The organism is Pseudomonas sp. GW704-F2 (genome assembly GCF_059423025.1).
In genome coordinates this window covers 1-83,067 of sequence record NZ_JBWKXO010000028.1, presented here as the reverse complement: position 1 = coordinate 83,067, position 83,067 = coordinate 1, and the positions used below count along the sequence as shown (strand labels likewise).

Annotated in this window: 63 protein-coding genes and 4 pseudogenes; 42 read left to right on the top strand and 25 right to left on the bottom strand. The window is 61.5% G+C overall.

From position 1 onward, the window contains the following. From AC07W0_RS21835 to AC07W0_RS21825, 3 genes are all read left to right on the top strand, one after another. Nucleotides 1-260, top strand: a 260-nt coding sequence (locus AC07W0_RS21835) for a hypothetical protein (RefSeq protein WP_102618212.1), incomplete at its 5' end; no start/stop codon positions are given. A gap of 47 nt (nucleotides 261-307) precedes the next feature. Further along, complete coding sequence (locus AC07W0_RS21830) at nucleotides 308-1,192, top strand: universal stress protein (protein WP_102618213.1); 885 nt, start codon at nucleotides 308-310, stop codon at nucleotides 1,190-1,192. 44 nt (nucleotides 1,193-1,236) lie between these two features. Next, nucleotides 1,237-1,926, top strand: coding sequence for a phosphoribosyltransferase (locus AC07W0_RS21825; RefSeq protein ID WP_102618214.1), 690 nt, complete (start codon nucleotides 1,237-1,239; stop codon nucleotides 1,924-1,926). A 21-nt stretch (nucleotides 1,927-1,947) separates the two neighbouring features. Here the strand turns inward: AC07W0_RS21825 and AC07W0_RS21820 are convergent, their stop codons facing one another. After that, on the bottom strand, nucleotides 1,948-3,294 hold the full coding sequence (locus AC07W0_RS21820; RefSeq protein ID WP_102618215.1) for an erythromycin esterase family protein: 1,347 nt from the start codon (nucleotides 3,292-3,294) through the stop codon (nucleotides 1,948-1,950). 116 nt (nucleotides 3,295-3,410) lie between these two features. Between AC07W0_RS21820 and AC07W0_RS21815 the strand changes: the two genes are divergently transcribed. The 3 genes from AC07W0_RS21815 to AC07W0_RS21805 all read left to right on the top strand — a co-directional run bounded on the left by AC07W0_RS21815 (nucleotide 3,411) and on the right by AC07W0_RS21805 (nucleotide 6,258). Further along, nucleotides 3,411-4,103 carry a c-type cytochrome gene (locus AC07W0_RS21815; RefSeq protein WP_256580862.1) on the top strand — a complete coding sequence of 231 codons (693 nt, stop codon included), beginning with the start codon at nucleotides 3,411-3,413 and terminating at the stop codon, nucleotides 4,101-4,103. Continuing rightward, nucleotides 4,100-5,887: a DNA polymerase/3'-5' exonuclease PolX gene (gene polX, locus AC07W0_RS21810; RefSeq protein ID WP_102618216.1), complete on the top strand. Its 1,788-nt coding sequence runs from the start codon at nucleotides 4,100-4,102 to the stop codon at nucleotides 5,885-5,887. Before AC07W0_RS21815 ends, polX begins: the two co-directional genes overlap by 4 nt. Nucleotides 5,888-6,003: 116 nt before the next feature. Continuing rightward, nucleotides 6,004-6,258 carry an Lpp/OprI family alanine-zipper lipoprotein gene (locus AC07W0_RS21805; protein WP_017845783.1) on the top strand — a complete coding sequence of 85 codons (255 nt, stop codon included), beginning with the start codon at nucleotides 6,004-6,006 and terminating at the stop codon, nucleotides 6,256-6,258. A 322-nt stretch (nucleotides 6,259-6,580) separates the two neighbouring features. On the opposite strand, the gene AC07W0_RS21800 is transcribed toward AC07W0_RS21805, so the two are convergent. Both AC07W0_RS21800 and arcD read right to left on the bottom strand, forming a co-directional pair. Then, nucleotides 6,581-7,123: an Hsp20/alpha crystallin family protein gene (locus AC07W0_RS21800; RefSeq protein ID WP_017845784.1), complete on the bottom strand. Its 543-nt coding sequence runs from the start codon at nucleotides 7,121-7,123 to the stop codon at nucleotides 6,581-6,583. A gap of 88 nt (nucleotides 7,124-7,211) precedes the next feature. Then, the gene (gene arcD, locus AC07W0_RS21795; RefSeq protein ID WP_052735791.1) at nucleotides 7,212-8,702 is read right to left on the bottom strand and encodes an arginine-ornithine antiporter; all 1,491 of its coding nucleotides are present in this window, start codon (nucleotides 8,700-8,702) and stop codon (nucleotides 7,212-7,214) included. A gap of 432 nt (nucleotides 8,703-9,134) precedes the next feature. Here arcD and AC07W0_RS21790 point away from each other — a divergent pair, with 432 nt between their 5' ends. The 4 genes from AC07W0_RS21790 to ppsA all read left to right on the top strand — a co-directional run bounded on the left by AC07W0_RS21790 (nucleotide 9,135) and on the right by ppsA (nucleotide 17,139). After that, nucleotides 9,135-10,340, top strand: a complete 1,206-nt coding sequence (locus AC07W0_RS21790) for an acetate/propionate family kinase (RefSeq protein ID WP_102618217.1) — start codon at nucleotides 9,135-9,137, stop codon at nucleotides 10,338-10,340. Between the two features lie 24 nt (nucleotides 10,341-10,364). After that, a complete protein-coding gene (glgP, locus tag AC07W0_RS21785; RefSeq protein WP_102618218.1) occupies nucleotides 10,365-12,866 on the top strand; it encodes an alpha-glucan family phosphorylase in 2,502 nt (833 codons plus the stop codon). Between the two features lie 230 nt (nucleotides 12,867-13,096). Further along, entirely contained in the window at nucleotides 13,097-14,686 is a 1,590-nt protein-coding gene (gene glgA, locus AC07W0_RS21780) for a glycogen synthase GlgA (protein WP_102618219.1), read from the top strand. Then, nucleotides 14,683-17,139 (top strand): phosphoenolpyruvate synthase, encoded by a 2,457-nt coding sequence (ppsA, locus tag AC07W0_RS21775; RefSeq protein WP_102618220.1) that lies wholly within the window; start codon nucleotides 14,683-14,685, stop codon nucleotides 17,137-17,139. Before glgA ends, ppsA begins: the two co-directional genes overlap by 4 nt. 6 nt (nucleotides 17,140-17,145) lie before the next feature. Here the strand turns inward: ppsA and gstA are convergent, their stop codons facing one another. Next, complete coding sequence (gene gstA / locus AC07W0_RS21770; RefSeq protein ID WP_046383405.1) at nucleotides 17,146-17,775, bottom strand: glutathione transferase GstA; 630 nt, start codon at nucleotides 17,773-17,775, stop codon at nucleotides 17,146-17,148. A 148-nt stretch (nucleotides 17,776-17,923) separates the two neighbouring features. Here gstA and AC07W0_RS21765 point away from each other — a divergent pair, with 148 nt between their 5' ends. The 5 genes from AC07W0_RS21765 to AC07W0_RS21745 all read left to right on the top strand — a co-directional run bounded on the left by AC07W0_RS21765 (nucleotide 17,924) and on the right by AC07W0_RS21745 (nucleotide 23,626). Then, a complete protein-coding gene (locus AC07W0_RS21765; RefSeq protein ID WP_046489568.1) occupies nucleotides 17,924-18,283 on the top strand; it encodes a winged helix-turn-helix transcriptional regulator in 360 nt (119 codons plus the stop codon). Between the two features lie 212 nt (nucleotides 18,284-18,495). Then, nucleotides 18,496-20,145: a flavin-containing monooxygenase gene (locus tag AC07W0_RS21760; RefSeq protein WP_102618221.1), complete on the top strand. Its 1,650-nt coding sequence runs from the start codon at nucleotides 18,496-18,498 to the stop codon at nucleotides 20,143-20,145. 83 nt (nucleotides 20,146-20,228) lie between these two features. Further along, nucleotides 20,229-21,278 carry an alpha/beta fold hydrolase gene (locus AC07W0_RS21755; RefSeq protein WP_102618222.1) on the top strand — a complete coding sequence of 350 codons (1,050 nt, stop codon included), beginning with the start codon at nucleotides 20,229-20,231 and terminating at the stop codon, nucleotides 21,276-21,278. Nucleotides 21,279-21,351: 73 nt separating this feature from the next. Beyond that, nucleotides 21,352-22,329 (top strand): transporter, encoded by a 978-nt coding sequence (locus AC07W0_RS21750; RefSeq protein ID WP_256580863.1) that lies wholly within the window; start codon nucleotides 21,352-21,354, stop codon nucleotides 22,327-22,329. Between the two features lie 406 nt (nucleotides 22,330-22,735). Beyond that, nucleotides 22,736-23,626, top strand: coding sequence for a helix-turn-helix domain-containing protein (locus tag AC07W0_RS21745; protein ID WP_102618224.1), 891 nt, complete (start codon nucleotides 22,736-22,738; stop codon nucleotides 23,624-23,626). Between the two features lie 399 nt (nucleotides 23,627-24,025). Here AC07W0_RS21745 and AC07W0_RS21740 read toward each other — a convergent pair whose 3' ends face one another. Next, entirely contained in the window at nucleotides 24,026-24,163 is a 138-nt protein-coding gene (locus tag AC07W0_RS21740; protein WP_017849061.1) for a hypothetical protein, read from the bottom strand. Between AC07W0_RS21740 and AC07W0_RS21735 the strand changes: the two are divergent. The 4 genes and pseudogenes from AC07W0_RS21735 to AC07W0_RS21720 all read left to right on the top strand — a co-directional run. Beyond that, nucleotides 24,096-24,251 (top strand): annotated as a pseudogene (locus AC07W0_RS21735) (ATP-binding protein); the annotation flags it as partial. The gene AC07W0_RS21740 and the pseudogene AC07W0_RS21735 sit on opposite strands and share 68 nt — an antisense overlap. Before the next feature lie 57 nt (nucleotides 24,252-24,308). Further along, complete coding sequence (locus tag AC07W0_RS21730; protein WP_046489557.1) at nucleotides 24,309-24,761, top strand: hypothetical protein; 453 nt, start codon at nucleotides 24,309-24,311, stop codon at nucleotides 24,759-24,761. Nucleotides 24,762-25,321: 560 nt separating this feature from the next. Further along, nucleotides 25,322-25,540, top strand: a pseudogene (locus tag AC07W0_RS21725) (transposase domain-containing protein); the annotation flags it as partial. 753 nt (nucleotides 25,541-26,293) lie between these two features. Continuing rightward, nucleotides 26,294-26,542: pseudogene (locus tag AC07W0_RS21720) on the top strand (transposase domain-containing protein); the annotation flags it as partial. 76 nt (nucleotides 26,543-26,618) lie between these two features. Here the strand turns inward: AC07W0_RS21720 and AC07W0_RS21715 are convergent. Continuing rightward, nucleotides 26,619-27,557 carry an AraC family transcriptional regulator gene (locus tag AC07W0_RS21715; RefSeq protein ID WP_102618225.1) on the bottom strand — a complete coding sequence of 313 codons (939 nt, stop codon included), beginning with the start codon at nucleotides 27,555-27,557 and terminating at the stop codon, nucleotides 26,619-26,621. A 22-nt stretch (nucleotides 27,558-27,579) separates the two neighbouring features. Then, nucleotides 27,580-28,413 carry an oxidoreductase gene (locus tag AC07W0_RS21710; RefSeq protein ID WP_102618226.1) on the bottom strand — a complete coding sequence of 278 codons (834 nt, stop codon included), beginning with the start codon at nucleotides 28,411-28,413 and terminating at the stop codon, nucleotides 27,580-27,582. A 229-nt stretch (nucleotides 28,414-28,642) separates the two neighbouring features. On the opposite strand from AC07W0_RS21710, the pseudogene AC07W0_RS21705 reads away from it, so the two are divergent. Further along, nucleotides 28,643-28,762 (top strand): annotated as a pseudogene (locus AC07W0_RS21705) (transposase domain-containing protein); the annotation flags it as partial. Nucleotides 28,763-28,781: 19 nt separating this feature from the next. Here the strand turns inward: AC07W0_RS21705 and AC07W0_RS21700 are convergent. Then, nucleotides 28,782-29,213 carry an HIT family protein gene (locus AC07W0_RS21700; protein ID WP_102618227.1) on the bottom strand — a complete coding sequence of 144 codons (432 nt, stop codon included), beginning with the start codon at nucleotides 29,211-29,213 and terminating at the stop codon, nucleotides 28,782-28,784. Nucleotides 29,214-29,398: 185 nt separating this feature from the next. On the opposite strand from AC07W0_RS21700, the gene AC07W0_RS21695 reads away from it, so the two are divergent. Both AC07W0_RS21695 and AC07W0_RS21690 read left to right on the top strand, forming a co-directional pair. Then, entirely contained in the window at nucleotides 29,399-29,803 is a 405-nt protein-coding gene (locus AC07W0_RS21695; protein ID WP_102618228.1) for a hypothetical protein, read from the top strand. Nucleotides 29,804-29,866: 63 nt separating this feature from the next. Beyond that, on the top strand, nucleotides 29,867-30,403 hold the full coding sequence (locus AC07W0_RS21690) for an AAA family ATPase (protein ID WP_102618229.1): 537 nt from the start codon (nucleotides 29,867-29,869) through the stop codon (nucleotides 30,401-30,403). A 66-nt stretch (nucleotides 30,404-30,469) separates the two neighbouring features. Here the strand turns inward: AC07W0_RS21690 and AC07W0_RS21685 are convergent, their stop codons facing one another. The 16 genes from AC07W0_RS21685 to AC07W0_RS21610 all read right to left on the bottom strand — a co-directional run bounded on the left by AC07W0_RS21685 (nucleotide 30,470) and on the right by AC07W0_RS21610 (nucleotide 47,901). Further along, on the bottom strand, nucleotides 30,470-32,095 hold the full coding sequence (locus tag AC07W0_RS21685; protein WP_102618230.1) for a methyl-accepting chemotaxis protein: 1,626 nt from the start codon (nucleotides 32,093-32,095) through the stop codon (nucleotides 30,470-30,472). A gap of 150 nt (nucleotides 32,096-32,245) precedes the next feature. After that, nucleotides 32,246-33,589, bottom strand: coding sequence for a TolC family outer membrane protein (locus AC07W0_RS21680; protein ID WP_102618231.1), 1,344 nt, complete (start codon nucleotides 33,587-33,589; stop codon nucleotides 32,246-32,248). A gap of 23 nt (nucleotides 33,590-33,612) precedes the next feature. After that, nucleotides 33,613-35,130 carry a DHA2 family efflux MFS transporter permease subunit gene (locus AC07W0_RS21675; RefSeq protein ID WP_102618232.1) on the bottom strand — a complete coding sequence of 506 codons (1,518 nt, stop codon included), beginning with the start codon at nucleotides 35,128-35,130 and terminating at the stop codon, nucleotides 33,613-33,615. Further along, a complete protein-coding gene (locus tag AC07W0_RS21670; RefSeq protein WP_046489549.1) occupies nucleotides 35,127-36,194 on the bottom strand; it encodes an HlyD family secretion protein in 1,068 nt (355 codons plus the stop codon). Before AC07W0_RS21670 ends, AC07W0_RS21675 begins: the two co-directional genes overlap by 4 nt. 16 nt (nucleotides 36,195-36,210) lie before the next feature. Then, nucleotides 36,211-37,011 (bottom strand): DUF3050 domain-containing protein, encoded by an 801-nt coding sequence (locus AC07W0_RS21665; protein ID WP_017849072.1) that lies wholly within the window; start codon nucleotides 37,009-37,011, stop codon nucleotides 36,211-36,213. Nucleotides 37,012-37,070: 59 nt separating this feature from the next. Next, complete coding sequence (locus AC07W0_RS21660; protein WP_102618233.1) at nucleotides 37,071-38,027, bottom strand: fatty acid desaturase; 957 nt, start codon at nucleotides 38,025-38,027, stop codon at nucleotides 37,071-37,073. Between the two features lie 10 nt (nucleotides 38,028-38,037). Then, the gene (locus tag AC07W0_RS21655; protein WP_017849074.1) at nucleotides 38,038-38,865 is read right to left on the bottom strand and encodes an SDR family NAD(P)-dependent oxidoreductase; all 828 of its coding nucleotides are present in this window, start codon (nucleotides 38,863-38,865) and stop codon (nucleotides 38,038-38,040) included. Further along, a complete protein-coding gene (locus AC07W0_RS21650) occupies nucleotides 38,862-40,004 on the bottom strand; it encodes an acyl-CoA dehydrogenase family protein (protein WP_102618234.1) in 1,143 nt (380 codons plus the stop codon). Before AC07W0_RS21650 ends, AC07W0_RS21655 begins: the two co-directional genes overlap by 4 nt. Nucleotides 40,005-40,007: 3 nt before the next feature. Beyond that, nucleotides 40,008-40,451 (bottom strand): type II toxin-antitoxin system RatA family toxin, encoded by a 444-nt coding sequence (locus tag AC07W0_RS21645; protein WP_046489543.1) that lies wholly within the window; start codon nucleotides 40,449-40,451, stop codon nucleotides 40,008-40,010. 14 nt (nucleotides 40,452-40,465) lie between these two features. After that, nucleotides 40,466-41,725, bottom strand: coding sequence for an aspartate aminotransferase family protein (locus AC07W0_RS21640; protein WP_102618235.1), 1,260 nt, complete (start codon nucleotides 41,723-41,725; stop codon nucleotides 40,466-40,468). Next, nucleotides 41,722-42,786 (bottom strand): SDR family oxidoreductase, encoded by a 1,065-nt coding sequence (locus AC07W0_RS21635; protein ID WP_102618236.1) that lies wholly within the window; start codon nucleotides 42,784-42,786, stop codon nucleotides 41,722-41,724. The genes AC07W0_RS21640 and AC07W0_RS21635 overlap by 4 nt, the downstream gene beginning before the upstream one ends. Nucleotides 42,787-42,969: 183 nt before the next feature. Continuing rightward, entirely contained in the window at nucleotides 42,970-43,698 is a 729-nt protein-coding gene (locus tag AC07W0_RS21630) for a helix-turn-helix domain-containing protein (RefSeq protein WP_017849079.1), read from the bottom strand. An 84-nt stretch (nucleotides 43,699-43,782) separates the two neighbouring features. After that, on the bottom strand, nucleotides 43,783-45,180 hold the full coding sequence (locus AC07W0_RS21625) for an isochorismate synthase (protein WP_102618237.1): 1,398 nt from the start codon (nucleotides 45,178-45,180) through the stop codon (nucleotides 43,783-43,785). Continuing rightward, a complete protein-coding gene (locus tag AC07W0_RS21620; protein ID WP_017849081.1) occupies nucleotides 45,177-45,482 on the bottom strand; it encodes an isochorismate lyase in 306 nt (101 codons plus the stop codon). Before AC07W0_RS21620 ends, AC07W0_RS21625 begins: the two co-directional genes overlap by 4 nt. Beyond that, nucleotides 45,479-46,249 carry a thioesterase II family protein gene (locus tag AC07W0_RS21615; protein WP_275959056.1) on the bottom strand — a complete coding sequence of 257 codons (771 nt, stop codon included), beginning with the start codon at nucleotides 46,247-46,249 and terminating at the stop codon, nucleotides 45,479-45,481. Before AC07W0_RS21615 ends, AC07W0_RS21620 begins: the two co-directional genes overlap by 4 nt. Beyond that, nucleotides 46,246-47,901 carry a (2,3-dihydroxybenzoyl)adenylate synthase gene (locus tag AC07W0_RS21610; protein WP_102618239.1) on the bottom strand — a complete coding sequence of 552 codons (1,656 nt, stop codon included), beginning with the start codon at nucleotides 47,899-47,901 and terminating at the stop codon, nucleotides 46,246-46,248. Before AC07W0_RS21610 ends, AC07W0_RS21615 begins: the two co-directional genes overlap by 4 nt. A 222-nt stretch (nucleotides 47,902-48,123) precedes the next feature. Between AC07W0_RS21610 and AC07W0_RS21605 the strand changes: the two genes are divergently transcribed. The 11 genes from AC07W0_RS21605 (at nucleotide 48,124) to AC07W0_RS21555 (ending at nucleotide 70,008) form a co-directional block, all read left to right on the top strand. Then, on the top strand, nucleotides 48,124-49,017 hold the full coding sequence (locus AC07W0_RS21605; RefSeq protein ID WP_017849084.1) for a helix-turn-helix domain-containing protein: 894 nt from the start codon (nucleotides 48,124-48,126) through the stop codon (nucleotides 49,015-49,017). A 155-nt stretch (nucleotides 49,018-49,172) separates the two neighbouring features. Further along, complete coding sequence (locus AC07W0_RS21600) at nucleotides 49,173-53,444, top strand: non-ribosomal peptide synthetase (RefSeq protein WP_102618240.1); 4,272 nt, start codon at nucleotides 49,173-49,175, stop codon at nucleotides 53,442-53,444. Continuing rightward, nucleotides 53,441-58,762 (top strand): non-ribosomal peptide synthetase, encoded by a 5,322-nt coding sequence (locus tag AC07W0_RS21595; RefSeq protein ID WP_102618241.1) that lies wholly within the window; start codon nucleotides 53,441-53,443, stop codon nucleotides 58,760-58,762. The genes AC07W0_RS21600 and AC07W0_RS21595 overlap by 4 nt, the downstream gene beginning before the upstream one ends. Continuing rightward, entirely contained in the window at nucleotides 58,759-59,808 is a 1,050-nt protein-coding gene (locus AC07W0_RS21590) for a Gfo/Idh/MocA family oxidoreductase (RefSeq protein ID WP_102618242.1), read from the top strand. Before AC07W0_RS21595 ends, AC07W0_RS21590 begins: the two co-directional genes overlap by 4 nt. Further along, entirely contained in the window at nucleotides 59,805-61,532 is a 1,728-nt protein-coding gene (locus AC07W0_RS21585; RefSeq protein WP_102618243.1) for an ABC transporter ATP-binding protein, read from the top strand. Before AC07W0_RS21590 ends, AC07W0_RS21585 begins: the two co-directional genes overlap by 4 nt. Next, complete coding sequence (locus AC07W0_RS21580; protein ID WP_046489529.1) at nucleotides 61,529-63,223, top strand: ABC transporter ATP-binding protein; 1,695 nt, start codon at nucleotides 61,529-61,531, stop codon at nucleotides 63,221-63,223. Before AC07W0_RS21585 ends, AC07W0_RS21580 begins: the two co-directional genes overlap by 4 nt. Nucleotides 63,224-63,365: 142 nt before the next feature. Beyond that, nucleotides 63,366-65,438 (top strand): TonB-dependent siderophore receptor, encoded by a 2,073-nt coding sequence (locus AC07W0_RS21575; RefSeq protein WP_102618244.1) that lies wholly within the window; start codon nucleotides 63,366-63,368, stop codon nucleotides 65,436-65,438. Next, nucleotides 65,438-65,719: a hypothetical protein gene (locus tag AC07W0_RS21570; protein WP_046489517.1), complete on the top strand. Its 282-nt coding sequence runs from the start codon at nucleotides 65,438-65,440 to the stop codon at nucleotides 65,717-65,719. Before AC07W0_RS21575 ends, AC07W0_RS21570 begins: the two co-directional genes overlap by 1 nt. Further along, entirely contained in the window at nucleotides 65,716-67,335 is a 1,620-nt protein-coding gene (locus tag AC07W0_RS21565) for a PepSY-associated TM helix domain-containing protein (protein WP_256580899.1), read from the top strand. The genes AC07W0_RS21570 and AC07W0_RS21565 overlap by 4 nt, the downstream gene beginning before the upstream one ends. Then, nucleotides 67,220-68,446: a RhtX/FptX family siderophore transporter gene (locus AC07W0_RS21560; protein ID WP_102618245.1), complete on the top strand. Its 1,227-nt coding sequence runs from the start codon at nucleotides 67,220-67,222 to the stop codon at nucleotides 68,444-68,446. The genes AC07W0_RS21565 and AC07W0_RS21560 overlap by 116 nt, the downstream gene beginning before the upstream one ends. Before the next feature lie 296 nt (nucleotides 68,447-68,742). After that, nucleotides 68,743-70,008 (top strand): MFS transporter, encoded by a 1,266-nt coding sequence (locus tag AC07W0_RS21555; RefSeq protein WP_102618246.1) that lies wholly within the window; start codon nucleotides 68,743-68,745, stop codon nucleotides 70,006-70,008. Between the two features lie 5 nt (nucleotides 70,009-70,013). Here AC07W0_RS21555 and AC07W0_RS21550 read toward each other — a convergent pair whose 3' ends face one another. Then, nucleotides 70,014-71,069 carry a helix-turn-helix domain-containing protein gene (locus AC07W0_RS21550; protein ID WP_102618247.1) on the bottom strand — a complete coding sequence of 352 codons (1,056 nt, stop codon included), beginning with the start codon at nucleotides 71,067-71,069 and terminating at the stop codon, nucleotides 70,014-70,016. 638 nt (nucleotides 71,070-71,707) lie between these two features. Here AC07W0_RS21550 and tssA point away from each other — a divergent pair. From tssA to AC07W0_RS21505, 9 genes are all read left to right on the top strand, one after another. Next, complete coding sequence (tssA, locus tag AC07W0_RS21545) at nucleotides 71,708-73,258, top strand: type VI secretion system protein TssA (RefSeq protein WP_102618248.1); 1,551 nt, start codon at nucleotides 71,708-71,710, stop codon at nucleotides 73,256-73,258. 98 nt (nucleotides 73,259-73,356) lie between these two features. Then, the gene (tssB, locus tag AC07W0_RS21540; protein WP_017849097.1) at nucleotides 73,357-73,854 is read left to right on the top strand and encodes a type VI secretion system contractile sheath small subunit; all 498 of its coding nucleotides are present in this window, start codon (nucleotides 73,357-73,359) and stop codon (nucleotides 73,852-73,854) included. Between the two features lie 3 nt (nucleotides 73,855-73,857). Continuing rightward, nucleotides 73,858-75,342, top strand: coding sequence for a type VI secretion system contractile sheath large subunit (gene tssC, locus AC07W0_RS21535; protein WP_102618249.1), 1,485 nt, complete (start codon nucleotides 73,858-73,860; stop codon nucleotides 75,340-75,342). 159 nt (nucleotides 75,343-75,501) lie between these two features. Further along, nucleotides 75,502-75,990 carry an Hcp family type VI secretion system effector gene (locus tag AC07W0_RS21530; protein ID WP_017849099.1) on the top strand — a complete coding sequence of 163 codons (489 nt, stop codon included), beginning with the start codon at nucleotides 75,502-75,504 and terminating at the stop codon, nucleotides 75,988-75,990. A gap of 70 nt (nucleotides 75,991-76,060) precedes the next feature. Beyond that, on the top strand, nucleotides 76,061-76,480 hold the full coding sequence (tssE, locus tag AC07W0_RS21525) for a type VI secretion system baseplate subunit TssE (protein ID WP_226926231.1): 420 nt from the start codon (nucleotides 76,061-76,063) through the stop codon (nucleotides 76,478-76,480). A 3-nt stretch (nucleotides 76,481-76,483) separates the two neighbouring features. Next, nucleotides 76,484-78,199, top strand: coding sequence for a type VI secretion system baseplate subunit TssF (gene tssF / locus AC07W0_RS21520; protein ID WP_102618250.1), 1,716 nt, complete (start codon nucleotides 76,484-76,486; stop codon nucleotides 78,197-78,199). After that, entirely contained in the window at nucleotides 78,163-79,170 is a 1,008-nt protein-coding gene (gene tssG / locus AC07W0_RS21515) for a type VI secretion system baseplate subunit TssG (RefSeq protein ID WP_017849102.1), read from the top strand. The genes tssF and tssG overlap by 37 nt, the downstream gene beginning before the upstream one ends. After that, nucleotides 79,171-81,903 (top strand): type VI secretion system ATPase TssH, encoded by a 2,733-nt coding sequence (tssH, locus tag AC07W0_RS21510; RefSeq protein ID WP_102618251.1) that lies wholly within the window; start codon nucleotides 79,171-79,173, stop codon nucleotides 81,901-81,903. 36 nt (nucleotides 81,904-81,939) lie between these two features. Then, nucleotides 81,940-83,067 (top strand): type VI secretion system Vgr family protein (locus AC07W0_RS21505; protein ID WP_218260409.1); only part of this gene is annotated, 1,128 nt, incomplete at its 3' end.

Below are 83,067 nucleotides of genomic sequence, written 5' to 3'. Positions count from 1 at the left end.
GCCTGGGACTGGGCTGGGAAGCCGCGCGCATCGCCACGCCGTATTACTACCCGACGTATCCGGTTTATTACTATCCCGCCCCGACTTACTACTACCCGGCCAGCCCGCCGACGGTGGTGGTCGAGCCTCAGCCCGTCACGGCCGCGCCATCGGCCTGGTACTACTGCGATTCCGCCAAAGGCTATTACCCGAGCGTACGCCAGTGCCCTGAGGGATGGCGCATGGTTCCCGCGACGCCGCCGCCTGGCCCCATCCGTTAAGACCCCGGACGCGTGGGCTGTTTTTCATTCCTCCCTGGAGCCAGATCATGAGCCAATACCAGTGTTTGTTACTGATCATCAACCCCGCCCTGCGTGACTCCCCGGCAATCGGCCATGCTGCCGCCCTGGCCAAGGCCAGCGGCGCGAGCCTGCATATTGTCGCGCTGGCAGCACCGTTGGACATCTTGTTGCTACTGGCCGAGAACGTGCGTGAAAAGGCTCGGGCCAGCTACCTCGAGGACCACCGCGACTGGCTGAACGCCCAAACCAAGAATCTCCATGCCCTGGGGCTCAACGTGACCGCCCAGGTGACCTGGGCCACCAACCTCAAGCAAGACATCCTGGATTACGTCACTGAGACACAGCCCGATCTGTTGATCAAACAAGTGCAGCAAGAGTCCGCGTTCAAGCGCGCGTTCTTCACCCCGCTGGACTGGCAGTTGCTGCGCGAGTGTCCGATTCCGGTCTATCTGGTCGGCGGTGGTGGCCATGCCTTGCCGCGCATCGTCGTGGCAGCGGTTGACGTGTCGAATGTTCAACCGGCCAACAGCGCGTTGAACCAGCGCATCATTGAGCAGGCCACCAGCCTGGCGCTGCAATGCGATGCCGAGCTGCACCTGCTGTATGCCTGCGATATGTCGACGATCTACATGGCTGACATGGGCGGTATGGCCCTGTCCAATCTCAGTAAGGAACTGGCGAGCAAGGAGGAAAAAACCTTCCTCGAACTGGCGCGAGACTATGGCGTGCCTTCCGATCGTCATCACTTCGTTTTGGGCAATCCGGTTGCGGTGTTGAGTCAATTCGCCAAGGAACACCAGGTGGATGTGATCGTGATGGGCCGGGTCCAGTATCACGGCATCGAGAAGCTGCTGGGCAGTACCACCGAACACATTCTCTATCAGGTGCCTTGCGGCGTACTGGCGGTCTAGCGTGGCAAAGGCGGTGTGCAATGAAACCACAGATGAGGTGACCCATGAGTTATAGCCCTTCGCTGCAAACGCTCTGGCAGGATCGGTCGGTGGCCGGTCAAAGCCTGGTGGAGCCGTTGCTCAGATACGCCCGCCGCCCCGACGTGATCATCCTGGCCTTGCCGCGTGGCGGCGTCCCGGTGGCGTATGAGGTGGCCACGGCCCTGCAGGTGCGCCTGGATCTGATGGTGGTACGCAAGCTCGGCATGCCGTCCCAACCCGAATTCGCCATGGGCGCCATCGCCAGTGGCGGTATCCAGATCCGCAATGAAGAGGTGCTGCGGGCTCATTCGATTGATCAAGACAGTTATGACGCGGTGGTCGCCCGCGAAACTCGCGAGTTATCGCGCCGTGAGCAGGTTTACCGGGGCACGCGGGCGCCGCTGCAGTTGAAGGATCAGGTGGTCATCCTGATCGATGACGGCCTGGCCACAGGGGCTTCGATGCTCGCCGCGATCCAGGCGGTGCAGGTGCAGGCCCCGGCGCGGATCGTCGTGGCGGTGCCGGTCGCGCCGCTGGATACGGTGGAAACCCTGCGCTGTATCGTCAATGAAGTGATCTGCCCGCTGATTCCTGAGCGGATGATGTCCATCGGTTACTGGTACTCGAACTTCCCCCAGACCACCGATGCAGAGGTCATTGAGTTATTGCAGCGGGCCTGGCAACGCGAATCGACTGAAGCACACCCGCTGTAGATGCGTCGCGCCAGGTGAGCCTTACACACCGAACGGAAAGGTTTCGTCTTCCGCTTCCAGCTCCTCGTTTTTGGGCAGTGCCAGGGCCTTTACCGCCTGCGTCTGCTCGAACCAGAGCATGGCGTCGAACTGTTCGGCCAGTACCGCTTCGAAGTAGTGGCTGTCGCGTTCGGTTGTGGGCCGGTAAATCACGCCAATCGCGCGTTCCAGCAGGGTGGCGGACAACACCGTGCGCAGCTCGGCGCGCTGCGGGTCGCGCCAGTCGGTCAACGACGCCGGCACGCCGGCCTCGAGGAACTGATGCTCCCAACTGTCGGGACGGGAAGGCCGCACCGCCTTGATGAGCATCTCGGCGTCCCAATCGTCGGCCGCCGCCACGTGGCCACGGTCGGTGCTCATGCCGATCAGCACAGCGTCGCGCCCATAGGCACTGCGGCACAGCTGGCCGATGTTGAACTGGCCCTTCCAGCCCATCTCCGTGGCAGCCGCGTTGCCGATATGCGAGTTGTGCGCCCAGACCACCGCTTTGGCCTGCGGGCCCCGGTGTTCCAGCAGGGCGCGCAGGGTGTCGAACATGTGGCGGTCACGCAGGTTCCACGACGCGGTCGAGCCGCGATAGACGGCGCGGTAGTACTGTTCCGCCGCACGCACCACGCGGGCGTTTTGCGTGGCGTTGAAAAAACCTTCGTCATCCTGGATGAGCCCGGCCAATTGCTTGGCCAGCATCACGTTGAGTTGTTCGACCACCTGCGGTTCACAGGGCATCAGGCCATTGCGTTCGACGAAGTGACCGTACAAGGCCGGGTCATCCTGCCAGGGCGTCAGGCAGCCGTAGCGCCGCCGTGCTTCTTGGGCCAGTTGCGGGTCGACGCTGTCCAGATAGTGCAGCACCTCATGGATCGAGTTGCGCATGCTGTAAACGTCGAGGCCACGGAACTCCACACGGTCTGCACTGGCGCGTTGATGGTTGTAGCGGTGCAGCCAATGGGCAAAGGCTTTGACCTCGGCGTTGCGCCACATCCAGGTCGGGAAGCGGCTGAAGATATGGCGTTTCCAGGCCGACGGGGCCAGCCCTCGGACGTACTTGTCGACATGCCCTGCATCGGGCCAGTCGGCCTCAACGGCGACGATGGAGAAGCCATGCCGCTCAATCAAGCGCTGCGTGATGGCGGCTCGGGCGCGATAGAAATCGCTGGTGCCGTGGCTGGCTTCGCCGATCAGCACCACCCGCGCATCCGCGTAGCGATCGAACATTTCGCCGAACGCTGCAGAATCGAACGCCGGCAGAGGCTCGGCAAATTGGCGCAGGACCGCCGCGATGGCGGCTCTATCGACCTGCCGAGACGCGCCATAGTGTTTATCCAGCATGCGTTGGGCGGGTGTGCTCACGGCCGTCGTCCCCTTCAGTGTTTATCTATTCCTACACCCTGACCCAGGTGAATCATTGAGTTTTGTCAATAAAGCCTGCACGGCCTTGAGCCAATGTGGCTGAACCCGGTACGCGCCGGCTACCGACGCGGCTCATGGAGGCTTGTGATATGAGGTGCTCTATCAATCGATCACACCTGACGCTTGCCCTCTGTGTGGTGGCCCTTGTGGGCTGTACCGACACCCGCGACCGGGCATCGCAAAAAACCGCATCCATGCCCGCGCTGGCCTTGGTAAACGACGTGTGTTCGCTGTGCCACGGGCTGACGGGGGAGTCGGTATCGCCGTTGTTTCCCAAATTGGCCGGCCAGCAAAAAGACTACCTGAAGCAGCAGTTGACTGATTTCAAAAACCATACGCGCATGGATAAAGCCTCGACTCAATACATGTGGGGCTTTACCCATTTGACCGAATCGCAGATCACTGAACTGGCGGACTACTATTCAAAACAGCCGGCCATGCAGGCTGAAGCCGAAACGCCTGACGCGCGGGGCGAATTGATCTTTCGCCACGGCGTGCCGGAATCCGGCATCGCTCAGTGCAGCGCCTGTCATGGCGCCGAGGGCCGGGGCCATGGCCAGACCCCCCGTGTGGCGGGCCAGCATGCCGCGTACATGATTCGCCAGATCCAGGTGTTTCAACAGGCCGACCTGCGTGAGCGCGGTGACCTGACGAGCCAGATTGCGCACACACTGTCGGACGCCGATGCCGAGGCAGTCGCGCATTACATGGCCAGGCTGGGGCCATGAAGCTCACGGCCGCACCGCAGGCACCCAGCACACCGACGTCTGCGGTCAAGCGCTCGCAGGCGGTGAGCAATGAGGACATTGCCGCGGTGTTTGACGATATCGCCGACCTGCTCGAAATCGATGACGCCAACCCGTTTCGCATCCGCGCTTATCGGGTTGCGGCGCGCACGCTGAGGGCGCTGACGGTCGAGTTGGCGCCGCTCATTGCGCGTGGGGAAACCTTGCCGAAACTGCCGGGCATCGGCGTCGATCTGGCGGCCAAGATCAGTGAAATCGCCAGCACCGGGGATTGTGCGCTGCGGCAGCGCCTGCGCTCGACATTGCCGCCTGGGCTGGTTGAACTGCTGTCCATCGCCGGCCTCGGCCCCAAACGCATCAAACACCTGTATCACGGCCTGGGAATCGAAACCGCGCAGCAACTGTGCGAGGCCGCCGAGCAGGGCCACATCCGCCACGTGCCCGGTTTTGGCGAAAGGCTCGAGGCGCGCTTATTGAGCGCCGCGCAGAAGGGGCTCGGAAAGGATCGCCGGTTGCCGCTGGGCGTTGTCGAGCCCGTGGCGCTGCAGTTGATCGAGTATCTGCATCAACTGCCCGGGGTCGAGGACGCGAGGTTGGCCGGCAGTCTGCGGCGCATGCGCGATACCGTGGGCGACATCGACATCCTGGTGGCAGCAGCGCCCGCAGTGGCGGTCACGGCGCACCTGATCAGGCACCCGGAGGTGTCCACCGTATTGGTCAAAGGCCGCACGCGGGCCAGTGTCGTACTGGACTCCGGCCTGCAAGTCGACGTGCGGGTGGTCAAGCCCGCGGATTGGGGCGCCGCGCTGGTGTATTTCACCGGCAGCAAGGCGCACAACATTGCGATTCGCAAGCAGGCGCGGGAACAGGGCCTGAAGCTCAACGAGTATGGCGTGTTCAGGGGCGAGGAACGCCTGGCGGGTGCCACGGAGGTCTCGGTTTATCAGGCCCTTGGGTTGCCGTGGATCACGCCGGAGCTGCGCGAAGATCGCGGTGAGGTCGCGGCGGCACTCAGCGGGCGTTTGCCCAGGCTGGTGGAAGTGAGTGATCTCAAGGGTGACTTGCACGCGCACACCTGCGACGCGGATGGCGCCAATACCCTGGAACAGATGGCACTGGCCGCGCAGCAAGCCGGGTTGGAATACCTGGCGATCACCGATCATTTCCTGGACAGCGAGCGGCTGCTGAAGCAGATCGACCAGATCGATGCGCTCAACGCCCGCCTGCGCGGCATCACCTTGCTCAAGGGCGTTGAAGTCGAGATTCTGGAAGATGGCAGCCTGGGGCTGCCAGACGCTGTTCTCGCTCGCCTGGACCTTGTGGTGGGCGCGGTCCACACGCATTTCGGCCTGACGCTGCGGCAACAGACGCAACGCCTGCTCAGGGCCATGGATCATCGCTATTTCACGCTACTGGCGCACCCGCTGTGTCGCCTGATCAATCAGCGCGCGCCGTTGAACATGGACCTGTCGGCCGTCATCAGGGCCGCCTCTGCACGCGGCTGCTGCCTGGAACTCAACGCGCAACCCCAGCGCATGGACCTGTTCGATCTTCAATGCCAATACGCCAAAGACCAACACGTGCTGATCAGCATCAATTCGGATGCCCAGCGCACCGCGGATTTTGCGTACTTGCGCTACGGCGTCGCGCAAGCCCGGCGTGCCTGGCTGGAAAAGGGCGATGTACTCAATACCCGTTCGCTGAGCGCGCTGAAGTCGTTGTTGGCCGCTACGGCGGGCGGGCGTTCGCAAGGCGCCGGGAACTGACGGTTCGGTCTGATTCTTGGTCGAAAGTTGACAAAAATCAGAGCCCCGCACCGACGGCGCCGGATACTTGAACCGTAGCCGGTGCGTTCCTGCTACGACCCTCAAGGAGAATACCCATGAATATGCGTTTACCCGTAGTGTTGCTCAGCGTCCTCCTCGCGTTATCGGCTGGTTGCAGTAACAAACCGGCCAAAGAACTGGATGCACGCCTGGAGGCTGCTCAAAGCACTGCGCTGTCGGCACGCGCCAGAGCCGATGAAGCCTACTCGAAAGCGGAGCAGGCGGCGATGGCGGCCAATCAGGCGCAACAGACTGCCGATCAGGCCAATGAGCGCGCCAGCCGGATGCTCGAAAAAGCCAGCCGCAAGTAGTGAACGGTTGCAGCACCCGACACGTCGTCGGGTTTGCTGCAAGACAGCCGCAGGCCTGCAACCACCCCTGCCAGGCAGCACATCTGGCACCTGCGCGTCGACTCAACAGCATTGGCTTGGTTTTCCCCGACTATCATCTCTTCGCGTAGCGGACTGCCGCTGAACATGTGGCTTAGGCTGACGTTCGGCTGGCGTTACCTGCGCATTCGCACGCTCTTGAAGATCGAGCTGTTCGATATTTTCCGGGGATGAAGCGTTGAACCACTGCAGATAAAAAAAGCCCCTTGTCGGTTTCCCGCCAAGGGGCAGTGCCGCCTGGGATTCATTCGCCTTTGATCGGCACGACTTTATCCGCTTTCATGGCTTCTGGCTTTTTCGGCAACGAGATGCACAGCACGCCTTTGCTGAAACTCGCGTCGATCTTATCGGCATCAATACCTTTGGGCAGGTTGAACACCCGCTCGAAGGAACCGTAGTGACGCTCGCTAAGGTGGTAGCCTTTGCGTTTTTCTTCCTTGTCCTCCTGTTTCTCGCCTTTGATGATCAGGCTGCCGTTGGACAGTTTGACCTCAATGTCTTTCTGATCCATGCCGGGTACTTCGGCGGTGATCTCGTAGCTTTTGTCTTTCTCGGTGATGTCCACGGCAGGCATGCCATGGCCGATCAGCTCGCGACGCCAGAACGGTTCAACGTCGAACAGCCCCCGGCTGAAGGGCGACAGGCCGGAACCGAGATTGAAGTCATCAAACAGGTGGTCCACCTGTTGCCGCAGTTTTTCCAGCGGCCGCCACAGGTCTGTCGTCATGGGATGCTGGTCGGATTTATGTTCGGTAGTGACCGGCATTTTTTTTGCGGAATTGCTCATCTTTCGGTACTCCTCTTCAGATAGAAGGCAGGCAGCAGAACGGCCTCTGCGCGGCCTGCCAGGACAGAACACGGGGGCAAGCCCATCGTTACAAGGTCAGCGTCCCCGACCACAGCATCCAGCCGGCATAGGCCGCGGCCGCCCAGATGATGATCAACAGGCCGGTCTCGGGGCCGCTGAGCGCTTGTCCCTGACGGGCGCGCAGGGTGCCCAGGTAGATCAACGAGCCCGGGGCGTAGAGGAGGGCGCTGAGCAGCATGTATTTCGGCCCGGCGGCATAGAGCAACCACATGCAATACAGCGTGGCGACCGCCGCGATGGCCATGTCGCGCAATTGCAGGGCGCGGTGGCCGGCATAGGTGTCACCCTTCCAGGTCAATTTCAGCGCATACAGGCCGCTGAACAGGTACGGCAATAGAATCATCGAGGTGGCCAGGGAGATCAGCGCGAGATAGGTAGCGCTCGAATACAAGGTCAGCAGCAGGAACAATTGAATGCAGCCGTTGGTCAGCCACAGCGCATTGGCTGGCGCGCCTTGGGTGTTTTCCACGCCCAGCGAGACAGGCATGACCTTTTCCTTGGCGGGCGTGAACACCGACTCGGCCGCCAGCAACGTCCAGGCGAGCAGGGCGCCGCCGACCGAAACAATCAGGCCGATGCTGATCAGCACCGCGCCCCATGGCCCGGCCGCGGCCTGCAGCACGCCCGCCATCGAGGGGTTCTTCAAGGCGGCGAGTTCCGGTTGTTTGAGCACCCCCAGCGACAGCAAGGACACCGAAATCAGCAACAACAACGTGATGACAAAACCGATCACCGTGGCCCGCCCGACATTGGCCCGCTCCGCCGCACGGGCAGAAAACACGTTGGCGCCCTCGATCCCGATAAACACCCAAACGGTGACCAGCATCGTGCTTTTGACTTGATCGAGCGTACTGCCCAACGCCGGCGAGCCCCAGAAGTCGACAGTGAACGTTTCACGCTGGAACGCGGCGATCACCAGGCCGATGAACAACAGCAACGGCACGATCTTCGCGACCGTCGTCAACGCATTGGCCCGCGCAGCGGTGCGCAAGCCCCTGAGGATCATCCAGTGCAACGCCCACAACACCACGGACGCACCGGCGATCGCCGCCTTGTTATTGCCTTCGCCAAACACCGGGAAGAAGTAACTCAGCGCAGCGAACAGGATCACCAGGTAACTGACGTTGCCGATCCAGGCACTGATCCAGTAACCCCAGGCGGAGTTGAAGCTCAGGTATTCGCCACCCAGCGCACGCGCATAGGCAAACACACCGTTGTCCAGCGCGGGCTGGCGGTTGGACAGGGTCTGATAGACCAGCGCCAGCGACAGCATGCCGACGCCGGTGATCAACCAACCGATCAGAATCGCACCGGCGCCCGCACTGGCGGCCATGTTTTGCGGCAGGCTGAAAATGCCGCTGCCGATCATCGAACCGACCACCAGGGCAATCAACAAGCTCAGCGACAAGCGCTTGGGTTCTACCTTGCGCAGACTGCCTGCCACGGGTTGGACAGCCGGCGGGACGATCGGTTGAGAGCCTTGCAGATGCGTAGCCATGAAGAGCCTCCACGAAAACGTGAGTATCTGCACCGTCGAATGCGAGGGTGCGACTGCTGCATCTAATTTCTGCGCGAAGGGGCTGGGTCTGGTTGATTTAGATCAGATGTAAGTGTCTGCGGATCAGTCGCAATACTTAACTGATTGAATTGTTTTTCAAAAAACATTTTCCCGCGGGTGTTTTCGTCGTTAAACGCCAAAGTGTTGTTCGTCGATGATATTGATGCGCCAGGAACGCGCTGAATCGTAACGGGAACATTTTATTGAGGAAGGTCAAGCCGCCGCGCCCCGTGGATGCCAGGATAAGGCCAACCTGGGGCAAGGTTCCCTGTAACCTCATCGAGTGTCGAGGCGGCCCATGATGCGAGCATTACGGTTACTGCTTGGCGGCTCCCGTCAGGCCGTGGATTCCCCGGCGCTGTGGAGCCGCGCATGATGGATGCCCCTTGCCCGGCGTTGTTGGTGCTGAATGCGGGCTCTTCAACCCTCAAGTTTTCCCTTTACTTCGTGGCGGCACCAACGGTCCATTGCCTGGGCAGCGGCATGATTGAAGTGCGCCAGGGCAGGGCAACGCTGGTGTATCAGGCCCCAGGATCCGAGGCCGAACATCAGGAGCAATGGCGCGCCGACAGTTGCATGGACGCAGTTTCCCTGGGCAACCTGATGCGTTGGCTGGGCAGCAACCGCCAATGGCAGATTGTCGTCGCGGCGCATCGGGTGGTCCATGGCGGCGCCCGTCGGGAAGTGGCTGCGCGGGTCGATAGCGCGCTGATCGACGAGATACAACGACTGATTCCAATGGCACCGTTGCACCAGCCCTTGTGCCTGGCACCGATTCTCCATATGGCCCGCGAGCATCCCGACCTGCCTCAGGTGGCCTGCTTCGACACTGCCTTTCACCACACACTCGACCCGCTGGAAACCTTGTACGGCCTGCCCCGGGCACTGAGCGAGGCGGGCCTGCGGCGTTACGGCTTCCACGGTTTGTCCTACGAGTACATTGCCGGGGTCCTGGCGGATTACGACCCGCGCGCGGCGGCTGGGCGCACCCTGGTCGCACACCTGGGCAACGGTGCCAGCCTGTGCGCGATGCGTAACCGCATCAGTTGCGGCACCACCATGGGGTTTTCCACCCTGGACGGGCTGTTGATGGGCACCCGCCCGGGCAACCTGGACCCCGGCATCGTGCTGTACCTGCTGCGCGAACGCGGCATGAGCGCGGCGGCGGTCGAACACCTGCTGTACCACGAGTCCGGATTGCTGGGCGTCTCTGGCGGTGTGGCGAGTGACATGCGGACGCTGCTGGCCAGCCACGCCGAGGGGGCCGCGCAGGCCATTGAGTTGTTTGTACGGCGTGCCGTCAAGGAAATCGGCGCGCTGGCCGCATTGCTCGGCGGGCTCGACGCGTTGGTGTTCACCGGCGGCATTGGCGAACATGCACCCACCGTGCGTGACGGGATTCTCGACGGTTGCGCCTGGTTAGGCGTAACCCGCAACCAGCACCCGCCCACCGGAGCCTGCCTGACGACGCCGGACAGCCCGGTATCGGCCTGGGTCATCGCCACTGATGAAAATGCAGTCATCGCTCGACACAGCCTGGCCTTGCTGCCGGCGCCGGCATCGAGCGAGGCGCTTTAGCCACTATCGCCTTGAGGTGTCGACGTGTATGCATTCCTGCCACGCGAACTGCCGGAGCAGTTGCGCGCATTGACCGAGCTTGCGCTTAACCTGCGCTGGACCTGGAACCATGCGCTCGACGAGCTCTGGAAAAGCATCGACCCGCAGCTGTGGGAGCGTACCCACAACCCCTGGCTGATACTGCAGAACACCTCGCCGCACCGGCTAGGAGAACTCTGTCGAGATGCGACGTTCTCGCAAACCCTCGCGCACGCCATCGAAGAGCATCGGCACTACCTCAGCGAGCCGGGTTGGTATGCGCAGCAGACAAGCGCCGGCGATTCCAAGCAGATCGCCTACTTCAGCATGGAATTCGGCCTGAGCGAGGCGCTGGCGCTTTATGCCGGCGGGCTCGGTGTGCTGGCCGGGGATTACCTGAAGACGGCAAGCGACATGGGCGTACCGGTGCTCGGGGTGGGGTTGCTCTATCAGGAAGGCTATTTTCGACAATCCATCGACGCGATGGGGCGCCAGCAGGAGGCCTACCCCTATAACGACCCCACCAGCCTGCCGATCCAGCCGACGTTTGGACAGGACGGCGCGTGGTTGAAAATCCCCTTGGCGCTTCCCGGCCGGACCCTGTATTTACGCGTGTGGCAGGCCATCGTCGGGCGTACCAGCCTGTACCTGCTCGACAGTAATGACCTGCTCAACGGCGCCAGCGACCGTGGCATCACCTCGAAGTTGTACGGCGGCGGTTCGGAGATGCGCTTGCTGCAGGAAGTGGTGCTTGGCATCGGCGGCTGGGCCACACTCGAAGCGTTGGCGATCAATGTCGATGTGTGCCACCTCAACGAAGGTCATGCTGCACTGCTGGTGCTGGAGCGTGCCCGGCGCTTCATGCATCAGAAGGGCACATCGTTCCAGGAAGCCTGGTGGGCGACGCGGGCGGGCAACGTGTTTACGACCCATACGCCAGTGGCTGCGGGTTTCGATGTGTTTTCCGCGGAACTGGTGCTCAAGTATGCCCGCGGCTATCTCGACGACTGCCGCCTCACATCGCACGAGTTGCTGGCGTTGGGCCGACGCAATCCGTCGGACGCGGATGAACCCTTCAACATGGCTTTTCTGGCGCTGCGTGGGTGCGCTCAAGCCAATGGTGTGAGCCGCTTGCACGGCGAGGTCAGCCGACGGCTATTCAGCGATTTGTATCCCCGCTGGCCTGTTCAAGAGATACCGGTGGGGCATGTCACCAACGGTGTGCATGTGCCGTCCTGGGACTCAATGTGGTCCGATCATCTGTGGACCACAAGCTGCGGCAAGGAGCGTTGGCGCGGCGCAGTCGAGTTGCTGCCGGCGACGGTCGCCAACAATGACGACGAGGCCTTGTGGAACATGGCTGCCGAGCAACGGCGCGACCTGGTGAGCTATGCGCGCAAGCGCCTGGCCTGGCAGCTCGAGCAGCGTGGCGAGTCGGCGCAGCAGGTGGCGGAGGGCGGGCAGGTGTTTGACCCCAACTGCCTCACGCTCGGGTTTGCGCGACGCTTCACCGACTATAAGCGCCCGAACCTGCTGCTGCACGACAGCGACCGCCTGGCGCGGCTGTTAACCAACGAGCAGCATCCGGTACAACTGCTCATCGCTGGCAAGGCTCATCCCGCCGATGAGCGCGGCAAGCAACTGATCCAGGCATGGCTCGACTTCGTGCATCGCCCGGGGCTGCGCCGGCATGTGGTGTTCCTGGAAGACTACGACCTGGAAATGGCCCAACACCTGGTGCAAGGCGTCGATGTCTGGATCAACACCCCGCGTCGGCCCTGGGAAGCCTGCGGCACCAGTGGCATGAAGGTGCTCGTCAACGGCGGGTTGAACCTCTCGGAACTCGATGGTTGGTGGGCACAAGCGTACCAGCCCGCCTATGGCTGGGCGATCGGGGATGACGCGCCGAGCGATGACGACGTCGACGCCGAGCGCTTGTACGGCCTGTTGGAAAACGAGGTCGTCCCCACGTTCTATTCACGCGATGCACAGGGTATTCCACGCGACTGGGTGCAACGCATGCGCGCCAGCATGTCGCAGCTGGGGCCGTACTACAGCAGCAATCGCATGCTGCAGGAATACCTGGAACATCTTTACCAGCCGGCGATTCAGGCGTTTCGACACCGCCGCGAGGATAACGCGGCACTGGCGCGCACGCTCCATGCCTGGCAGAAGGCGTTGACCGCGGCCTGGGACAATATTCACTTCGGCGCGGTCGAGGGGCATCGCGATGGCGACTGTCTGTGCGTTCGCGTGCCGGTCTATTTGGGTGAGATCTCGCCTCTGTGGGTCAAGGTGGAACTCTATGGCGGCCTGTGCGACGAGTACCCCGCCGAGTGCTTGCTGATGAAAGCCGTCGATGTGATTCCGGGCGCCATCCAGGGTTATATCTATTCCATTTCGGTCGCTGCCACGCGCCCGCTGGAGCACTACACTCCGAGGGTTCGCGCCTGGCACGCGGATGCCTTTCTGCCAGCGGAAAACCCATTGATTGCGTGGCAGCGTTGAGCTGCGATGCGCCTATTGTCAGCGAGCCAAACCGGGGTAAAGCCTGGCGGCCAATAGCAGAAGAACGGTGAACACCGAGAGCATCACCTATCGCAACGAGCGCTGTCCCACGCGGCAGCAAAGCGCATTTGTTGATAAAGATCAGAGGCCATCGGGAGCAACCCCAGATACTCATGCGACCGACTTAACCGTCTCCCCGCACTCTCGACTCAACAAAAAGGAAAAGGATCATGGGCACAGCCGCCATTTCCCCGCAGGCTGAACGTTTCAACCTGCCGGTCAGTGAATGGGTTACCTCGACTGTTGATCCGCTGGCGCTAGCGCCGGTTTCGCTGCCCATTACCAGCGTGGCGGCCAGGGCCAAGGTCCTGTTCGTGACCTCCGAATTGGCCGGCCTCGTGAAAACCGGCGGGCTCGGCGATGTATCGGCGGCATTGCCCCGGGCCCTGCATCCCCTGCACGATGTGCGCGTGTTGATGCCGGGTTACCCGCAAGTGCTCAACAGCGGAAATCCGGTCCATGTGATCAGCGAGCTGGAGGGCCATGCGGCATTGCCGGCGTGCAAGATCGGGCGGATGGACATGACGGATGGCCTGGTCATTTACCTGGTGATCTGTCCTGAACTGTATGAGCGTGAAGGCACTCCTTACGGGGATAACAATGGCCGTGACTGGCCGGATAACCATATCCGGTTTGCCCGTCTTGGCCTGGCCGCGGCCGACTTCGCCGCAGGCGCGGTGAAGTGCCAGTGGCGTCCGGAGCTGGTACACGCGCATGATTGGCCGGCCGGCCTCGCGCCGGCGTACATGCGCTGGCGTGGGCAGGCCACGCCGAGCATTTTCACCATCCATAACCTTGCCTATCAAGGCATGGTCAGCAGCGGTTCCCGGCGCGAACTGGGCATCCCCGAGCACGCGCTGGCCTCGGACGGTATGGAGTTCTACGGCAAGCTCTCGTTACTCAAGGCCGGCATGGCCTATGCCAACCACATCACCACCGTCAGCGCGACCTACGCCCGGGAAATCACCACGCCAGCATTCGGTTGCGGCCTGGACGGCTTTCTGCAAAGCAAAGCCGAACAAGGGCTGCTCAGCGGCATTGCCAATGGTATCGATGCCAGTTGGGACGCCGAAACCGATGAGCACTTGATCTGCCGGTTTGCCGCTAACGATTGGCTCGGCAAGGCGGTGAACGCCCACTATGTCCGCCAGTTGTTCAATCTCGAGCCGTCGACGGGGCCTCTGTTCGCGGTGGTATCGCGTCTGGTCTTCCAGAAAGGCCTGGATCTGACCATTGGCGTTGCCGGGCACATCGTCAGGCAGGGCGGGCAGATCGCCATCATCGGCCGTGGCGAACCGCAGGAAGAGGAGGCCGCACGGGAGCTGGCCCAGCGCTTCCCGGGCCAGGTCGGTGTGCTTATCGGCTTCAACGAAACGGATGCCAGGCGCATGTTTGCCGGCAGTGACTTCCTGCTCATGCCGTCGCGCTATGAACCGTGCGGCCTGAGCCAGATGTATGCGCAGCGTTTCGGCTCATTACCGGTAGCCCGTAATACCGGTGGGCTGGCCGACACGATCGAAGATGGCGTGAGCGGTTTTCTGTTCGAGGAACCCACCGTGGAAAGCTACGCGGCAGCACTGACGCGGGCGATCAAGGTGTTCGCCAACCCTGAACTGCTCAATGCAATGCGCTGCCGCGCCATGCGCAAGCCGTTCGATTGGCACCAAGCCATAAAGCCTTACAGCGCCCTGTATCTGCGATTGCTGAAGGCCAATCGGGTATCCCTGGCGGTCCCCTCACTCAATGGAGAGATATCGTGACCCATTCACAGCCGCACATTCGTTGGTTCAAGGACTTGGGTATCAACGACGTCGCACAGGTCGGTGGCAAGAACGCCTCGCTGGGAGAAATGTACCAGAACCTGACAGGCCAGGGCATCCGCGTACCCAACGGGTTTGCCGTTACTTCAGACGCGTACCGTTATGTCCTTGAGCACAACAAGGCGTGGGCGCCGCTGCATGCCGCGCTCGACGGCCTCGACCCCAACGACATCAAGGACCTGCAAGCCCGCGGCAAACGGGCGCGGGCGATTGTGTATGGCTGTACGCTGCCGGAAGACCTGAAGAGCGCGATACTGCACAGCTACGCCCAGCTCAAGCGCGAATACGGCAACAGCCTTTCACTGGCCGTGCGCTCCTCGGCAACCGCCGAGGACTCGCCGCAGGCCTCATTTGCCGGGCAGAACGAGACCTATCTCAATATCGCCAATGAAGATGCGCTGCTCGATGCCTACAAGCGTTGCCTGGCCTCGAACTTCACCGATCGGTCGATCCATTACAAATACGACAACGGCTTTGATTGCTTCAAAGTCGATCTCGCCGTCGTCATCATGAAAATGGTGCGCAGTGATCTCGGGGCCAGCGGCGTGATGTTTTCCCTGGATACGGAAACCGGCTTCAAGGATGTCGTGTTCATCAACGCCGCGTGGGGGCTTGGGGAGAATGTGGTGCAGGGCGCGCTGGCCCCGGACAGTTTCTACGTACACAAACCCAGCTTCGTCGCCGGTTATCGTGGCGTGCTCAAGCGTAGCCTGGGCAGCAAAGAAAAGAAGATGGTGTTTACCGATACCCTCAATACCGGGAACATCGCGCAGGAGTACACCGCGAATATCGAAACACCCGACGAAGAACAAACGCGCTTTTGCCTCTCGGACGGGGACGTCATGGTCCTGGCTGACTATGCCATCAAGGTTGAAAACCACTATTCGAGCAAAGCCGGTTTCTACAAACCCATGGACATGGAGTGGGCGAAAGACGGGATCGATGGCCACTTGTATATGGTCCAGGCGCGCCCCGAAACGGTGGCCTCGCAGAAAAAAGGCAGCGTGCTGCAGATCTATCACCTCAAGCAACGCTCGCCAGTGCTGCTCAAGGGGAAGGCGGTCGGCACCCGCATCGGTGCCGGGAAGGCCCGTATCGTCAACGACGTGAAACAGCTCAGCGAGTTTCAACCGGGCGAAGTGCTGGTTTCCGAAGCCACGACTCCGGATTGGGAACCGGTGATGAAAACCGCCGCCGCGATTGTGACCAACCGCGGCGGACGCACCTGCCACGCGGCCATCGTGGCGCGGGAGCTGGGTATTCCCGCGATCGTGGGCGCCACCAATGCGGCAGCGACAATCAAAACCGGCGCCTTGTTGACCGTCAGTTGCGCCGAAGGCGAAATCGGAACGGTCTACGACGGCATCCTGGATTTTGATGTCGAGGAAACGGACCTCAGCCAACTCGGGCATCCCGACACGCACATCATGATGAACCTGGCCAACCCCGACCAGGCCTTCAGCCTGGCCTCGCTGCCGGTCGACGGTATCGGTCTGGCGCGCATGGAGTTCATCATCAATGAATGCATCAAGGTCCATCCGATGGCCCTTGTCCACCCGGAAAAGCTGGATGACGCCACCCGTGAAAAAATCGCCGTGCTGAGCGCCGCGCATGCAGACCCTACGGATTTTTTCATCAAGACCTTGGCCGAAGGCGTCGCCACCATTGCCGCAGCGGTGTATCCAAAACCGTGCGTGGTACGCATGAGCGACTTCAAGAGCAATGAGTACGCGACCCTGCTGGGTGGGCAGTATTTCGAGCCGGTAGAACACAACCCGATGATCGGTTTTCGCGGCGCGTCCCGGTACAGCCATCCGGCTTATGCCGAAGGGTTTGCGCTGGAGTGCGCGGCGATGAAATGGGCGCGCGAACACATTGGCCTCACCAACATCAAGTTGATGATCCCGTTTTGCCGCACCGTGGCGGAGGGCGAAAGGGTATTGGCGACCATGGCCAGCCATGGCCTGCAGCGCGGAGAAAACGGGCTGGAGGTCTACATCATGTGCGAAATACCCAACAACGTGATCCAGATCGACGCGTTCGCCAAACTGTTCGACGGCTTCTCGATCGGTTCCAACGACCTGACCCAGTTGACGCTCGGCGTGGACCGCGACTCGGAAATCGTCGCCTTCGATTTCGATGAGCGCGACCTGGGCGTCAAGCAGATGATTCGCCTGGCGGTAGAAGGCGCCAAGCGTAACGGCCGACACTCGGGAATCTGCGGGCAGGCGCCGTCGGATTATCCCGAGATGGCGGAGTTTTTGGTGTCGATTGGCATCGACTCAATGAGCCTCAGCCCGGATGCGGTGCTGGCGACGATTCGGCATGTGCTGGCGGTGCAGACGCAGCGGTTACCGAGCGATGAGGCCGACCGGGGCAACATCGGCACGTGAGGCCTTTCACGCAAGGCCTTCGTCTCGCAATGCTTTGCGCACCGCAGGACGCACCTTGACCCGGTCATACCAGGCCCGGAGGTTATGCAAGTGCTCGAAGTGGATGTCGGCCTTGTAATAGCTGGTCAGCCAAGAGGCCTGGCCCCAGCCGGTCAATGCGAACAGATAGGCATCCGCCACAGTGAAGGCATCGCCCATGAGGTATGGACGGGTACTCAATTGTTCGTCGATCCAGGCGAAGCGCTTTTCCAGCTTTGGCTTGGCAGTCTCGACGTATTGACCTGCGAGTGTGGCGTACAACAGTGGAATGTAGCCCTTGTGAATCTCAGACGACAGGAAGCTCAGCCATTCCTGAAGTCGGTATCGATCGAGAGTGCCATGAGCGGGAACCAGCCCAAGCGCCGGCTTCAGGTCGCCCAAATACTGCACGATTGCCGGGCCTTCACGCAGGAGCGTGCCATCGTCCAGCTCGATGGCGGGTACGTAGCCCAGACGGTTGACCTCGAAGTAGTTGGCGCCCGAGTCGGTAAGGTGCGTCTTGTGATCGACCTTGATCAGCGTGGCATCGAGACCCAATTCATTCAGAACGATGTGGGGCGAAAGCGAGCAAGACGCGGGGATGTAGTACAACTTCATTGGCAAACTCCAGGACAGGGGGAGCGCTGTCAATCCAATGGAGAGCGCGCTTCAGCTGATTCTAGATGCCCGGTATAAAATAGGAAGAACGCACTATTTTGTAGTATAGGTACAAAAAATATACCTACACCCGGCCAGGACTCTGACCATGAAAGACAACATCTCTGGCTGCTCGGTCGAAGAAGCGATGCGTTTGTTGGGTGGCCGCTGGCGCCTGCTTCTTGCGTCCTACCTGCTCGATGGGCCGAAGCGTTTTAATGCGCTGAGGCGCGACATTCCGGCTATTTCACAACGCATGCTGACCCTCGACTTGCGCGCCCTTGAGCAAGCCGGGCTGGTCAAACGGACGGTATTCCCCACCGTGCCCGTGACGGTTGAGTACGAACTCACCGTGGACGGGCGACGATTGGAACCGGTCGTTGCGGTAATGAAAGAGTTTGGGCTGTGGGTCAAGAGTCGCCCATGTGAGGTGATACAGGTTGCCAGCCGCGAGTCGGATGCGCTCTAGCGGGAGCTCGCGGGGGCCTCAATCAGACGGGTCTTCCGATCTGGTGTAGGCCTCGACGAAGCCCGGTTAATCGCACCGGATTGTTCAAGCTATTCACCATTTCCTTCAAGAGTAAAACGCGCCTCGGTTGTTATCGTTTATCCGTGCCTTAAGCATTGCCTGGCAGCAAGTAAGTAAAGGCAAATATAAACATAACAATATGAGGCTTCAAAATGAGTGCTCAATCTAAACTCGCCGCTGTGTCTGCCGAAAACGGCAAAGTCACGTACTTGGACGCAATGGTGATTGGTGCAGGGGTAGCTGGCCTCTACCAGTTGTATCGACTTCGTGAGATGGGCTTGACGGTCCGCGCCTACGATACGGCTTCCGGAGTGGGCGGCACATGGTATTGGAATCGTTACCCCGGTGCGCGGTTTGACTCTCAGGCAGAAATTTATCAGTACTGGTTCTCTGAAGAACTCTATAAGTCCTGGCAACCCACCGAGCGTTTCCCGGCTCAGCCCGAAACAGAGCAGTGGCTGAACTTCGTCGCCAATCGGCTCGACCTCAAGAAAGATATCCAGTTCAACACCCGCATCGCTGCCGCGCACTTCTGCGAAGAGAGCGGGCACTGGAGGGTGACAACCGAGGCCGGCGAAACGATCAATACGCAATATCTGATCTCTTGCTGCGGGATGCTGTCCGCTCCGCTGTCCGATCGGTTCCCCGGCCAAACCGACTTCAACGGTCAGATCTATCACACCGGTCTGTGGCCAAAAGACCCCGTGGACTTCAACGGCAAGCGCGTGGCCGTGGTAGGCACTGGCGCCACCGGTATTCAGGTGATCCAGACCATCGCTCCGGCGGTGGGATCGATGAAGGTCTTCGTGCGTACCCCGCAGTATGTGATTCCGATGAGGAACCCTAAGTACAGCAAAGAAGACTGGGAAAAGTGGGGTACCCAATTCCACCAGCTCAAGAAGCGCGTGCGAGAGACCTTTGCCGGTTTCGACTATGACTTCGACGCCGGCCCCTGGGCCGAGAAAACCCCCGACGAGCGACAAGCCGTGCTTGAACAACTCTGGGAGGATGGCTCTTTGGCCATGTGGCTGGCGTCGTTTCCCGAAATGTTCTTTGACGAACAGGTCAATGAAGTCGTGTCGGAGTTCGTGCGTATCAAGATGCGTGAGCGCCTGCAGTCGAGGCCAGATCTCTGCAACCTGCTGATCCCGACCGACTATGGCTTCGGCACCCATCGCGTACCGCTGGAAAGCAAGTACCTTGAAGTCTATCTGCAACCCAACGTCGAGGCGGTCGACTGCAAGCAGTCGCCGATCGAGCGCATTGTGCCGGAGGGGATCCAGACCGCGGATGGAAAGATTCACGAGGTAGACATCATCGTGCTGGCCGTGGGTTTCGATGCAGGCTCCGGCGCACTCAGCCGGATCGACATTCGAGGGCGCGATAACCGGTCGTTGAGGGAGCAGTGGAAACAAGAAATCCGTACATCGATGGGGCTGCAGATCCATGGCTACCCCAACCTGTTCACCACCGGTGCGCCGTTGGCACCGTCGGCGGCACTTTGCAACATGACCACTTGCCTGCAGCAGCAGGTGGACTGGATCACCGGATGCATTGAGTTTGCCATCCAGCACGGCAAACAAGTCGTGGAAGCTTCCAAAGAGTTCGAGGACGACTGGGTACAGCATCACGACGAGACGGCGGCGAAGACCCTGGTCGTCAAAACCGACTCTTGGTACATGGGCTCCAACGTCGATGGAAAACCGCGCCGACTTGTATCGTATATCGGCGGCGTCGGTAACTATCATCGCCGCTGCGACGAAATAGCCGCACAGGGTTACCCAGGCTTTGAAATGGCTTGAGGTCGAACGACTGCTCATTGATTGCAGCTGTCACTCCGACTCTCTATTGCGCCGTGACAGCTCGATATTCGAGGTAACCTGAAATGAACAACTATTACTCCCAGGAACATCACGGTCCTTTTGAACTGATCAACATCGGAGCGCTTCAGCTTGAAGAAGGCTCGTGCATTCCTGAATGTCAGCTGGCCGTAGCCATACATGGCACCCTGAACGCCGACAAGACTAACGCCATACTGGTTCCCACTTGGTATTCCGGCACAAGCAAGGCGATGGAGCAGATTTACATCGGCAAAGGGCGGGCGCTGGACCCTGCGAAATACTGCATCATCGTCGTCAACCAGATCGGTAACGGTCTTTCCAGCTCTGCGAGTAACACCGGCGGTTCATTGGCTGGCCCTGGGTTCCCGAATGTCAGAATTGGCGATGACGTCAGTGCCCAGCACACACTGCTCACCGAATACTTTGGCATCGAGAGCCTGGCGTTAGTGGTCGGGGGATCGATGGGCGCACAGCAAACCTATGAGTGGGCCGTGCGCTATCCAGACTTTGTCAAACGCGCCGCAGCCATAGCGGGCACCGCGCGCAATAGCGAACATGACTTCCTGTTCAGCGAAATACTGATTGATGCGATAACCACCGATCCGGCCTTCCGGGCCGGCTTATACGGCTCATCGGCGGCAGTGGCGGCCGGGCTCAAGCGCCACGCGAAAGTCTGGACATTGATGGGCTGGAGTACCGCGTTCTTCCGCGCCGAGCGGCATAAGGCGCTGGGTTTCGAGTCGATGCAGGTATTCGTCGACAGCTTTATGACGAACTACTTTGCAGCAATGGACCCTAACAACCTCCTGACCATGGCCTGGAAATGGCAACGGGGCGATGTCAGTCGAAACACGGGCGGTGATCTTGCGGCGGCCCTGGGGCGAATCCGAGCGAAAACCTATGTCATGCCCATCTCACATGACCAGTTCTTTACCGTGGACGATTGTCTGTCGGAGCAGAAAATGATCCTGAACAGCGAGTTCAGGCCATTGCAATCAATCGACGGTCACCTCGGACTTTTTGGCACCGATACGCAAATGCTCAATCAACTGGACGCCCATCTGGCAGAGCTGCTTTCGTCCCCGACATATTGAAACAAGCTTCAAAAAAAATAGCACAGGACACCTGTGCTAGACCCAGAACAATTTTAAAAAAACAGGGTTGAAGATGAACATAATAACAACAGCACATGCTTTGCGCGCGCCCAATACGCTCAAGTCGAGTTCTGATGCTAGCGTCGACTGCCTGAGGAAAAACAATAGCCACTGCCGAATTATGCATGCGTTTCAGTTGGCGACTTTAATGCTTGGTCTACAACTTCCGATTGTGTGCCACGCATTGGATGTCGATCCTGGCGACTATACGCCAATGCCAGACGGCACACAGCTCGGGCTGCTGTATTTACAGCATGCAGAACGCCACGATTATTACGTGCGCGGCAATCAGTTAGGTGACAAATATAACCTGTACTCGGATGTCAGCATTCTGAGGGGGGTCAGCTATCAAGCGTTTGCAGGCGTCCTGACGAATATCCAACTGCTATTGCCTTTTGGCCACCTGTCGGCCGGTGGCGATATAAAAGGCATGGGCAGCGAAAGCGGAATGGGCGATCCGATTCTGGCCAATGCGGTATGGATCCATCAGGACCCTTCAACAAACCGCGCATTGGCCGTCACTCAATATCTTTTTTTGCCAATAGGCGACTACAACAAGAATAAAGAGTTGAATATTGGGGAGAACCGATGGAAGTATGTCTTGCAGGGCGGATACATGCACGGCATCGGCAGCCGCGTCATTCTGGATTTCGTCGCTGACGTGACTTTTTTCGGCGACAACGATCGTTATTCCTCCCGCGACCTGACGCTGAAGCAGGACCCGCAGTATCAGATGCAAGGATTCATCAGGTACATGTTCAGTGAGCGCGCGGCTATGCATGTCGGTTATTCCCGGCTATGGGGTGGGCAGAGGAAAGTTGACGGAACCGAACTGGAAGATGAAAGCCGTCAAGCAAAAATAATGCTGGGCGGGTCTTATTTCGTGACGCCAAAAGCTCAGTTGCTTGCGACATTGGGGCGAGACCTTTCAGTTGAAAATGGCTTCAAGGAAGAGTCTCGCGTCAATCTTCGATTGCTTTACGTATTCTAAGTCACTGAGCAACACCGACTACGCCAGGATAATCAGCGAAGACATCACCAGGGCGTTGGCCTGACAGGCGTCGCTCCGTTGCGAGAATCACTTCTCGCAGCCCCTTTACGGCCGCCCGGCGGTGGCCGTTTTTTTAGCGGGACGGGAAACGTTCGCAACCCTCAACCCATGCAAATCATCTCGGTCACGCTTTATAGCCATTTAATCCCTGTGTTCGGTTTTTTATAATCACTTAAGTCGCATAACGTTGGATATTTTTTTCGACACTGTTCATCCCATGCTAGTATTCTGGTGAGCTGTAAATACTAATAAAAACAATACTCCACGGCCATCTCTCGAGTGCTTTCAAATTTGCGTAGGAGCGCAATAAGAGCCAGGGTAACGGCCCTCAAGTGAGACTTCAAGTATGCCGACCGTCATTACCCCAAAGGAACTTCTCAAGTGGGTGCCAGGCGTAGTTCTCAGCTCAAGCGAAGAACTCGGATGGAAAGATATGCAGCAACGCTCATATCGATATAAAGGTCAGGACGTCCTCATTCCACCCCTTGATCATTTCATGATCGTTTATTACTTTGGCGGCCACACACCGATGGATCGTTGTGTGGATGAGGGCTGGACACGTACCGCTTGCGCGCCGGGCGATATTTCCCTGCTTACGATGTCACAGGACTCCCATTGGAACTGGACAGAAGACATTGATGTTTCTCATCTCTATCTTTCCAATGCGCTGATGTCTCGTGTGGCCATGGATGTTATGGAGCGTCCGATTGAAGAGGTGCGCCTGCATGATCTGCTCCGTACCCAAGACACGATCCTCACGGCTATTGTCGGCGCAATTACCAATGAAGTAAGAAGTCGTGGGATTGGTGGCGCATTGTATGTGGAAGCCTTGAGCATGCAGTTGGCCATTCACCTTCTACGGCATTACGCCAGTGTCACCTTTAAAGAGTCCAGTGCGCCTGGGCGGCTGTCGCAACAACAAAAAAAGTACTTGCTCGAGTTCATCGATGCTCATCTGGAGGAGTCCATACGCCTGGACGAAATGGCCGATGCCGTAGGGTTGGGCGTCTGGACGTTTTCCAGGAAATTCAGCGAGTCGTTCGACTGTTCGCCACACACCTTTGTTACCGAACAGCGCATCGAACGGGCCAAGCGAATGCTGTACAGCGGCACACTGTCGATTAAGGAAATTGCCTATCATTGTGGGTTTTCAGATCAGGCACATTTGACCCGTGTCCTGCGCAGCAAACTTGGCGTAACGCCTACGCAACTAAGGAAAACAAACAACCTGGAATAGTGTTCTTACAACGATCGGAAAGTAATTTTCTGCTTCGCCGAACTACCATCAACGAAGTCAAGCCATCGCCGGCCAACGGCTACCGGAAAGAAACATGGACCTTTTAGATATTCTATCCTCGGCTGTCGTAACCGTATTGGTGGTGGCACTGATCGCACTTAGGCGCACGGACAGGAAAATCCCGATCGAAGACATCCCTCAGGAGCGTGCCAAGTGGGAAGAGAAGGTTCGCGGTAAGTCCCGGTCAGCCCTCACACGGCGCCCACTCGCACCCTCTATTCCAGTACCGTATGTGCCTCGCGAATCCGCAACCGTCGCCGAGGCCCCATCGGAGCCAGGCGATAAAACATAACGCCGGTATCCCGCGATGACGAGCAGCGCGTTAACCCGCTGAAATGGTCAGAACGTCTGGCCCATGGAAAACTGAAACACCTGTTTATCCGCGTTCTCCGGCGTGCGAATCGGATAGGCCAGCGTCGGCTTTGGCCTGGGCTTGGCCATCGCCGCGCGGGCAGTACAGATGCACGGCGGCAGCATCGTGGCTCGCAATGAGTCAGGCGGTGGGCTGACCGTTGAGGTCAACCTGCACAACGCGCGATCTTTACACGACATTACATTGGCTTGACCGCCCTGTACGTCGCCGCTCATTAGACTTGTCGCCATTGTTTGAGCGGAGGTGGCGATGTTTCAGGTGCATAAAAAGGGCTTTGTGCCCGGCAGGAAAATGGTCGATGGCCTGGTCCCGTATGACTTCTTTTGTGAAGACAGCCCGACGATCAATATCTTCGTGTTTACCGGCGCCGCCACCCCCGACGCAACCGTCGAGGAGCAGACGCTGTGGGGCTTCACCCGCCTGGAGCGGTTCGAGGCGATGACCAACGCGCTGGTGAGCAACAAGCAACACGCCGGATGGTTTCAAAGCGTGAATGTACTGACCGGGCCCAACCAGAACGGCACGCAAAGCGTGAAATTCCAGCGCGTGCTGAAAATCATCAAACACGCCAGCAGCACGCAAAAAGTCGACTATGAGATTCTGACTGACGAAGGCGACACCTACTTCACCCGGCAAACCGTTGCGGCGAACAGCGCGCAAACCGTCATCTATTCGGCGGAGTCGTCCGCTCGTAGCGCGTGATTATCTCACGGGCCTGGCGGGCGTGAGGCGCGCCTGTTCATCCAGTCACGCGTGTTACCTCTGTCCAAGACACCTTGCTTTTTTCGTGCTATCGATCACCGTCCGGTCCCCCATCAAGCGCTACAAAAAGCGTGGGCAGTACTGGGGCAGAGGACTTCAACAACATTGACGTTAACAAGCACCTGAAGAAGAAAACATGCACGTCGCCGCCTGGCCCCCATTGATGAACTGAAGCTCGCAGTAGACGCTGCCGTTATGCGCTGACGCATACGACTGTGACTCTGCTTCATGCTGCTCTCAAAAAAGGAGTGGCGGCTTTGCTTCGTCCGTGGTTTTTCGACGCTTTGGCGCGAAGAAGCGGAAGTTTGCTGTTTTTCATCTCGGGTATTGATATGCACCTTTTTAACGCTTTGATGGCTCGTGCCATCCCTTTGATTCCGCGCGCAATTATCCAAAAAATCTCCCGCCGCTACATTGCTGGTGCCACGCTAGGCGAAGCCCTGGCGCGGGTTCAACAGTTAAACGCGCAAGGTTTCTGTGTGACTCTCGACGTGTGTGCGAATCAAATTCGGCCCTGGGCTCTTGGCCGCTCGAATTGGTTGTTCGCAGGCTCGCTGCGCAGTGGCAAACGTGCGGCTGCAATCGCGAGTTTGATCCAGTCGGTACGGCTCAGCGGGCATGATCCGTATGCTTACTTGAAGGATGTTCTTACACGCCTGCCGACGCAGCGGGCGAGTGAGATTACCAAACTGCTACCGCGCAGATGGGCGCCCGTTTAATCAAGCAAGGTGTGTTCGGCGGGCGCTTGTTTTGCAGGTTCCCTGCGCAGCGGAAAACCAGCAGCAGCGATCATTAATTTATACAGATTGCGACCTAGAATGGTAATGATCGTATGTTTACCTGAAGGACGTTCAGGCGCCCACCTACACAGCCGGCGAGTGAAATCAATCAATTGCCGCCACATAAGTGGGACCTCTTTAATCACACAAGGCATGTTCGTACCAAGACTTGTTAGCCGGCAATTAAAGCCTGTTGAAGGAGCTAGATATTGAAGTGGATAGTTTTGGCGGTATTGACCTGGATCAGCACACTTTTGTATGCGGACGCTGCTCCAAATGAGACCAGACAATCGACCAATGCGGCTGTTACAGCCTGCAAAGCAATAAGTAAACTGCTGAAGCCTTCCTTTTCAAGAACTCAAGCGCATTTCCTCGACTCGGAAGAAATTTTCGCAATATTAGTGCGAGGCATTAAGCCCCCTCCATCCATGAAGGATCAATCTGGCGCGGAGTTATGCTTGTACTATTCATACACAAAACGCGCTCGCCTGGCTGATTGGGATGAGATGGTCACATCCAAAAAATGGCCAAGGCGAATCAAGGCGCCCACAGACTTATGATAGATGTTGCATACCTCCGCTTAAAATACGCGAACACCATCGCCATTAATTCTGGAGTTCACAAGGTGTGTTTCCGAAACGCTTACGGATTTACGGCGCCTAATACGGCAAGAAAAAGCAGTACCTGTGATGAGGGGCCGTGCCCATAGACAACAATTGGGCCGAAAACCAAATCAGGCCATGGGCTCTTGGGCGCAAGAGCTGGCTCTTCGCAGGGTCTTTACGCCGTGGCAAACGGGCGGCAGCGATCATGAGCTTGATCCAGTCGGCGCGGCTCAACGGGCATGACCCGTATGCTTATCTCAAAGATGTGCTGACGCGGCTGCCGACGCAGCGGGCAAGTGAGATTAACGAGTTGCTGCCGCATAAATGGGCGCCCGTTCAACCGCCCAAAGTATGTTGGGCAGGTGCGGACAGCGCTGGTACTGGGGTTGCCGGAGCAGCGGGTCGGCTCATCGCTAATGTGACGAGACGTACATAGATGGCGTGGGCGGCGCAGGCAGTGCGTAGGTCGCCTTCATCCATTCGATCTCTGCCTGGGGCGTGCGCCCAAAGAAACGTTTGAATTCGCGGCTGAATTGCGAGGCGCTTTCGTAGCCTACATTGAACGCCGCCGTCGAAGCGGTCATAGCGTTGCGTAGCATCAGTAATCGCGCCTGGTGCAAGCGCGTCGACTTCAGGTATTGCATCGGCGACGAGTCCGTCACGCTGCGAAAGTGCAGATGAAAGTTGGGCACGCTCATGCTCGCTTCTTGGGCAAGGGACACCACATCCAGGCGCTCCTGGTAGCAACTATGGATCTTGCGGATCGCACGAGTGACCTTACCAAAGTGACCCTGGCGATTGAGCGCGGCGCGCATCGAGCCACCTTGCTCGCCGGTTAGGATGCGGTAGTAGATCTCCCGCACCAGCGACGGCCCAAGTATTTGCGCTTCGCCCGGACTGCTCATCGCCTCAAGAAAGCGTAGCGTCGAGGCGCGCAGCAAATCGTCCATTGGCGAGGCATACATGCCCTTGGGCTGGGCATCACTTGGCCCGAGAGCTTCATCCATTTGCAGTATCAACTCGCTGGCCATTTGTAAGTCGAGGCGCATGTAGACCGCCAGCATTGGCTGCGCCTCGCTGGCATCGGTCTCCATGGTGAAAGGAACTGGGACGGACACCACTAGATAGTGCTGGGCGTCATAAACGTATACGTCATCGCCCAGATAGCCACGTTTGCGCCCTTGGCACAGGATCACGATACCCGGGTCATACAGCACCGGAGTGCGAGTCAGTGGCCGATTCGAACGCAAAAAGCGGATATCCTCTAGCGTGCTGAGGTTGTAGCCCTCGACCGGCGCGAGGGTTTCCATCAAATGCACCATGCGCGAGGTGCCTGAGTCGGCCCGATTCATTGATGTCCCCTCTGCTGGCCGCTCAACCGTCGGTGGTAAGGGTCAGCGCTTCCCATTGATCAATCTCCCTGGCCGTGCGATTCAGCTTGTCACGTACCAGCCCCAACGCGTCACTGCCCAATAATAAGTGTGCCGGTGGTGTCGGGCTGGCAATAACCTGCAACATCGCTTGCGCCGCTTTTCGCGGGTCGCCAAGCTGTTTGCCGCTCTGTTCTTCGCGGGCCTTACGTACCGGGTCGAAACTGGCGTCATAGTCAGCAATGCTTCGTGGGGTGCGCTGCATCGAACGACCGGCCCAGTCAGTGCGAAACGAACCAGGTGCCACGGCGGTCACGAAGATGTTGAAAGGTAGCAGTTCTTTGCTCAGCGTATCGGAGATACCTTCGAGAGCAAACTTGCTCCCGCAGTAGTACGCGATGCCCGGCATCGTGATGGTGCCGCCCATAGAAGTGATATTAAGAATATGACCAGTGCGACGCTTGCGAAAATAAGGCACGAAAGCCTTGGTCACCGCTACCGCGCCGAACACGTTGACGTCGAATTGGCGACGCATTTCCTCCAGCGGCGACTCTTCAAAGATGCCCTCATGACCGTAGCCGGCGTTGTTGACCAACACGTCGACTGGGCCGTGGGTTGCTTCAATAGCAGCTACTACGCTGTCGATCCGGGCGAAGTCAGTGATATCCAGAATCACCCCATGAGCATGATCCACCGAGAGCGCCTGAAAGGCGCGCAAGGCGGCTTCACTACGCACGGTACCTATGACGCGGTGGCCCGCTGCAAGAGCTTCTTGCGCCAGCGCGTTGCCGAAGCCACTGCTCACCCCCGTGATGAATATGGTTTTTCTGCTGTTCATGGCGACTTCCAATAAGTAGGGACGAGGCCATGATATCTATCGAAAACTCGGTCACCTATGCCGGTTTGTCTTAGAGCATTGCCTATTCCTATCAGAGTCAACAGTTAAGTAGGCGCGCGTTTAACCACGCAACATGTGTGTTGAATGGACACTTATGTCAATTCCATGCAATTGGATGGGAGAGTCTGCGCAATACCCCAACTACTCCAGGAGAGTTGGCCAAACGCTTACTGCGCGGTTGAATGGGCATGGTCCATACGCGTATTTGAGGGATATTCTAACGCGCCTGCCGACGCAGCGGGCGAGTGAGATTGAAGAACTGCCACCGCACAAGTGGGTATCCGCTTAACCGCGCGAAAGTATCTTAGTCACAGAAAGGCCCTGAGCAAATGAACCGCCGAGAGCTGTTTTTCTGCTTCGCCAACGGTAAGAGGTCTTTCACAGTACTCTCGACTTAGAAAAACAATTGCGTCGTTACAGTCAGGATTGTCGGAATAACCGGGGTGTTTTGATATCTCTGCGAGCAAGTCTTCCGAGACTGGAACGACATGAAAATGTGCGCTGAAGTCAGGAGAAAATCCCAATTTGTAGAACATTACTTTGTAAGGGGAATACACCTTTGCCAGCAGACGCTCCGAGGTTTTCATCACCAAACCGAGAGATGACATGGCTTCGTCGCTCAAATCGCTGAGATCTGAAGCCGTCTCTTCAGATGAAATTATCAAATACCCGTCGTAACGTGAATCTCGCCGATGAGTCACTATCCAGTGAGTGTTGCTGAAAACTCTTAGCTCGTCCATGTAGCTCCAGTTAAACGACGTATTTATGTTGACGGTACAACCTACATTTCTTGCCCAACGATATGCAACCAATTGTCGCACGGCCCAAAGTCGTCTGGTCAAGACGGGTTTGCCATACGTTTACATTGCTGCGACGTTGGTTGATCCCGTTATCATAGGATTACTTCACGAAAGCAGATCCAGCTATGCCACGGTCGTCATTCGCCATCCGAGTTTTGTTCGCCTGTTGCCTTTTGGTCGCAACCACCAATCACATTCGAGCAGATTTTCAGCATGGGTTGCTCTGGGACTACGGATACGGGGCCAGCGCCTATTGGGCTAGCCGTATTTTCTGGGGGGCGCTTACGTTTTTTGACCCGCTGGCGGCACTGCTCCTTTTCATAAAACCAAGGGTGGGCATCATCCTTACAGCAGCAATCATTCTGGCTGACGTCGCCCATAACACCTATTACGTCGCATTGAACCAGCAGTGGCTGGAGCCGTTCTACCTGTCCCAGGTGGCGTTTCTTGTCGCGGTCTTTCTACTCTCGCCTATCGCCTGGAACTTCACCCGTCGTTGCGTAGCACTAATCAACACGATTCGATTGTGAAGTGTTCCAATGAGGGGCAGCGTCGCTCAGTATGATCAGGATGTTCAATGCGCAGGGGCTCCTATGCAGCGTGTCATGATTATTGGCCAACCAGGGTCAGGAAAAAGTACGCTGGCTCGGGCGATGGGCAAGCACACAGGTCTTCCGGTCATCCATATCGACACGATCCATTGGCAACCGGGATGGGTTGAGCGAAACACTGATGAGAAGACTCGCCTTTGTCACGAGGCCGAGGCTCGCGATCAGTGGATTTTTGAAGGTGGCCATTCGGCCACCTGGGATAACCGTATTGCCAGAGCCGACCTCTTAATATGGATTGATCGGTCGCCGGTACTTCGGTTTTGGCGTGTGTTTCTTAGAACTTTGACCCAGCGTGGTAGCACTCGCCCCGACCTTCCAGAGGATTGCCCAGAGCAGCTAAAGAACCTTCTAGCGCTTTTCAACTTCATGTGGACTACCCGTAAATCGGCGCGTGCCAAGATGAGGCAGCTTGCGACAACGGCGCCCTCAACATGTCACGTCGTCTGTCTGCGATCCAACCGTCAAACCAGGCAATTTCTATCGAGTATTCGGGACGTGCGTTGCGGACGGTCGTCGTGAAAAGTCCAGGTTCCGACAAAGCCGCTGCGTGCACGCCCTTAGCCGGCGTGTGTCTTACGCCAAGGATCAAGTCCGAAAGCCTCCCACCAGCCCGCTCAGCTCCGCAGCCAAGCGTGACAGCGCATGGCTCGCTGCGTTGGTCTGTAAGGCGCCCGCCGCGGATTGCGCCGACAGGTCGCGGATCGCCAACAGGTTGCTGTCGACCTCACGCGCAACCTGGGCCTGTTCTTCGGCGGCACTGGCAATCACCAGGTTGCGCTCGTTGATCTGGCCGATGGCCGCGAAGATATCCTCCAGCACCACCCCCGACGCCTGCGTGATTTCCAGCGTGCCTTGCGCCCGCGCCGTGCTGCTGCGCATCGAATCCACCGCGTGTTCGGCAGTGCTCTGCACGCTGGCAATCATCTGTTCGATCTCGCGGGTCGATTCCTGGGTGCGGTAGGCGAGGGTGCGGACCTCGTCGGCCACGACAGCAAACCCCCGACCGGCTTCACCGGCCCGGGCTGCTTCGATCGCCGCGTTGAGGGCCAGCAGGTTGGTCTGCTCCGAGACGGCCCGGATCACGTCGAGCACCTTGCCGATGTTGCGCACTTCATTGGCGAGGTGCTGGATACGCTCGGCGCTGCCGTGAATTTCGGCGGTCATCGATTGCGTACCGCTGATGTTTTCGCGTACCTGCTGACGGCTTTTTTCCGACAGCGTATTGGAGGCGGTGGCCGCTTGCGAAGTCGACACCGCGTTGCGCGCCACTTCTTCGACCGCACTGGTCATCTGGTTCACCGCGGTCGCGGCCTGTTCCAGCTGCATGTCCTGCTGCTGGAGGCCACGGTTGCTTTCTTCGGTGACGGCGTTGAGTTCTTCAGCGGCTGAGGCCAACTGCGTGGCTGAGTCAGCGATCTGGATCAGTGTTTCACGCTGGCTGGCCTGCATGCGTTGCAGTTCAAGGAACAATTCGCCAATTTCGTTGCGGCCAGGCGAGACGACTTCGCGGGTCAGATCGCCCCCCGCAATGCGCTTGAAGTGCTCGCCGGCCGCGCGCAATGGGCGCAGGACGGTGCCCGAGATGAATACCCAGCAGACGACAGCGAGTGCCAGGGTCAGCAGGATCAAGGCAATGGCCAGGGTTTGCGAAGTCTGCAGCCGCGCAGCCGCCTCCGTGTTGATCTCCTGGGCACGGGCATCCAACGCGCCGACCAGCTTCACGCGAATCTCCTGAAGCTTGGTCATGCTGTTGCCGGCATCGATGTTGACTTGAAAATACTCTTCGGCGGAGCGCGCGCGCGTGGCGGCGCGTTGTCCGACGATGGCCGTGCCGTATACGGCGAACGCACGCTTGAGATCTTCGGCGAGGGCCTTCAACTGCGGGTCACGCAAGTCTGTGGTCGAGGCATTGACCTTGGCGATGGCGTCACTCCAGATCGCCTCACTGCGCACCAGCCGGGCTTCCGCGTCGTCGAAACGCCCGCCGACGGTCTCGATGAACGCCGAGGACACGTTGGCGCTGGTACGGATTGCCAGCAGCAACGCGTTGTTGATCCCGTCGATTTGTCGCGAGGTACGCCCCAACTCGTCAATGTGCTCGTGACTGCGTACCGCCGACCGCCAGCCGTTCAGGGTCGAGAACAACAGTGCAATAACGAACAGCAGCAGCACCCCGATCATCCCGGTGCGAATTTTCAGATGGGCAAACATGGGCATACTCCGCAGACCACTTAAGTAATAGTGATCGTGCTATCCGCATTCACGCAGTGAACTTGAACGGCAGAAGTGGGAACCTGTTCGATTATCGAACCCTGAATTCAATGGCTCAGGTACATGGGCTGAATGGGGCGCGCACCGGGTTCAATCGAGCAGGCGACTGACCTCACGCAGACGCGCGTCGTTCAGGTTCCCCGTCGACGCCAGCAGGTTGAGCTGCGCGAGCAGAATCGCGTAGCGTTGCTGGGCCAAACGTTGCTGGGTGTCCGTGACTTTCTGCTGTGCGTCCAGCACCTCCGTGTTGATGCGCGCACCGGCCTCGAAGCCGTGGGTCACCGACGTGAGGTTGACCTGGCTGGATTTCAGCGCCTGCTTGAGCGCCTGGTATTGGCTCATGCCGCTGGTCACTTGCAGGTAGGCCTGGCGGGCCATCAGCCCGGCGCTGCGGCGCGCATCTTCGAGTTCATCCAGGGCTTTGCTCTGCAACGCATGGGCTTCGCGCACGCGGCTGCTGGTACGGCCGCCGCCATACAGTGGCACGCTCAGTTTGACCCCGACCACCGTCTGGTTATAAGGATTCTCCGGCAGGGTGACGTCGTACACATCGCCGCCGACCGAGGCAAAACGGCCATGGGCGGCGATCAGGTCAAGCGTCGGCAAGTGGCCGGCTTGTTCCTTGTCGATGTCCATTTCGGCCAGGCGCTGGGCAATCTGCGCCCGCTGCACGGCGAGGTTGCCTTGTTGCGCGGTGGTGGCCCAGGCGCCGATCGCGGCGGGCACCGGAGCGCTGAATTGTGGCTCCTTGCCCGACCATGGGCGCGCCTGGGCGGCGGTCAATTGGGTGAGCGCTTCGGTGGTGATATCCAGCGCGCCGCGTGCGGCGATTTGCTCGGCGAAGGCCTGGTCGTATTTGGCCTGAACCTGTTCGAGCGCGTTGTGGGTGCTGGCGCCGTCGGCCAACAAACGCCGAGTGCGGTCCTGGCTCTCCTGCAGGGTTTGCAACTGTTGCGTGCGGGTGTTCAGCAGTTCCTGGTTAAGCAGTACGTCGAAGTAGGCGCGGGCGACACGCAGCATCAGGTCCTGGCGCGCCTGTTCGGTCTGCACCTCGCTGGCGCTGATCATCAGTTTGCTTTGGTCGTGGGCAACCACACTCTGCCAGCGCAACAGCGGTTGGGTGAGAACCACGGCATAGGCGTTGGTGTTATTGCGGTTGCGATGGTAGTCGGACGAATCCTCGGCATCGACCCACGCCGCGCCGCCGGTGACCGACAGGTCCGGTAACAGGTTGGCACGGCTTTGCGGTTCTTTTTCCGCGGTGGCCAATTGTTGCGCCTGCGCGGCGGCGAACTTCATGTCGTGGGTCAGCGCCTTCTGGTACAGCTGGTACAAGTCTTCCGCCGCCGCATTGGCCGGGCAGCAGGCGAGGCTGAGGCCGCACAGGAAAGTGAGCAGTGTGATCGGGTCGAGATGCAGCCCTGGAATACGCAAGGGGATGTGCTCCACTGGAGAAGTTATCGGCTGAGGGTGCTTCTGCGCATCATCAGCACCATGGGAATGCCGATGGCCATGACCGCGCCCAATGTGCCGAACAGCATGCTGAAGGCCAGCATTTGCGCTTGTTCACGCGCTTGCAGGTAAGGCATCAGGGCCAAGGCTTGTTGATGGCTTGCAAGGTTCAGGGACAGAAACAGCGGGTTGGATTCCACGCCGCCCCAGCCACTGGCAACCAGGCTGGACTCGGTCACATGCTCGGACAGCAGGCGATAGCGCTCCCACGAAAACCGCGTGAGCAGGGTCGCGGCAATGGCGATGCCGACGCTGCCGCCCAGCTGGCGCATCAGGTTGAGCACGCCCGAGGCGCCCGAGATCAACGTCAGCGGCAGACGGCGCATGGCCAGGTTGGTCAGCGGTACGAAGATCATGCCCAGGCCCAGGCCGCGAATCACCAGGGGCCAATAGAGCGTGTCCGGGTTGCTGTCGAGGGTGAACTGGGTGTGCAGGAACATCGCATAGCAGTACATGACGATGCCCAAGGTCACGAACACGCGCTCGTCGATCTTGTTTTCCTGGGACAGCTTGCCGATCACCAAGGTGCTGATGGCACTGGCCACCGCCCCGGGGAAGATCACCAGCCCGCTCTGGTACGCGCTCTGTGCCAGCAACGTCTGCAAAAACAGCGGCACCATGAATAACGTGCTGTACAGCCCGAAGCCCACGCAAAACGCGCAGATGCAGCCCATCAAAAACTCGCGGTTCTGAAACAGCGCCACATTGACGATCGGGTTGGTCGCGCGCCGTTCCCACCAGAAGAACCCCACCAGGCTGAAGCTGCTGAGCAACAGGCAGGTAACCGTCCAGTTCGATTCCATCCAGTCCCAATGCTCGCCGCGCTCCAGCAGGATCTGCAGGCTGCCGACGCCCAGGGCCAGCAGGCAGAAGCCGCTGTAGTCGACGCTGCTGGGTTTGCTTTCATTGGCGGAATCGCCGATGCACAGCCAGCACAGCAGCAGGGCCACAGCACCGATGGGCAGATTGATCAGGAATATCCAGTGCCAGGACAAGGTGTCGATCAGATAGCCGCCGACGGTGGGGCCCAACGTCGGCCCCATCATCACGCCAACGCCGTACAACGCCATGCCGCTGCTGACCTTCTCCTTGGGGAATACGTCGTAAATGATTGCCTGGGAAATCCCCAGCAACCCGCCGCCCGCCAAGCCTTGCAGTACGCGGAACGCCACCAGTTGCCAGAGTTCGGCGGAAAAGGCGCAGCCCACGGATGCCAGCACGAACACCGCCGTGGAGACCAGGTAATAAGTGCGCCGCCCGAACCAGGCCGACAGCCAGCCGCTGACCGGCAGGATCACCACGTTGGCCACCACGTAGCCGGTGGATACCCAGGAGATTTCATCGACCGACGCCCCGTAGGTGCCCATCAGGCTGGGAATCGCCACGTTGACGATGGTCACGTCGAGCAGTTCCATCATCGACACCAGCGTCACGGTCAGCGCAATCAGATACGGCGACTTCATAGCGTGTGGCTGCCGTGCTGTTGCGTGGCGACTTCGACGAAGGCGCTCATGCCGGGGCTCAACAAGGCTTTGTAGTCATCCGGCACGTCTTTGAGGGCAATCCTGACCTGGACGCGCTGCACCACCTTGGTGAAATTGCCGGTGGCGTTCTCTTGGGGCAGCAGTGAAAACTTTGCGCCGGTAGCCGGAGCGAGGCTCTCGACCACCCCGTCGAAAGCCTGCCCGGGAAACGCATCCACAGTGACCTTGGCCAACTGGCCGACCCGCACGCGCCCGACCTGGGTTTCCTTGAAGTTGGCGGTAATCCACAGCGGGTCGGTGGCAATCAGGCTCAACAGCTTCTGCCCGGCGACCACGAATTGGCCCGGCTCGACTTCTTTTTTCGAGACAATGCTGCGCACCGGCGCGGTCTGACGAGTGTCGTGCAGCTTGATCCGGGCCTGTTCCAGTTCGGCTTGCGCCGCCGCGATCCGGTAGTCCTGCACTTTCAGTTCGGCTTTGTTGGCCAAGGTGCTTTGCGCGGCAGCCTGGGCATTGCCGCGTGCCACTTCCTGAGCGTGGCTCAGGGCGTCGAAACGCGCCTTGGCCACCTCAAGATCCTGGGTGCTCAACACACCTTGGGCGCCCAGGCGGCGGGCGCGCCCGTAGTCGTTGCGCGCCTGCTCCAGATTGGCACTGGATTGTGCCAGCGCCGCTTGCGCCGCCTGGCGCATCGCGACCGCGCCGAGGACCTGGCTGTCCAACGCACCCGGACCGCCGCCGCGCCCTGCGGCAGCAAGCAACGCCTGCCATTGCGCCTCACGCTGCTCGACCTGGTATTGATATTCGCTGTCGCGGATCTGAAACAGCAGATCACCGCTTTGCACCGTGAGGTTGTCTGTCACCGGCACGCTCATCACCACGCCCGAGAGCTTGGCGCGCACCGGAATGATCACGCCATCGAGCTCGGCGTTATCGGTACTCACGTAAGCGTTGGAATACTGCCAACGTTGCCAGCCGAGCAGCAGTAACCCACCGACCACAACGCCGCACAGTGTCAGTTTTATCAATTTACCTTTGGTCATGTCCTGCTCCCTGTGGTCATGCGAGGCTTAGGCACTCAGGGCGGTCCGTGGCGTGTTGCGCTTTGTGCTGCAGGAAGTGATGCACGCCATCCCACAAATCGATGCGCGATTTGATCGCGGTCTTGGCGCTTTCGACCATGTGCTGGTGTTGCACAGGGGTGGTGACGATTTCAGCGATGATGCGTTTAGCGGCCGGGCCGTGATCGTCGCCATCCATTTCGATGTGGCGCTTCAAGTAATAGGTGAGCATCGGCACCTCGGTTTCGCTGACCGACCATTGCGACAGCAGGCGTCCGAACATGTCGGGGATGATGTCTTCACGGCCAAAGAAGAAGTACGCCAACACCGCTTCGGTGGTGCCGTGTTGCGCCACATCGAGCGTCTGGCACATGAACACTTTGGCCGCCAATGGGATATCGCGGTCGCTGAGGGCCTTGGCCAGCGGTTCCTTGGCCTGGATGGCAGCGAGGAAACGGCGGAATACCGAGCTGTCGGCGCCGATTTCATCCATGGCGGTCAGGTACAGGTCCAGGTGGCTGATAAAGCCGCCATCGGGGTGTTCGTCGGTTTCTTCGCCGACCACGATTTCATTGATCAAGCGCGCAGCCGTGATATGCGTTGGCGGTACCCACGGCAACTCCACACAGGTGAGGTCGCGCTGGATGCGCTTGAGCAGGGTCATGAAGTCCCATACGGCAAACACATGAAATTCCATCAGTGTGCGTACATCTTCAACGGTGCGGATATTGGCGAAAAGCGGGTGGCCGAATAACTGGGCGCGCTCGGTTTCAATGTGGCGGTCGATATCAAAAGGCATAGCTGCTCCTGCGGCCTGGTGGTTCAGGCCAAAATCCATGGGAAAAGTAAGGGGGCCGTTCAGTCGTTCAGCGTGTCGCCCCGGTAAGGATGGCGACCGGAGGCGTACTTGAAGGACGGTATGAAGCGTGTTTCCAGCAGGTATTGCCGGTCTGCGTACCACCCCGCGTCCAGCAGTTGGCGGTGGACCTTGGGCAGGCGCCAGCACGGCACCGCTGGATAAAAGTGATGTTCCAGGTGAAAGTTCGCGCCGGCGTGCAGCCAGGTGCTCAGGCGCGAGGTACGCGAGCGGGCAGGGGGCTGGTCATGGCCCTCGCTGAAGGCATGTTCCTGATAGGCATTGACTGCCGAGAGCAGGAACGCAACCGCCAGGCTCAAGGCAAACCCGAGCAGCAGCCCGTCGATCTGCCACAGGGCGACCGCGTAGACGCTCAACCAGCCGACCTGGCACGCGATATTGCAGCGCGCCAGTCGTCGCACCTGGGCTGCGCTCAAAGGCGAAGGCAAGGGCGATGGGCTGACCGGCGGGCCGAAGGCCAGGCGCAACGTCGCCTGCAGATAGTTCGAGGTGGCCATCAACCGTGACAGCGCAAGGCGGCTAAACAGGCTCCGATAACGCGAGAAGTGCCGATAGTCCGGGTCCTGTTCGCTGTTGCTGTAGCGATGGTGTTGCCAATGGTCGACGAAGTAACCGGTCACGCAGAATCCAGGCAGCAACGAACTGGTGGAAATGCCCAGGTAGCAACTGTGCATAGGCCTGCTGCTCAGGTTGAAGTGGAAACCTTCATGCCCGAGGATCGCTTGCAGAAACCACCCGTACCCGGCCAGCACCCAAAGGGGCGAGCACAGCAACACCCACAGGGTGGCGGCCGTGTTCGCCACCCACACAAACAGCGCGAGGGGCAGCAGGAAGAGGCACAAGGCGTAACCGATGATCAACAGGGACTCACCCGACCGGGCCTTGAACAAGGCGCGATCGAGGCGGACCTGAGGCTTGCTGTGGAGTTGTCTGGCCATTGGCAACGCGTTACTCGATCAGTTCAGGTTTGAGCGCGAGGTGCCCGCCGCGGGTCAGCGTGCGCAGGCGCAGGGCGATAAAGGCGTCGACCACACTTGGTGCGATACGCGCGGTGTACATGGCCAGCGTGCCCATAAAGGTCAGCCCGCGGTTGCGCAGGCCGTCTTTTTGGCAGGCGCGAACCAGGCCATCGGCGGCGGCATCGAGTTTCTCTTCGAGAGACAGCAGGGTCCTGTCACCCCACATGAACGTCACCAGGCGCTTGACCGACAAACCCACGCGCTGGGCGGGCAAGTGAATGGCGGTGTCGATAAAGCCCGGGTACACGGTGACCACGTCGAGCTGCCCGCGATATTGCATGCGCAGCACGTCCGAATAAGCACTCAGCGCGCGTTTGCTGGCAGCGTATGCGGCCACATAAGGCGCGTTCACCAGGGCAAACAGCGACGACACGTTGACCACTTTGCCGCGCTTGCGCAGCAACCCCGGCAGGAACCCGGCCACTAGTTGCCATGGCGCGAACAGGTTCACATCCACCGCGCGGGTGACTGCGTCGGTGACGCCGGTTTCACCGCGTTCCAGGGTCAGGGTGCCGGCGTTATTCACCAGGATATCGATGTCGCCGAAGTCGGTGCTGATGGCGCCAATCACCTGCGCCAGCGCCGTTCGGTCACACAGGTCGACTTGATAAAACCCATCCAGCAACCCGGGCTCTTGTGGCGCAAGAATGTCCAGGCCGATCACGGTGGCGCCCTGTTTTTTCAATGTGCAGGCCGCCGCGTAACCGAGGCCGCGCGCGGTTCCGGTGATCACGACGATTTTTCCGAGCAGGTTCATGGGTGCGCTCCGGCGATGCTGAAGGTTGAGTGGGACAAGTAGGTGTCGAGGTTGCTCGCCATCGAGATCTTCGCCGGCGGGTGAAACTGCAGGCCACGGCAGGCCATCAACCAGTTCGAACTCTGGTTGCTGGTGATAAACGCCATCCCACCGAGCATGGCGTGGGCCTGGTCCGAAAGCTCGGTGAGCAGTTGTTCGATGCCGTAGCGCACCAGCAGCAGGCGGGCCAGCACGTTCGGCAGGTCCTGCGGGTTGCGTTCGATATCCAGCGCCGCGCCTTCCAGGGCACTGATCGCCAGTTGCAGCTGAGCCGCCAGCTCCACGCGGTGATGGGGTGTCCAGCGCCCGGCCTCGATCACAGACTCGATCAATCCGGCGCAGGCCCCCACGTAGGACGCGCAAATCAACAGCTCGAACCAGATGAAACCGACGGTTTGCACGTCGCCCAACAGGTGTTTGTAGCCGGCGGAAAACAACATGCGTTCGGGCACGAAGACTTCGTTGAGGCGCACCTCGATGCTTTCGGCGGCGGCCAGTGCGCTGTTCTGCCAGAACGGCGACCGCGTGATGCCCGGTGCATTCGCCGGAATCAGTGCGACCATCAGCTCTTCGCCCTCGGCGGTCTGGCGGGTGTAGCTGGCGGTGAGCAAGTCCATCGACTGACCCAGGCAGCAGGGCTTTTTGCTGCCACTGAGCAATACACCTTCAGGGGTTTGCAGCGCCTGCATGTTCGAATCGAGAATGCCGGCGCCCGAGTTGCCTTCGGCAAACCCCGAGGACAGCAGCAAGCGCTTTTGTGCGACCGCCGCCAACAGCAAACCTTCGGCGCCGCCGCCGTTCTGGGTGAGGGCCAACAGGCTCGCCACGGAAAACTGATGCATGGTGCTGGCCACCGCCAGCGAGGGTGAACGCGCGCCCAGGGCGATCTGCACATGCACGGCATCAAGGATGCCCGCGCCCAACCCGCCCGCGGCACGATTGACCAACAGGCCGACCGGCCCTTGTTGCTTGAACAGGGCGATGACTTCGCTAGGCGGCGCTTCGCGTTCGGTGAATGCGATGCTCGCCAGGCGTTCGTCAAAACCTGGGGCGTAGCTGTGCAGCAAGGCACGCGAGCGATTCAACAGTGAAAGGGACATGGTTCAGGCCTTCAAGTAACTCGCCGGGAACAGACCGGTGATGATCGAGTGAATGTTGTCGCGGATGGCTTTGTGGGCCACGGGGTCGAGCATGTCGGCGAGCATCGGCAGGCCCAGGTCAAAGCGCGACGCGAAGGTGATGACCGCGTCTTTGCCGTCCGCCAGTACTTGCCAGGTGCCGGAGAAGTGATCGACATCGCCGCTCATTTGCTCGAAGTGGATTTCCCGGGTCTGGGCATTGAACGTGTCACGCTCCTGCCACTTGAGAATGCCGCTGTGGAAATTGACTTCCCAGGAGGTGAGCGACACCTGGTCGCTGACCTTATTGATCGTGATATTGCGCACCGACTCGCACAGCTCGACGTAGTTGCTGAAGTCGCTGATCACGGCAAAGACTTCATCAGCGCAGGCACTGGGGATATGGGCCAGTACGTTGACTTCTTGCATGGGGGAAACTCCAATCAAAGGGATGGTATTGAGGTGGTCAGCGCGTGGGTGAACCCCTCGATCAACCGATTGCAATCCTGGGCTGTCAGCAGCGGGGAAGGCGTGAGCCTGACGACCCGGTGGTCATTGAGCGAGTGGCACACAATGATTTGCTGTTCGATCAGGGCCATGACCATGTTCGCGGCGACCGAGGCGTCGCTGAATTCAAAGCCCAGCAACAAGCCGGCACTGCGCAACTTGACGCGCTCGGCCAGGCCCCTCTGCTGCAACAGCGCGCTGAAGCGGGCGTGCAGGTCCTGGCCCATCAGCCGGGCACGTTCCACGAGGTCTTCCTGCACCATCACTTGCAACGTGGCCTGCACGGCCGCCATGGCCAGCGGGTTGGCGCCGAAGGTCGAGGTATGCACCGTGGGGTTGCGGTTGAACGGCGCGTAAATCGCCGCGCTGGCGACCATGGCACTGACCGGCACGCAGCCACCGGACAGGCTTTTGCCCACCAGCATGATGTCGGGCACCACCTGTTCCTGGTCGCATGCCCACCAATGGCCGGTACGGCCCATGCCGGACTGGATTTCGTCGATGATCAGCACGGCGCCGTACTGGTCGCACAGTGCGCGGACACGTGTCAGGTAGCCTGGCGGCGCGAGGATCACACCCGCTTCGGCCTGGATCGGTTCGAGAATCACACAGGCCTTGTCCGGCGAAGCGCGCAATTGCTGTTCCAGCGCGGCGCTGTCGCCGAAGGGGACGAACGTGCTTTCACTGAGCAGGCCGCTGAACGGCTCGCGGTAGCTTTCGCGGCCGGTGACGGCGAGGGCGCCGAGGGTCTTGCCGTGGAAGCCGCCGAGGGTCGACAGCGTGCGGCGGCAGCCGTTGAGCCGGGCGAGTTTCAGGCCGGCTTCGGTGGCCTCGGCACCTGAGTTGCAAAAGAACACATAGTCCAGGTTGCCAGGGCAATGCGCAGCCAGGGCTTGCGCGGCGAAAGCCTGTTGCGGGTTGAGCAACAGCTTGCTGGCCAGGGCGTTTTGCTGCAGCTGCCGGGTGACGGCCGCCACCACCACCGGGTGGCCGTGGCCGAGGAAAAATACGCCATAGCCGCCGGCATCCAGGTACTTGCGGCCTTGGCTGTCGTAGATATAAACGCCATGGCTGGACTGTTCGATCGGCAGATTCATCAACGACGCAAGGCGCGCATACCCTGAATTCACGTGCTGGCGGAAGTACTGGTCGACCTGTGCGGCGTCGGCTGCGGGTTCGGTAAGAAGCGGGTTCATGCGACTGACGCCTGTGCGACGGTTGGCATCGGCTGCTTGAGCATGCGCGTCAACGCGCCCAGCTTGGGCGCCAAGTGGTTGAGCGAGAGCAGTAACTCACGGCTGACATCCCGTGCGCTGAACGCCGGTTCGCCGAGCAACTCAGGAAGTGACGTGGGCAGCGGTGTACGCAGGCAGGCATAGCGACACAGCTGGTTGGCGCGGCCCAGCGCGGCCTGGATATTGCCGGTCAGTGCCGGGAGGAACACTGGGCGGATCAGCCGCTCATAAATATCCGGCGCCATGCAGCGCGGCCGGGTGAAGGCTTGGGCCTGGGCTTCCATGGATTGGCACATCAGGTCCAACAGACCGTTGAGATCAAGCGCCTGCGGGCCGCTGGTGAGAAAGTAGTCTGCGCCGATCAAGCGCTGGCGCAACGCGTTGGCAATCGCCCGCGCCGCCACGTCACGGGCGATCAAGTCGATATACCCGGCAGGCGGGCAGGGCACGATAGGCAGCACGCCGGACATCATCAGACCCATGGTCATATGAAACCCCTGGAAGTTGGGCATGTGCCCGCTGTCCGAGTCGCCAATGATGATGGAGGGACGAAAGATCGAAACATCGATACCTGCCGAGCGCACCAGCGTTTCAGCCTGGCGCTTGGCGACTTCGTAAGGCGTTTCTGCTTGCACGCCTTCGTAGTAGTCGCACGGATGGGTGAAGGGGGTGCTGATGTGGTAAAGCGGCACGTTGGCTTGCTGGACAAAGTTCACGACGTTTTCGGTGCCGAGGTAGTTCACCGAAAAGATCTGGTCGATATCGCCATCCATGCGGGTCACCGCTGCGGCGTGGATCACCCAATCGACACGCTTGAGCAGCGCTTCATAATCGCCGACGTCCAGCCCCAGTCGCGGGCTGCATATATCGCCCTTGAGCACCTCCACTCGCGGGTGGCGAATGCGGCTTTTACGCGCCAGGCATACCAGGTCAAAGTCCTCTGCCAGGCAGTCGATCAGTGATTCACCGAGTACGCCTGAGCCCCCCGTGAGAAGGACGGTTAATTTTTGCTGTTCTGACATGTAGGACGCTTCCTGCGGACTCATCGAAAGAATTAACGGTGCGTTCCGCCAAATCCCGGGCACGGATACCCCTGGCGAACACTCTTGCATTCACTGTCGGTAGCGCTGAGGTGCTGTGTGAGGCCGGCAATCAGCGCTTATCGTTTTCGCGAATAAGATGCGATCGATATTGGCTTTTTGATATCAATGCGTCTTGAACGAAACGCTTGTCTTTCGCAAAACCCTGGCAGCGGTGCGGGGCGTCATGCCAATCATGCGGCGCATGATGCGGGCCAAGTGCGCCTGGTCGGAAAAGCCGCCGTCGGCAGCGGCATCCGACAAGGTGGAACCGTCAGCGAGGGATTTGGACGCGCGCTCGAGTTTGTTCCAGATGATCCATTGGGACAGCGACACGCCCATCTGGTGCGTGGCGACATAGCGCAAGCGCGGGCTGGACAGGCCGACCGCACTCGCGGCGCGGCTGACGGAGCCCGGACCGTCGCGGTCCAGGCGCAGAATGTTCAAGGCCTTGTAGAGGCGTTGGTCGATGGGCGACGTAATCGCCAGCAAGCGCCCCAGCGCTTCCACAAACTGAGACAGGGAGCTGGAGTGGCGAAAGCACTCGAGCAGTTCGTCACTGGCCAGGGCGATGCCATTGTCTTGCAGCAACGCGTTGAGCGCACGCCCCAACGGGGTATCCGGGTTGACGTAGACAAAGGCCACCGGATGAATGTCGGGCACGGCACGGTGCTCGACATTGGGCCCGATGATCACGCCGGCCGCGCGGATCGACTGGCCGGGCAGCTCCAGGGTGACGGGCTGGTGTACGCCGATGCACAGCTGAATGGCAACATGGGAGTGGGCAGTGTTCTGATCCGCGCGGCCAATGTAGCCGGCCCATGAATCACCAAAGGTAACGTTGCCATCCCACATGTAAGGTCTTCCTGACTCAGAGGGTGAATTTTCCGTGTGCAGGGTAGGCCTGCGCCGGACTTGATTCAAGCATCGGGCAGCGGGTTATACCTGCAACGCGGCGCGCATGCCCGCCAATTTGATGCAGGTTTCGTCGTATTCGCTGGCAGGGTCGGAGTGTTCGACGATGCCACAGCCGGCAAATAGACGGGCTTGGTTGCCGTTGAGCAAAGCGCTGCGCAAACCGACGATGAATTCGCCGTTGCCGTGGGCATCCAGCCAACCTAACGGCGCCGCGTACCAGCCACGGTCAAAGCCCTCGAATTGGCGAATATGCTCCAGCGCCTGGCCGCGCTCATGGCCGCCGACCGCGGGCGTCGGGTGCAGGACTGCGACCATGTCCAGCAAACTGCTCTGCGGGCGCAGTGCGCCTTCGATCAGCGTCGCCAAGTGCTGCACGCGGCTGAGCCGCTTGATGTGCGGCGCCGGGGGAACGTGCAACGGGCGTACCCAGGGCGCCAGGTCACGCTGAATGATCTGCACCACCACGGCATGCTCATGCTGGTTCTTCTGGCAGTCGAGCAGCATTTGCGCCAGTTGCGCATCCTGCTCCGGGCAGGGATCGCGCCGGGCTGTGCCCGCCAGCGCCAGGGTTTGCAGGTGACCGTTGTGCAGTTTGACCAGGCGCTCCGGGGAGGCGCCGATAAAACACGCGTGGTGGCGTCGAAACGCAAACAGGTACGCCGTGGGGTCGTTGATCGCCAGGGCAGCCAAGGTGCGCCCGGCACTGATGGGCCGGGAAAATTCGCTGACCACTTCCCGCGCCAGCACCACCTTGTTCAACGCGGTGTCGCGCAACACGTCCAGGGCATGCGCGACTTTGCTTTCCCAGCAGGCCCGCGGCAGGCTCTGGTCGCGGGTGTGCTGCCGTGCAGCCGTCGAGGGCGCGCCGCTGACGTAGCGATCCATCAGCGTGTTCCACTCCTTCAGTACGTGCTCGCAACAGCAACGCGCCGCATTGCTGGGCGCGACGCGCTGTTGGCACACCAGCCAACAGTCTGCACCGTCGCGCACCAACAATAGCGTCATCAGCCACAGGGACGCATCGCCAAAACCCTGCCAGGCGGGGCTGGCCTTGACCTGATGATCGAATCGAAAGCCGCCGCACACCGAAGGCGCCAGCGGGCCGTGTATCACTGCGCTTTGCAGCCAGTGTCGCCATTGCGCGTCGACCGAGGCAAAACGCTGTGTGCCCGCGCTGCTCAGCTCCGCCGCCACCCCCCAGCCGAACAGGCTTTTGTCGTCTTCCGGGGCCCGCCAGAACAGGCACTCGGCGCCAGGTTGGTCGACGCTGCCAAACAGCGCCAGCAAGTCCAGCGGGGCGATCCTCATCGAGTAACTGGCCAACACCGGTTCACCTTGTTCGACGGCACGCCGCTGGGCGTGCTCGAACACCTCGATCATCCCCTCGGCATGGGCGTGCAACTGTGCAAAGGCCCTCATGCCAGCGTTCTCATCGCGCGCCAGTGCAACACTTGCTGGCCGATGTACCAATGGATGATCTGGGCAAACAGGGTTTCGACGAAGTGCGGGTCCAGCCCGGCCTGCTCGGCCCACTCGCGGCGTTGCGGGAGCATCTGGGCAACGCGTTCGGGCGCGGCGATGCTGCTTTCGGTCGGCTTGAAGCGCGCGGCGGCTTTGACGTAAGCCATGCGTTGGCGCATGAGGTCGATGATCTGGTGGTCCAGTGAATCGATGGCGTGACGGATGTCCTGCAGGCCATCACAGGCGTCGGGGGTTTTCATTGACAGGTTTCCTTCAAGGAGGGCGATGGGGTCGACAGCGTCGCGACGATGGCGTCGATGAGTGCCTGGCGCTGCTCGACCAGGTAAAAATGTCCGCCTTGCCAGCGCTGCAGGTGCAGTGGCTGGTGGCTGGCGGCTTGCCAGGCCATGGCTTCATCAAGCTCGATTTCCGGGTCTTGCTCGGGGTAGAACACCCCGATGCGGCTCTTGAGTGGCCGCGGTTGTGTACAGGTGTAGGTTTCAACGATGCGGTAATCGTTGCGCAAGCCGGGCAGGAACAATTCGCACAGGGCCGGGTTCTCCAGCAACGCATTGGGGCGCTCGGCCAGGCGCCGCACATCGTCCAGCAAGGCCGCGTCGGGGCCCAGGTGCAACTGCCCGCCGCGTTGGCGCTGCGGCGCCGGGTGGGCGGACACGAACAGGTGGTCGACGGCGATTGCCCGTTGTTCCAGGCGCGTCGCCACTTCATACGCCACCACCGCCCCCAGGCTATGGCCGAACAACACCAGCGGCCGGTCGGCGTAACACGACAACGCCTGCGCGGCACCGTCGGCGAGGCGCTGCATGTCGGTCAGGCACGGCTCGCTGAAACGGTCTTCGCGGCCCGGGTATTGGATGGCCAACAGGTCGATGTCGACGGGCAGGGCGTGGACCCAGTCGCGGAAGAAACTCGCACTGCCCCCGGCATGCGCGAAACACACCCATCGCCAGCGTGGCATGGGCGTGAGTCGATAAGCGCGTACCCAGCGTTCGTCGTGCAGGCTCACGAAGCGGCACTCTGCAGCCAGGCCTGGCGCAGGCGCTCGCGCAGGTCTTTGCGGCTGACTTTGCCCACGCCGGTGTGCGGGAAGTGTGCGACGAACTCGATACGGTCCGGCACCTTGAACGCCGCCAGGCCGTGGCCGCGCAGGTAATGCTTGAGTGCGAAGGCCGAGGGCGCCGGGTCACGGGCGACGATAAAGGCACAGGTGGATTCGCCGAGCACCGCATCCGGCATCGCCACCAGCGCGGCGTCGTGTACCTGGGGATGGCCGATCAGCAGGTTCTCCACTTCTTCGGCAGCGACTTTTTCACCGCCGCGGTTGATCTGGTCCTTGTCACGACCTTCGACCACCAGGTAACCGTCGGCGGTGCGCCTGACCCGATCACCGCTGCAATAGAATCCATCGGCGGTGAACGCCCGGGCATTGTGTTCGGGCAGGCGATAGTAGCCGCGAATGGTGTACGGGCCGCGCACTTGCAGTTCACCCACTTCACCCTCGGGCACCGGTTGGCCCTGTTCATCGACAATGCGTACTTCGTCATCGGCGCTCAGCGGACGGCCCTGGGTATGCAGCAGCAGATCCGGGCGGTCATCCAGGCGGGTAAAACACAACAACCCCTCGGCCATGCCCAGCACTTGTTGCAAGGTGCAGCCCAGCGTCGGCGTGACCCGTTCTGCCGCGCTACTGAGCAATTTCGCACCGCCCACTTGCAGCACGCGCAGGCTGGACAGGTCGGCCTGGCGCTGGTCCTGGGCGTCCAGCCAGAGCATCGCCAGCGGCGGCACCAAGGCGGTGACGGTGACCCGCTGCTCGCTAATCAGCGCAAAGCAGGACTCCGGGTCCGAGCGGCGCGTACACACCACGCGCCCACCGGCCAGCAGGGTGCCGATCACACCCGGGCAACACAGGGTGAAGTTATGCGCCATGGGCAACGCGGTGAGGTAAACGGTACGCGCATCCAGCTCGCAGACTTCGCTGCTGGCGCGCACGTTATAGAGGTATTCGGCGTGTCGCCTCGGGATCAACTTTGGCGTGCCGGTGGTGCCTCCCGACAGCTGGAAACACGCCACGGCGTCGGCGCGACCGGCGTCGCGTTCCAGCGGCGCGCTGTTGTAAAGCCCACTCAACGCGGTGAACTCCTGCGCATCGCCGTCGATCACCACGTGGCGCAACAGCGGGTTGGCAGCGGCCAGTCGGCGCGCCATCGAGCGGCAATCAAAGCCCTCCAATTGAGCGCAGCCGATGTAGGCCGAGGCCTGGGCAAAGCCACAAAAGCCGCCGATCTCATGTTGACGGTGGGCGGGCAGGGCGAGGATCGGCCGGGCGCCCAGGCGGAACAACGCAAAGCACACTTCGATAAACGCAGTGCCGTTGGGCAAGTGCACCACCACATTGTCGCCCTCTGCGATCCCCAGCGCGTGCAAACCGCCAGCCAGGCGCCGACAGCGGTCTGCCAGGCTGCGGTAATTGAGGTGCAAGGGGCCGTCGGTTATCGCGATGGCCGATGGGGTGCGCGCGGCGACCGTATCGAGGGCCTGAGCGAAGGTCTGGTCTTGCCAGTAACCGGCCTGGCGGTAGCGTTCGGCGAACGCGGCAGGCCAGTCGGGCGCGTCGCCAACGCTGTCTGAATCGGGTGCGCAGGTGTGCAATGACATGGAATCCCCTATTTGTAGAAATAATTGGCTACAAACGTCTAAATGAGATCTATTATCATTGTCCTTCGCCGAGCGCTTCTCAACGCCAAGGCTTTCGGACCTGTGACTTTTTCATTAGATGAAATACACAGCGGCTATAAACAGGGAGGTTTACGGTTTAAAAGCCTCCTCCTCATTCAGGTCAGGCCCCGCGTAATGGCCTCAGGATCAAGGGAAAACCCAATGACTATTACGATCATCGCCCCCAGTCGACAAGAGACGCAGGCCGAACCCAAGGGCAACCAACCCGGAACGGTCTACCTGGACCCACACATGACCCTGGTCACCGGTACGTTGTGGTCAGACAGCGAAAACTGGGTCGAGGACCCGCTGGAGCGCGGCCTCAAGTTGATTCTGGTGCAAAGTGGCGAGCTGTCGTGCCGCATCCCCGGGCACAGCGAGCAGTCGATCAAGGGGCCGAGCCTGTGCACCATCGTCAACGACGGCGAGTTCACCTCGTCGCAGATCTACGGCACCACCACGCCACTGCGCTACACCATCGTCCAGTTGGACCTCGAATCCCTCGACCGCCATCTCGGCCTGGCCCCGCGCAAGCTCCTCAGCAGTGGCGGCGGCGACCCGTACATGATGGTGCGCCCGGCTCCGCGCGCGATGCAGGCACTGGCCACGCAAATTGCGACATGCCCGATGCAGGGCCCGAGCCGCTCGTTGTACCTGGGTGGCAAGGCGCTGGAATTGACCGCGTTGAGCGCGCAGTTCCTGCTCGGTGAGCGCGGGCAGCCGGAGCATAAGCTGCGCATCACCTCGTCGGATGTGGAGCGTGTACACGCCGCCCGGGACCGTCTGGTGCGCTCGCTGCTCGAACCGCCCAGCCTGAACGCCCTGGCCAGCCACGTGGGCATGAGCCCGCGCAAACTGACGGCGGGGTTTCGCAAAGTGTTCGGTACCAGCGTGTTCGGCTACCTGCACGAACATCGTCTCAACGAAGCCCACCGCATGCTCAGCGACGAGGAAAGCAATGTGTCTACCGTCGCCTATGGCGTGGGATTCAGCCCGGCGCATTTTTCCATCGCCTTTCGCAAGCGCTACGGTGTATCGCCCAGCGAAATCCGTTGATCACGGCACGGTGTCTCTGAATCGAATGAAAAGGCCTGTTTATCTAAAGCCCTGAGCGCTTTCTGAAAAACCGCTTGCGATAGAGTTCCAATTGAGAATGGCTTCCATCTTGGTGAGCCAGGGACTTTATCTAGACGGGTCACAGGAAGCTTTTCATGAGCGAGCTGACAACAGCAGACACCACCGCACTGCGCAGATGGCTGATCGAACACCTTGCCCAGTTGCTGGGCGCTACCGTGGAAGAAATCGACAGCCTGGGCGATGAGGAAAACCTCTTGGGCTGTGGGTTGGATTCCATCCGCCTGATGTACTTGCAGGAGCGCCTGCGCAGCCATGGGTTGCGGGTCGACTTCGCCCAACTCAGCGCCGAACCCAGCCTCGCGGCCTGGCTTGGCCTGCTGCATGGCCAGGTGGTGCGACGTGTGGAGGTGGCTGATGTCGCCCCGTTGAGCTTAGCCGACGACAGTTTTGAACTCAGCGCGGTGCAACAGGCGTACTGGCTGGGGCGCGGGCCCGCCGAAGTGCTGGGCAATATCAGTTGCCACGCATGGCTGGAATTCGACTGCCAGGGCATCGATGCGCAACGCCTGGAAGCGGCAGTCAAGTGCGTGCAGGCGCGTCACCCGATGTTGCGTGCCAGTTTCAACGACGGCCGCCAACGCATTCTTGGCGCAACGCAATTGCCGGTTTTCGACCATCAGGATTGGCGCCACCACACTCAGGCGGTTGCGCAAGACGCCTGGCACGCGCTGCGTGAATGGCGATCGCATGAATGCCTGGCCGTGGACGCGGGGCAGGTGTTGCTGGTCGGCCTGGTGCAGTTGCCCGAAGGCCGTGATCGTGTGTGGTTGAGTGTCGACCTGCTGGCCGTCGACGTGGAAAGCCTGCGCCTGTTGATGGCGCAACTGGGCCAGGCCTATCAGGCGCCGGCCGCGCTTGCGCCCGCGCCGGACGAGCAGTTTGCCGACTACCTGGGCCGGCGCCGCCAACGTCGCGCAGAGGCGTATGCGCGAGATCGTGAGTATTGGTGCCAACGCCTTGCGCAGTTGCCGGACGGCCCCGCACTGCCGCTGGCCTGTGCCCCGGAATCGATCCGTGCGCCACGGTTTACCCGCCAGGCTTACGTACTCAGTCACGCAGAAGCCGAACGCCTGCAACGCCAGGCGACGGCCCATGGCCTGACGTTGCCCAGTGTGTTCGCCACGGCATTCAACGCGGTGTTGGCACGCTGGAGTGAACAGTCGAGCTTCCTGCTCAATGTGCCGTTGTTCGATCGTCACGATGATCAGCCATCCATCGACCAGGTGATTGCCGACTTCACCACCTTGCTGCTGGTGGCGTGTGAAGACGCACCGCAGTTGCCGTTTGCCGAAGGCGCCCGACGCTACCAGCGCGACTTGCACGCCACCATCGACCACGCGGCGTTTCCCGCGCTGGAAGTGCTGCGTGAGGCACGTCGCCAAGGTCATCCGCGTTCCGCGCCGGTGGTGTTTTCCTGCAACCTGAGCGATTCGGGTTTTGTCCCCGCCAGCTTTCGCGAGGTGTTTGGCGACCTGCACGACATGCTCTCGCAAACCCCGCAAGTGTGGCTCGACCACCAACTGTATCGGCTTGAGGACGGCGTGCTGCTGGCCTGGGACAGCGTTGCCGACCTGTTCCCGCAAGGCGTGCCGCAGGCGATGTTCAGCGCCTATGTCGAGCTGGTGCAGCGTCTCGCCGACAGCGACTGGAACCAGCCGCAACCGGTGTTGTTGCCGCTGGCGCAACAGGCGCGCCGCGACCAGCAGAACAGCCTGCCGGCGTTGGCGCCGGGGCGTGGCCTGCTCCAAGACTTTTTTCGCCAAAGTGCCCGACAACCCGACGCACTCGCCCTGATCTGCGGCGCGCAACGCTGGACATATAACGATCTGGCTACTCAAGCCCTGCGTATAGCGGCGGGTTTGCTTGAGGCGGGCATGCGTCAGGGCGAGGCAGTGGAGGTCTGCCTGCCGCGTGGGCCTCGCCAGATCGCCGCGGTATTCGGCGTGCTGGCGGCCGGTGGTTGCTATGTGCCGGTGGACACCGCACAGCCGGTTGCGCGGCGCAGCCTGATCGAGTCGGCTGCGGGCATCACCCGAGTGATTGCCGATCAGCCGCCGGGCAACGCGCTGCAATGGCTTGACCCGGCGGTGCTTGAGCAGTCCGCGCCATTGGCCGCGCCGAAAACGCTATCGCCGCGCGCCAGCGCGTATGTGATCTACACCTCGGGCTCTACCGGCATTCCCAAAGGTGTTGAAGTCTGCCATGGCGCCGCAATCAACACGATCGACGCGGTGCAGGCCGAACTGCAGGTCACGCCGGATGATTGCCTGCTGGCCGTGTCGGCGCTGGATTTCGACTTGTCGGTGTACGACCTGTTTGGCGTGCTGGGGCAGGGCGCGCGCCTGGTGCTGCTGCAACCTGAAGAAACCCGCGATGCGGCGCGTTGGGCGCAACTGATCGCCGAACACCGCGTGAGCCTGTGGAATTCGGCCCCGGCATTGCTGGAAATGGCCCTGGGCGTCGGCGCCGATGCCTGTGATTACCGAAGCCTGCGGGCGGTGTTGCTGTCGGGCGACTGGATTGCCCTCGACCTCGCCGCACGCCTGCGGCGCCACGCCACCGCGCAGTGCCGCGTGTACGGCCTGGGCGGCGCCACCGAGGCGGGTATCTGGTCGAACCTGCAAAGCATTGATGAGGTCCCCGACCACTGGCCGTCGATTCCCTATGGCAAGCCTTTGGCCGGCCAGGCGTATCGGGTGGTGGACGCCACCGGGCGCGATGTGCCGGACCAGGTGATCGGGCAACTGTTGATCGGTGGTGCAAGCCTGGCGCGGGGGTATCGCAATGACCCGCTGCTGACCGCACAGCGCTTTCGCAGTGATGAGCACGGGCGTTGGTACCACACCGGCGACCGCGGGCGCTTCTGGGCCGATGGCACCCTTGAGTTTCTCGGGCGCATGGACCAGCAGGTCAAGCTGCGCGGGCAGCGTATCGAACTGGGGGAAATCGAAGCGGCGCTCACCGCCCACCCACGGGTTGAAAGCGCCTGTGCCGCCGTGTTGAACGGCAGCCTCGGCGCGGCCGTGGTGATCAGCGCTGAATCTGCATCGGCGCAGGCGTTGCCGGCCGTCTCGATGCTCGACGACACCTTGGCCGCAGAACACCGGGTCACTGCGCAGCTGTTGCGCCGCCTGCTGCAAGACCCGCCGCCCAGCGCCCTGCTCGACACGTGGCGCGAGTGGCTGGCCGAGCATGTCGAGTCGCTCAGCCTGCACGACGCGTTGGCGCACTTGGGGTGGCGCGAGGCGGATCTGCACCGCATGGTCGGTGCCTTGCAGGTGCTGTTGCGCACCGAAGACGGCGCCTCGCAAGTGTTGTTCGATCCGTTGCTGGCACCGCAGGCCATGGCGTTGAACCTGCCGGCGGGCCGCCAGGTGTTGGACACCCTGAGCCAGGCGCTCCAACAACACCGCGGCACACCGCTGAAAGTCGCGGTGCTGGATGTGCGCGGCGGGCAGTTGCTGGAGCAATGGCTGAACCATGCGAGTTCGCGCGACGTGCAACTGACCTTGTTCGAGAGCAGCCCCGGCCTGCTGGCCGCCAGCGTGGGCAAGCGCCGGCGCGTGGCGAGCCAACTGCTGGTGGAGGGCGTGCTGCCCGCTGAACACTGGTCACAGTACGACGTGGTGATCAGCTTCGCGGCCTTGCACAGTTATGCTCAGCCCGGCGATGGGCTGAATCTGGCGCAGGCACTGCTCAAGCCGCAAGGCCGCCTGTTGCTGGCCGACCTGCTGCGCGACTCGCCGTTGCGGCTGGTCAGCGCGGCGCTGCTGGATGAGCGCGCACCGGTATTGCCTGACGCTGCCGAACTGGCGCATCTGCTCGGCCAGAGCGGTTTTCGCCACCTGGAATGCCTGTGGCAAAACCCCGCGATGCTGCTGTTGAGTGCGCGTGCGGCGGATGAAACCCTGACCGCTGAAAGCCTCGACCAATGGCTGCAACAACGCTTGCCCCAGGCGATGCGGCCCGAACATCTGTGGTCCGTACCGCGCCTGACACTGAATGCCAACGGCAAGATCGACCGCGCGCGCTTGCACGCCAGCCTCAGCGACGCGTTGCAACGCAGGCAACCGGCAAACAACGAAGACGGCGAACTCAGTGCCGAGCTACAGCCCCTGGCAGCGTGCTGGGAGGCCATCCTGGGACGGCCGGTGCGCAGCGCCCAGGCGAGTTTTTTCAGCCTGGGCGGCGACAGCCTGCTGGCGACGCGGCTGCTGGCCAGCGTGCGTGAACAACTGGGCGCCAGCCTGCGCATGAGCGATTTCTACCTGCAGCCGACATTGGCAGGCATGGCCGCGCTGTTGGTGCGCAGCGGCGAAGTGGCTATCGAGGAGGGCGTGTTATGAGCCTGGATGATGTGCTGCACATCTGCCGTGAACGCCAGATCGAACTCTGGGCCACTGACGGCAAGCTGCATTTTCGCGCGCCGCAAGGCGCATTGGACTCAGCCCTGGCGGAGCGTATTCGCGCCCAGCGGCCAGCGCTGCTGGTGCATCTTGCGCCCCAACAATGGCGCGCACAGCCGGAGCAGGCGCTGCAACCCTTCGCCTTGAGCGCGGTACAGGGCGCCTATGTACTGGGGCGCAACCCGGCCTTTGACTATGGCGGCAACGCTTGCCACTTGTATGTCGAATACCCGTGGCCGGCGAACGTCGACACCGGACACCTTGAACAGGCCTGGAACGCCGTGGTGCAACGTCACCCGATGCTGCGCGCGGTGGTCGATAACCATCAGCAACGTGTGCAAGCCCAGGTGCCATGGCAACAGCTGCCGGTGCATGACCGCCGCGACGCCACGCCCGAGGCGTTCGAGGCGCACCTGAACAGCGTGCGCAAGCGCCTGGACCATGCCTGCCATGCGCTCGATCAATGGCCGATCCTGCTGCCCGAACTGAGCGTGGGACGCGAGCAGGCAATCCTGCATTGCTCGGTGGATTTCACCTTGTTCGACTACGCCAGCCTGCAACTGCTGCTGGCAGAACTCACCCAGCGCTACTTGGAACCGACGCGCCACTGGCCGGCGCTGGAAGCGACCTTTCGCGACTACCTCGAGCACGAACAGCAAGCGCGCGGCAGCACCGCCTGGCACGCCGACAAGGCGTGGTGGCTGGCGCGCCTGGACAGCCTGCCCGGGCGTCCGGACCTGCCGCTGAGCGAGCACGCGGGCTTGGGCTCCACGCGTTTCGCCCACCACCATGGCGTGTTGAGCAGCGGGCAATGGAACGCCCTGTGCGCCCTTGCCAGCGCTCAAGGCCTCAGCGCGGCGGGCGTGACGCTGGCCGCGTTTGTCGAGGTGATCGGGCGCTGGAGCCAAAGCCCGGACTTTTGCCTGAACCTCACCGTGCTCAACCGGCCGAACCTGCACCCGCAATTGGACCAGGTCGTGGGGGACTTCACCGCCCTGAGCCTGCTCGCGGTGGACGGCACCGAGGGCGCCAGTTTTGTCCAGCGTGCGCGGCGTATCGGCGCGCAGCTGTTCGATGACCTCGACCACAGCCGCTTCACCGGCGTTGAGGTACTGCGCGAACTGGCCCGTGTGCGAGGGCGTGGCGCCGACCTGATGCCGGTGGTGTTCACCAGTGGCATCGGCAGCGTCGAACGCATGCTCGGCGATGCCGGGCGTGTGTTGCAGCCGCCCAGCTACATGATCAGCCAAACCCCGCAAGTGTGGATCGACTGCCAGGTCAGCGACCAATACGGCGGTTTGCAGATCGGCTGGGATGTCCGCATCGGGGTGTTGCCCGAGGGCATGGCCGCGCAGATGTTCGCAGCCTACGTCGACTTGCTGCAACGCTTGGCCCGCGACCCGCAATTGTGGCAAGCGCGTGGCGATATCGTGCTGCCCGCGCAGCAGGCAAACCCGCCAATCCACGCCAGCGCCCCAGCGCGCAATATCGCCGACGGCTTCGCCCAACAGGCGCGGCGGACTCCGGATGCCCTTGTGATCAGTGACCGCAACGGCCGTTACCGCTATCGTCAGGTCGCCCAGCATGCCGCCGCAGTGCGCAAGGCGCTTGAAGCGCTCGGCGTGCAGCCGGGGGCGCGGGTGGCGGTGATGCTGCCCAAGAGCGCCTGGCAACTGATGGCGGTGCTGGGCATTACCCAGATGGGCGCGGCCTATGTGCCGGTGGACATCCGCCAACCGGCCTTGCGCCGCGCGGCGATCCTGCGCGACGCGGGGATTGCCGCGGTGATTGTCCTGCAAGCCCAGGCATGGCCGGACACCCTTGAACTTCCGCGCATCGCCATCGATACGCTTGCCGCCGACCCGCATTGGCCACCCCGTGAGCCGCTGGCGGTAGAGGCCGCGGACCTGGCCTACATCATCTACACCTCAGGCTCCACCGGCACGCCCAAAGGCGTAATGCTCAGCCATGGCGCGGTGGTCAACACCCTCGATGACATCAACCAGCGCTACGCGGTGAACGCCGATGACCGCGTGCTGGGCCTGGCAGAGTTGAGTTTCGACCTGTCGGTGTATGACTTCTTCGGCGCCACGGCGGTCGGTGCGCAGGTGGTGCTGCCCGACCCCGAGCGCGGCGCCGATCCTTCGCACTGGGCGCAATTGATGCAGGAACACGGCATCACCTTGTGGAACTCGGTGCCCGCACAAGGGCAGATGCTGGTGGATTACCTGGAGACCGAGCCCGGCGCAATCCCCGGGCCGCGCTGTGTGCTGTGGTCCGGCGACTGGATTCCCACCACGCTGCCGACCCGCTGGTGGCAACGCTGGCCCGAAAGCCAGTTGTTCAGCCTGGGCGGCGCCACTGAAGCGGCGATCTGGTCGGTGGAGCATCCCATTCGTACCGAAGATACGGCCTTGCCGAGCATCCCCTACGGCCGGGCTCTCAAGCACCAGACCCTGGAAGTGCTCGACGCGCTGGGCCGCCAGTGCCCGGTGGGCGTGCGTGGTGAGATTCATATCGGCGGACTCGGCCTGGCCCTGGGTTATGCCGAAGACCCGCAGCGCAGCGCCGAGCGGTTCATCACCCATGCCAGCGGGCGTCGCCTGTACCGCACGGGTGACCAGGGACGTTACCTGGACGCGGAAGGCTTGATCGAGTTTCTTGGGCGCCAGGATGACCAGGTGAAGATTCGCGGTCACCGCATCGAACTGGCGGAAATCGACGCGGGCTGGCTGGCCCATCCGCAGATCGCCGCGAGTACCACGGTGTTGCTCGGCGAGCGTCACGAACGTTCGCTGTGCAGCTTCGTCACCCTGCACACCAACGCACCTGCGCCTCACCTGAGCACGCAGCTGGGCGAAGTCCTGCGCCAGGCACGCCACACCCTTGAACACGCGGATTTCGGCCCGCGCGCCGCCATCGAAGCGGCACTGGCGGCACTGGATCGGGCGGCGGATGTGTCGTTGCTGCACTGGTTGGGCGGCAGTGGCTTGCTGATCCCGGGGCAGTCCGTGGCATTTGACTCGCTGTGCCACGCCTTGCAGCTCGACGCGGGTCAGCATCGCCTGTTGCGGCATTGGCTGACGTTGTTGACCGACAGCGGCTACCTGTGTGCAGACAATGACGGTTGGCGCTGCCAGGTCAGCACGGCTGACCTGAATCAGCACGATGCCTGGGCACAGTTCGCCCGCCTGGCGCCGAGCGGTCTTTGGCCGCTGGAATTGGTCGATTACCTGCGCACCAGCGCGACCCGCCTGGCCGAGCAATTGGACGGGCGCCTGAGCCCGGCAAGCCTGATGTTCCCGCAGGGCTCGGCACATATTGCCGAGGCGATGTACAGCCGTGGCCAGCATGCCCAAGTGCTGCATCGGGCCATGGCCGAGGCGGTTTGCGCGATCGTTGCGCGCCAGGGCCAGCGCCGCTGGCGCATCCTGGAAGTGGGCGCCGGCACCGGTGCCGCCAGTGCGCTGATCATCCCCGCGCTGGCGCCGTTGGTGGCGGACGGGGTGCAGATCGACTATGTGTTTTCCGACGTGTCGAGCTATTTCCTTAACGCTGCGCGCGAACGCTTTGCCGCGTATCCGTGGGTGCGCTTCATGCCGTTCGACATGAACAAACCCGCCTGCGAACAAGGGCTTGCCGCGGGGTCCCTGGACCTGCTGCTCAGCTCCGGCGCATTGAACAACGCCCTGGATACACCGCGCCTGCTCGCCGGGTTACGCCAATTGCTGCAAGCCGATGCCTGGCTGGTGATCCAGGAACTGACCCGCGAACACCGCGAAATCAGCATCAGCCAAAGCCTGATGATGGAGACGCCGCAGGACGTGCGCGCCACCTCCGGGCAGCTGTTTGTGCATAGGGAACAGTGGCTGGCGTGGCTGAACAGCGAGGCCGGCGACCAGGCCGAATCGCTGGCGTCGGCCGACAGTGTGCTGCACCTGCTGGGCTACGACCTGTTGGTCGCACGCGTGAAAACCGACCGGCCATTACTGAGCCAGGAGACGTTGCTGGCCTTCATCGCCGAGCGCGTGCCGCGTTATATGGTGCCGGCGCAGGTGCGGATGCTCGACCGCTTGCCGGTCACCGCCAATGGCAAGATTGACCGCCGCGCACTGACCACCCAAGCCGAGCAACGCCAGCTCGAACCGGCACGCCGTGCGCGCACGGAAGTGGCGGATGAGCTGGTGCAGCGCTTGATCGCGCATTGGGAGCGAGTACTCGATTGCAGCGGGGTGTCAGCGGATCAGGATTTCTTCGGCGCCGGTGGTGACTCGCTGCTGATCGCGCAATTGATCGCCGGCTTGCGCGAGCAAGAGCCATTGGCCCGTGCGCAACCCTTCGACCGCCTGTTGCGCTGGGCTCTCAGCCAGCCGACCCCGGAAGGCCTGGCCCAGCGCTTGCGCAGTGAGTCGAGCAGTGAAGCCCCCGCAGTGGTGCCCTCCACGGACACCCGCCGTGCGCCGCTGGGTGGGCGCGGGCGGGTGGATGCGCTGACGGAGCTGGCCGCGGGTGAAGGCACAGCGCGGGTGCTGGTGCATGAAGGGCTCGGCACGCTGCTGCCGTATCGCGGGTTGATCGCCGAACTGGCCGGCAGCGGCCCGTTGCTGGGGTTGGCGGTGCATGACAGCGACGATTACCTGAGCCTACCGCCGGAGCATATCAACGCCACCCTCGGCAAACGGTATGCCCAGGCGCTGTGGGACAGCGGCCGGCGCCGCTTCGACTTGCTGGGCTACTGCTCCGGCGGGCTGGTAACGCTGGAGCTGGCCAAGGCCCTGCTGCAATTGGGCGCCGAGGTGCGGCGGGTGGACATCGTATCGAGCTACCGCATTCCGTACCTGGTGGAGGATGAAGTGCAGATGCTCTACAGCTTCGCCGGCTCCCTGGGGCTGGACACCGTTGCGCTGGGGTTGCCGGCGGCTGAACAGTTGCTCGACAAACACCTGGATCTGGACGCCACCGCGCTCAGATCACGCGTACTGGCGGCGGCCAAGGGCATTGCCGATGAGCAGTTGTACCGGGTGTTCGCTCATTCCGTGCGCGCCAGTCACTACAGTGATGGCGCGCCGTATGTGGGCGCCATCCGCCTGTTTGTGCCGAGTGTCGCCAACCCGTTGATCCCTGATCACCAGGCCGCTCTGCAAGCCTGGTGGCAGGCGGCGTCGTTGGCGCCGCTGACTGTGCAGACCCTGCGCGGCAATCACTTCGAGTGCTTGAACGCCGGGCTGAGTCGTTACTTGCTGGAGGAACGCCCATGACTATGCCTGTGAAAACCCTGGTGGTGGGCTCGCGCTTCGGCCAGTTCTACGCCGTTGGTGTGGCTGCGGCCGAGCACCTGGAACTGGTCGGGGTGCTGGGGCAGGGCAGTCGTCGCTCCCGCGCACTGGCTCGCTATCTCGAAGTGCCGTGTTTCGAGGCCTTGGCCCACGTACCCGCCGACACACAACTGGCTTGCGTAGCGGTGGGCGGCGCAGCAAGGGGCGAACAGGGCCCCGCCTTGGCGCAAGCGCTGATGGAGCGGGGCATTGATGTGCTGATCGAGCACCCGTTGCTGCCCCAGGAACTGCAAGACTTGCTGGGCACGGCGGCGCGCCTGCATCGGCGCTGCCTGCTCAACAGTTTCTACCCGCAGTTGCCGTGCGTGGCGCGGTTCATCGAGCTGGCGCGGCAGCTGCATCGTCAACAGGGCATTCGCCATATCGACGCCGACTGCGCGGTGCAGGTGAGTTACGCGACCCTCGATGTGCTGGCGGCGCTGTTGGAATCGGTAGGCCCATGGTCGGTGGACTGCGTGGCACCGGCGCTGTCGGCCTGGCGGGATATCAGCCTGGTCATGGCGCAAGTGCCGGTGTCGTTGCGCGTGCTCAATGAGTTGGCCGCCAATGATGACGGGCGCATGCAGAGGCTGCAGCGCATCAGCATCGCCACTGACAGCGGCACGTTGCTGTTGGCCTCGCCCCACGGACCGTTGCTGTGGCTGCCGGCCGTGCGTGCGCCGGTGCAAGATGCCGACGGGGTGTTCGACCTGTTTGGGCCGCAGGCCGATGAGTCGCTGCCGTGCGCCGAAGTGTTGGAGGCCGCGGCGGCGGATTGGGCGCAGGTTTACCGCCGCATCTGGCCGACAGCTGCGGCCAGTGCATTGCAACCGCTGATCACGGGGGTGGGGCTGGCGCGCCTGCAACAGCGCAGCCTGGAAGTGGTGAGGTTATGGCAACAGGTGACGGCGGCGCTCGGGTTCCCGCAGCAGCCGTCGCTGACGTTACCGGCGGCCGGCCTGGCCCAGGCGTTGGAGCACGTCCGATGAGCCACTTGAGCGAAATGCTGCGTCCTTTCCGTGCGCGCTTAGGGGCGGCGATCGCGTTGCAGGCCGTCGCCGGGATCTGCTCGCTGCTGCCGCTGATAGCCTTGGCGCAACTGGCGGACAGCTTGCGCCAGGCGCCGCCGCTGGCGTCTTCGGCACTGAACTGGGTGGTGGTGGCGGTGGTGGCGTCAGCGCTGTGGTTGTGCGGCCAGACCCTGGCCTTGCACCTGACCCATCAGGTGGACGCCGACCTGTGTGACCGTCTGCGCGTGCGCCTGGCCGAGCATCTGCAACGCTTGCCCTTGGGCTGGTTTGCACGGCTGGGGCCCGAGGGCGTCACCCGTTACGCCGAGCAAGATGTGCGGGCCTTGCACCAACTGGTGGGCCATGCGCCGACCGACCTGGTCAACCTGCTGTTGATTCCCATGGCCACCCTGGCCTACCTGCTGTGGAGCAACAGTGTCCTGGCGCTCTGGTGCCTGCTGCCGTTGGCATTGGGCGTGTTGGGCTATTGGCGCCTGGGCTCGGCGCATTACCGCGAGGACGTAGCCCAGCGCAATGGCGCAATCCAGCGGTTGTTCAGCGACTACAGCCAGTTCGCCGGCAACCTGGGCCTGGTCCGGCAATTTCCCAGCGCGGGCATTCATCGCCGTGTGCAAGAGGCGGTGCAGCAGTTTGATCAGCGCTTCAGCCATTGGGTGAGTCGCGCCGGCCATCTTGCTGCGCTGATCCAGGTCCTGCTCAGCGCACCGTGGCTGTTGGCCTGGGTGGTACTTGGCACACTATTTATCGGCGTGAGCGAAGTGGGCGCCGTGCAGGTGTGCGGCTTTTTGCTGCTGGTGCGCGCCATGGCAGCGCCGGTATTGGCGCTGGGGCACGGCTTTGATGCGCTGAACAACGCGCGCGCAAGTGCCCGACGCCTACAGGAGGTGTTGAGTACACCGCCGTTGATCGAGCCCGACACGCCGCAATCGCCTCGGGACGCCAGCGTGGAGATGCTCGATGTGAGCTTCTCCCAGGGTGATGTCACGGTACTGAAAGCGATCAACCTGCGCCTGGAGCCGGGCACTACCACCGCGCTGGTGGGGCCGTCCGGCGCGGGGAAAAGCACCTTGGCCGGTTTGATCGCGCGCTTTATGGACGTCGACAGCGGGCATGTGCGCGTGGGCGGGGTGGATGTTCGGCAGATCGCCAGCCGCCAATTGCAGCAGCATCTGGCGCTGGTGTTTCAGCAGGCGGGGGCATTGCGCCTGTCACTGGCGCAAAACATCGCCCTGTATCAGCCGCACGCCAGTGAAAAACAGATTCGCGCCGCGGCCAAGGCGGCCTGCCTGGATGACTGGATCATGGGGTTGCCCAAGGGCTACGCCAGCGTGGTGGACGATGATGTGCGGCTGTCCGGCGGCGAATTGCAGCGCCTGGCGATTGCGCGGGCGCTGCTGTCGCGTGCGCCGATCATGTTGCTCGACGAACCCACCTCCGCCACCGACCCGCAGACCGAGCGCGCCTTGCGTACTGCACTGCGCGACGACGCAGCCGGGCGCACGCGGCTGATCATCGCCCATCGCCTGGAAACCATCGCCCATGCCGAGCAGATCCTGGTGCTCTGCGAAGGGCGCATTGTGCAGCGCGGATGTCATGCACAGTTGTTGGCCGTGGACGGCCTGTACCGCCAGCTGTGGGACGAGCAAATGTCGACGGCCGATCAACTGGAGTTCGTGTCATGAGTGTACTTTCGCCGTTGCGTCATTTGCCCGACCAGGCCCGGCGCGTACTGCGCGGCGCCCTGGGGTGGATGCTACTGGCCGCCGTGCTGGATGGCTTGGCGGGGTTGGCGCTGGTGCCGCTGATACTGGCCTGGTTCGATCAACAGAGTGTGCAGCCAAGTGTGCTGCTGTTGCTGGGGCTGACGTTGCTGCAGGCCTTGGTCAGCTACGTTGCCCAGCGCCGTGGTTATCTGGCGGGAGCCGGGTTGGCGGCCGGCCTGGTCTCGCAACTGGTGCAACAGCTGCCGCGCTTGCCATTGGCGCGTCAGGGCCAGTTGGAAGACTTGGTGCGCGGGCCGGTGTTCAACAGCATGGGCATTCCGGCGCACTTGCTGGCGCCGCTGGTAACGGCGCTGGTGACGCCGACGATGGTGGTGCTGGGGCTGATCTTTATTGAACCGCGTTTGGCGCTGGCGTTGGCCCTGGCTTATCTGCCGTTGTTCGCCCTGCTGCGTTGGGCCGGGCGACGTAGCCTGGCGCTGGAGCAACTGCGCCAGCAAGTCGACCGTCGCGCCGGGCAGCTGTTGCAGACATTCGCGCAGCAACAGGCCTTGATCCGCAGCGCCGGTGATGCCAGCCAGGGCCAGTTGGCGTTGCGTCAGGCCTTGCACGAGCAACACCAGGCCACGCACCGTCTCAACCGCCGCGCGCTGCCCAGCGGGCTTGGCTTTGCGGCGGCGGTGCAGGTGGTGTTTTCGCTGGTGTTGGCAGGTGGCGTGCTGGCGGTGGCGGCGGGGCAGCTATCCGGCGCGCTGTTGGTAGCGGTGTTGGTGTTGCTGGTGCGCTTCATCGAACCGCTGTCGCAACTGGCTTACCTGGACCAGGCTTTGCGTATGGCGTGGCAGGCGTTATCTCAAGTGCTCGCGGTGTTAGCCGTGCCGACGCTGCACAGCCCGCACCCCGGAGAGCAGCCTCAGGATGCAAGTTTGCAAGGGCAAGGCTTGAATATCTGCGGCGAAGGCGGCGAGCAGTTGCTCAAGGATGTGGACATCCATTGCGCGCCGGGAACGTTCACGGCGATTGTCGGTCCGTCGGGTGCGGGTAAAAGTACTCTGCTGGCCTTGCTGGGGCGTGGCATGGACCCGCAGACCGGCGCAGTACGACTCGGCCAGGTGGACATTCGCCAGCTAAGCGAACACACCTTGGCCAACCACCTCACGCAAGTGTTCCAGAACAGCGGGCTGTTTGCCGGCAGCCTGCTGTGGAATGTCAGCATGGCCCGGCCGCAAGCCACGCCTGCGCAACTGCAACACGCCGCCAAGGATGCTGCATTGGATGAGGTGCTCAGCAGCCTGCCGCAGGGTTGGCACAGTGAGGTGGGGCCGGGCGGCGCATTACTCTCGGGCGGCCAGCGGCAACGGGTCGGCCTGGCGCGCGCGCTGCTGTCCCCGGCGCCGATCCTGTTGCTTGACGAACCCACCGCCAGCCTCGATGCGCGCTGCGAAGCACGGGTCAATCGCAGCCTGCAGGCGCTGCATGGCAGGCGCACCGTGGTGTTGGTGTCGCACAACCCGATGTTGGTGCGCGGTGCCGATCAGATCCTGGTGCTGGAAGGCGGCAGCGTCAGTGGCTGCGGCAGTCATGAGCAGTTGCTGGCCACGCACCGCTGGTATGCGCAGTTCGTCGAGCAAAACCTGCCGGGCAGCCATTGAAAAAGTCCCTTAATCGAAAAGTCGCAGCGTTCGTTTAAACGATACTAATGCGAATTATTATCGATAAAGAGGCTGGGCAATGTCACACCGGGGAGCAACAAAGGCGGGGCGGGGTTTCCAACGTAATGGGGCGCAACTTGGGATGGTGCTGGTGCTGGGCCTGAGCCCGTTGGCACAGGCGATTGCGACCGTGCAATTGCCTGACATCAAGGTCGCGGGTGACGACACCTCGGGCGAGGTGACCCCGCCCGGCGTGACCACCATCGGCAAGCTACCGCTCAAACTGCGGGAAACGCCGCAGTCGGTGAGCGTCATCGACCATGAGCGCATCGAGCAGCAAAACCTGTTCAGCCTCGATGAAGTGATGCAGCAGGCCACTGGCGTGACGGTGCAGCCGTTCCAGTTGCTGACCACCGCGTACTACGTGCGTGGCTTCAAGATCAACTCTTTCGAATTGGACGGTGTGCCGGCGATGCTCGGTGAAACCGCCGGTTCGCCTCAGGACATGGCGGTGTATGAGCGCGTCGAAATCCTGCGTGGCTCCAATGGTTTGCTGCACGGCAGCGGTAACCCGGCGGCCACGGTCAACCTGGTGCGCAAGCGCCCACAAAAGGCATTCGCCGCCAGCACCACCCTCAGCGGCGGCACCTGGGACCGTTACCGTGGCGAAGTGGATGTCGGCGGGCCGCTGACCCAGACTGGCAACGTGCGTGGGCGTGTGGTGGCGGCCTACGAGGATCGCGACTACTTCTACGATGTCGGCAAGCAAGACACCCAGTTGCTCTACGGCATCACCGAATTCGACCTGAGCCCCGACACCCTGCTGACCCTGGGCGCGCAATACCAGACCATCGATTCGGTGACCAACATGGCCGGCGTGCCCATGGCCAAGGACGGGTCGAGCCTGAACCTGTCGCGCTCCACCTATCTGGACGTGGACTGGGACCGCTTCAAGTGGACCACGCGTCGGGTGTTCGGCTCTCTTGAGCAGCAACTGGATCACGACTGGAAAGCCAAGGTCGCCGCCGAATACCAGGATGCCGACTCAAGCCTGCGCTATGCCGGTGCTTTTGGCGCCATCGACCCGCTCACCGGCGATGGCGGTGGCTTGATGGGCGCTGCGTATAAATTCAGCAGCACCCAAAAGAGCGTGGATGCCTCGGTCAATGGGCCGTATTCGTTGTTTGGCCGCAGCCATGAGTTGCTGTTGGGCACCAACTACAGCCACGGCGAAACCGAGCAGCGCACCGCCCAGTTCACCACGCCGCTCAACGTGCCGGTGAATGTCTATCGCTGGGACCCGAGCAGTGTGCCCAAACCCGGGATCGGCGCCTACACATCGCCCGGGTCCACGACGACCACCTCCAAGGGCGTCTACGCGCTGACCCGCTACAAACTGCTCGATCCGCTGACCCTGGTCATCGGCGGCCGGGCCAGTTGGTGGGACCAGAACGCGCCGACCAGCCACTTCACCCCCGGCCGGGAAATAACCCCGTATGGCGGCTTGATCTGGGACTTTGCACAGAACTGGTCGTGGTACGCCAGCTACGCCGAGGTCTACCAGCCGCAGACCGGGCAAACCTGGAGCGGCGACCTGCTCAAGCCGGTGGAGGGCAAGACCTATGAAACCGGGATCAAGGGCGAGTTGGCGGACGGGCGTTTGAATGTGTCGCTGGCGGTGTTCCGTATCGACCTGGAGAACAACCCGCAGGTCGATCCGGACCACCCGGGTGTGGGGCCGACCACCTATTACATCAGCGGCGGCAAGGTGCGCAGCCAGGGCTTCGAGCTGGAGAGCAGCGGTTATATCACCCCCGAATGGAACGTCTCCGCCGGTTATACCTACACCAGCACCGAGTACCTCAAGGACACCAACGCTTCGGGTGAGCGCTATGCCAGCTTCACGCCGCGCCACATGGCGCGGGTGTGGACCCAGTACGAGTTGCCGTGGCAGGACCGCCGCTGGAGCGTCGGTGCCGGCGTGCAGGCGCAAAGTGATTACTCCACCCAATCCGGTGCCGTAACCCTGGAGCAGGGCGGCTATGCCTTACTCAATGCGCGGGTCGCCTACCGCATCGATGAGCATTGGACTGCCGCGGTCAACGGCAACAACCTGGCGGACCGCAAGTACTACCAGAGCCTGTCCAACGTCAATTGGAACAACCGCTATGGCGAACCGCGCAGCCTCAATCTGACCCTGCGAGGTACGTTCTGATGGCCGCGCCGGCCCTCGGTTCCTGGCCGCTGCGCATTTGTCTGGCGCTGGCGGGCAGTGTGCTCAGCAGCCTGCAACTGGCCGTCCTGCTGGCGCGGCATTATCCGTGGGGCGGTGGGCTGGAGCGGCTGTATGCCGGCGTGTTCCTGGGCTTGGGGTTTCTGGTGACGGTACTGCTGTGGTCGTTGCTGGCGCCGGATCGCAAACGCGTGGTGTGTCGCTCCAGCGCCTGGCTGCTGCTGTTTACGCCCTGGCTGCTTTGGGATGGAGCCTGGCGATGAACCTGATGGGCGCACCGAGGGCATTGGTCCAGCGTGTACACGCCGGGGCAGGCGGGGTGTTTGGGGTACTGCTGTTCGTGATCCTGCTGACGGGGGCGTGGAGCATGGCCCATGAAGACTTGCGCGCCTGGTTTCGCGGCCCGGCGGCGTTGGCTCACGGGCCGGCGCTACCGGTCGCGCAATGGCCGGCTATCGCTCGCGAGCGCGGCCTGGCGCTCGGTGAATTGCGCATTCGTTTGCCGGACAGCCGCCACTCGGTGGTCGAGTTGTGTGCATCGCCCAAGGACTGCACGGTCGCCTTGGACCCCGTCAGCGGCCGTGAGCTGGCGTCAGGCAACGCGGCCGATATCCTGTTCAACCTGCACAAAAGTCTGTTCATCGGTTTTCCCGGCCGGATTTTGATCAGCTTGTTGGGCGTGGTGTTGTTGCTGATGATCTGGGCAGGCAGTGCATTACACAGTGGGCGCCTGCAAGACCTCAAGCGCCTGCGGCGCGACCGTGGGGCACGGGTGTTCGCCCATGACTTGCACAGCCTGATCGGCCGTTGGTGCGGGCCCTGGTTGCTGCTGTTTGGTATCACTGGCGCGTTGTCCGGCCTGGGGGCGCTCGGCACCTTGGGGCTTGCCGCGCAGGCGTTCCCGGGCGCGCCGCAGCAAGCGTTCATGCAGTTGCTGGGGGCGCCGCCGCAGGTCGGCCGAACAACGGCTTCGGCGCCGGCGGTCGACCTGGATCAGTTGCTGCACCAGGACGCCGTCGCCCATCCGGGGTTCTCTGCTCAAAACGTCGCCTTGCACCACTGGGGTGAGCCGGATGCCTGGGTGGAAGTGAGCGGTATCCAACAAGGCCTGCCCAGTACGGCCGTCTTTGAACGGCATGCCTATCGCGCCGCTGACGGCCTCGCCGTCGGCTCCAGCAGCGCCAGCGGGCGCGGTCTGTGGTTGCAGGCGTTTATTGCGGTGCAGCCGCTGCACTTTGCCGACTACCGCTGGGTGCCTGTTGGCGGGTCACTGCTGCGTGCCGTGCATTTCGGCATGGCGTTGGCGGCGGCGGGGTTGGTGCTCAGCGGCTTGTACCTGTGGCTGGAGCGTCGGCGCCTCAAGGCCGGCGGCGGTTGGCAGGTGCTACTGCGCCTGGTGATCGGCGGCGGTGGCGGGTTGCTGGCGGCCACGGCGGTATTGCTCTGCGCGGGGGCGCTGGGCAGTGCCAACCTGGCGTGGTGGTTCTGGGGCGGTTGGCTTGCCAGCCTGCTGCTGGCCTGCCTGATGCCCCCCAGGCGTCAACCGCTGCACCTGCTGCTGGCCGTGACGGGCCTGGGCTTCCTGGCGGCGGCGCTGCTGCACCTGGCCGGCAGCCTGAAACAAGGCAGCGTGCCGCTGTGGCCCATCGATCTTGTGTTGCTGCTGTGCGCGGCCAGTGCCCTGTGGGCATTGCGGCGCCTGATTTCTTTTACGCGTGCGGCACGGGCTGCCGCCGCCAATGTTGCCTGGGGGGAGACTTGTAATGCTGGATCTGTTGAAACATTGGCGCATGGTGCTGACCTTTGCACTGTTGTACCTGTCCCAAGGCATTTGCTTCGGCATCGCCATGGACGCCTTGCCGACCCTGCTGCGTCATGACGGCGCGGCGCTCCACGCCTTGGCCTTCCTGCCGTTGGTGGGGATACCGTGGGTGGTCAAGTTCCTCTGGGCGCCCCAGGTGGATAACCATTGGAGCCCACGCCTGGGACGGCGCCGCAGTTGGATCATTCCCATGCAGATACTGGTGCTGCTGTGCATTGCCTGCCTGGCGAGCATCGGCCTGCGCGTCGAGACGGCAGGCATCGCCGTGGGCCTGCTGATTGTTGCCTCGCTGGCCAGCGCCACCCAGGACATCGCCACCGACGGCATGGCGGCCGAGTACTTTAGCGGCAACATGCTCGCGCGGATTAACGCCATCCAAGTGGGCGGCACCATGGTCGGCTTCTTCGTTGGCGGCGCCGGCACCTTGCTGCTTAGCGGCTACCTGGGGCAAACCAGCGCGTTCAGTCTGCTGGCTTTGGTGCCGTTGTTGAGTCTGGTGTGCGTCGGCTGGCTGCACGTGGCACCGGCCCAGGAAAAACAGCCAGATGTGGCGCATGCCTCATTATGGCGGTTTATCAAGCGGCCGAAGGCGCTGGCGCTGGTGGTGCTGGCCTTGTTGTCGGCCATGACGTCAGTGTCGGGTTTTGGCTTGTCAAAGCTGTTCCTGAATGACGCCGGTTGGTCCTTGCAGGCTATCGGCCAACTGGGCATGAGCGGCGGCGTGGTCACCATCGTCCTCGGCTGCGGCGGTGGTGCATGGTTGATCCGGGTGTTGGGGCTGTGGCCGACGTTCATCCTGGCGGTGGGCATGGCCGGCGCTGCCGCGTTGACCTGGCTGCTGCAAGCCAACGGCATGCTTGCCACGCAAACCGGACTGATCTGGTTGGCCGTGGGCCTGGGCTCGTTCGCGACCGGCGCCACCTCGGTGGTGATCATGACTGCCTCCATGGCCTTCGCCGCGCAAAGCGACCAGGCCGGTACGGACATGACCGCCGTGCAAAGTACACGTGATTTGGGGGAAATGCTGTCTTCGACCTTGCTGGTGGGGTTGACTGCGCAGGCGGGGTATAGCGGTGGGTTTCTTGCGGGGATGGTGATGGCGATCCTGGCGTCGTTGGTGGCGTTGAATGTGTCACGTCAACGTGTGGGGGAAAGAGCGGCGGGCTGATTGATAGGTTCGGCGATCGTCAAAAGCGCTCAACGGGTCAATCAGTGCGAGCGCTCGTGATCTTCCGACATCAAGCGTGCGGCGCGGAGCCGCAGTGAGTGCGCGCCTGCTGGCGTTATAAAAGGGGTACATACAAGCCTGATATTGTTCCGTAGGATGCTCCCGCCAGGACGCTACTACAAATCAATAGCCCGTCGATCGAGCTGTTAGCGCCCAACGTGCCCATGAGGGGCCTTTTGGGCCCACGTGTTCGCTACCCAGCGCGCTTTGATTGACTCGACGGGACCTCGGCCTAAATGTCTTATCTTGAATCTGGCGATTGTCCGGTGACCTTCAGGCAATCGAAGAAGGTGATAGTCGCGACAGTCGTTGGCAATGGCCTGGTGATCTACGACTTCACGGTATACAGCTTTTCTGCCGTGATCATCGGCAAGCTGTTTTTCCCATCGGACAGTTCGTTCGCCTCGTTGCTGATGGCGTTGTTGACGTTTGGCATCGGTTTCGCGATGCGCCCGCTGGGCGCAATCGTGATCGGCAACCTCGCCGACCGCAAAGGGCGAAAAGCCGGCTTGAATGTCACCAATCTATTGATGGCAGCCGGTACCGCCTTGATCGCGTTCATGCCGACGCATGCATCGATCGGCGTCACCGCAACGGTGTTGCTGGTGCTCTCGCGGTTGCTGCAGGGGTTCGCGACCGGAGGAGAGATCGGCGTGTCGTCCGTGGTGCTGATGGAGCTGGCGGCGCGCAATCAACGCTGCTATCTGGTCAGTTGGCGTTCTGCCAGCCAGGCGGCCGCGGTTTTGGTGGGGGCGGTTGTCGGTGCCACCACGACCGCATTGCTGACCCCCGAACAGTTGCTGGCCTGGGGCTGGCGTATTCCTTTCGTGCTTGGGCTTTTGATTGCGCCGTTTGGGTGGTTCATTCGGCGCAATATGGTGGAGACAACACGGCGTGGTATCCAGTCGCCGTCGCTGCGTGTCTTGCTGAAAAACCACCGCCCCCAGCTATTGCTGGGGATCTTGATGATGGCAACCCCCACCGCAAGCATCTACCTGATGGTGCTCTACATGCCGACCTATCTGGTCCGCACGTTAGGCCTGTCGCCGAGCATGAGCTTGCTTTCGGCGTGCTTTTCCAGCGCGATGCTGTTCATTGCCGCGCCATTGTTTGCGCGGTTCGCCGACCGGCTGCCGCGACGCAAACCGACCCAATACGTGACGATGATCCTCAGCATCCTGTTGGTCTATCCGGTGTTCCTGGCCTTGACCCATGGGGTCGGCGAGCTGGCTTCCTTGCTGATCATCGGCATCTATTCGGCTGTCGCGATGGGCAACAACGGCGTCGCTACCGTCATGATCATGGAGGCTTTTCCGGCGCATCACCGGGCCACGGGGATGTCGATGGTCTACAGTTTCGGCGTGACGATCTTCGGGGCGTTCTGCCCGTTTTTTGTGACGTGGTTGATCGGAGTTACCCAGAACGCAATGGCGCCTTCCTGGTATCTGCTGGGCGCGCTATTGGTCAGCCTGTTCGCACTGGTGAAATTTCCAGCGCGGTAGCCGGCTCACTGATCGATTCGGCCAGCGACGTTACGGTGCCCCGGCATAGCGTTGCCCATTCGCTGTGCCGCCATCAGGCGATGGTCCTGCGGCGCCAGGTCATAGCGACGACGAAACGCGCGGGTAAACGCCGATGCGCTGTTAAAGCCCAGGCTGTAGGCGATCTCAATCACCTGGCGGTCCGGATAGCGCACCAGTTCGTCCGCGGCTTCACGCAGACGGCAGTTGAGGATGTAACGACCCAACCCTCCCTCATGCTGGAACAGACGGTAGAGCGTGGCGCGAGGCAGCTGCATGGCCATCAGCACGTACTCTGGCGTCAGCCAGGGTTGATACAGGTTGTTCTGCACATAACGCCTGGCTTTATCGAACATCGCACTGCGCGCCGCCGCCCGCACGTGCCCACCCAGCTTGGCCTGTTTCGAGAAGGCCGCGAGCATGAGTTGAACGGCGGTATCGAATGTCGACGCGGCCTCGGCGCTGCTGATAACCGGCAGCTTTCTGGAAAACGCCTCGACGTGCTCGATCATCAATTGGGTCATAGGCGTCGTATTCTCGAAGACACGCCCGTGGATCGACTCGGCATGCGGCAGCGCCGCTTCCACCACCGTGCGCGAGACAAAGAAGGTCAATACGCGGCAACGCCCCCGGCTCATTTTGATCGGCTGGTTCATGTCCATGGCAACGATGCTCGCCCTGGCGGACGCGCCATGTTCCTGGGGGCCGCCTCGAATGGACTCCATTGCGCCTTGGGTGAAGACCTGGAAAACATAGTCCCGGACCTTGTCGGTAGAGATGCGCGCAATCGAACGGTCGAGCAACAAGGCGTCGCTTGAGCAGTCGGTGAAGACGCGATCACTCAATTTGTAGCGGTCAATGCTCGCGTTGAAGGGCGTGGTGGTTGCGTGGGATGTAGGCAGGACGTCGATGACGTGTCCGACCCGATCACGCCAGGCCAGCAGTTGGTTGGCAACCGGCTCGGCGCTGACCTCGAAGTGATCATGGGCGTGCCTGGAGCCGACGTGTTTAGGGGCGCATATCAGTGAGGCTGGTTTGTTCATGGATTCACTACAACCCGGAAAGCCTATGTTCACGCCCCGTGAACAGGCGTTGCATCTTCCCACTGTACGTCCGTGCTGCCTAGCGGCAGCCAGTCAGAATGGGTTGTTGTGCTCCTTATAACCGGTTTCTCCATGAAAGTAATGACAATCCCTCTTGTATCCAACTTGTTGCGCACTTTCTGGCGGCGGCAAGAGCGGGGCAGGGCGCCTGAAAATAATTGAAAAGTTGCAACGCAGGGTCAAGCCATCTGCAAGGCGCTTGATAGATTGACGCGAATTCGCATTTGACAGCGTTTATGTGTTTCCACGCTGTGAACGCGTGCGCTTGTTTCTCAAGCAAAGTGCGCTGGGTATTGGCCTTGTTATTTTCGGCGCGATGATCTGAACGGGTACGTTAAACCGGCGAGTACTTCAGGTGTTCACCCGATGGCCCCGGCGCCTTGGCTGACACATGCTTGTCCGACGCTTCAACGCGCGGGGCTTTGGCTTGGCGGATTACAGCCGCGGTGGGCGGAATATCGGGCCTTGGATCAATCAATGAAGATCGTCACCGCTGCATAAATCAACCCGGCATCGGCGGCGATTTTTTTTACGCGGCAACGATGTATCAAACAACCTATTGAAGTAAGGAGTAACGGATGAGTTGCCTCGACCGGGAAGTAGGTTCGTTTGCGATCAGTTTGACTCATCCTGCTGGCGTTAATCCTCGGGAAGGGCTGGCTTTTTCCCTCGCGCAAATCGAAGTGGATAAATTGAACAATATCCACGCCGAGTCCGGAGTGGATTGGCAGAAAGTCGCCGATGCCTGTGTAAAAGTGCTGCGAGAAGAGGGCAAGGACTTTAATGCCGCGGTCTGGTTGTTATGTGCCTGGACCACTCTGCAAGGCATTTCCGGCCTGGCGACCGGCGTGCATATAGTGCGCGAAATGCTTGAGCTGTATTGGGAGACCCTGACCCCGCCGCCGGCTCGATTGCGTGCCCGGCGCAACCAGGCCGAGTGGATGCTCGAGTGGCTCGCCGTAAAACTTGAAGCCAACTTCGAAGCGGTGCCCGGAGAACAATTGGCGCAGTTGCTCGAAGACTGGGACGCCATCGATCGCCATTGGCGCGACCGGGACGCCGACGGCCCGAGTTTTTTTGCGTTGCGTCGTCGCCTATCGCAGTTGCCCGTGCAAGCGGGTGTCGAGCCAATAGCGGTGACGGCGGAAGAGGTTCCAGCGGCAGTCGATGCGCCTACAGCGCTCCCGACGCCGGTTGCGCACGCCCCTTCGGCGCCGCTTCCGGCCCTTGTGCCGGCTCCGCCATTGGGCCGTCTTGAGAGCGATGAAGCCATCGAGAACGCGGTCAATAGCGTGTTTGCCGCGCTTGCACCGCTGCTGGGGTTTTGCCTGGAGTCTCGGGCGACCTTGCCGTTGCTGTTTCGCCTCAATCGCCAATTGGCGTGGACGACCCTGGAGCAGGTCCCTCCTGCGCAAGGCTACACGACACGCGTGCCGCCGCCTTCGGACGCGGAACTCGAAAGTTTCAGCCGCTTGCAGAGCGTTGGCGAGCCACTGGACATCGTGCGTTTTTGCGAAGGTCGGTTACCAAGTTATCCGTGCTGGCTGGACCTCAATCGGGCCAGTCACGCCGCGCTCTTGAGGCTCGGTTCGGCGGCGCAGGCCGGTGCTGCCAGCCTGGCCCTGGAAACCCGTCATTTTCTGGCGCGCCTGCCGGCGCTGGTCGAGCTGACATTCGCCGACGGCCAGCCGTTCGCCGACGGCGCGACCCGCAGTTGGCTCGAAGGTTTGGCACCGGCGGCCGGCAGCGGCGCCACGGATGGGCTGCAAACGCTGATCGATGAAGTCGCGCGTGATGCCGCCGAAGGCCGTTTGAACGAAGCGTTGGCGCGCTTGCAGAGCGCCGTGCGAGAGGCTGGCAGCGGCCGCGAGCGGTTTCGCCTGCGCGCTGCCCAATGCCATCTGCTACAGCGTTTCGACCCGCGCCCGCAGTTGGGTGTTGCCTTGGATGTGTTGCTCCAGGAAGCGACGGAGCAGGGCCTCGATCGTTGGGAGCCGGAGCTGGTCCGGCCGTTGTTGGAGTTGGCACTGGCGCATGACGACGGCGGTTCGAGAGCGCTGTGGGCGCAACAGTTGGCGGCAATGGATTTGCCGGCGTTCTGGCGTTTGGCCAGCCCGCCGGCAAGTTGAATGGGCAACAGGCAATACCTGGCAGGCGTGTGCATATCCATGCCATGAGTTTTCTAACGGCTGCGTTGAGCGAGTCCGGTAAACAGGAGTGAGATTTAATGGCTAGTGAAGGTTCGGTCGCGCCTAAAGAGCGCGTCAATATTGTTTACAGCTCTGACACCGGCGGCGCGCAGGAACAGGTCGAGCTGCCGCTCAAGCAACTGGTGATCGGCGACTTCACCTTGCGTGAAGACGACACGCCGGTTGAAGACCTCAAACCGATCCGCGTCGACAAAGACAACTTCACCGATGTGCTCAAGGGCCAGAACCTGAGCCTGCAGTTGGCGGTGCCCAATCATCTGGCGGAAAACGCGCCGGAGGACGAGCAGATCCCGGTCTCGCTGACCTTCCAGTCCATTCGCGATTTTGAGCCGGATGCCATCGTGGCCCAGGTTCCCGAGTTGCAGCAACTGATCGCCCTGCGGGATTCGCTCAAGGCCTTGAAAGGGCCGATGGGTAACTTGCCGGAGTTTCGCAAGCAGCTGCAGGCCCTGATGAACGATGACGGGGCCCGCGAGCGTTTGCTCTCGGAACTTGGCGTAAAGGACAAGGAATAACCCATGAGCGAAGAAAAGAGTCAGGCAGCGAGCACGACCGGCCAGGTGGTCGAGTCGGTTTCCCTGTTGGATCAGTTGGTGGAAGCGACGCGCGTCAAGCCGGGCGACGAGGCGTATGCCGTCACCCGTCAGGGCCTCGAAGCGTTTGTCACCGAACTGCTCGAGCCGGCCCGGCAGGCCGAGAAGGTCAGCGCCGGGTTGATCGACGACATGATCGCCACGCTGGATGCCAAGCTGTGCCGGCAGGTCGACGCGATCATTCACCACCAGCAGTTCCAGAAGCTGGAGTCGTCCTGGCGCTCGCTGAAGTTTCTGGTCGACCGCACGGATTTTCGCGAGAACAACAAGCTGGAAATCCTCAGCGTGTCCAAAGAGAAGCTGCTCGAAGATTTCGAGGATGCGCCGGAGATCACCCGTTCGGGTCTGTACAAGGCGGTGTACACCGCCGAGTTCGGCCAGTTCGGCGGCCAGCCGTTCGGCTCGATCATCGGTAACTACGAGTTCAACCCCGGCCCACAGGACATGAAGTTGCTGCAGTCGGTCGCCGCGATTTCGGCGATGTCCCACACGCCCTTCATCGCCGCGGCCGGCCCGCAGTTCTTCGGCATCGACAGCTTTGCCGACCTGCCCAATCTCAAGGATCTGCAAGCCGTCTTCGAGGGGCCGCAGTTCACCAAATGGAATGCCTTTCGTGAAAGCGACGACGCGCGTTTCGTTGGCCTGACATTGCCGCACTTCCTGCTGCGCACGCCCTATGGCGAAGACACGGTCCCTGCCAAGACGTTCCGCTACAACGAGAACGTCGGTGGCGGCAACCAGGACTTCCTGTGGGGCAACGCCGCGTTTGCCTTTGCCAGTCGCCTGTCCGACAGCTTTGCCCAGTACCGCTGGTGCGCCAACGTCATTGGCCCACAGGGCGGCGGCACCGTCGGTGATTTGCCGATCTACAACTACGAGGCCATGGGCGAAACCCAGACCAAGATCCCGACCGAAGTGCTGATTTCCGAGCGTCGCGAGTTCGAGCTGGCCGAGCAGGGGTTTATCGCGCTGACCATGCGCAAGAACACCGATAACGCGGCGTTCTTCTCCGCCAACTCGTGCCAGAAGCCCAAGTTCTTCGGCAATGACAAAGAAGGCAAGGAAGCCGAGCTGAACTACAAGCTGGGCACCCAACTGCCGTACATCTTTGTGGTCAGTCGCCTGGCCCATTACATCAAGGTCATCCAGCGCGAAAACATCGGCACCTGGAAAGAGCGTGGCGACCTGGAGTCGGAACTCAACACCTGGATTCGCCAGTACGTGGCCGACATGGATAACCCCGCCGCCGGTGTGCGCAGCCGTCGTCCACTGCGTCAGGCGGAGATTACCGTCAGCGACGTCGAAGGCGATCCAGGCTGGTACCGCGTCGGTTTGAAAGTCCGTCCGCACTTCAAGTACATGGGCGCGTCTTTCACGCTGTCGCTGGTGGGCAAGCTCGACAAGAGCTGATCGGTAGCGCGAATGGGCAACGCCGCCGTTGCCCATTCAGGTGTTCACCCGAGGGTCATTGCCTCGGCGTTTCCATAAGATGGATTCAACGCAGCGAGACAGGGCCAGAGGCGCTGATCGATGCCTGAAAACTCACTGATTAAACCCGGAGTACACGTTATGCCAATGCCATGCTACTTGAGTATCGAAGGCCAGAACCAAGGCAAGATCGAAGGTTCCAGCACGGTTACCGGTCATGAAGGAAAGATCCTTGTTCAGGCCGTCGAACACCTGATCGATATTCCCAAGAACCCGCAGACCGGCCTGCCGGCCGGCAAGCGTGTCCACCAGGGCATGACCCTGACCAAGGAAATCGATAAGTCTTCTCCAAAGCTGCTGCAAGCCCTGACCTCCGGCGAGCAACTCAAGTCGGTAGTCCTGGAGTTCTATCGGATCTCGCCTAAAGGCACCGAAGAAAAGTACTACACCATCACCCTGAGCAATGCCGTGCTCGTTTCGGCCCGCACCTGGGTGCCGAACGTGTTGAGCCCTGAGTTCAAGCAAATGGGCCATATGGAAGACATCGGCATCACCTACGAAAAAATCGTCTGGACCTGGGTGCCGGACGGTATCGAAGCCGAAGACTCGTGGTTGGCGCCAAAAGCGTAAGCCCGGCTCGACGGTTCAATGCCGCCCTGGTCCAGGGCGGTGTTCTTGTTATTGCAGAAGGTACACCGCGTTGAGAGAAAAGCGATTGCTGGAGCGCATCACAAGCCTGCAGGCCGAAACCGGCCGCACGCACCTGACCCAGGCTGAAGTGTTGACGCAGTCGATCGTCCAGCATCTGCAACGCATTTTGAATACCCGGCGCGGCAGCGTGCCGATTGACGCCGAGTTTGGCGTACCCGACTTCACCAATCTGGCCGGTTCGTTTGCGACCGGCGAGACCACGCAAATAATCGAGAACATGACGCGCATGATCGCCCGCTACGAGCCTCGCTTGAAATCGCCGCGCATTCTGGTCGCCGAAGGTGCCCAGGAAGTGTTGTCGCTGAGTTTCAGTCTTGAGGGCGTAGTGTCGATCGACGATCGGGACATTCCTATTCACCTGGCAACGCGTGTGTCTTCGGACGGTCGCGTGTCCCTGGCGATGCACTAAGTCATGCTCAACAGCCATTATCAAAGTGAACTCAACCAACTGCGGCGTCTGGCCGATGAGTTTGCTCGCCGCAACCCGGCCCTGGCGCCGCTGCTGGGGGTGGACTCGGCCAATGACCCGGACGTCGAACGCTTGCTCGAAGGTGTGGCGTTTCTTACCGGGATGGTTCGCCAACGGTTGGACGACGAGTTTCCCGAGTTCATTCAAGAGTTGGCGCAGCTGCTCTATCCCCATTACCTGCAACCGTTGCCCTGCCTGACGCTGCTGCAATTTCAGCCGCGCACGGCATTGCAGGAGGTTACGCGTATCGAGCCCGGCTGCGAAATTGCCTCGGTGCCGGTCGATGGCCAGCGCGTGCGCTTTAGCAGTACAGCGGCGGTCGACCTGGAACCGCTGCAACTGCTCGGCAGCCGCTGGGACGGCGGCGCCGGTGAAGAGCGCAGCCTGGTCCTGGACTTCGCTTTTACCACCGCCGACCCGAATAGCTGGCTGGCTGACAGCCTGCGTTTCTATCTGGGGGATGGCCTGGTCGATGGCTCCAAGTTATTGCGTCTGTTGCAGCTCAACCTGCGCGAGATTCGCATCTCTGCGCAAGAGCAGCCCATGACGGTATTGCCGGCCAGCCATTTGCGTGGACTGGGATTCGATGCGAGCAACGCCTTGCTGCCGTTTCCCGATACCGCGCACCCGGCCTATCGGTGCCTGCAGGAATACTTCGCGCTGCCCGAGAAATTCCTGTTTATCGAGTTTCGCGGCTTCAAACAGTGGCGAGCCAGAGGCGCAGACGGGCGCTTCAGCGTGCGCCTGATGTTCGAGAACCTGCCGGACTGGACACCGAACCTGTCGGCCAACAGCTTTTTGCTGGGGGTGACGCCGGCGATCAATCTGTTCGCCCAGGACGCACACCCGCTGCGCATCGACCACAAGCAAGTCGACTATCGCATCCAGCCTGCCGACCATGGCCAGCGCATGAGCATGCGGATTCATTCGGTGCTCAAGGTCAGTGCTTATTCCGCCGGAGGCGGGGAGCGGCTGCTGGAGCCGTTCAATACCTTCTCGCAGCGCGACACCTATAACCTGCGCATCCGCGCCTCGAGCATCGATGCCCAAGGTTATGACCACTATCTGAGCCTGCCCTACAGCGAAGGCAAAGTGCCGGGCGAGATGACCTTGTCCATCGGCTTGCTCTGCACCAATGGCAAGCTGCCGGAAAGCCTGCGCCTGGGGGATTTGAACCAGCCCACCGACAACACGCCGCCCAGGGTCGAATTCAAGAGCATTCGCGGCATTACGCCGTGCCAGCCGCCCAAGTTCGACGACAAGTTGCTGTGGCGCATGCTCTCGCAGCTCAATGCCAACCACTTCCGCCTGGCCGATCGCGACTACCTGCGCGGCCTGCTCGCGCTGTATCTGCCGAGCGTCGGCGAAGGGGCCCAGGACGCCAACCAGCGGCGCATCGATGCCATCGAAAAAGTCACCGTCAGCCACGAGCGGCGTTTTATTCGCGGGCTGCCGATCGAAGGCAGTGTGGTCCGGGTCGAGTGCCGGGGCGACTATTTTCTCAGCCCCGGCAATTTCTACCTGTTCGGTTGCGTGCTGGATGAGTTTTTCGCCGGCTGTACGGCCATCAACAGCTTTACCGCCTTCACGCTGTTCGACAGCGTCAACCACGAGACCTTGAAATGGCCAGCGAAGATCGGGCACCAACGCCTGTTGTGATCGATCCGCTGCTCGATGACGGCGGCGAGTTCGGGTTTTTCCAGGCCTTGCGCCTGTTGCGCCTACGTTTTCCGAGCGAAAAACACTTCGTCGACAACGTGCGGGTCCGGCCGCGGCTGGGGCTCGGGTTTCCGCTGCGGGATATCGAAGGGATCGAGCAGGACGACGACGGCCGTTATCGGATCGAGGCCAACTTCTTCGGGCTGTATGGCGTCACTTCGCCGTTGCCGACGTTTTACACCGAAGACCTGATCGACGAGCAACTGCTGGGCCATTCGGCGGGACGTGACTTTCTCGACATCCTGCATGCCTCGCTCTATCCGTTGCTGTTCCGTGCCTGGGAAAAGCACCGGATCTGGATCGACATTACCGAGCGGCGCGACGTCAAGAGCCTGCGTCAGTTGCAGGCGCTGATCGGCATTGCGGATGCGCGTCCGGAGCAGCGCGATCAATCCATCGACTTGCTGCGGTATGCCGGGTTGTTCAACCAGTACCCGCGCTCGGCCCTGGGGCTGCAGCAGTTGGTCAAGGCGGTACTCAGCGATGTGACGGTGGAAGTCGTGCCGTGTGTCGAGACGCGCCTGCGGATCGACCGCACGGCACGCACTTACCTGGGCACGCAGTGCGGGGTGTTGGGCGAAAACAGCCTGCTCGGTCGTGAAGTCATGGACCGCAGCGGCACGCTGGATATCCGCCTGACGTCACTGAGTACCGAGCGTTTTCACGGGTTATTGCCGGGGCAGGCGCTGTATCAAAAGCTCGAACGCTTGGTGGGATTGTATTTGCAGACGCCGCTACGCAGCCGTCTGGTCATGCGTCTTGCGGCAGATAAGCAGCAGTGCGCTTCGCTGGGCGGCGGCTGGCAGCGGCTGGGCCTGGATACCTGGCTCGGTGACGGAGACACACAGGACGACGTTGTATTCATGCTGACGGCCGAACACGGACCAATGCTCGAAGAGAGGGCTCGCTAGATGATTCAGGTAGAACTCAAACCGCTGTTCGCACGGCTCAATGTGTACAGCACCAAGGCCCTGGAGAACGCGGCGGGCCAGACCCTGGCGCGCGCTCACTACGAGATTTCCCTGGAGCACCTGCTGCGCCAGTTGCTGGAAGATCCGGATGCCGATACGACGCGCATTCTCGCCCGCTTCGAGATCGATCCGATGCGCTTGCGTGCGCTGCTGGATGAGGGGCTGGCGCAGTTGAAAAACGGCAACCCGGGACGTCCGGTGTTCGCTGGCCTGCTCACCGAATGGATTCAGGACGCCTGGCTGATTGCCTCGCTGGTGGTCGGCAGCGGGCGGATTCGCGGCGGTTCGCTGCTGCTGGCGCTGGTATCGCGCCTGGGCTACTACAGTGCTGGCACGCGTTACGGCGAACTGCTCAAGCCGATTTCCACCGATGCCCTGACCGCAGAGTTCGCTCAACTGTTGGGCGGCTCCAGCGAAGGTCCGCTGGACAGCCTGCAGACCGGCGCGGCCTCTGCTTCGTTGGCCGGCGCCGGCGGCAGTGCGCCCGCAGCCGAAGACAATATCGCGCGCTTTTGCGAAGACCTGACCGCCAAGGCAGCGGCGGGGCGCATCGACCCGATTTTCGGGCGCGATGATGAGATTCGCCAGATGATCGACATCCTCGCCCGGCGGCGTAAAAACAACCCCATCGCCGTGGGCGAGCCGGGTGTGGGCAAGTCCGCCGTGGTTGAGGGGCTGGCGTTGTTGATCAGCCAGGACGAAGTCCCCGACTTCCTCAAAAACACACGTTTGCTCAGCCTGGATCTCGGTGCGCTGGAAGCGGGCGCCAGCGTCAAGGGCGAGTTCGAAAACCGTCTGCGTGGCGTCATCGAAGAGATCAAGGCCTCCACCACGCCGGTGATCCTGTTCATCGACGAAGCGCACATGCTGATCGGCGCCGGCGGCGCGGCGGGTGGCTCGGATGCGGCCAACCTGCTCAAACCCGCATTGGCCCGTGGCGAGTTGCGCACCATCGCCGCCACGACCTGGTCGGAGTACAAGAAGTACTTCGAGAAAGACCCGGCCCTGGCGCGTCGTTTCCAGCTGGTCAAGCTGGACGAGCCGAGTGTCAAAACCGCAGTGTTGATCCTGCGCGGGCTCAAGGGGCACTACGAAAAAGTCCACGGGGTCAGCGTGCGTGACGACGCCATCGTCGCCGCCGCCGAATTGTCGGATCGCTACATCACCGGGCGCTTGCTGCCGGACAAGGCCGTCGACTTGCTCGACACCGCCAGCGCCCGGGTACGCATCGGCCTGGGCATCAAGCCTGCCGAGTTGGAGCGCATGGAGCGGCAGTTGTCCGGTCTGGCGCGTGAACAGAGCGCACTGGAGCGCGACCGTGGCAATGGTTTCCCCGTAGAAGACCAGCGCCTGACGGATATCGCCGACGAACAGGCTGAGATTGACGAGCGTCGGGTTGCGCTGGAAGTCCGCTGGCTGGCCGAGCGCGACGCGGCGCTGCGCGTCCTTGAAGCACGCAAGCAACTGACCCGGCAAGCACAGGATCTGCCGGTTCCGGCCGAAGGCGAGGTTGTGCAGGTACTGGCCTCGCTGGAGGAACGTCAGGCCGAGCTGGATCAGGCCCGTGAAGCCCTGGCTGCACTGCAAGGCGACGCGCCGTTGCTGTTCACCGAAGTCAGCCCCGATGCGATTGCCCAGGTCGTCTCCGACTGGACTGGCGTGCCGCTGGGCAAAGTGCTGCGCGATGCGGCGGGCGGCGTATTGGCCCTGGCCGACAACCTCAAGATGCGTATTCGCGGTCAGGACACCGCCGTCGAGCAGATCGCGGAAATTCTCAAGGCCGCGCAATCCGGCCTGCGCGATCCGCAACAGCCGTTGGGAGTGTTCCTGCTGGTCGGGCCATCGGGGGTCGGCAAGACCGAAACCGCCCTGGCCGTGGCCGAACATCTGTTCGGCGGCGAACAGGCAATGATCTCGGTGAACATGAGCGAGTACCAGGAGAAGCACACCGTCAGCCGCTTGGTGGGTTCGCCCGCCGGCTATGTCGGCTTCGGCGAGGGCGGCATGTTGACCGAGGCGGTGCGCAAGCGTCCGTATTCGGTGGTGTTGCTCGATGAAGTGGAAAAAGCCCACCTGGACGTGGTGAACATTTTCTATCAGGTCTTCGACAAGGGCAGCCTGTCCGACGGCGAAGGGCGGCAGATTGATTTCTCCAACACCGTGGTGCTGCTGACCAGCAACCTGGCCACCGAAGAAATCCAGAACCTGTGCGTCGACGGGCGGCCCGACCCGGACACCCTCGCGGAAAAAATCCGCCCGACCCTGTCCCGGCATTTCAAACCGGCGCTGCTGGCGCGCATGACCATCGTGCCGTTCTTCACCCTGGGGGGCGCGCAACTGGCGGGCATCGTGCGCCTCAAGCTGGGCCGGCTCAGCGAGCGTCTGCTGGCTTCGTCGAAAGTCCGTCTGACGTTTGCAGAAGAGGTTGCCGACGCTATCGCCGCGCGCTGCACGGAAGTGGAAAGCGGGGCGCGCAATATCGACTTCATTTTGCGTAAGAGCCTGACACCGCGCCTGTCTGACGTCTTGCTCGGGGCGATTGCCGATCAGCGGCCGCTGGCTGGGTTGCATGTGGCGGTGGATGCGCGCGGCGAGTGGATCATTACCACGCAAGACGTCGATGCGATCAGGTCTTTACCCGAGCGTGAAGCGCTGCTTGAGCCCCTAGAGTGACCGCTCGTTTACCGACTGAAGAACAAGGATTGATTGATGGCTCTCAATGATCATGCGCTCTGCACTTTCGCCAGCCTGGCCCCCTCGCTGCTGCTCGAAACATTATGGGTGCAGCAGTGGCAGGGCGAGGAAAAGCTCTCTCAGCCCTATCGCTTCGAGGTTCGGCTGGCCACGATCAATCCATTGTTCGACGACGAAGCGCTGCTGGGCAACCGGGCGATATTGACCCTGAGCGATGCGTTGGGGCAGCCGCATCCCTATCAGGGCGTGGTCACGGAGGTGGATTATCTCGACGCCGACTCCTTGTATTACTACTACCGCGTGGTGCTGGAACCGCGCTTCGTGCAGTTGCGGCATTTCCGCTTTTCGGAAATCTGGCTGGACAAAAGTCTGCCGGAGCTGATTCGCGACGTGCTCAAGTTGGCCGAGCTGACTGTCGAAGGGCCGGGTATGAACGGTTTGCCCGGTTCGGCGTATGACTTCGATATCCGCCTGCCGCTGGCCGATGATCCGCTGACTCAGGCGACGTTTACCTGCCAGTTCGAAGAAACCAGCTTCGCCTTTATTTCACGTCTTCTTGAATATTTCGGCGTGTATTACTTCTTTGAGCAGGGGCCTGACGGCGAGGCGCTGGTGTTCTGTGGCGACCGACTGTACCAGCCGCAACTCCCCAGTCTGCTGACCTATCGCCGCCAAGATTCGGAACTGGAGGTAGGCCGGGTCCTGGCGGTGGCGCGGACCTTCGAGCGCAAACTCGTGCGGCAAGCGGCGGGGGTCACGCTCCAGGACTTTTCCGCGAGCAACGCGCAGTTGAAGTTAGAGGTCAATGCTTCGGTGGCAGCTGCCAGCCTTGGCGCAGATGCCTCAACCGCACAACGAGAGGCCGTCTCTGGTTCGTCTGTATTTATCGGCGGACAAGGGTTGTATGGCGAGCACTTCGGTTCGCTCGAACAGGGGCAATGGTTGGCCAATCGCCGCGCCCAGGCCATCGGTTGCCGTCAACGGGAGTTTCATGGCAGCGGTCGAGCCACGGGGTTGCGCGCCGGTTATCCGATGCTGTTAGTCGGCCACCCGCGTCCGCTGTTCAATGCCGGTTATCAGGTAATTGAAGTTCACCACGACGGTTATCAGCCGTTGCCGGGCCTGGGGTCGGAGGGGGAAGGG

Coding starts and splice junctions, on each gene's coding strand:
- AC07W0_RS21805 (WP_017845783.1), top strand. CDS start 6,004: ATGAATATGCGTTTACCCGTAGTGTTGCTCAGCGTCCTCCTCGCGTTA.
- AC07W0_RS21740 (WP_017849061.1), bottom strand. CDS start 24,163: ATGCTGCCGCCGTGCATCTGTACTGCCCGCGCGGCGATGGCCAAGCCC.
- AC07W0_RS21585 (WP_102618243.1), top strand. CDS start 59,805: ATGAGCCACTTGAGCGAAATGCTGCGTCCTTTCCGTGCGCGCTTAGGG.
- AC07W0_RS21645 (WP_046489543.1), bottom strand. CDS start 40,451: ATGCAAGAAGTCAACGTACTGGCCCATATCCCCAGTGCCTGCGCTGAT.
- AC07W0_RS21745 (WP_102618224.1), top strand. CDS start 22,736: ATGCCGACCGTCATTACCCCAAAGGAACTTCTCAAGTGGGTGCCAGGC.
- AC07W0_RS21610 (WP_102618239.1), bottom strand. CDS start 47,901: ATGTCATTGCACACCTGCGCACCCGATTCAGACAGCGTTGGCGACGCG.
- AC07W0_RS21650 (WP_102618234.1), bottom strand. CDS start 40,004: ATGTCCCTTTCACTGTTGAATCGCTCGCGTGCCTTGCTGCACAGCTAC.
- AC07W0_RS21565 (WP_256580899.1), top strand. CDS start 65,716: ATGAACCTGATGGGCGCACCGAGGGCATTGGTCCAGCGTGTACACGCC.
- AC07W0_RS21660 (WP_102618233.1), bottom strand. CDS start 38,027: ATGGCCAGACAACTCCACAGCAAGCCTCAGGTCCGCCTCGATCGCGCC.
- AC07W0_RS21530 (WP_017849099.1), top strand. CDS start 75,502: ATGCCAATGCCATGCTACTTGAGTATCGAAGGCCAGAACCAAGGCAAG.
- AC07W0_RS21710 (WP_102618226.1), bottom strand. CDS start 28,413: ATGAACAGCAGAAAAACCATATTCATCACGGGGGTGAGCAGTGGCTTC.
- AC07W0_RS21695 (WP_102618228.1), top strand. CDS start 29,399: ATGCCACGGTCGTCATTCGCCATCCGAGTTTTGTTCGCCTGTTGCCTT.
- AC07W0_RS21730 (WP_046489557.1), top strand. CDS start 24,309: ATGTTTCAGGTGCATAAAAAGGGCTTTGTGCCCGGCAGGAAAATGGTC.
- AC07W0_RS21820 (WP_102618215.1), bottom strand. CDS start 3,294: ATGCTGGATAAACACTATGGCGCGTCTCGGCAGGTCGATAGAGCCGCC.
- tssC (WP_102618249.1), top strand. CDS start 73,858: ATGAGCGAAGAAAAGAGTCAGGCAGCGAGCACGACCGGCCAGGTGGTC.
- tssF (WP_102618250.1), top strand. CDS start 76,484: ATGCTCAACAGCCATTATCAAAGTGAACTCAACCAACTGCGGCGTCTG.
- AC07W0_RS21555 (WP_102618246.1), top strand. CDS start 68,743: ATGTCTTATCTTGAATCTGGCGATTGTCCGGTGACCTTCAGGCAATCG.
- AC07W0_RS21595 (WP_102618241.1), top strand. CDS start 53,441: ATGAGCCTGGATGATGTGCTGCACATCTGCCGTGAACGCCAGATCGAA.
- AC07W0_RS21685 (WP_102618230.1), bottom strand. CDS start 32,095: ATGTTTGCCCATCTGAAAATTCGCACCGGGATGATCGGGGTGCTGCTG.
- AC07W0_RS21760 (WP_102618221.1), top strand. CDS start 18,496: ATGAGTGCTCAATCTAAACTCGCCGCTGTGTCTGCCGAAAACGGCAAA.
- arcD (WP_052735791.1), bottom strand. CDS start 8,702: ATGGCTACGCATCTGCAAGGCTCTCAACCGATCGTCCCGCCGGCTGTC.
- AC07W0_RS21605 (WP_017849084.1), top strand. CDS start 48,124: ATGACTATTACGATCATCGCCCCCAGTCGACAAGAGACGCAGGCCGAA.
- AC07W0_RS21625 (WP_102618237.1), bottom strand. CDS start 45,180: ATGAGGGCCTTTGCACAGTTGCACGCCCATGCCGAGGGGATGATCGAG.
- AC07W0_RS21600 (WP_102618240.1), top strand. CDS start 49,173: ATGAGCGAGCTGACAACAGCAGACACCACCGCACTGCGCAGATGGCTG.
- AC07W0_RS21750 (WP_256580863.1), top strand. CDS start 21,352: ATGAACATAATAACAACAGCACATGCTTTGCGCGCGCCCAATACGCTC.
- AC07W0_RS21635 (WP_102618236.1), bottom strand. CDS start 42,786: ATGTCAGAACAGCAAAAATTAACCGTCCTTCTCACGGGGGGCTCAGGC.
- AC07W0_RS21590 (WP_102618242.1), top strand. CDS start 58,759: ATGACTATGCCTGTGAAAACCCTGGTGGTGGGCTCGCGCTTCGGCCAG.
- AC07W0_RS21670 (WP_046489549.1), bottom strand. CDS start 36,194: ATGACCAAAGGTAAATTGATAAAACTGACACTGTGCGGCGTTGTGGTC.
- polX (WP_102618216.1), top strand. CDS start 4,100: ATGAAGCTCACGGCCGCACCGCAGGCACCCAGCACACCGACGTCTGCG.
- AC07W0_RS21690 (WP_102618229.1), top strand. CDS start 29,867: ATGCAGCGTGTCATGATTATTGGCCAACCAGGGTCAGGAAAAAGTACG.
- AC07W0_RS21560 (WP_102618245.1), top strand. CDS start 67,220: ATGCTGGATCTGTTGAAACATTGGCGCATGGTGCTGACCTTTGCACTG.
- AC07W0_RS21630 (WP_017849079.1), bottom strand. CDS start 43,698: ATGTGGGATGGCAACGTTACCTTTGGTGATTCATGGGCCGGCTACATT.
- glgA (WP_102618219.1), top strand. CDS start 13,097: ATGGGCACAGCCGCCATTTCCCCGCAGGCTGAACGTTTCAACCTGCCG.
- AC07W0_RS21700 (WP_102618227.1), bottom strand. CDS start 29,213: ATGGACGAGCTAAGAGTTTTCAGCAACACTCACTGGATAGTGACTCAT.
- tssB (WP_017849097.1), top strand. CDS start 73,357: ATGGCTAGTGAAGGTTCGGTCGCGCCTAAAGAGCGCGTCAATATTGTT.
- AC07W0_RS21575 (WP_102618244.1), top strand. CDS start 63,366: ATGGTGCTGGTGCTGGGCCTGAGCCCGTTGGCACAGGCGATTGCGACC.
- AC07W0_RS21580 (WP_046489529.1), top strand. CDS start 61,529: ATGAGTGTACTTTCGCCGTTGCGTCATTTGCCCGACCAGGCCCGGCGC.
- AC07W0_RS21765 (WP_046489568.1), top strand. CDS start 17,924: ATGAAAGACAACATCTCTGGCTGCTCGGTCGAAGAAGCGATGCGTTTG.
- AC07W0_RS21640 (WP_102618235.1), bottom strand. CDS start 41,725: ATGAACCCGCTTCTTACCGAACCCGCAGCCGACGCCGCACAGGTCGAC.
- tssH (WP_102618251.1), top strand. CDS start 79,171: ATGATTCAGGTAGAACTCAAACCGCTGTTCGCACGGCTCAATGTGTAC.
- AC07W0_RS21825 (WP_102618214.1), top strand. CDS start 1,237: ATGAGTTATAGCCCTTCGCTGCAAACGCTCTGGCAGGATCGGTCGGTG.
- AC07W0_RS21675 (WP_102618232.1), bottom strand. CDS start 35,130: ATGAAGTCGCCGTATCTGATTGCGCTGACCGTGACGCTGGTGTCGATG.
- tssA (WP_102618248.1), top strand. CDS start 71,708: ATGAGTTGCCTCGACCGGGAAGTAGGTTCGTTTGCGATCAGTTTGACT.
- AC07W0_RS21550 (WP_102618247.1), bottom strand. CDS start 71,069: ATGAACAAACCAGCCTCACTGATATGCGCCCCTAAACACGTCGGCTCC.
- AC07W0_RS21655 (WP_017849074.1), bottom strand. CDS start 38,865: ATGAACCTGCTCGGAAAAATCGTCGTGATCACCGGAACCGCGCGCGGC.
- AC07W0_RS21570 (WP_046489517.1), top strand. CDS start 65,438: ATGGCCGCGCCGGCCCTCGGTTCCTGGCCGCTGCGCATTTGTCTGGCG.
- AC07W0_RS21620 (WP_017849081.1), bottom strand. CDS start 45,482: ATGAAAACCCCCGACGCCTGTGATGGCCTGCAGGACATCCGTCACGCC.
- AC07W0_RS21755 (WP_102618222.1), top strand. CDS start 20,229: ATGAACAACTATTACTCCCAGGAACATCACGGTCCTTTTGAACTGATC.
- gstA (WP_046383405.1), bottom strand. CDS start 17,775: ATGAAGTTGTACTACATCCCCGCGTCTTGCTCGCTTTCGCCCCACATC.
- AC07W0_RS21665 (WP_017849072.1), bottom strand. CDS start 37,011: ATGCCTTTTGATATCGACCGCCACATTGAAACCGAGCGCGCCCAGTTA.
- AC07W0_RS21715 (WP_102618225.1), bottom strand. CDS start 27,557: ATGAATCGGGCCGACTCAGGCACCTCGCGCATGGTGCATTTGATGGAA.
- AC07W0_RS21800 (WP_017845784.1), bottom strand. CDS start 7,123: ATGAGCAATTCCGCAAAAAAAATGCCGGTCACTACCGAACATAAATCC.
- tssG (WP_017849102.1), top strand. CDS start 78,163: ATGGCCAGCGAAGATCGGGCACCAACGCCTGTTGTGATCGATCCGCTG.
- AC07W0_RS21790 (WP_102618217.1), top strand. CDS start 9,135: ATGATGGATGCCCCTTGCCCGGCGTTGTTGGTGCTGAATGCGGGCTCT.
- AC07W0_RS21830 (WP_102618213.1), top strand. CDS start 308: ATGAGCCAATACCAGTGTTTGTTACTGATCATCAACCCCGCCCTGCGT.